The organism is Hyphomicrobium sp., from assembly GCF_035687085.1.
Classification (GTDB): Bacteria; Pseudomonadota; Alphaproteobacteria; order Rhizobiales; family Hyphomicrobiaceae; genus Hyphomicrobium_B.
The window spans coordinates 283861-394290 of record NZ_DASRYS010000013.1 but is presented as its reverse complement, the minus strand read 5'-3'; the positions used below and the strand labels follow the sequence as shown (position 1 = coordinate 394290).

The 110430-nt window shown below is 61.6% G+C and carries 113 protein-coding genes and 1 tRNA gene (2 of these 114 cut by a window edge); 52 read left to right on the top strand and 62 right to left on the bottom strand.

What is annotated here, in order from left to right:
• From VFG26_RS12610 to VFG26_RS12585, 6 genes are all read left to right on the top strand, one after another.
• Positions 1-1322 carry the 3' portion of an FUSC family protein gene (locus VFG26_RS12610; RefSeq protein ID WP_325025788.1) on the top strand. 736 nt of this gene lie to the left of the window's left edge, so only the last 1322 of its 2058 coding nucleotides appear in the window; the start codon falls outside the window, past its left edge; its stop codon occupies positions 1320-1322.
• On the top strand, positions 1319-1537 hold the full coding sequence (locus VFG26_RS12605) for a DUF1656 domain-containing protein (RefSeq protein ID WP_325025786.1): 219 nt from the start codon (positions 1319-1321) through the stop codon (positions 1535-1537). The genes VFG26_RS12610 and VFG26_RS12605 overlap by 4 nt, the downstream gene beginning before the upstream one ends.
• Positions 1538-1548: 11 nt before the next feature.
• Positions 1549-2712, top strand: coding sequence for an HlyD family secretion protein (locus VFG26_RS12600; RefSeq protein ID WP_325025784.1), 1164 nt, complete (start codon positions 1549-1551; stop codon positions 2710-2712).
• A gap of 96 nt (positions 2713-2808) precedes the next feature.
• Positions 2809-2988, top strand: coding sequence for a hypothetical protein (locus VFG26_RS12595; RefSeq protein ID WP_325025782.1), 180 nt, complete (start codon positions 2809-2811; stop codon positions 2986-2988).
• A gap of 117 nt (positions 2989-3105) precedes the next feature.
• Positions 3106-3609: a hypothetical protein gene (locus tag VFG26_RS12590; protein WP_325025780.1), complete on the top strand. Its 504-nt coding sequence runs from the start codon at positions 3106-3108 to the stop codon at positions 3607-3609.
• A 202-nt stretch (positions 3610-3811) separates the two neighbouring features.
• Positions 3812-4408 carry a Spy/CpxP family protein refolding chaperone gene (locus VFG26_RS12585; protein ID WP_325025778.1) on the top strand — a complete coding sequence of 199 codons (597 nt, stop codon included), beginning with the start codon at positions 3812-3814 and terminating at the stop codon, positions 4406-4408.
• A 142-nt stretch (positions 4409-4550) separates the two neighbouring features.
• Here the strand turns inward: VFG26_RS12585 and VFG26_RS12580 are convergent, their stop codons facing one another.
• On the bottom strand, positions 4551-6290 hold the full coding sequence (locus VFG26_RS12580) for a DEAD/DEAH box helicase (RefSeq protein ID WP_325025776.1): 1740 nt from the start codon (positions 6288-6290) through the stop codon (positions 4551-4553).
• A 297-nt stretch (positions 6291-6587) separates the two neighbouring features.
• Complete coding sequence (gene pip, locus VFG26_RS12575; RefSeq protein WP_325025775.1) at positions 6588-7532, bottom strand: prolyl aminopeptidase; 945 nt, start codon at positions 7530-7532, stop codon at positions 6588-6590.
• A gap of 320 nt (positions 7533-7852) precedes the next feature.
• Here pip and VFG26_RS12570 point away from each other — a divergent pair, with 320 nt between their 5' ends.
• Together VFG26_RS12570 and VFG26_RS12565 are read left to right on the top strand one after the other, a co-directional pair.
• Complete coding sequence (locus VFG26_RS12570) at positions 7853-8281, top strand: hypothetical protein (protein WP_325025773.1); 429 nt, start codon at positions 7853-7855, stop codon at positions 8279-8281.
• A 290-nt stretch (positions 8282-8571) separates the two neighbouring features.
• Positions 8572-9156, top strand: a complete 585-nt coding sequence (locus VFG26_RS12565) for an HdeA/HdeB family chaperone (protein ID WP_325025771.1) — start codon at positions 8572-8574, stop codon at positions 9154-9156.
• Positions 9157-9174: 18 nt separating this feature from the next.
• On the opposite strand, the gene VFG26_RS12560 is transcribed toward VFG26_RS12565, so the two are convergent.
• The 4 genes from VFG26_RS12560 to VFG26_RS12545 form a co-directional block, all read right to left on the bottom strand.
• Positions 9175-9420, bottom strand: coding sequence for a helix-turn-helix domain-containing protein (locus VFG26_RS12560; RefSeq protein ID WP_325025769.1), 246 nt, complete (start codon positions 9418-9420; stop codon positions 9175-9177).
• A 340-nt stretch (positions 9421-9760) separates the two neighbouring features.
• A complete protein-coding gene (locus VFG26_RS12555) occupies positions 9761-9967 on the bottom strand; it encodes a hypothetical protein (RefSeq protein WP_325025767.1) in 207 nt (68 codons plus the stop codon).
• Positions 9968-10002: 35 nt separating this feature from the next.
• Complete coding sequence (gene scpA / locus VFG26_RS12550) at positions 10003-12177, bottom strand: methylmalonyl-CoA mutase (protein ID WP_325025765.1); 2175 nt, start codon at positions 12175-12177, stop codon at positions 10003-10005.
• 217 nt (positions 12178-12394) lie between these two features.
• On the bottom strand, positions 12395-12907 hold the full coding sequence (locus VFG26_RS12545; RefSeq protein WP_325025763.1) for a hypothetical protein: 513 nt from the start codon (positions 12905-12907) through the stop codon (positions 12395-12397).
• A 165-nt stretch (positions 12908-13072) separates the two neighbouring features.
• Between VFG26_RS12545 and VFG26_RS12540 the strand changes: the two genes are divergently transcribed.
• The 4 genes from VFG26_RS12540 (at position 13073) to VFG26_RS12525 (ending at position 15755) form a co-directional block, all read left to right on the top strand.
• Positions 13073-13996, top strand: coding sequence for a DUF817 domain-containing protein (locus tag VFG26_RS12540; RefSeq protein WP_325025761.1), 924 nt, complete (start codon positions 13073-13075; stop codon positions 13994-13996).
• Positions 13997-14084: 88 nt separating this feature from the next.
• Positions 14085-14357 carry a hypothetical protein gene (locus VFG26_RS12535; RefSeq protein ID WP_325025759.1) on the top strand — a complete coding sequence of 91 codons (273 nt, stop codon included), beginning with the start codon at positions 14085-14087 and terminating at the stop codon, positions 14355-14357.
• A 126-nt stretch (positions 14358-14483) separates the two neighbouring features.
• Positions 14484-14687: a hypothetical protein gene (locus tag VFG26_RS12530; RefSeq protein WP_325025757.1), complete on the top strand. Its 204-nt coding sequence runs from the start codon at positions 14484-14486 to the stop codon at positions 14685-14687.
• 270 nt (positions 14688-14957) lie between these two features.
• Positions 14958-15755, top strand: a complete 798-nt coding sequence (locus tag VFG26_RS12525) for a hypothetical protein (protein WP_325025755.1) — start codon at positions 14958-14960, stop codon at positions 15753-15755.
• Here the strand turns inward: VFG26_RS12525 and VFG26_RS12520 are convergent, their stop codons facing one another.
• Both VFG26_RS12520 and VFG26_RS12515 read right to left on the bottom strand, forming a co-directional pair.
• Positions 15756-17126: a chloride channel protein gene (locus VFG26_RS12520; RefSeq protein ID WP_325025753.1), complete on the bottom strand. Its 1371-nt coding sequence runs from the start codon at positions 17124-17126 to the stop codon at positions 15756-15758.
• A gap of 21 nt (positions 17127-17147) precedes the next feature.
• Positions 17148-19022, bottom strand: coding sequence for a methylmalonyl-CoA mutase family protein (locus tag VFG26_RS12515; RefSeq protein ID WP_325025751.1), 1875 nt, complete (start codon positions 19020-19022; stop codon positions 17148-17150).
• 215 nt (positions 19023-19237) lie between these two features.
• On the opposite strand from VFG26_RS12515, the gene VFG26_RS12510 reads away from it, so the two are divergent.
• Positions 19238-20674, top strand: coding sequence for a helicase HerA-like domain-containing protein (locus VFG26_RS12510; RefSeq protein WP_325025749.1), 1437 nt, complete (start codon positions 19238-19240; stop codon positions 20672-20674).
• Positions 20675-20771: 97 nt separating this feature from the next.
• Entirely contained in the window at positions 20772-21068 is a 297-nt protein-coding gene (locus VFG26_RS12505) for a DUF4236 domain-containing protein (protein ID WP_325025747.1), read from the top strand.
• Between the two features lie 92 nt (positions 21069-21160).
• Here the strand turns inward: VFG26_RS12505 and VFG26_RS12500 are convergent, their stop codons facing one another.
• Together VFG26_RS12500 and VFG26_RS12495 are read right to left on the bottom strand one after the other, a co-directional pair.
• Positions 21161-22285: a patatin-like phospholipase family protein gene (locus VFG26_RS12500; RefSeq protein ID WP_325025745.1), complete on the bottom strand. Its 1125-nt coding sequence runs from the start codon at positions 22283-22285 to the stop codon at positions 21161-21163.
• A gap of 360 nt (positions 22286-22645) precedes the next feature.
• On the bottom strand, positions 22646-23236 hold the full coding sequence (locus VFG26_RS12495; protein WP_045836947.1) for a superoxide dismutase: 591 nt from the start codon (positions 23234-23236) through the stop codon (positions 22646-22648).
• Between the two features lie 794 nt (positions 23237-24030).
• Here VFG26_RS12495 and VFG26_RS12490 point away from each other — a divergent pair.
• The 3 genes from VFG26_RS12490 (at position 24031) to groL (ending at position 26785) form a co-directional block, all read left to right on the top strand.
• Positions 24031-24378 (top strand): H-NS histone family protein, encoded by a 348-nt coding sequence (locus tag VFG26_RS12490; RefSeq protein ID WP_325025743.1) that lies wholly within the window; start codon positions 24031-24033, stop codon positions 24376-24378.
• Between the two features lie 404 nt (positions 24379-24782).
• Positions 24783-25097, top strand: coding sequence for a co-chaperone GroES (gene groES / locus VFG26_RS12485; RefSeq protein ID WP_325025741.1), 315 nt, complete (start codon positions 24783-24785; stop codon positions 25095-25097).
• A gap of 41 nt (positions 25098-25138) precedes the next feature.
• A complete protein-coding gene (gene groL / locus VFG26_RS12480) occupies positions 25139-26785 on the top strand; it encodes a chaperonin GroEL (RefSeq protein ID WP_325025738.1) in 1647 nt (548 codons plus the stop codon).
• Between the two features lie 132 nt (positions 26786-26917).
• Here groL and VFG26_RS12475 read toward each other — a convergent pair whose 3' ends face one another.
• Positions 26918-27367 carry a DUF7282 domain-containing protein gene (locus VFG26_RS12475; protein WP_325025736.1) on the bottom strand — a complete coding sequence of 150 codons (450 nt, stop codon included), beginning with the start codon at positions 27365-27367 and terminating at the stop codon, positions 26918-26920.
• Between the two features lie 424 nt (positions 27368-27791).
• Here VFG26_RS12475 and VFG26_RS12470 point away from each other — a divergent pair, with 424 nt between their 5' ends.
• Entirely contained in the window at positions 27792-28520 is a 729-nt protein-coding gene (locus tag VFG26_RS12470) for a hypothetical protein (protein WP_325025734.1), read from the top strand.
• A gap of 221 nt (positions 28521-28741) precedes the next feature.
• Entirely contained in the window at positions 28742-28924 is a 183-nt protein-coding gene (locus tag VFG26_RS12465) for a hypothetical protein (protein ID WP_325025732.1), read from the top strand.
• Between the two features lie 82 nt (positions 28925-29006).
• On the opposite strand, the gene VFG26_RS12460 is transcribed toward VFG26_RS12465, so the two are convergent.
• From VFG26_RS12460 to VFG26_RS12430, 7 genes are all read right to left on the bottom strand, one after another.
• Positions 29007-29660 carry a class I SAM-dependent methyltransferase gene (locus VFG26_RS12460; RefSeq protein ID WP_325025730.1) on the bottom strand — a complete coding sequence of 218 codons (654 nt, stop codon included), beginning with the start codon at positions 29658-29660 and terminating at the stop codon, positions 29007-29009.
• A gap of 8 nt (positions 29661-29668) precedes the next feature.
• The gene (locus VFG26_RS12455; RefSeq protein WP_325025728.1) at positions 29669-30913 is read right to left on the bottom strand and encodes a DUF3419 family protein; all 1245 of its coding nucleotides are present in this window, start codon (positions 30911-30913) and stop codon (positions 29669-29671) included.
• A gap of 97 nt (positions 30914-31010) precedes the next feature.
• Positions 31011-31820: a UDP-2,3-diacylglucosamine diphosphatase gene (locus VFG26_RS12450; protein WP_325025726.1), complete on the bottom strand. Its 810-nt coding sequence runs from the start codon at positions 31818-31820 to the stop codon at positions 31011-31013.
• Positions 31821-32104: 284 nt separating this feature from the next.
• A complete protein-coding gene (locus VFG26_RS12445; RefSeq protein WP_325025725.1) occupies positions 32105-32338 on the bottom strand; it encodes a hypothetical protein in 234 nt (77 codons plus the stop codon).
• Between the two features lie 101 nt (positions 32339-32439).
• Positions 32440-33696: a CCA tRNA nucleotidyltransferase gene (locus tag VFG26_RS12440; RefSeq protein ID WP_325025723.1), complete on the bottom strand. Its 1257-nt coding sequence runs from the start codon at positions 33694-33696 to the stop codon at positions 32440-32442.
• Between the two features lie 3 nt (positions 33697-33699).
• Positions 33700-34005, bottom strand: coding sequence for a DUF6111 family protein (locus tag VFG26_RS12435; RefSeq protein WP_325025721.1), 306 nt, complete (start codon positions 34003-34005; stop codon positions 33700-33702).
• The gene (locus VFG26_RS12430; protein ID WP_325026105.1) at positions 34002-34634 is read right to left on the bottom strand and encodes a CoA pyrophosphatase; all 633 of its coding nucleotides are present in this window, start codon (positions 34632-34634) and stop codon (positions 34002-34004) included. Before VFG26_RS12430 ends, VFG26_RS12435 begins: the two co-directional genes overlap by 4 nt.
• 215 nt (positions 34635-34849) lie before the next feature.
• Between VFG26_RS12430 and VFG26_RS12425 the strand changes: the two genes are divergently transcribed.
• Entirely contained in the window at positions 34850-36025 is a 1176-nt protein-coding gene (locus tag VFG26_RS12425) for a hypothetical protein (protein ID WP_325025720.1), read from the top strand.
• A gap of 35 nt (positions 36026-36060) precedes the next feature.
• On the opposite strand, the gene VFG26_RS12420 is transcribed toward VFG26_RS12425, so the two are convergent.
• The 3 genes from VFG26_RS12420 to hemF form a co-directional block, all read right to left on the bottom strand.
• Positions 36061-37131 carry an alkene reductase gene (locus VFG26_RS12420; RefSeq protein WP_325025718.1) on the bottom strand — a complete coding sequence of 357 codons (1071 nt, stop codon included), beginning with the start codon at positions 37129-37131 and terminating at the stop codon, positions 36061-36063.
• Positions 37132-37313: 182 nt separating this feature from the next.
• Positions 37314-38456, bottom strand: coding sequence for a DUF2235 domain-containing protein (locus tag VFG26_RS12415; protein ID WP_325025716.1), 1143 nt, complete (start codon positions 38454-38456; stop codon positions 37314-37316).
• A gap of 49 nt (positions 38457-38505) precedes the next feature.
• Positions 38506-39414 carry an oxygen-dependent coproporphyrinogen oxidase gene (gene hemF / locus VFG26_RS12410; protein WP_325025715.1) on the bottom strand — a complete coding sequence of 303 codons (909 nt, stop codon included), beginning with the start codon at positions 39412-39414 and terminating at the stop codon, positions 38506-38508.
• Between the two features lie 144 nt (positions 39415-39558).
• On the opposite strand from hemF, the gene VFG26_RS12405 reads away from it, so the two are divergent.
• Positions 39559-41436 (top strand): ABC transporter ATP-binding protein, encoded by a 1878-nt coding sequence (locus VFG26_RS12405; protein ID WP_325025713.1) that lies wholly within the window; start codon positions 39559-39561, stop codon positions 41434-41436.
• 33 nt (positions 41437-41469) lie between these two features.
• On the opposite strand, the gene VFG26_RS12400 is transcribed toward VFG26_RS12405, so the two are convergent.
• Positions 41470-41943, bottom strand: a complete 474-nt coding sequence (locus tag VFG26_RS12400; protein WP_325025711.1) for a tRNA (cytidine(34)-2'-O)-methyltransferase — start codon at positions 41941-41943, stop codon at positions 41470-41472.
• A 223-nt stretch (positions 41944-42166) separates the two neighbouring features.
• On the opposite strand from VFG26_RS12400, the gene petA reads away from it, so the two are divergent.
• The 4 genes from petA (at position 42167) to VFG26_RS12380 (ending at position 45947) form a co-directional block, all read left to right on the top strand.
• Entirely contained in the window at positions 42167-42754 is a 588-nt protein-coding gene (petA, locus tag VFG26_RS12395; protein ID WP_414653290.1) for a ubiquinol-cytochrome c reductase iron-sulfur subunit, read from the top strand.
• 14 nt (positions 42755-42768) lie between these two features.
• Positions 42769-44100 carry a cytochrome b gene (locus VFG26_RS12390; RefSeq protein WP_325025708.1) on the top strand — a complete coding sequence of 444 codons (1332 nt, stop codon included), beginning with the start codon at positions 42769-42771 and terminating at the stop codon, positions 44098-44100.
• 14 nt (positions 44101-44114) lie between these two features.
• A complete protein-coding gene (locus VFG26_RS12385; protein ID WP_325025706.1) occupies positions 44115-44975 on the top strand; it encodes a cytochrome c1 in 861 nt (286 codons plus the stop codon).
• A 99-nt stretch (positions 44976-45074) separates the two neighbouring features.
• Positions 45075-45947: an S-methyl-5'-thioadenosine phosphorylase gene (locus VFG26_RS12380; RefSeq protein ID WP_325025703.1), complete on the top strand. Its 873-nt coding sequence runs from the start codon at positions 45075-45077 to the stop codon at positions 45945-45947.
• A gap of 7 nt (positions 45948-45954) precedes the next feature.
• Here the strand turns inward: VFG26_RS12380 and VFG26_RS12375 are convergent, their stop codons facing one another.
• A complete protein-coding gene (locus VFG26_RS12375) occupies positions 45955-46395 on the bottom strand; it encodes a hypothetical protein (RefSeq protein WP_325025701.1) in 441 nt (146 codons plus the stop codon).
• 128 nt (positions 46396-46523) lie between these two features.
• Between VFG26_RS12375 and VFG26_RS12370 the strand changes: the two genes are divergently transcribed.
• The 5 genes from VFG26_RS12370 (at position 46524) to VFG26_RS12350 (ending at position 51425) form a co-directional block, all read left to right on the top strand.
• Positions 46524-47063, top strand: coding sequence for an adenine phosphoribosyltransferase (locus VFG26_RS12370; protein ID WP_325025699.1), 540 nt, complete (start codon positions 46524-46526; stop codon positions 47061-47063).
• Between the two features lie 233 nt (positions 47064-47296).
• Positions 47297-47998, top strand: a complete 702-nt coding sequence (locus VFG26_RS12365) for an alpha/beta hydrolase (RefSeq protein WP_325025697.1) — start codon at positions 47297-47299, stop codon at positions 47996-47998.
• The gene (gene mtnA, locus VFG26_RS12360) at positions 47988-49088 is read left to right on the top strand and encodes an S-methyl-5-thioribose-1-phosphate isomerase (RefSeq protein ID WP_325025695.1); all 1101 of its coding nucleotides are present in this window, start codon (positions 47988-47990) and stop codon (positions 49086-49088) included. The genes VFG26_RS12365 and mtnA overlap by 11 nt, the downstream gene beginning before the upstream one ends.
• Positions 49085-49765, top strand: coding sequence for a class II aldolase/adducin family protein (locus VFG26_RS12355; protein ID WP_325025693.1), 681 nt, complete (start codon positions 49085-49087; stop codon positions 49763-49765). Before mtnA ends, VFG26_RS12355 begins: the two co-directional genes overlap by 4 nt.
• Before the next feature lie 151 nt (positions 49766-49916).
• Positions 49917-51425 (top strand): catalase, encoded by a 1509-nt coding sequence (locus VFG26_RS12350; RefSeq protein ID WP_325025691.1) that lies wholly within the window; start codon positions 49917-49919, stop codon positions 51423-51425.
• Between the two features lie 217 nt (positions 51426-51642).
• Here the strand turns inward: VFG26_RS12350 and VFG26_RS12345 are convergent, their stop codons facing one another.
• From VFG26_RS12345 to lgt, 11 genes are all read right to left on the bottom strand, one after another.
• Complete coding sequence (locus VFG26_RS12345; protein WP_325025690.1) at positions 51643-52119, bottom strand: hypothetical protein; 477 nt, start codon at positions 52117-52119, stop codon at positions 51643-51645.
• A gap of 32 nt (positions 52120-52151) precedes the next feature.
• Complete coding sequence (locus VFG26_RS12340; protein WP_325025688.1) at positions 52152-52394, bottom strand: DUF3297 family protein; 243 nt, start codon at positions 52392-52394, stop codon at positions 52152-52154.
• A gap of 14 nt (positions 52395-52408) precedes the next feature.
• A complete protein-coding gene (ychF, locus tag VFG26_RS12335) occupies positions 52409-53506 on the bottom strand; it encodes a redox-regulated ATPase YchF (RefSeq protein WP_325025686.1) in 1098 nt (365 codons plus the stop codon).
• Positions 53507-53599: 93 nt separating this feature from the next.
• Entirely contained in the window at positions 53600-54328 is a 729-nt protein-coding gene (locus VFG26_RS12330; protein WP_325025684.1) for a hypothetical protein, read from the bottom strand.
• 36 nt (positions 54329-54364) lie between these two features.
• On the bottom strand, positions 54365-55114 hold the full coding sequence (gene pth, locus VFG26_RS12325; protein ID WP_325025682.1) for an aminoacyl-tRNA hydrolase: 750 nt from the start codon (positions 55112-55114) through the stop codon (positions 54365-54367).
• A 153-nt stretch (positions 55115-55267) separates the two neighbouring features.
• Positions 55268-55987 carry a 50S ribosomal protein L25/general stress protein Ctc gene (locus VFG26_RS12320; protein WP_325025680.1) on the bottom strand — a complete coding sequence of 240 codons (720 nt, stop codon included), beginning with the start codon at positions 55985-55987 and terminating at the stop codon, positions 55268-55270.
• Between the two features lie 279 nt (positions 55988-56266).
• Complete coding sequence (locus VFG26_RS12315) at positions 56267-57202, bottom strand: ribose-phosphate pyrophosphokinase (protein WP_325026103.1); 936 nt, start codon at positions 57200-57202, stop codon at positions 56267-56269.
• Positions 57203-57378: 176 nt separating this feature from the next.
• The gene (locus tag VFG26_RS12310; protein ID WP_325025678.1) at positions 57379-58398 is read right to left on the bottom strand and encodes a hypothetical protein; all 1020 of its coding nucleotides are present in this window, start codon (positions 58396-58398) and stop codon (positions 57379-57381) included.
• A 258-nt stretch (positions 58399-58656) separates the two neighbouring features.
• Complete coding sequence (gene pgeF / locus VFG26_RS12305; RefSeq protein ID WP_325025676.1) at positions 58657-59445, bottom strand: peptidoglycan editing factor PgeF; 789 nt, start codon at positions 59443-59445, stop codon at positions 58657-58659.
• 32 nt (positions 59446-59477) lie between these two features.
• Positions 59478-60617, bottom strand: a complete 1140-nt coding sequence (locus VFG26_RS12300) for a class I SAM-dependent methyltransferase (RefSeq protein WP_325025674.1) — start codon at positions 60615-60617, stop codon at positions 59478-59480.
• Positions 60614-61453 (bottom strand): prolipoprotein diacylglyceryl transferase, encoded by an 840-nt coding sequence (gene lgt / locus VFG26_RS12295; protein WP_325025672.1) that lies wholly within the window; start codon positions 61451-61453, stop codon positions 60614-60616. Before lgt ends, VFG26_RS12300 begins: the two co-directional genes overlap by 4 nt.
• Before the next feature lie 207 nt (positions 61454-61660).
• Between lgt and VFG26_RS12290 the strand changes: the two genes are divergently transcribed.
• From VFG26_RS12290 to proC, 3 genes are all read left to right on the top strand, one after another.
• Positions 61661-61939: an accessory factor UbiK family protein gene (locus VFG26_RS12290; protein WP_325025670.1), complete on the top strand. Its 279-nt coding sequence runs from the start codon at positions 61661-61663 to the stop codon at positions 61937-61939.
• Positions 61940-62192: 253 nt separating this feature from the next.
• Positions 62193-62690 (top strand): YbjN domain-containing protein, encoded by a 498-nt coding sequence (locus VFG26_RS12285; RefSeq protein ID WP_325025668.1) that lies wholly within the window; start codon positions 62193-62195, stop codon positions 62688-62690.
• A gap of 51 nt (positions 62691-62741) precedes the next feature.
• On the top strand, positions 62742-63569 hold the full coding sequence (gene proC, locus VFG26_RS12280; RefSeq protein ID WP_325025665.1) for a pyrroline-5-carboxylate reductase: 828 nt from the start codon (positions 62742-62744) through the stop codon (positions 63567-63569).
• A gap of 258 nt (positions 63570-63827) precedes the next feature.
• Here proC and VFG26_RS12275 read toward each other — a convergent pair whose 3' ends face one another.
• Genes VFG26_RS12275 through VFG26_RS12265 form a run of 3 tightly spaced genes read right to left on the bottom strand, consistent with a single transcriptional unit; the run spans position 63828 to position 66591 of the window.
• Positions 63828-65240, bottom strand: a complete 1413-nt coding sequence (locus VFG26_RS12275) for an ATP-binding protein (protein WP_325025663.1) — start codon at positions 65238-65240, stop codon at positions 63828-63830.
• 53 nt (positions 65241-65293) lie between these two features.
• Positions 65294-65998 carry a response regulator transcription factor gene (locus VFG26_RS12270; RefSeq protein ID WP_325025661.1) on the bottom strand — a complete coding sequence of 235 codons (705 nt, stop codon included), beginning with the start codon at positions 65996-65998 and terminating at the stop codon, positions 65294-65296.
• Positions 65999-66006: 8 nt separating this feature from the next.
• A complete protein-coding gene (locus tag VFG26_RS12265) occupies positions 66007-66591 on the bottom strand; it encodes a MarR family transcriptional regulator (RefSeq protein WP_325025659.1) in 585 nt (194 codons plus the stop codon).
• Between the two features lie 196 nt (positions 66592-66787).
• Between VFG26_RS12265 and VFG26_RS12260 the strand changes: the two genes are divergently transcribed.
• Positions 66788-67684 carry a branched-chain amino acid aminotransferase gene (locus tag VFG26_RS12260; protein ID WP_325025657.1) on the top strand — a complete coding sequence of 299 codons (897 nt, stop codon included), beginning with the start codon at positions 66788-66790 and terminating at the stop codon, positions 67682-67684.
• A gap of 375 nt (positions 67685-68059) precedes the next feature.
• On the opposite strand, the gene VFG26_RS12255 is transcribed toward VFG26_RS12260, so the two are convergent.
• Positions 68060-68362 (bottom strand): hypothetical protein, encoded by a 303-nt coding sequence (locus tag VFG26_RS12255; protein ID WP_325025655.1) that lies wholly within the window; start codon positions 68360-68362, stop codon positions 68060-68062.
• 344 nt (positions 68363-68706) lie between these two features.
• Here VFG26_RS12255 and arfB point away from each other — a divergent pair, with 344 nt between their 5' ends.
• The 3 genes from arfB to VFG26_RS12240 all read left to right on the top strand — a co-directional run bounded on the left by arfB (position 68707) and on the right by VFG26_RS12240 (position 70298).
• A complete protein-coding gene (arfB, locus tag VFG26_RS12250) occupies positions 68707-69126 on the top strand; it encodes an alternative ribosome rescue aminoacyl-tRNA hydrolase ArfB (RefSeq protein ID WP_325025653.1) in 420 nt (139 codons plus the stop codon).
• A 264-nt stretch (positions 69127-69390) separates the two neighbouring features.
• A complete protein-coding gene (locus VFG26_RS12245) occupies positions 69391-69738 on the top strand; it encodes a hypothetical protein (RefSeq protein ID WP_325025651.1) in 348 nt (115 codons plus the stop codon).
• Positions 69738-70298 carry a DUF6680 family protein gene (locus VFG26_RS12240; protein WP_325025649.1) on the top strand — a complete coding sequence of 187 codons (561 nt, stop codon included), beginning with the start codon at positions 69738-69740 and terminating at the stop codon, positions 70296-70298. Before VFG26_RS12245 ends, VFG26_RS12240 begins: the two co-directional genes overlap by 1 nt.
• 84 nt (positions 70299-70382) lie before the next feature.
• Here VFG26_RS12240 and VFG26_RS12235 read toward each other — a convergent pair.
• From VFG26_RS12235 to mnmA, 3 genes are all read right to left on the bottom strand, one after another.
• Positions 70383-70459: transfer RNA gene (locus tag VFG26_RS12235), tRNA-Met, on the bottom strand.
• Positions 70460-70599: 140 nt separating this feature from the next.
• Positions 70600-71337, bottom strand: a complete 738-nt coding sequence (locus VFG26_RS12230) for a class I SAM-dependent methyltransferase (RefSeq protein ID WP_325025647.1) — start codon at positions 71335-71337, stop codon at positions 70600-70602.
• 42 nt (positions 71338-71379) lie between these two features.
• Complete coding sequence (gene mnmA, locus VFG26_RS12225; RefSeq protein ID WP_325025645.1) at positions 71380-72603, bottom strand: tRNA 2-thiouridine(34) synthase MnmA; 1224 nt, start codon at positions 72601-72603, stop codon at positions 71380-71382.
• Positions 72604-73008: 405 nt separating this feature from the next.
• Between mnmA and VFG26_RS12220 the strand changes: the two genes are divergently transcribed.
• Positions 73009-73287: a DUF1153 domain-containing protein gene (locus tag VFG26_RS12220; RefSeq protein ID WP_045836900.1), complete on the top strand. Its 279-nt coding sequence runs from the start codon at positions 73009-73011 to the stop codon at positions 73285-73287.
• A 76-nt stretch (positions 73288-73363) separates the two neighbouring features.
• Here VFG26_RS12220 and VFG26_RS12215 read toward each other — a convergent pair whose 3' ends face one another.
• Positions 73364-74002: a hypothetical protein gene (locus tag VFG26_RS12215; protein ID WP_325025643.1), complete on the bottom strand. Its 639-nt coding sequence runs from the start codon at positions 74000-74002 to the stop codon at positions 73364-73366.
• Between the two features lie 214 nt (positions 74003-74216).
• Positions 74217-74600 (bottom strand): flagellar export protein FliJ, encoded by a 384-nt coding sequence (locus tag VFG26_RS12210; RefSeq protein ID WP_325025641.1) that lies wholly within the window; start codon positions 74598-74600, stop codon positions 74217-74219.
• 680 nt (positions 74601-75280) lie between these two features.
• On the opposite strand from VFG26_RS12210, the gene ctrA reads away from it, so the two are divergent.
• A complete protein-coding gene (gene ctrA / locus VFG26_RS12205; protein ID WP_045836896.1) occupies positions 75281-75979 on the top strand; it encodes a response regulator transcription factor CtrA in 699 nt (232 codons plus the stop codon).
• A gap of 257 nt (positions 75980-76236) precedes the next feature.
• Here the strand turns inward: ctrA and VFG26_RS12200 are convergent, their stop codons facing one another.
• A complete protein-coding gene (locus VFG26_RS12200) occupies positions 76237-77580 on the bottom strand; it encodes an outer membrane protein (RefSeq protein ID WP_325025637.1) in 1344 nt (447 codons plus the stop codon).
• Between the two features lie 189 nt (positions 77581-77769).
• Here VFG26_RS12200 and VFG26_RS12195 point away from each other — a divergent pair, with 189 nt between their 5' ends.
• On the top strand, positions 77770-78432 hold the full coding sequence (locus VFG26_RS12195) for an MBL fold metallo-hydrolase (protein WP_325025635.1): 663 nt from the start codon (positions 77770-77772) through the stop codon (positions 78430-78432).
• A 15-nt stretch (positions 78433-78447) separates the two neighbouring features.
• On the opposite strand, the gene VFG26_RS12190 is transcribed toward VFG26_RS12195, so the two are convergent.
• A complete protein-coding gene (locus tag VFG26_RS12190; RefSeq protein WP_325025633.1) occupies positions 78448-78825 on the bottom strand; it encodes a hypothetical protein in 378 nt (125 codons plus the stop codon).
• Between the two features lie 32 nt (positions 78826-78857).
• Positions 78858-79295: a hypothetical protein gene (locus VFG26_RS12185; protein WP_325025631.1), complete on the bottom strand. Its 438-nt coding sequence runs from the start codon at positions 79293-79295 to the stop codon at positions 78858-78860.
• 394 nt (positions 79296-79689) lie between these two features.
• Between VFG26_RS12185 and VFG26_RS12180 the strand changes: the two genes are divergently transcribed.
• The gene (locus VFG26_RS12180) at positions 79690-80193 is read left to right on the top strand and encodes a hypothetical protein (RefSeq protein ID WP_325025629.1); all 504 of its coding nucleotides are present in this window, start codon (positions 79690-79692) and stop codon (positions 80191-80193) included.
• Positions 80194-80212: 19 nt separating this feature from the next.
• Here VFG26_RS12180 and VFG26_RS12175 read toward each other — a convergent pair whose 3' ends face one another.
• Entirely contained in the window at positions 80213-80815 is a 603-nt protein-coding gene (locus tag VFG26_RS12175) for a histidine phosphatase family protein (protein WP_325025627.1), read from the bottom strand.
• Positions 80816-81039: 224 nt separating this feature from the next.
• On the opposite strand from VFG26_RS12175, the gene VFG26_RS12170 reads away from it, so the two are divergent.
• Together VFG26_RS12170 and VFG26_RS12165 are read left to right on the top strand one after the other, a co-directional pair.
• On the top strand, positions 81040-81342 hold the full coding sequence (locus VFG26_RS12170; RefSeq protein WP_325025625.1) for a hypothetical protein: 303 nt from the start codon (positions 81040-81042) through the stop codon (positions 81340-81342).
• Between the two features lie 95 nt (positions 81343-81437).
• Positions 81438-81977, top strand: coding sequence for a DUF3617 domain-containing protein (locus tag VFG26_RS12165; RefSeq protein ID WP_325025623.1), 540 nt, complete (start codon positions 81438-81440; stop codon positions 81975-81977).
• 67 nt (positions 81978-82044) lie between these two features.
• Here the strand turns inward: VFG26_RS12165 and VFG26_RS12160 are convergent, their stop codons facing one another.
• A complete protein-coding gene (locus VFG26_RS12160; RefSeq protein WP_325025621.1) occupies positions 82045-82623 on the bottom strand; it encodes a type 1 glutamine amidotransferase domain-containing protein in 579 nt (192 codons plus the stop codon).
• A gap of 95 nt (positions 82624-82718) precedes the next feature.
• Positions 82719-85487, bottom strand: a complete 2769-nt coding sequence (uvrB, locus tag VFG26_RS12155) for an excinuclease ABC subunit UvrB (RefSeq protein WP_325025619.1) — start codon at positions 85485-85487, stop codon at positions 82719-82721.
• Between the two features lie 377 nt (positions 85488-85864).
• Here uvrB and VFG26_RS12150 point away from each other — a divergent pair, with 377 nt between their 5' ends.
• A complete protein-coding gene (locus tag VFG26_RS12150; protein ID WP_325025617.1) occupies positions 85865-86074 on the top strand; it encodes a PsiF family protein in 210 nt (69 codons plus the stop codon).
• 152 nt (positions 86075-86226) lie between these two features.
• Positions 86227-86958: an SDR family NAD(P)-dependent oxidoreductase gene (locus tag VFG26_RS12145; protein ID WP_325025615.1), complete on the top strand. Its 732-nt coding sequence runs from the start codon at positions 86227-86229 to the stop codon at positions 86956-86958.
• 140 nt (positions 86959-87098) lie between these two features.
• Here VFG26_RS12145 and VFG26_RS12140 read toward each other — a convergent pair whose 3' ends face one another.
• A complete protein-coding gene (locus VFG26_RS12140; RefSeq protein WP_325025613.1) occupies positions 87099-87587 on the bottom strand; it encodes a hypothetical protein in 489 nt (162 codons plus the stop codon).
• An 857-nt stretch (positions 87588-88444) separates the two neighbouring features.
• Between VFG26_RS12140 and VFG26_RS12135 the strand changes: the two genes are divergently transcribed.
• Positions 88445-89647 carry a pyridoxal phosphate-dependent aminotransferase gene (locus tag VFG26_RS12135; RefSeq protein WP_325025611.1) on the top strand — a complete coding sequence of 401 codons (1203 nt, stop codon included), beginning with the start codon at positions 88445-88447 and terminating at the stop codon, positions 89645-89647.
• A gap of 98 nt (positions 89648-89745) precedes the next feature.
• On the opposite strand, the gene VFG26_RS12130 is transcribed toward VFG26_RS12135, so the two are convergent.
• Positions 89746-89994: a hypothetical protein gene (locus VFG26_RS12130; protein ID WP_325025610.1), complete on the bottom strand. Its 249-nt coding sequence runs from the start codon at positions 89992-89994 to the stop codon at positions 89746-89748.
• Positions 89995-90351: 357 nt separating this feature from the next.
• Here VFG26_RS12130 and VFG26_RS12125 point away from each other — a divergent pair, with 357 nt between their 5' ends.
• A complete protein-coding gene (locus VFG26_RS12125; protein ID WP_325025608.1) occupies positions 90352-92436 on the top strand; it encodes an elongation factor G in 2085 nt (694 codons plus the stop codon).
• 81 nt (positions 92437-92517) lie between these two features.
• On the opposite strand, the gene VFG26_RS12120 is transcribed toward VFG26_RS12125, so the two are convergent.
• From VFG26_RS12120 to VFG26_RS12090, 7 genes are all read right to left on the bottom strand, one after another.
• Positions 92518-92775: a formate dehydrogenase subunit delta gene (locus VFG26_RS12120; RefSeq protein ID WP_325025606.1), complete on the bottom strand. Its 258-nt coding sequence runs from the start codon at positions 92773-92775 to the stop codon at positions 92518-92520.
• Between the two features lie 41 nt (positions 92776-92816).
• Positions 92817-93635 carry a formate dehydrogenase accessory sulfurtransferase FdhD gene (gene fdhD, locus VFG26_RS12115; protein WP_325025604.1) on the bottom strand — a complete coding sequence of 273 codons (819 nt, stop codon included), beginning with the start codon at positions 93633-93635 and terminating at the stop codon, positions 92817-92819.
• A 33-nt stretch (positions 93636-93668) separates the two neighbouring features.
• A complete protein-coding gene (gene fdhF, locus VFG26_RS12110; protein ID WP_325026100.1) occupies positions 93669-96566 on the bottom strand; it encodes a formate dehydrogenase subunit alpha in 2898 nt (965 codons plus the stop codon).
• Between the two features lie 55 nt (positions 96567-96621).
• A complete protein-coding gene (locus VFG26_RS12105) occupies positions 96622-98193 on the bottom strand; it encodes an NADH-quinone oxidoreductase subunit NuoF (RefSeq protein ID WP_325025601.1) in 1572 nt (523 codons plus the stop codon).
• Positions 98190-98720 carry a formate dehydrogenase subunit gamma gene (locus VFG26_RS12100; protein WP_325025600.1) on the bottom strand — a complete coding sequence of 177 codons (531 nt, stop codon included), beginning with the start codon at positions 98718-98720 and terminating at the stop codon, positions 98190-98192. The genes VFG26_RS12105 and VFG26_RS12100 overlap by 4 nt, the downstream gene beginning before the upstream one ends.
• A gap of 202 nt (positions 98721-98922) precedes the next feature.
• Entirely contained in the window at positions 98923-99828 is a 906-nt protein-coding gene (locus VFG26_RS12095; protein ID WP_325025598.1) for a LysR family transcriptional regulator, read from the bottom strand.
• Positions 99829-99942: 114 nt separating this feature from the next.
• Positions 99943-100686 carry an SDR family NAD(P)-dependent oxidoreductase gene (locus VFG26_RS12090; RefSeq protein ID WP_325025596.1) on the bottom strand — a complete coding sequence of 248 codons (744 nt, stop codon included), beginning with the start codon at positions 100684-100686 and terminating at the stop codon, positions 99943-99945.
• A gap of 333 nt (positions 100687-101019) precedes the next feature.
• Between VFG26_RS12090 and VFG26_RS12085 the strand changes: the two genes are divergently transcribed.
• Both VFG26_RS12085 and VFG26_RS12080 read left to right on the top strand, forming a co-directional pair.
• On the top strand, positions 101020-103368 hold the full coding sequence (locus VFG26_RS12085) for an EAL domain-containing protein (protein ID WP_325025594.1): 2349 nt from the start codon (positions 101020-101022) through the stop codon (positions 103366-103368).
• Positions 103369-103484: 116 nt separating this feature from the next.
• Positions 103485-104339 carry a TIGR01459 family HAD-type hydrolase gene (locus VFG26_RS12080; RefSeq protein ID WP_325025592.1) on the top strand — a complete coding sequence of 285 codons (855 nt, stop codon included), beginning with the start codon at positions 103485-103487 and terminating at the stop codon, positions 104337-104339.
• Between the two features lie 13 nt (positions 104340-104352).
• Here the strand turns inward: VFG26_RS12080 and VFG26_RS12075 are convergent, their stop codons facing one another.
• Positions 104353-105351 (bottom strand): NAD(P)H-quinone oxidoreductase, encoded by a 999-nt coding sequence (locus VFG26_RS12075; protein WP_325025591.1) that lies wholly within the window; start codon positions 105349-105351, stop codon positions 104353-104355.
• A 191-nt stretch (positions 105352-105542) separates the two neighbouring features.
• On the opposite strand from VFG26_RS12075, the gene VFG26_RS12070 reads away from it, so the two are divergent.
• A complete protein-coding gene (locus tag VFG26_RS12070; RefSeq protein WP_325025589.1) occupies positions 105543-105734 on the top strand; it encodes a DUF1192 domain-containing protein in 192 nt (63 codons plus the stop codon).
• Between the two features lie 382 nt (positions 105735-106116).
• Positions 106117-106665 carry a DUF1465 family protein gene (locus tag VFG26_RS12065; protein WP_325025587.1) on the top strand — a complete coding sequence of 183 codons (549 nt, stop codon included), beginning with the start codon at positions 106117-106119 and terminating at the stop codon, positions 106663-106665.
• 93 nt (positions 106666-106758) lie between these two features.
• On the opposite strand, the gene rpmE is transcribed toward VFG26_RS12065, so the two are convergent.
• Positions 106759-106983, bottom strand: a complete 225-nt coding sequence (rpmE, locus tag VFG26_RS12060; protein ID WP_325025585.1) for a 50S ribosomal protein L31 — start codon at positions 106981-106983, stop codon at positions 106759-106761.
• 279 nt (positions 106984-107262) lie between these two features.
• On the opposite strand from rpmE, the gene VFG26_RS12055 reads away from it, so the two are divergent.
• Positions 107263-109086, top strand: coding sequence for an ABC transporter transmembrane domain-containing protein (locus tag VFG26_RS12055; protein WP_325025583.1), 1824 nt, complete (start codon positions 107263-107265; stop codon positions 109084-109086).
• 232 nt (positions 109087-109318) lie between these two features.
• Here VFG26_RS12055 and VFG26_RS12050 read toward each other — a convergent pair whose 3' ends face one another.
• The gene (locus VFG26_RS12050) at positions 109319-110347 is read right to left on the bottom strand and encodes a peptidoglycan -binding protein (RefSeq protein ID WP_325025581.1); all 1029 of its coding nucleotides are present in this window, start codon (positions 110345-110347) and stop codon (positions 109319-109321) included.
• Positions 110348-110354: 7 nt separating this feature from the next.
• Positions 110355-110430, bottom strand: partial view of a flagellar motor protein MotA gene (locus tag VFG26_RS12045; RefSeq protein ID WP_325025579.1) — the end only. Its footprint extends 974 nt past the window's final position; only the last 76 of its 1050 coding nucleotides appear in the window; its start codon lies beyond the right edge, outside the window; the stop codon is at positions 110355-110357.

Here is a 110430-nt window from a genome sequence, read left to right as displayed (position 1 = left end):
TACCGGTTATCGATCAAGCGGCGGGCGAGTCCCCGGAAATCATGCAGAGAAGAGCCATACTGCGCGTCGCAGTCGATGGCTTGTTTGCAGCAATATCCGGCGCGCGGATCGTGGAGACGCACCTTCGCGGGCTTCCCAGCGACGAGGCCAATCATATCGCGGCGGAGATTGCAGATGTGCTTCCTCCGGAATGGAGCCCGGGAGCAGCGCTCTATCGCGATTTCGACGCGGCGCTCGTGCGTAAGTTCATGGCGATCAAGACGAACGATGTTTCGTGGCGGCTTGCGGCGGATGCGAGTGCTGAGGTTGCGACCGGTTTGGAAGCTGCAGCGAACGGTCTCGCGCTTCTGCGCGATCCGCGCACGGCGCGGGACGCCGTACGCATGCCCAACGTCATCGTCGCCGATTATCTGCCGGCGCTCGTCAATGCCATACGCGTTTTCATCGGCGTCGGCATCGCGGTGCTTTTCTGGATTGTCACGCAGTGGCCAGCCGGCCTGTACGCCGTTATGTTTTCCGGCATCACGATCATGCTCCTTTCGCCGCTCTTGGACCTTTCCTCAAAAGCTGCGTTGGGACAGGTGGTGGGCACGCTGATCGCGGCTGTCGTCGCCGGGCTGCTCAAGTTCACGGTGCTTATCAATCACGAGACGTTCCTCGCGTTGTCTCTCATCTTGTCGCTTGCGCTCGTTCCGATCGGGGCGCTGTCGGTCGTACCGCTGTTCGCCCCTGTCTTCATCCCGGCCACAGTCAACTTCATGCCGCTGTTCGCGCCGACAAACGTGATGACTTTCGATCCGCAGAACTATCTCAATACGGCGCTCGGTCTCGTGGCCGGTTGCGTGGCGGGAGGGATCGCCCTCGTGCTCATACCGCATCCTTCGCCGGCACATCGGGCGCAGCGCTTGGTCGATCTGTCCATTCGCGACCTGCGGCGGCTTGCAGCCGGGCGGCGGCGCTGGACTTTTACCCAATGGCAGGGCCGCATCTACTCGCGGCTGGCCGCGCTGCCCGAGGAGGCTGACCCTGTTCAGCGATCGCGGCTTGTTTCGACGCTGCCCGTCGGCGTGCAGCTCATCCGACTTCGGCCGCTGTCGAAGCACGGCCGGATCGGTGCGGAAATCCGGGATTTCTCCGACGCGCTGGCTGCCGGAGATCTACCGCGGGTCCGGCACATTCTGAAAGTTCTCGATAAGGAGATCGCGTCCATTCCCGAATCCGAGCCCGGGGTGCGCGGGCGAATGCGCGCGCGGGCCATGCTGCTTGCGGTGGCCGAGGCTGTCGCGCGCTCGACCGACTTTTTCGGAAGCCAGCCCACATGAGCTTCGTCGAAATCAACATCCTGGGCGTTCTCATTTCGCCGCTTGTGCCGCTGATGGCGCTGGCGTTCGCAATCACGATGATATTGCGCGTGATTGCAGTCGAGCTTGGTTTGGCGCGCCGTGTGTGGCATCCGGCCCTTTTCGAGTTTTCCGTGTTTCTTATCGTCTTGTCGGCCACGGTTGTCATCTTTGGGCATCTTAAAATTTATCATTAGGCTCGGTCAGCATGCCAGAGATTGCATCAACCGGCCGTGAGGCACCGCTCAGCAAGGCCGCGAGCCGGGAGAGGAAAACAACCGTCTACGATCCGCCCTCCGTGCGGAGACGTCTCAGGATCTTTCCCGTCCTGGCGACGCTGTTCTTCGCGGCGCTCGCGGGCGGAGCGCTGTGGATATTGTGGCAGGATTACATGTCCTCGCCCTGGACACGCGATGGGACAGTCCGGGCCTACGTCGTGAGGCTAGCGCCCGAGGTTTCGGGCCGGGTCGTCGACCTTCCGATCAAGGATAATCAGTACGTCAAGAAGGGCGAACTGCTGATGAAGATCGATCCGCGCGACTACAATGTTGCGGTCGATCTTGCCAATGCGGCCATCAAGCAGGCTCAGGCCGACCTCGAAAACAAGATCGCACAACGTGAGCGGCGGAAAGCCCTGAGTGATCTGGCGGCGTCAAAGGAAGAGCGGCAGACCTATACGTCGGCCGCGGAAATGGCTGAAGCCACGCTGGCGCAGCAGAAAGCTAATCTCACGCAGGCAAACAACAATCTGGCACGCACCGAGCTTCGCTCGCCCGTGAACGGCTGGGTTACAAATTTGCTGATCCGGCAAGGCGATTATGCGACGGCCGGGCAGCAGGTCGTGTCCATCGTGGATGCAGATTCGTTCTGGATGGACGGCTACTTCGAAGAGACGGCTTTGAAGCACATCAAGGACGGCGATCCGGCCAAGATCTGGCTGCTCGGCTACAACAAGGTCTTGCACGGACATGTGGACAGCGTGTCTCGCGGTATCGTGGTGTCGAACGCAACGCCAGGTAAGAGCGGCCTTGCGACCGTCAATCCGATCTTCACGTGGGTACGGTTGGCGCAGCGCGTTCCGGTGCGCATCGATTTCGATGAGATTCCAAAGGACCTACGGCTTGTCGTCGGCATGACGGGCACCATCGAGGTCGAACCGAAGTCCGGGAGCGCGAAGCCTGAAACGCCAAAGCCGGAAACCCCAAAGTCCGAAACGCCGCGCGGGGAGGCAAAGGCGCCTGAAGGAGCGAAGGAAGGGGGCGGCCGCGGGGCCAAGGGCGCCAGCAGCGGTGAAGTCGGAAAGGGGACGGAAAAGAGTTCCAAGTCATCGAGAGGGGGAAGGCGTCGCAGACCTTCCGTGCACGTGCATTGAAGTCGGTGCTTTATGGTTTGAGTGCGGAATATTTCAAAATCGAAGGAACCGGGGCGGATCTCTGCTGTTGTCAGGCAAACTTTGAGGATTCGCCCTATGTCACTTTTTTCGCAGAGCATTGCCGAGAAATTGAAGCTCGCTGCCAACAAGGAGCTGGCGCAACGATACGCGCGGCGGCAAGAGCACGCACGGGAAGTGCAGGACCGGCGGGGCAGGACCGTGACGGTCGTCAAAGTTCAGCGTTCCAACCGGTCGAACGGTCTGCTCGACGATTAGGCGGGGCTTTCCAGCGTTTCTTCTTCGATTTTAAGGCGCAGGACGGGGTAAGCGTTTGTTTACCCCGGTACGGCACATTTGTTCGAAATCTGTTCAGATTTGGAGCCGTTGTCCGTCATGCGTCGCTCGTGGTTCTTGGGTTCAGCCGCCGTCGCTGTCCTCGCTCTCGCTTCTCCGCTCTCGCGCGTTCTTGCCGAGAGCACAGAGACGGTGGGGGTCACGGCGGACGGCTCACAACTCGAAGCAGCGGGTGCCGACAGCGATCCGGAAGCTTCGGCAAAGAACCTCAATACCATTCCGGAAGACGGCTCCGGTTCGCGGCGGTCCGCAGGAGCGGATAGTCCTCTCGTTCGCCGGCTCATCGCATCGCGTCCGAATGAAGACTTGGTGATCTGCGTTGCGGGATGCTTCAGCGGGCGCGATCCCGTCGTTTACGCGCAGCCAGCCCAGAAATATCTGCGTAAGCCGGTTGCCGCGCAGACGTCGCTTTCGGGGCCGATGCAGAACCCCGGCCAGAAGATTGCCGTCGACCCGAAGCCGGGGAAAGCCGCGGCGGCAGATGTGCCGTTGATGCCGAGCGAAGATCCGCACGCGCCCAAAATCATCAATGGGGCGAATTAAGCGCGCGTTGCCCGCTTACACCCAAATCGAGCAAGGCTAGGGCGAAAGCGCTCTTAATGTCCCTCGAATTGCTCATTCGATTCAGCTGATCTTTGGGTTGATCCAAATCGCGAGGCCGCGACGGATCACGCGTGCGTCCCCGTTGTTACCCCGACGGCCGGTAAATTCCCCCTGCCTATCCCCGGCCCAAAGGAGAGCGCCTATGAAAACTTTATCTCGCGGTACGTGGATCGCACTTGCGGCCGTCATCGCAGTGCCCGCGACCATTGCCATCGCCAAGCCGGGCGAGAAGATGTCGCCTGAGACCCGCACGCGTCTGCAGGAAGGCAAGCTCGCGATGGTGAAGACCGCGCTTCAGCTAACACCCGATCAGGAAAAGCTCTGGGCTCCTGTCGAGACGCAAGTTCGCGAAGGTTTCAAAGCCCGCCAAGCGGCGCGCGAGGAATGGAAGAAAAAGATAGAAGAGCGAAAGGCTGAGCAAGAGAAGGGCGGCGAGCAGAAGCGCGCCGATCTTGCCGACCGCATTCAGAAGATGAGCCAGCGGATGAGCGAGCGCGCCGACCGCATGAAGGCGTTCTCGGCGGCGTTCAGCCCGTTCTACGCTTCACTCACGGATGAACAGAAGGATGTGCTGAGGCCGCTGATGAAGCAGCTGATGCATCACGGCCGCGGTCATAAGTTTGCCGGCGGATGGGGCCCAGGCGGCCGTCACGGCGGCTGGTCCGGGCACGAAGGCAAAGGCGGCCCGATGATGCAAGACAACGACGACGATCGCGGTGAGCCCGACAAGAAGGGCTGATCCGGGTCCGGCCCTCTTCTCCTGACAGAGTTCCCCAGACTGGCCGGGCATATAAAAAGCCCGGCCTTTTTTATGGGCCGGGCTTTTTTTGTTTGGCCCTGGCGACTCTCCTCCGGAGAGCCGGCCGCCAGGGCGGGAAGTATTAGCGCGCTGGGCGGCTGCGGTCGCCGTCTTCCCGGCGCTTCATGAACTTAGGAGCATCCGTTCCGCCCTTCCATGACGGACGGCCTTCGCCGCCGCCCTGATGGGGCTTTCTCGGTCCATGTTGACGGGCGCCATCTGCTTGACGGGGACCGTCGCCATGACGTGCGGGACGCGCATCGCCACGATGCTCAACGCGGGGTGCGCCTGCGCGGTGTTCACCATTGCGGTTCTCACCCTGGCGATGTTCGCCGGGACGATCGCCAAAGGAACGGCGCGGGCCACGGGGGCCGTCCTGATGGGGACGATCCGAACGCGGCTTGTGCTCGCGGTCAGCGACGCCGAACTTGGCGGCGCCTTCGCCCGCGGGACGGGCAATCGAGGCTGCCGGATCGTAGGGCTTACGTTCCGGACGCTCGCGGCGGCGGTCATCCGGCCGGTTGCCAGACTGATCGCCAGCTGCCCGGTCCTGACGGGGACGGCCGTTGGCTGCGCCCTGGAATGCCGGACGGCCACGATGGCCTTCGGCACCACGTCCACCGCGCGGCGGGCCCGAGCGGCGCGGACCGTTGTCGTCACGGCGGCGTTCCGGCATGGGCAAGTCTTCGCCGCCGATGTCGTCGATGACTTCGATCGGCTGCTTCATCATCTTCTCGATGGCGCGGATTTCGCCACGCTCCGAGGGATCGCACAGCGAGATCGCGATGCCTGTCGTGCCCTTGCGGGCCGTACGGCCGACGCGGTGCACGTAGGTTTCCGGGTCGAGCGGCATGTCGAAGTTGACGACGTGCGTGATGTTGGAAACGTCGATACCGCGGGCGGCGATGTCGGTCGCCACGAGAACGCGGATGTGGCCGAGCGTGAAGTCGTTCAGCGCGCGCTGGCGGGCGTTCTGCGCTTTGTTGCCGTGGAAGGCGGACGAGCTGATGCCCGCCATGCCCAGCCGGTCGGCAACGCGGTCGGCGCCACGCTTCGTCCGCGTGAAGACGATGACGCGCTTGGCTTCTTCGTCGGCGAGGATCGTGTGCAGGCGGCTCTGCTTTTCAGCGGAGCGGACCATCATGACCTTCTGGTCGATACGGTCGACGACGATGGTCTTCGACGAGAGATCGATGCGGTAGGGGTCCTGCAGGATATCGTAGGCGAACTTCTTGATCTCCGTCGCCATCGTTGCCGAGAAGAGCGCGGTCCGGCGCTTCTGCGGGATGAGCGAGACGATCTTGTTGATGTCGCGGATGAAGCCCATGTCGAACATACGGTCGGCTTCGTCGATGACCAGCGTCTGCACGCCGGAGAGATCGCAGCTGCGCATATTGACGTGATCGAGGAGACGGCCAGGCGTCGCGACGAGAACGTGGACGCCACGCTTCAGCGCGTTGATCTGCGGGCCTTTGCTGACGCCGCCGAGAACGACCGCACGGCGGAGGTTCATGAAGCGCGAGAGCTTTGCGACTTCCTGGTCGATCTGGACGGCAAGCTCACGCGTCGGCGCGAGGATGAGTGCCACGACCTGTTTCCAGCCGGGCTCGAGGCCTTCGGCGGCAATCTTGTTCAGGATCGGAATAAGGAAGGTGGCGGTCTTGCCCGAGCCCGTCTCAGCCAAGCCGAGCAGGTCGCGGCCTTCCAGCTGCGGCGGGAGCGCCTGCTGCTGGATGGGAGTCGGCGACGTGTACCCGCACTGCGTCAGGGCACGCGAAAGAGGCTCGGCAAATCCGAAAGCCTCGAAAGTCTGTACTGTCAAAGTGGAAAAGTCCCAAGGGCTTCGTTCCCCGCGCATCCTGTGCCGGGGTTCGTCCCATGGCCCACACCGGCGCTTTCGGGGTGCGGCCTTGTCTATAAGGATTGATCTCAATGCAGGGTCGAGCGCGGTGATTGAACCGCTTAAAGTGGCACGAGGACCCGAGCGCCATCGAAGAGCAATGCGGGGTGTATCGTGGTGTTTGTATTAAAAGTCAAGCTGTACCGGGAGTGCGTGCGTCTCTGACGCGGCGGCTGGGCCTTACTTTTCAATGCTTTGCATTGCGCAGGGCTTCGCTTTTCAGCGAAGGCCGGCGGCGATGGCGCGGCGCATCGCGTCCATTACACCCGGCTCCGTCATTGAATGTCCGGCATGATCAATGATGTCGAGGTGGCAGCCCGGCCAGGCGGCGGCGAGGGCGTAGGCGTTCTTCGGGGGGCACAACAGGTCGTAGCGGCCTTGAATGATGGTGCCGGGAACGCCAGCCAGCCGAGATGCGTTTGCGAGCAGTTCTCCGGGCTCCAAGAAGAAGCTGTGCTTGATGTAATGCGCCTCGAAGATGGATGTGGGCGGCAGTCGCGCGTCGCTCGCGACTTCGTTCGGCAGCGCGGCATTTTTGGGCGCGAGTTCGGAGAGTGCGCGCTCATAGGCGAACCACACGTGGGCGGCGGGAGCGTGAACGGCCGGATCTGGATCGGTGAGACGCTTGACGTAGGCACCTAGCGGGTCGTTGCGCTCGCGGGGCGGAAGGTGATTGCAGAAGGCTTCGAACAGCTCGGGGCGGAAAATACGCGGGCCATCGACGAAGGCCCAGCGGACCTCTTCGTCTGTGCCCAGAAAGACCGCACGCAGAATAAGTCCGGAGGCGCGACTCGGGTGGTGCTCGGCGTAGGCGAGAGCGAGGGTCGAACCCCATGAGCCTCCAACCAGAAGCCATTTCTCGATCCGAAAATGTTCGCGCACGTGCTCGAGATCGGCGATCAGATGCTTCGTGGTGTTGGCATTGCAGCAAAGATAGGGATGGCTGCGTCCGGCGCCGCGCTGATCGATGAGAAAGACGTGGTCCCGTGCCGGATCGAACAATGTTCGATGCAGGACCTGCGAGCCGCTGCCGGGGCCGCCGTGCAGGAAGACGATGGGGCGCCCACCTTTGCAGCCCACTTCTTCAACATAAATCCAATGGCCATCGCCGACATCGAGCATGCGGGCGTCAAAGGGGCGGAGCGATTCAGGGAGAGTCTTCATCGCCCAAGTGCTGAGCACGCTTTTCGATAAACGGCAAGATCGGGCGGTAAGCGGCGCGCAACCATCGTACACGGAAGGGCATCCGCCCGTCTGCCCAAGTGTCGTACGACCTTCACGTGCGCATGCGTGATTTGAAATTACGGCGCGCAGAGGGCATTCTGCTGTGCATCTTTTTTAGTCTGCTTGGAAGCTTGAGAAACTCTTGGTTTCCGGGACGTGATGAATTGACGAAATCTGAATCGATACTTACCTGCCCCACGCCACCAACTCGGGTGTTGAGCGTTATGAAGATCAAAACGCCGATCTCAATGGAGTAAAATATGATCCAGAGCAAACTTTGGAAGGCGCCCCGCGCATTGACGATAGGCGTAACGCTCGCAGCGGTGCTCGGTATGCATTCGGCAGCGGCAACTTCCGCGAACGCTGCGGAAACCATCGTTGGGACGTGGGCCGGCGGCGGTTCCGTCAGCTTTTCGACTGGCACCAAGGAAGGCGCAAAGTGCCGTGCACGGTTCTCCAAAAGTGGTCCGCTGAGTTACGTCATGAATGCATCGTGCGCGACGGCATCGGCGCGGGTCGATCAGTCTGCTCAGATCAGGAAGGTTGGCGCGAACAGCTACGCCGGCAACTTCTTCAACGAGCAGTACAACACCGGCGGACAGATCCGCATCACCGTCAACGGCCGCAGCCAGACTGTCCGGCTTTCGGGCGAAGCGGGCAGCGCGGTCTTTACGCTGAGCAAGCGCTGAGGCGCCAAACGTTCACGAAACAACGGCGCGCGAGATTTGCGCGCCGTTCCTGATTTTGAAATCCGAAAAATTTGAGCATGGGGGCCGGGACCGGGTTTGGTCGGCGCGCGGCAGAAATCGTGCGCGCCCGTAATTTCTCATACACTCAACAACTGCATTTCATTGTAATTTGACTGCATCGCTGATTCGCTCTCGGAGGACATGCCGCACATGCGGGTCCGCTCCCGGTGAGCGGGTGTAACTTCGGCGACAATGCCCAACACCCACTCGCCGTCTTCCCGGAGCCCACTATGACGCGTCGTTTTCTGAGCGCGGCTGCCGCTGCGCTGCTGCTTGCATCCCCATTCCATACCGCTTCGGCGGACGTGATCGACGCCTCCACGCTCACCTGCCGCGATCTCGTTGCAAAAGCGGCGTCGTCCGACAAAAAGGAGGAGTATGGCGCGAGCGTCATTCTCTATTGGGTTGCGGGCTATCTGGCGACGGTAGAGCAGGGCACGGTCGTAGACTTCGACAATCTCGGGACCGAGTTTGGGCAAACGATCGAGTTTTGCGGCGATAATCCCGATATCGGCGTCATGACTGCCGCGCAAAAGTACATGGGCGAGAATGCCGAGGACGCGACGTCGAAAGCCATCGACCTTGCCATCCTGAAGTGCGAGGGCGTGATGAACTCGGATGTGGAGGATGCCGACGGACTGGGGCAGATCCTCATGTGGCTCGCCGGCTATCACGCGAGCTACGCCGAGTCGAAGGTCATCGATACGGACAAGTTCAAGAAGAGCATCGAGAAGATCGCGAACTACTGCGCCGAGAACCCGCAGATGGGGCTCTTCACCACGAGCGAGAAGTTCATGGGCGGAGACGGCGAGTAGGCGGTCTGCATAAATAAACTACCGGAGCGAAGTGGCGCGTTTGCGCTCTAAACTGCGCAATTCTGTAGCTAGCCTACTTCCTCCGGTTTGTTGCGCTGCTGGATGCTCAAGCGCCTCGAGGGCAAGTTCCAGCATCCGAGACAGCGGTGTAGATGAATTCTCCCACGTTACGATGGTTTGACGGCTGACATCGAGTTCCATGCGCAGCCGTTCTTGCGTATAGTTGTTTCGCTTTCTCCAAGCTTTCAAATCGGCGCCGATCATTTGTCCACCTTAGGCCCAATCGTTAGCACCCATTCGCTTGCGCGGAATTTGCCCTTCCATAGGTTGAGAGAGATCTGACGCAGACGGAGAGTTACCTGAGACGGTGCTCGCCACTCATTTGAAATGCCACATAACTGGATGTCGTGTTTTTTTACATTTCCACCAGCGTCAGACATGTATTGGCTCCAAAATAAGGCCCGATGCGGACCAATCCTATTCTGGAAGCTATTGCTGATTGGTTAACGGATGCTTAATCCCTGTCCTTTTATTTACACGACCTGCGCCGTGCCGAGGTTGCCTGTCTAAATGGACGGGCCTCGAACGCTCAAAGGGAAGTCTATTACTCCCCTTCGCGCCGTTCGCTGGCGAATTCGGCTTCGAGGTCGCGTTCGAGCGTGACGAGGTCTTCGGGCAACGGCATGCCGGTTGCCCTGATCTGATTGAGCTTTTCTTTCAGCGAGAGGTAAAGCTCATGCCGGTCCTGCGGCTCGTTCTGCATCTCGGTCAGCAGTAACGCGATTTCCTGCTTGATCTGCTCGAAGGCCATGATCGCACCCTTTCACGAAAGGAGATGCAGGCGGACTACTCCGCCGCCTGCTTGTCGGCGTAACCGAGCTGCGCGTTGAGCTTCTCGATGAGATCGGCCGCGGCTTCGGGAATGTTGGTGCCCGGGCCGAACACCGCTTTCGCGCCGGAGCGGAAGAGCTCTTCGTAATCGGATGGCGGGATGACGCCACCAACAACGATCATGATGTCGCCGCGACCTTCCTTGTCGAGGGCGGCCTTGAGTTCCGGCACGAGCGTCAAGTGTCCGGCCGTCAGCGATGAGACGCCGATGACGTGCACGTCGTTTTCGACGGCCTGGCGCGCGGCTTCGTCGGCCGTTGCGAACAGCGGTCCGATGTCGACGTCGAAGCCCAAGTCGGCGAATGCGGAGGCGATGACCTTCTGGCCGCGGTCGTGGCCGTCCTGACCGAGCTTGGCGATGAGAATGCGCGGGCGGCGGCCATCGTTCTTGTCGAAGGCTTCGACCAATTTCTTGACGCGATCAACGCTCGGGTTCATCGCCGCTTCCTTCTTATAGACGCCGCTGATGGCGCGGATTTCGGCCTTGTGACGGGTGAAGACTTTTTCCAGCGCGTAGGAGATTTCGCCGACGGTCGCCTTCTTGCGCGCGGCCTGCACAGCGAGATCGAGCAGGTTGGCGTTGCCCTTGGCGCCCTCTGTCAACGCGTTGAGGGCTGCTTCGACTTCGCCCTCGTTGCGTTCGCTGCGCAGGCGGTCGAGCTTGGCGAGCTGGGCTTCGCGCACGGCGCGGTTATCGACCTTCAGGAAGTTGACCTCCCGGTCGCCCTTGATCTGGTACTTGTTGATGCCGGTGATCGTCTGGCGGCCGCTGTCGATGCGGGCCTGTGTGCGGGCGGCGGCTTCTTCGATGCGCAGCTTCGGGATGCCGGCGGCGATTGCTTTCGCCATGCCGCCTTGCTCTTCGATCTCCTGGATATGGGTCATGGCTTTTCTTGCCAGCTCATACGTCAGGCGTTCGACGTAGTGGCTGCCCCCCCACGGATCGATGGTGCGCGTGGTGCCGCTTTCCTGCTGCAGCAGAAGCTGCGTGTTGCGGGCGATGCGGGCGGAGAAGTCCGTCGGCAGCGCGATGGCCTCATCAAGGCCGTTCGTGTGCAGCGACTGTGTGTGGCCCTGCGTTGCGGCCATGGCTTCGAGGCACGTGCGCGTCGCGTTGTTGAAGATGTCCTGCGCGGTCAGCGACCAGCCGGACGTCTGTGAGTGCGTGCGCAGAGACAGCGAGCGCGGGTCCTTGGGATTGAACTCTTCCTTGATGAGCTTCGCCCAGAGGAGACGCGCGGCGCGCATCTTGGCGATCTCCATGAAGTAGTTCATGCCGATCGCCCAGAAGAACGACAGGCGCGGTGCGAACGCATCGATATCGAGACCGGCGTTGACGCCGGCGCGTGCGTATTCGATGCCGTCGGCGATCGTGTAGCCGAGTTCGAGGTCCGCCGTCGCGCCCGCTTCCTGCATGTGATAGCCGGAAATCGAGATCGAGTTGAACTTCGGCATGTTCGCGCTGGTGTAGGCGAAGATGTCGGAGACGATGCGCATCGAGGGTGCGGGCGGATAGATGTAGGTGTTGCGCACCATGAACTCTTTCAGAATGTCGTTCTGAATGGTTCCGGCGAGCTTCTGCGGCGGCACGCCTTGTTCTTCGCCCGCCACGATGAAGAGCGCGAGAATGGGCAACACGGCGCCGTTCATCGTCATGGAGACGGTCATGTCCTGGAGCGGAATGCCGTCGAAGAGAACGCGCATGTCGTAGATGGAATCGATCGCCACGCCGGCCATGCCGACATCGCCCTTCACGCGCGGATGATCGGAATCGTAGCCGCGATGGGTCGCGAGATCGAAGGCGATGGAAAGACCCTTCTGTCCGGCTGCGATGTTGCGGCGGTAGAAGGCGTTGGAATCTTCCGCGGTCGAGAAGCCGGCGTACTGGCGAATGGTCCAGGGCTGCAGCGCGTACATCGCGGGATATGGTCCGCGCACATACGGAGCAATGCCCGGCATGCCGTCAATGAAATCGAGACCGGCGGTATCCGCGTCGGTGAAGACGGGTTTGACCGGGATGCCTTCCGGCGTTTCCCAGACGGGCGCCTCGGGGGCAGTGGCCTTAGCGGCCGGTTTTGCGGTCGCGGGCGGGTCGAGAGGCACCTGTGCGAAATTCGGGATCGACGTCATTTAGGGCACTGATCCGGTATGAGATGATGGTTTGTGAAGCAGTCCGCTGCACGGTACGGCAAAACCGGGTACCGAGACAATCGCCGTGCGACTTTCTTACTTGCACTGGGCGACTCCCGCTTCGCGGAGCCGGCCGCCCAGTGCGGGGATTCCGGTTGCCGCTGGCGCTGGCTGCCCAGTGCGGTTGGCGATGTTGGCCTAAGGGGTAGGTGGCTCGTTATAGGCGTCTTCGAGCGAGGAGATAGTCGCGCCGGCGCAGCAGCAGATCATAGATGACCGCGAAAAGTACGCCGCTCAAGAGGGCCGTGATCAGGTCGTTGCGCTTGACGCCCGAGGGTGTGAGGGCGTCCGGCGAGAGCATGAGATAAATGGCTTCCCCTGCCAGAAGCCAGATGATTGCGCCCAACACGATGAACTTCGCCAGCCGAGCGCCGCCGCTTCCCGAAGTCGCGCCGGAGATCTTGGCGAGCGGGGGAAAAACGAACGTCCCAATCGGAATATACCAGAGGAATGCCGCCATCAGAGCGGTCGGCAGCGCTTCGGCGTAAGTTTGAAAGGCCGCTCCGGGCGGGGTTCCCGAGGAAGGCTTTGCGTAGAAGAGATAGTCGGCAAGCGCCTGCATCGTGATGGCCGCAAGAATTGCCGAGATGATCGCGGCAAGCAGCCCGGTTGCCGTCAGCCGCAAAAGCGACAGGCCTTGCGTGCGGGCGGGCATCGGTGACGTAGGCATGACGATCATCCTTTGCTGCTCGCCGGCGGCGGTACACGGTGCATGCCGATGGCGGGAATGGGAACGGTGCCGTTCATCCAGATTCTTTTTCAAACGCCCGACCGGCCTCAGAGTTTGCCACAAACTTCCGCATGATGCGTGGATCCGCCTTCATCCGGTTCAGGCATGCAACACAAGCCCTCTGATCCGCTTCCTGGCCCGCTCTCTGGCCCAAATCCGAAGCAAAGTGCAGCGCGACTGTGGGCGCCGCTTGCCCGTTTCATCGAGTGGGAGTGGCGCGTGGGCGTGGCGGCGCAAGCGCGAGGGCCCGCCGCGCACTTCGGCTATGAGTTCGTCCGCTTCGGCATCAAGCAGGCGTGGGCCTGCTTGTTCGGTGCGTTGCTGCTGGCGCTTCTGATCGCGACGCATCTTTTCTATCCGAAGGGCGCGCCGCTCGCGCGATACGATTTCCTCGTCCTCGCGGCTGTTTTCATTCAAATCGTCATGATCGATTTCAAGCTCGAGACGATCGACGAGGTGAAGGTCATCTGCGTGTTCCATGCTGTCGGCACGGCAATGGAAATTTTCAAGACCTCGGTTGGATCGTGGATCTATCCGGAGGCGAGCCTGCTGCGCATCGGCGGCGTGCCTCTATTCACCGGTTTCATGTATGCCGCGATCGGTTCGTATATCGCGCGGTGCTGGCGGCTCTTCGATTTCCGGTTTACGCGGCATCCGCCTATTTGGGCGCTGATCATTTTGAGCGTGGCGATCTACGCCAATTTCTTCGGGCACCATTACGTTTGGGATGCGCGGCCAATTCTCTTTGCGGCGGCGATCATCCTCCTCGGGCCGTGCACGATCTACTATAAGATTTGGCGCGTACACCGGCGCATGCCCCTGCTGCTGGGCTTGCTTCTGGTCGCGATTTTCATCTGGTTTGCGGAGAATATCGGCACGTTCACCGCGGCCTGGGCCTATCCCAACCAACGGCACGGATGGGTGCCGGTCGGGCTCGGCAAGCTCAGCTCTTGGTTCCTGCTGATGCTGATTTCATATACACTCGTCGCGTGGCTCAATCGGCCGAATGCGATGATAAAATCACAATAGCTAAGTACATTATTTACCGCGAATTCTCGTGCTTATTTCCCGGAAGGCATTGCCGTACAATAAGACGGCATCAATCGGGAGCGGACTTATGGCGCAATCACCTTATCTCGTATCGGCGTTGCTTTTGGCGGCGTCCCTCGTTGCAACGCAGGCATCAGCGGCGGGCAACTTCGCTGCAACCGACCTCGCCGCGCAGGTGCGGACGCAAGGTTTCAAGTGCGATAAGCCGCTGAGCGCCACGAAGAATGAAGGGGCTTCCCGGCCGAACGAGGAAGTCTGGGTTCTCGATTGCGAGGACGCTTCCTACCGCATGACCGTCGTGCCCGACATGGCAGCGCGAGTTGAAAAGCTAGGCGACTAGCCGTCCCGAGTTTTCATCCTTTCCACACGGTGTCACCCGCGGAACAGCGGGAGCTCTGAATTTCCTGCATTCTCCCTCTCATCAGACACCAGCCCGGTTTTGAAAGCATTCGAGAGGACCGTGATCATGTCCGTCATCGTCGTTGCATCTGCCGCTGCAGCCATCACCACCGTTGCCACTGTCGCGGTCGCCGCGCTGCCTGAGGCTCACGCGCTTCTGTCGCCGCTGACGGAAGGCGGCAACGAGTATGCCGTGACTGCCATCTCGATCCTCGCCTCCATTCCGATGCTCGGCATCATGGCCGTGATCGCGACATCGGCCCGCGAATAGCCTTCCCCGCGCTCCGCTCGCAACTTACTTCCAGCACCTTGCCGGCTCTCATCGGGAGCCGGCATTTTTGTTTTCATGCCGCACCGTTCGGCTCAGCCGGAGCATGCTCGCGGCCATTCTCCTGCCTTGGTTACTAAACAATTATCTTGAGGGAAGATGAGGGGTTAGCGAGTTCGCGCCCGAGCGTTGACCGAATTTTCGAACGGAGTGATAGCGCCGGTGCGGGCCGGTTCGATGAGTGGTTCCAAGTATCGCGTGGGGGTGTGCGTCGTGAAATTCAAAGCTTTGATTGTCGCCGGAGGTGTGATCGCCGCGTCGACACTTTCCGCTCCCGTAGGACAGGGCAGCAAGGCGGGGGCAGCGGATGCGGGCGATTTGCCAGTTCGGGAAACCGTAACGGTCCCCGAGTTCGTACCGATCCTGAACTTCAGCCAATTCGTGCTTGCGACCGAACAGTTCAGCACCGCCAACCGCGATGCTGCCGCGCAAACGATCGGGGCGAAATTCGCGTCCGCTTCCGAAGGTCAGCGCATCGAACTCAATCAGGGCCCGCAGCCGACGCCTGCCATCGTCGAAACGGCGATCAGCATTGCGGTGCCGGATCCGGCCGAGAAGCCCGAGGAGCCGCTTACAGATCCGGTGAAGGTGGCGACCGCTGCCGCGGATGAAGCGCCGGAAACGGCGGCTGCTGAGGAAGAGGCTGCCCCGCCAGCGGCGGCGAAGACGAAGCCTGCTCGCCATTCGCGGTCGAAAGCGCGCTTCCAGCCCGCCATGGGTCTTGGCATGGCTGCCGATCCGGAAGAGGCGGCGGCGCCCGTTACCTCCACAAAGCCCAAGGTCAGGAAGAAAAGCGCCGCTCATGCGAAATCCGAGACGACGATCTTGGGCCGTCTCTTCGCTTCGATGACGCCGGCAAGTGGTGCGGCTGAGAGCGTGGCGCCCACCGTCGAGACTGCGCCGCCGAAGCCCGAGTATCAGGTCGGCATTCCCGGCCAATCCATGGAGCCGCTGATCTCCAAGTGCGCCAAGGCCGATAGGACCTGCTACGGGGCGCTCTGCGGCTGCTGATCACGAACCGGGCTGGGGCGGCTTTGCTGCTCCAGTTTGCGCGCGCGGTGCGTACGCATGCGATAGCGCGTGGTAGAGCGGTTCGCGGCTGATCAAGCGCGAGACGCCTGCTGCAAGCAAGGCTGTCGCCATCAAGGGGATCACCATGTTGCGGTCGCTCGTCATCTCCATGACAATGACGACGGCCGTCAGCGGCGCCTGGACGACGGCCGCGAAGTAGCCGACCGTCATCAGCAGCATGAAGGCGCGCGGATCGACGAAGGTGACAAGCGGCGTCAGCATCGAGCCCAGGCCAGAGCCGACCGCGAGCGAGGGCGAGAACAGCCCTCCCGGTATGCCGCTCGCCGAGGACAGCATGGTGGCGACGAGCTTTGAGGGTCCGTACCAGAACGGCAGCTGCTCGCCGAACAACAGGCCTGCTCGGGTTTCGCGGTAGCCGTTTCCGGACGCATAGCCTGCCGTCGCTACGCTCAAGGCGGCAACGATGAGACCGCAGATGCCGGCGAAGATCGCCGGTTTCGTCCGCAGCACTGCGATGACGCGCGGTGGCCGTTGCGTGATGGTGACGAGCAAGAGCGAGAAGATGCCGCCCATCAGGCCGCCGAGAGCCGCGCAAATCGGCACGGCCGTCCAGTCGGCGGCATTGATCATTTTTGCCGAGACCTCGCCGAAGTAGGCATAGTCGCCGAGGATCAGCCAACTCACGCCGCCAGCAATGGCAACGGACGCGATGACGATGTCGTTGATGCGCCCGGCGAAAGATTTCGCCAGTTCTTCGATGGCGAACAGAATGCCCGCGATCGGCGCGTTGAATGCGGCGGCAATGCCGGCCGCAGAACCCGCAAGGACGAGGCCGTTGTGGCGTCCGATGCCGGCAACGCTGGCGACAGCGAACATCACCGACGCGCCGACTTGCACCGTCGGGCCCTCGCGTCCGACCGACGCGCCGAACATCAGGGCAAGCGCGGTCATGACGATCTTCGCGATCATCGTGGGCCAGCCGAGGAGGCTCAGCCGGTGCGCGGTATCAGAACTCGCGCGGGCGGCGATGACTTGCGGGATGCCGCTCCCGCCTGCAGCTGGGAAGAAACGCGCAGTGATATGGGCAAGTCCAATGAAGCCCAATGGCGTCATGATGAACGGCAGCCACGGCCACGTCTTCATGATCTCGTAGTAGAGATCCTGCGCCTTGTCGGCGAGTTCGGCGAAACCGACTGCCGCGAGGCCGACGAAGATCGCGCCCGAGAGGAATACGGCACGCCGATGCCAAACGCGGCGCGAAAGGCTGACATAGCGATAGCGGCGCAGCCGCAAAGCAACGCGGGCGCGCCTCCTATTATTCTTGAGAACTGGTGCGGATGGCTGGTGCACTGATACTATAAGCCGTCCGGCTCAGGAGAGTTTCTCCTGAAGGCCCTTGAGGGTTGCGACAGCGTCTGCGCCTGCGAACAGGAACTGGTCGACGCCTGCGGCTTTGAGCGCATTTTCCTTGTCGCCTGGACGACCCGCCATCAGGACGAGCTTGGCGCCTGCGGCTTTCAAGGCTTGGGCTGTCGGCTCGGCGAGCGTTTCGTTGATCGCGTCGGACGAGCAGATGCAGGCCGCGTCAGCGCCGGATGCCTTGAAGGCTTCGGCGGCTTCATCAGCCGTTTTGTAGCCATCGCTCACGAGGGTCGCGATGCCGCCGGCTGCGAGATAGTTCTTCGTCCAGGTCGTGCGAACGTTGTGATCGACGATCTCGCCCATGCTGGCGAGGAAGATCTTGAAGCCGCCGTGCGCGTCGGCTGCGTCGCGCAGTTCCTCGAAGGCTTCGCCGAGGCGATGAGGCTTCAGCGGGGTCACTTCGACTGCCGCTTTTGCGGTTGATGCGGAAGGCGGGTCCCAAGCCTCCGCGTGTACGCCATCGTCGCCCAAGAGCGGGAATGCGTTGACGCCCGTCAGCTCCTGCCGGACGGTCGCGACCGACTTCGCGCGTGCTTCGGCGGTCTTGCCGATGGTCTCCTGGATGTAGCCCGAGCGCAGGCATTCCAGCAGGCCGCCGCGCGCTTCGATGTCCTGGAAGATCTCCCAAGCTTTGCGCGCCATTTCGTCCGTCAGGTTTTCGACGTACCAGGAGCCGCCAGCCGGGTCGTTGACGCGGCCGAGGTTGCTTTCTTCCTGGCAGACGATCTGCACGTTGCGGGCGACGCGGCGTGCGAATGCATCGGGCTTGCCGAGTGCGAACGTGAAGGGAAGAACAACGATCGAGTCCGCGCCGCCGAGGGCCGCGCCAGCGCACGCGATGGTGGTGCGCAGAATGTTCGTCCAGGGATCGCGCTTGGCCATGATGCGATAGGACGTCGGGCAGTTGAGCTTCACTGCGGAGGCTGCATCGCCCGCGCCTGACGCATCGGCGACGCGCCAGATGAGGCGTCGAGCGGCGCGAAGCTTCGCAATTGTCGAGAATTCGTCGATGTCGGCTGCGAGCGCGACATTGATTTTCGGCAAGGCCTTGGCGGGCGGAATGCCGCCTTCATCGGCTGCGCGCAGATATGCGACGAGCGCGGACAGCATGAAGGCCAATTCCTGCGCTTCGCTGGCGCCGGCAACGTGGGCGACAACGCCGTCGGCCGTCATGACCTGCACGCGGGGGCTCGCCTCCGTCGTGTTCATCAAGGCGACGGCGCGGGCCAGTGCCGTTTCCACGGACTCGGAAAGGCGGCCGGTCGCGGCGAGTGTTCCGAGCGGGTCGGCGCCGAACGAGCCCTGGCGGTCAGCGGCCTTTATGCCGCGCGCTTCCCATTCGGCATTAAGCGCCAGCGCGGCGTCGAAAAAGTTCTCCTGGGCGACGAGAACGACCGGGCAGACGTCTAGGAGCACGTCTTTCAGCGCGGCGGCGAAAGCCTCTTTCGTAATGGGCAAGCCGTTACCGCCCGCCTGCAGAGCAACCGACGTGACGCCGCCCGCAAGATCTTCGAGGATGGCGGCGTTCAGGGGCTTCGGATCGGCCTCGATGTGGATCGTGCGGATGTCCCAGCCGAGGCCCTCGCGAACGGGCTTCGTGCCGCGCGTATAGGGGGCTGTGCCGGGAAGCCCGTTCAGGGTCTCCGGCAGCGTGTCGCCACGCGTATAGAGCGGGTTAATCTTGATGCCGTCGGCGGTACGGGTCACGAGCCGTTTTTCGAAATCGGCGCCCTTCAGAGCCTTATCGACCAGCGCGCGCCACTGATCCGTGGTGGCGGCTGGGAAATCGTCGGCGAGGTGCTGTTCGTTCGTCGAGGTCGTCATACAACTTGGCTCCCACAGGCGAGAGGGCGTTACCGATACGCCCGCTTTCCGATATACCCGCTCAGGAGGCCGGTGCGAGCGCGAAATATTGAGGGCGGTTTGGCCCAATTGCCGCGCTTGGAGATCATTTGGGCGGGTTTGCTTCGCCCCGCGGCGCATGGCATCACCGGCCAAAGCGGCCGAGATGAGTCGGGTTCGAGCATAGTGGAGGAGAAATGACTGGAACGCACGGCGCAGACCGGGCTGGCGAGCCTGTCGCCGATCCTCGCGACTATGTGCAGGATGGGCTCATTCTCATCGGTGTCAGCAAGTCCGGGCACGATTTGAAGCCCGAATGCATCGAGCTTGCGCTCGCCAATCGCCATGGTCTCGTCACGGGCGCGACGGGCACCGGCAAAACGGTGACGCTGCAAGTGCTGGCTGAGGGATTTTCCGCGGCGGGCGTTCCCGTGTTCGCGGCCGACATCAAGGGCGATCTCGCTGGCATTGCCGAGAAGGGCAAGCCGCTGCCGAAGCTCGTCGAGCGTGCGGAAGAGATCGGGCTGACGCGTTACGGCAATACGTCATTTCCGACGGCGTTCTGGGACATCTTCGGCGTTGACGGACATCCGGTGCGCGCGACCGTGCAGGAGATGGGGCCGCTGCTTCTCTCGCGTCTGATGGAGCTGACGGAGCCGCAAGAGGGCGTGCTGAACATCGCGTTCCGCTGGGCGGAAGATCAGCGCGCGGCGGGCGACGACAACATGACGATCCTGGATCTCAAAGATCTGAGATCGGTCATCGACGAGATGGGCAAGCAGGCGTCGGCGCTCCGCAGCAAATACGGTCACGTCGCGCCCGCGACGGTCGGTGTCATTCAGAGGCGATTGCTCGTTCTGGAAGAGCAGGGCGCGGATAAATTCTTCGGTGAACCGGCGCTCGACATCATGGACTTCATCAAGCTCGCGCCAGATGGGCGGGGCATGGTCAACGTGCTCGCCGCCGAGAAGCTTATGAACACGCCGCGCCTCTACGCGACGTTCCTGCTGTGGCTGCTGACGGAACTCTTCGAGAAGCTGCCCGAGGTCGGCGATCTCGAGAAACCCAAGCTCATCTTCCTCTTCGATGAAGCGCATCTGCTTTTCAACGACGCTCCAAAAGCGGTGCTGGAGCAGATCGAGCGCGTGACGCGCCTCATCCGGTCGAAGGGCGTTGGCGTCTATTATGTGACGCAGAGCCCCGGCGACGTGCCGGATCGGGTTTCAGCGCAGCTTGGCAATCGCATCCAGCATGCGCTTCGCGCGTTTACGCCGAAGGAACAGAAAGCGATCCGCGCGGCGGCGCAGACGTTCCGGCCGAATCCCGCGATCGATACGGAACGTGCCATTCAGGAGCTGAAGGTCGGCGAAGCGCTGGTCTCGCTGCTCCATGGCAAGGGCGAGCCCTCGATCGTGGAGCGCACGCTCATCCGGCCGCCGATGTCGCGTGTCGGTCCGCTGACCCCGGAAGAGCGGAAGGCGCTCATCGCTGCCGATGCCGATAACCAGCGGAAATATGGGACGGAACTGGACCGTGAGTCGGCGCACGAACGGCTGCAGGCGCGAAATACCGTCGTCGGACAGTTGAAGCAGCGGCTCTCGTCGTTCTCGAACATCCTGCGTGGCAAGGGCTGAGCGGGGAGGTCTACGGCCCTCCGTTGAATGTAACGGTCAGAACCGCTAATTTTCGCATGAGAATCGCAGACGGCTTTGGCCGCTGAGGAGAACGACCATGGGTCACTTTCGCTTTCGTAAGACGATCAGCATTCTGCCGGGCGTTCGCATCAATCTCAGCAAGACGGGTGTCAGCGGCAGCCTCGGCGGCAAGGGCGCGACGGTGAACGTCGGCAGGCGAGGGCAGATGGTGACGCTTGGCATTCCGGGTACGGGGCTTAGCTATCGCACGCCGGTCAGCCTGATGCTGGTGCTCGTACTGCTTCTCGTCGTGGTGGCCGTTGGGATCGCGTATCTCATTTCGCCGGCAACCGTGACGGCGCTGCTGCACTGGTGGCAGCCGCATTGGTTCTGAGCAGGTCTTTGACCGCCAGATGATTGTTTGGGCGCCGGGCGATCTGCCGGGCGCCTTTCTCTTTTATGGGTTCGGTTTTGCGGGCGGCCCGATCAGCCGCTACCGGGCATTGCGGCTGAGGACGATACTTCGCTGCCGGCCGGCGGCATAACCGGTGCCTGACCCGGCGGCGCCTTCATCCAAATGTTTCTTTGACCCTCGGCCAGGCCTTCGGCATAGAGCGCGGCCTGATAGTGCGGATCGTAGAGTTCTTTCGTCTGTAGGCGGAATGAGGGCGGCACGGCCATGAAGTTGAAATCGGCGCCGCCGTCGAGCGCGACGCGATAGATCTTGTAAAGCTCGCCCTGGTTTTGGCTCTTGATCAGCGTCGAGATTGATCGCGCCGCGATCTGCAGCGTCGTGGGCGTCACGACTTCCTGCACGGGCGTGGCCTTGCCATTCTTGATGACGAAGTAGCGGCGCAGCGGCGGGTTTGGATAGAGCGAGTTGAAGGCGCTGAGCGGAGCCTCCACGGGGCTGACGAAAACTTCGCGCGTCGTCCCGCCGTCGACGTGTAACTCGTCATACATGCGGCCACCGGCTTCAACTTCGATTTTGACGGGCGGGAAGGCGGCGGGAATGGCGGCAGACGCAAGGATGACCTGGCGGAAGAGCTCGGTCGCGCGCGGGCTGCGATTGAGCGCGATTTCTCCCATGTTCCAGACGACGGGGCGCTGGGCGTCGAGGTTTGTCGTCAGCACCAACAGAACGCGGCCTCGCTTATACTGCGCGGCGATCCGGTCGAGGAAGCGACGGTCAATGTATTGTGCGATCAGATCTTGAAGAGGCGCGGTGCTCGCCAGCGCGGGTCCGCCCAAGAGGCCGGACAGGATTTCCGGCGTGACGACCTGATCCTGTTTGTATTGGGTCCAGATGACCCGAAGCTTTTCATCTTCCGAGGGGCCGAGATAAGCGAACGGAGCGATGATGGCCCCGGCGCTGACGCCGGTGACGACTTCGAACTCCGGACGGTCGCCGCGCTTCGTCCAACCTGCAAGGACGCCGGCACCGAAGGCGCCGTCTGCGCCGCCGCCCGAGAGGGCAAGTGTCTCTATGATCTTCCGGCCGTTCCGCATTTTGGCGTGGAGGCCGACTGGCGGCATGTGCGCTGTGCGGCGGCGGACTTCTGCCAGCGGATTGCGGGGGACTTCGTCGGCCCAGAAGCGGACGCCGGGCATGCCGGGGATCTCGGCCGTTTCGGCCAGCTGGGCGCTGCTGATTCCATTGCGGGGGATTGCCGACGCGCAGCCGGATACCAGGAGCGCCAACACCACCAGTAGCCCGACATGTCGCCTAGGCCCTTGCACTCTACTTACCCCCGAAACGCGCCTAATCCCCGATACGGCTTCCGGTTTACGGCAGCCTCAAGGCTGCGGCAATGACAGAGGAGTCTCAATAAGATGATAAAATAGACTTCTCCTGAGAAATAAATGCGCTTTCGGCAATAGAAACGGGGCGCCGCGTTGGCCGGCTTCATCAGCCGACCACAGCAGCGCCCCCATTGAATAGATGCGCTCGGATATAGCGCTTGTCCGGAGTTAGCCGGCCAAGGCCTCAACGTGCTCCCAGTTCACGAGATTGTCGAACCAGGCTTCGAGGTACTTCGGACGCGCGTTGCGATAGTCGATGTAGTAGCTGTGCTCCCAAACATCGACGCCGAGGATGGGCTTAGAGCCGTACATCAGTGGGTTTTCGCCGTTGGGCGTTTTGACGACTTCGAGCTTGCCGTCCTTGATGGCAAGCCAAGCCCAGCCCGAACCGAACTGGCCTTTGCCCGCCTCGATGAAGTCGTTGCGGACCTTGTCGTAGCCGCCGTAGCCATCGACGAGCGTCTGAATGCTGCCCGGCAGCTTCTTGCCGCCGCCGCCCTTCTTCATCCACTGCCAGAAGTGCAGATGGTTATAGTGCTGGCCGACGTTGTTGATGAGGCCCACGGCCTTGTCGGCGTAGGCGTTCTTCACGATATCCTCGAGCGACTGCCCTTCGTATTTGGAGCCAGCGAGGAGCTTGTTGCCGTTCTCGACGTACGCCAGATGGTGCTTGTCGTGGTGAAACTCGAGCGTCTCGGCCGACATGAACGGGGCGAGAGCATCATAGGCGTAAGGAAGATCAGGAAGTTTCAGGGTCATAGGACGACCAATCATGCGGTTGGAGGTGGATCGAAAGCCGGCGGGAAAGTAGCTTCAGCAGTCCACTTGCACAAGACTTGGACTGAACCGGCGATTGGGGGCGTAGTTCCGGCAATTGACCGCCCGGGCGCGTCGTGATTGGAGAACGAGTGCCGCAACCGACACTGGGCAAACGCTGGCTTTGACGTTTCTCTCGGCGCTCTTCGTTTGGGATGTCTCAATCCGAACTGAAACTCCGGGCGATTTCTCTCTTGCGAAATGCGCCGGAGTAGAAAAGATGCAAAAACGCCCGGTGCCGCTTCGCTGAGCTGTTTTGGCGTGCTGCGGATAAATGCAGCCCGCAATGCTCGCTCAATTGCCAGCTAAATGCAAAAAAGCTGACTTTTGTTCTCGCCTTTCGCAGACGCGGCGGGAGGCGTTTACTCTTGGGGTGGGCTTAACGCCCAGTGTTGCGGTAGGAACCGGTCAGAAATTACAAATCAGAGATTGCGGATGAGGGCTTTGGATCTATTTTCCAGAGGAACCGGCCTCACGTAATATTTGTTGTTCAAAACGGCGCTCTGCCGTTTATTTCAATTATATAGGCGAGCGCACGCATCGCAAAAATCCGGTTTGCGGCCCGAAGCTCGGCGTCACCATGATTAGCTTTCGCAACAAAAACTGTTTGCCGAAAATTCATGAGTATTGACGAGTGTGCGTTGACAAGGGAGCCCAAGGCGGAGATTGGTGCTGCGGAAGCTTGAAAATAGGGCTACATCGGCCGGGCGCGCATTAAATAGAGGTTTGAGTTTGTCATGCGAAAGGTTCAAAAAATGGCGGGGATCAATGTCGACAAGCTCTCGCTAAAAGAACTTGTCGATCTTGAGTCCAAGGTGCAAAGGGCTATCGCCGTTGCCCGCGATCGCGAGCGTTCCGAGCTTAAAAAGAAAGTGGCGGACCTTGCCGAAACGCATGGCTTTTCGGTTGCCGAATTGTTTGGAGGAACGCGCGGCCGCGGACCTGGCAAAAACAAGTCGGTCGGTGTTGCGAAGTACGCCAATCCCGAGAACAAATCCGACACTTGGACTGGGCGCGGGCGTAAGCCGAACTGGCTGGTCGAGCGCCTGAGAAAAGGTGCAAAGCTTGCCGACTTTGCGATTTAATCAAGTTGATTATTACGCAGTCAGTAGCTGAATTAGCTAGAATAGGCGGCTATATCATTAGGGATATGCCGCCTATTCCGTATACGCTTCAAATTGCGTTTTGCCTGGTCAGTACCGCCTTTTCTAAGGCTGCGAAATTCACCGAAGCCGTCAGACACACATAAGTCTGTTTGTGCGTGCAACCCAAACAACGGTTGCAGGTTTTTCCAGCGGGGATCGTTACCTCAAAATTGGCGGGCATTAGCACTCACCTGTTGACAGTGCTAACAGGCTGCCGCATATAGCTGCGGTGCGCGGGCTTAGGGCAGCAGTCGCGATTTTGCCGGGCGAGCAATCATCCCCGTCAAAGCGACCCCGAGCCCCCACCCTATAGAATTGTTCCGTCAAATCATGAGGTTACTCCCATGACGTTCCGTCCGCTCCACGATCGTGTAGTCGTGAAACGTATCGAGGAAGAGTCGAAGACAGCCGGCGGGATCATCATTCCCGACACTGCCAAGGAAAAGCCGCAGCAGGGCGAAGTCGTTGCTGTTGGACCGGGCGCTCGCGACGAGTCCGGCAAGGTCAACCCGCTCGACGTCAAGGTTGGCGACCGCGTTCTGTTCGGCAAGTGGTCGGGCAGTGAGGTCAAGATCGACGGCGAAGATCTTCTGATCATGAAAGAGAGCGACATCCTGGGCGTTCTCTCGGCTCCCGCCAAGACCAAGGCCGCCGCTTAATTCTCTCCCCGAATTCCAGCACAGATTAGGAGTTGCTCAACATGGCAGCTAAAGACGTCAAGTTTGCACAAGACGCCCGCGAGCGCATGCTGCGCGGTGTCGACATCTTGGCCAACGCGGTCAAGGTCACGCTCGGTCCCAAGGGCCGTAACGTCGTCATCGAGAAATCGTTCGGCGCGCCCCGCATCACCAAGGACGGTGTGACGGTCGCGAAGGAAATCGAACTCGAAGACAAGTTCGAGAACATGGGCGCGCAGATGCTCAAAGAGGTCGCGTCCAAGACGGCCGATCTCGCCGGCGACGGCACGACGACGGCAACGGTTCTCGCTCAGGCGATCGTTCGCGAAGGCGCGAAGTCGGTTGCTGCCGGCTCGAACCCGATGGACCTGAAGCGCGGTATCGATCTCGCCGTTCAGACCATTGTCGAAGACCTCCGGACCAACACGAAGAAGGTCACGAAGGATCAGATCGCTCAGGTCGGCACGATCTCGGCGAACGGCGATGAAATCGTCGGCAAGAAGATCGCCGAAGCGATGGACAAGGTCGGCTCGGAAGGCGTGATCACGGTCGAGGAATCCAAGACGCTCGACTTCGAACTCGATGTCGTCGAAGGCATGCAGTTCGATCGCGGCTACCTCTCGCCGTACTTCATCACCAACGCCGACAAGATGATTGCCGAGCTCGAGAACCCCTACATTCTCATCCATGAGAAGAAGCTCTCGGGTCTGCAGGCGATGCTTCCGGTTCTGGAAGCCGTCGTTCAGTCGGGCAAGCCGCTCCTCATCATCGCTGAAGACGTCGAAGGCGAAGCGCTCGCAACGCTCGTCGTCAACAAGCTGCGCGGCGGCCTCAAGGTTGCTGCCGTCAAGGCTCCGGGCTTCGGCGATCGCCGCAAGGCCATGCTCGAGGACATCGCTGTTCTCACGGGCGGCACGGTGATCTCGGAAGATCTCGGCATCAAGCTCGAGACGGTCACGCTGCAGATGCTCGGCCGCGCCAAGAAGGTCACGATCGACAAGGAAAACACCACGATCGTCGACGGTTCGGGCCAGAAGGGCGACATCGAAGCCCGCGTGAAGCAGATCAAGGCGCAGATCGAGGAAACGACCTCGGACTACGACCGCGAGAAGCTCCAGGAGCGTTTGGCCAAGCTCGCTGGCGGCGTTGCCGTCATCAAGGTCGGCGGCGCGACGGAAGTCGAAGTCAAGGAACGCAAGGACCGCGTCGACGACGCGCTGCACGCAACGCGCGCAGCCGTTGAAGAAGGCATCGTTCCCGGCGGCGGCGTCGCTCTGCTTCGTGCCGTCAAGGCTCTCGACAAGCTGAAGCCCGAAAACGACGACCAGAAGGTCGGCATCAACATCGTCCGCAAGGCTCTGCAGGCTCCGGCCCGTCAGATCGCCGCGAACGCTGGTGAAGATGGCTCGGTCATCGTCGGCAAGATCCTCGAGAACTCGACGTATGCCTACGGCTACAACGCGCAGTCGCACGAATACGGCGATATGTTCGCCCAGGGCGTCATCGATCCGACGAAGGTCGTTCGTTGCGCACTGCAGGACGCGGCTTCGGTCTCTGGTCTCCTGATCACGACGGAAGCGATGATCGCCGACGTGCCGAAGAAGGACGCTGGCCATTCGCACGGCGCTCCCGGCGGCGGCATGGGCGGCATGGGCGGCATGGACTTCTAAGGAAGTTTTCGCCCCTGGCGCCGGGCGACTCCCCTGTCGGGGAGCCGGCCGCCCGGCGCAATCGGCTCGACCAAAAAATTGCCGCCGCGGAGAGATCCGCGGCGGCTTTTTTCATGGGGCCGGTTCTACCGGTCATTCAACCTTGAAGCGGTTTTCGAGAGGCTCGCCCTCCGGCCAGAAGGCAACGTCCTTCTTCGTGTCGAGCGCCTTGTCGCCGTCGACATCCTTATAAAGGGTCGCCCACATCGCCGAGCCCGGTTTCAGATCGGCTCCGACGTCGACCGTCACGTTGTTGTGGTTGCCCTTGTCGAGCGCGGTGAAGCCAAGGACCTTGTCCGAGCGCTTGCCGTTCTCGTCGGCGAAGATCGCGACATACCCGTTTTGCGGCAAACGAACGTAGCTGATGGCGACCGATTTGCCCTTGGGCTTTTGGTCGAAGGCGATGAGCGAAGCAGGAAAGTCGGCGGCTGCATCCTGGCTCGCCGGCTGATCGGTCATCGCGAAGGCTGGGCTGGCTGCGACGGCAAACATCGCGGCAAGGGCGGCCGAGAGGACGCGTTTGGGATCAGCTGCATAAGTCATAGACGTCTCCAAGGTTTTCAATGGTTGTTAAAGCGCTCTTGGAAGCGCGCCTGCGATATGGGTAGCCGTCCGAAAATTTCAGCGGGTCCGGTCTGATCACGGCCGATAACGTTCTCATCAGCGAGGACGTGATTTCGGCACTGCAATTCGTGAACGGCTTTGCTGGCGCCTCGTGTGGGCAGGCGGCCTAGGTGCCGTTGGGTGGCTGTCCCGTGTCGCGAATTCGCTAGCGCCAAGCCCGAACACCATTCCTGCAATTTATAGCTGTGCACAGTCTGTCGCACCTGTTGGTGAAACGCAGAATTCCTGTACATTTCTTCTTGCGCATTACTGCAAAATTCGAAGTTGAGCGTCCGCATGAACAGTCATGCGCAGGCGAAGGGGATGCTTATTCTCTAAACAACAAGTACAAAGGGAAGAATAAATGTCGGACGATATTCTGTCCAAGCTCAAGAGCTTACACGACGACGTTCGAGCGCGCATTGAAGCGTCGCCGGACTTCAAAGCAATGAAAGCCGTCGAAAGGGTCATCGGCGAGCTTTCGGGAGATGAAGGTGAGGCGTCCGCTCCTCAGAGCGAATCTGCCGCCGCCGAGCCGGCAGTGGAGGCAGCTCCGGAGGTTGCGGCCGAGGCACCCGCTGAAGCCCCTGCAGAGGCCGCTGAGGCGAGTTCAGCTGCCGAGGCTCCTGCTGAGGAGGCTCCGGTGGAAGCCGCTCCTGAGGCCGCTCCGGAGGTTGTAGCCGAGGCGACCACTGAAGCGGCCGCCGAGGCGCCAGCCGAGGCAGCTGCGGAGGAGGCGCCAGCGGTAGAGGCAACTCCAGAGCCGGAAGCGGCAGCGGAGGCTCCGGCAGAAGCACCTGCTGAAGCGCCTGCGGCTGAAGCTCCGGCCGAGGAAGCGGCGGCCGAGGCGGCTCCGGCTGAAGCTTCGGCGGAAGAGGCCGCAGCTCCGGAAGCTGCGGCTGCGGAGGTCGAGGCTGAATCAACTGCTGCCGAGGCGACGGCTCCGGAAGCGGCCGACGCGCCGGAGGCTCCTGCGGAGGCGCCAGAGGCTCCGGCTGAGACGCCGTCGGAGGATGTGCCGCTCGCGGCGGCGATCGTTGCGAATGGGGCAGCCCCGGCGGAGCCTGCTCCGGCGAGCCAAACTCTCTCATAGGGTCGTTCACAGGGTCGTTTTAAACGGATCGTCCGGCCACACGCGTGCGACGGGAGCCCCGGCCGGGACAGCCGGGGCTTTTGTGCGGAGGTCACATGGTGGTGCGCGATGCGTTCAGGTGGAACTCGGCAGGGCGTGCTGAATTCGGGGATTGGAGAGCAGGCAACGAACTGAAGCCGTGGATCGAGATTGACCGGATAGAAAGCCTGGGAGGCTCAACCATGAACGCGGTCGAAATCAATAATTATGCCCGTCAGCTCTATGCGTCCGAGGGGCCCAAGGCACTCGCGGAGGCGGCGGAGATGGTGCGCCGGTACGCTCAGTGCGGAGATAAGGGGTTGGCTGAGGATTGGCGGCGCATTGAGGCGGCGCTGAGAGAATTGCGCGGTCCGATCGCGAGCTGAGGCGCCATTGGATTGCGATTGGCGACACGCGTTCCGCGAGCCGGCAGCCAATCGCGTATGCCCCTTGAGCCGCGCGCCTTACTCAAGCGAGCTTTGGCCCGATGCGCGCTGATGCCGAATAGCCGAAGCGGCTTTGGCTGAAGGCGTGCGTGCGGCCGTGGCGTTCGGCCATTTCGCGAATGACGTTTTCCAGCTCGAGCCGAGGCGTGACGCTGAAGCGGGCAAGCCACGCGCGCATGGCGCTTCGGGCTGGCCCAGGCATTCGCACCATCGTGCCGAAATCGACGATGTGGAGTTCGCCGCGCGGGCCAAGCTGCAAGAGCGCCCGGTCGATCACCGCTTCCCACGGGGGAATCATCGACAGCGCGTAGGAGATGAAAATGCGGTCGAACTTATTGACGCCGAAGAGTTCAGCCGCCGAGAATGCCGTGGCGTCGGCTTGCGCGATTACAATGTCATCGCGGGCGGGGCTACGCCCTATCGCGGCGCGCGCGGTCTTCAGCATTTCTGCTGAGACGTCGATGCCGTAGAATTGCGCAGCTGGATAAAGGTGGGCTGCCCGCAGAAGATTGCGCGCCGTTCCGCAGCCGATCTCGAGAACGGTGCCAGCGACCGGCGGATCAAGGTCATCGATGAGTTGGTCGCGGCCGAGGAGATAGTAGCGGCGCGTCACGTCGTAGATGTAGCGCTGATGGCGGTACATGCCGTCCATCGCGCTCGCGGCGGTGCCGGTCATCGTCACGCTCATGCGGTTTTGACGTAGAGGTGGAAGCCGCCGTAGATCGCCGAGCGATCCTTGGCGTGGATCTCGGCTGATTCTTCGGCGTCGTAGGCCCATTGATTGAGGATGGCGGGGGAGACCCGTCCGGGGAGGATGCTTTCCTCGCCCGCGGTCCGGAAGATGACGCGCGCGCCGGCGCGCGCCGTGCGCGTGATCTCACGCCAGAGGGCATTGAGCGTGGCGTCGTCCATCCAGTCCTGCGCGTCGAGCAGCACGTAGCGGTCGAGGCTGTCGGCCGGTTCGTTCGACAGGAAGCGGATCATGTTGTCGTGGATGACGTTCACTCGGCTGGCGCGGGCTCTGACGGCCATGAAGTTTGCTTTTTCGAGATAGGGCGGGCAGGAGCCTTCGCCCTGGGGGGCGTATCGCCGGCCGAAGGCCTGCCAGGCGAAATAGTTGTCTTTCAGATCGAAGCCCGTCGCCAAGCGGCGGGCGCGCTCTTTCAAAACGTCGGCCATCGCGCGCGTGCGCCCGTTCGACAACGCGTCGTATTGGGCCGGCGGGATGCCGAGGCCGAAGAGCGATGCCGGGTTTGACGTGATCCAGCGCAGGACCGGATGATCGAACGCGGGTGCCACGTCGCGGTCGAATATTTCGCGCTGTTCTTCAATGGTGCGAGCTTCGAGGATGCGTTGAGGATTGGCGCCGAAGATGCGCGCCGCGAGATGCCCGGTGGCGATGAAGCGTCCGAGCAGGCCGTAGCGATAGAAGTTGCGGGCAAAGCGCGTGATGCGGCGGCGGCCCGTCAGATCGCGGCCTTCCCAATAGCTGCGCGTTGCCACATCGAGGTGCGGGGCGACGAGATCATTATAGAGATGGACGTTGCGGCGATCGTTAGCGACGCCGAAGAAGCGGAAGAACGTCGCGTAGTTCGGCAGGTGCTGCGCGGCCGCGAGTTTCAGTTTCAAAAGTGCGATGTGCGTTTCATTGAGATCGATGGCGTAGATGCGCGCTGGGTTGGCGGTGAGGTAGCTCATGACGTTGCAGCCGCCGGAGGCAATCGTGATCATGCGGCTTTGCGGCGTCAGCTCCAGTGCTTCGAGATCGGCGCGCGGATCCTCCCAGATTTGCGGGTAGACCATCGAGCGGAACGCGAACGTGAAGGTGCGTTCCAGAATGCCTGCGGGGCTGAGCGCGCTGTTCTGGTGAACCGCCTCACTCAGCAGATCGACGTTTGCCGGTTCAAAGACTTTGGCAGTGACGTTCAAGGAAGGTCTCCTTTGATATTGTTTCAGGCGACTCCCGTTCCGGGAGCCGGCCGCCTGAAACGAAGCCCGTGTCGCGAGCCGGCTGCCCGGCCTGAAGCTATGCCGCTTCGATCAAGTGGTGGCGCTGAGAGGCTTCAGCGCCGCGGGTGGCGAGGCGTTCCTTCCAGCGAATGATTTCAAAGCGGCCGTCAAAGCGCTCGCCGATGGCCGTGCAGCTTTCGACCCAGTCGCCGCAGTTCAGATAGTGGATGCCGCCGATGATGCGTTCGTTGGCGTAATGGATGTGGCCGCAGATGAGGCCCTGCGCGTCGCGGCGGCGGGCTTCCTCGGCCAATGCGTCCTCGAATTCGCCGATGTAATTGACGGCGCTTTTTACTTTCTGCTTCAGGAACGCGGAGAGTGACCAGTGGCCGAGGCCAAACATGCGGCGCAAGAAGTTGAGCGGCACGTTGAGCGCGAGTGCGGCTTCGTACGAGCGATCGCCGAGGAATGCCAGCCAGCGGGCGTAGCGGACGACGACGTCGAATTCGTCGCCGTGGAGAATGAGGTAGCGTTTGCCGTTGGCGCCTTCGTGCACGGCATCGCGGCGAAGTTCGACGCCGCCGAAGTTCATTCCGGCGTAATCGCGCAGGCCGTCGTCGTGATTGCCAGGGATGAAGATCACGCGCGTGCCCTTGCGCGATTTGCGCAGCAGCTTTTGCAGGACGTCGTTATGGCTTTGCGGCCAATGCGGGCCGCGCCGCACCTTCCAGAAATCGACGATATCGCCCACCAGGTAGAGGTCCCGGCATTCGACGTGTTTCAGAAAGTCGAGGAGGGCTGTGGCTTGCGAATTGCGCGTGCCTAGGTGGATGTCGGAAATGAAGACGGCGCGATATTCCAGGTGATCCGGGTTCGGTGCGCTCAATGTCGGCCCCCCAGTCGGTACGCTTTTCACGAAAGCAGCTAAGCTTTTCATGGGAAAACGTAGGACGGGATTCATGTTACAGGCGTGTGACGATCGCCTGCGGCAGCTTCGAACGCTGATGGTAAATGTGCGGCGCCAGCAGGATTTCGAGCGCACTGTGGATGAATTCAGTCGCTTCGGGGAGCGCCTTGGATGTGCTTTAGCGCCAACGGCCGGCCCGGTGCGCGAAGTGCCCCGTCCCCCCGGACGTCCACGCGCATTCCCGGGCCGGCTGGCGCTCTCTTTCAGAGTTCGGAGCGCTGGGAAATCCGTTCCCAGGCAAATAGAAGTGCCGTGTCGATGGCGCCGACGAGAAGAAACGCCAGCGCAATCGGATATGTCGATGTTTCAGGAAGGCCCAGGTCGACTCCGCGAGTTGCGACTGCCAGGGCGGCGATAAGGCTGAGAAGTGCTAGTGAGCCGAAGACAACTTGAACGAACCTGAGCGAACGCTCGCGCTCGCGACGGATAGTTTCCATCAGGGCATTTCCTCAACGCATTACATTACACGGCTTAATCCCCACTGTTCAGAGAGCTTAGCTTGAGCACAAGTCGAGGTGAAGTGAAATTTGATGCTTAGCTATGCAAGTGCCTTGTTAGCCAGTTCTTTCAGCACAGTGCGTTGTTGTTCGGCATCGGAAGGGAAATTGTTCCCAACCCACCATTTTTCAAAGGCCTGGAGAATTCCGCCAATGGCGGGTCCCGGCGCAAAGCCAAGCGCAATCACGTCGCTGCCGGAAACCGGCATTTTGGGGGCTTTCCAGCGGTCGGGCAGCAGCGCTCTGGCGCGCCAGACCGGATCATTGGGAGACGCATCCGAGCGCGCCCAGGCGAGCAGAACGGCGCGCTTGAAATTTTCCGGGCCGAGCTTGTAGAGCGCGGCGCGGCCTGTTGTTTCAGGCGTATGCGGATCAATTCCGGGCTCGCTCGCGAAGACGGCGCCAATGCGCGAGGCCTCGGCATTGGATAGTTTGAGCTGCGCTGCCAGAAACCTGTCGTCGCCCGGATGAATGACGGCGAGTGCGGCCAAGCGCGTGACCGGATCGGGGGCTTCGCCAAGTGCTGCTTCGATTGCTGCAAACCGCTCGAAGCGATCGGGCTCGAGGCGCGTACGGACCACGAGTTGCAAGATGCCGGCTTTGTACATGACTGCCAGAACCTCCGGCGCGCCGGGCGCTGCCAGAAGTTTCAACATCTCAGCGCGGACGCGTTCGGCGGAGAGAAGGCTCATGCCTTCCTTCATCTCTTCCGCGGCAGCGAGGCCTGTGGGATCGATCTGGCCGTTGCCATATTGGGCGCTGAAACGGAAGAAACGGAGGATACGCAGGTAATCCTCGCGGATCCTTTCCTTGGCGTCGCCGATGAAGCGGACACGGCGCTTGCGCAAGTCTTCGAGGCCGCCCACCGGATCGTAGACGTTGCCTTCGAGATCGCAGTAGAGCGCGTTGATCGTGAAATCGCGGCGCGAGGCGTCCTGCTTCCAGTCGTCGGTGAAAGCCACGACCGCATGACGGCCATCGGTTTCCACGTCGCGCCGGAGCGTCGTTATCTCGTAGGGATGGCCGTCGGCCACGACCGTTATGGTGCCGTGGTCGATGCCCGTGGGATAGGCGCCAAGGCCAGCGGCTTTTGCGAGCCGCATCGTTTCTGCGGGTCGCGCGGTCGTTGCGATGTCGACCTCTTTGACAGGGCGATCCATCAGTGCGTTGCGGACGGCGCCGCCTACGACGCGCGTCGTCGCGCCGCCTTTTGCAAGGGCGGCGAACACTTTCCCGATCGCTGCGGTGCGCAGCCACCGAGCGTTCACGCGCGGCCATTTGATTGCGGCGTCTGTCATGGGTCAGGGCTTGGCCGGTTGCTGCTCAGGCTTTTCGGGAACATGGATACTGCGGGGCGGCTCGAGCTTTCCGTCCTCAAGCGACGCCGGCACGTAGACGTCGTGCGGATCGTTATTCGAGTGAGAGGAGAACGCGACGAGGGTGACAAGCATCAACGCGGCGCCGGCAAAGAACAGGCGGAACAGCGGCGCGCGGTTGACGATCGTGGGCAAGCCCGCCCATTCGTCTTCCTTGAACGCGATCCACATGACGTAGACGAGCGTCGGCAACATGAAGAAGAAGATGTTCTCGATAACGATCCGTGTCATGTGCTGAACAGTCTCCGATAGAGCGCGCGAATGATGCCCGCCGTCGCTCCCCAAATATAGCGTTCTCCGTAAGGCATCGCATAAAAATGACGCTCGGCGCCGGCGAACGTGCGGCTGTGTATCTGATGATTGGCTTCGTTCATTAAGAAAGCGAAAGGCACCTCGAAGACGGCGGCGACTTCCGAAGGATCGGGCTTCAGTGTGAAGCCGGGACGGACGAGGGCCACGCAGGGTGAAATGATGTAGCCCGTGCCCGTGCGATATGCCGGGAGGAAACCGACGGGCTCGATGAAGCTTTTATCCAGGGCGATTTCTTCATGGGCCTCCCGCATTGCAGCAGCGAGCGGGCCGCTGTCGTGCGCCTCGACCTTGCCGCCGGGGAAGGCGATTTGGCCTGCGTGCGAAGGCAAATGGTCCGTCCGCGTGGTGAGAAGCACGGTCAACGGTGTGTTGGCGACCACCGGCACCAGGACGGCGGCATGACGAAGGACCGCGTTCGCAGGCTCGCTTCCGGGATTGAGATCGTGGTCACCGGAGGTAATGGGGCCGTCAAGCAGAGGTGGGGTAGCCAGCAGCCGAGATCGCGCTAATTTCTCGAATGTTCGGGCGTCGAATTCCGGAATGTTCATATTAGTCATAATAGAGGCGGAAATCCGGATCATTGCTCGGCGTTACAGGACGTTGACGATGAGACGACCCGGATGGCCGATCTCGAACGGAATCACGGTACCTTCTAGTGGTGATAGCAAGCTGCGTCTCGTGGGCAAACTTGATGACAGGCAGGTGAGGCAGGGTGGCCTTTTTTCAAACGACATCACGATTTCGCAGCTTAAGCGCTTTTTTCGTGGCGCTGGCTTTGCTGTTTTTCATTCCCTCGACAAAAGCGCACGCGCTTTCGACGGCTGATTTTCTTGGCTCTCTGTCCTACAGCGAGGCGGACCAGTTCCAGGCGTGGAAGGCTGCGCGGCGAGCCTATCAAGCGCAACTCGACCAATACTGGGCTGCGGTGGACCAGAAGCGAGCAGAGCGCAAGCGAAAGCGGTCGCAGAAAGTTCCCTTCGCCGCCAGCGATTATGTGATGAGCTTCCCGCCGAAATATACCGGGCCTTCGCTATCGGCGGATCTCGCTGCGAAGTACGACCGCTTCCTTGCGGCCCAACGGCAAAGCGATCCGACACAGCCGAAGGAGCTTGCAACGGTGCCGGATTATCTCGCGGCCGCGAAAAGCGTCTACAACTTCGTGCCGGAGCGGGTATCGGAGAAAGAGTTCAAGGTTCGCTATGCCCGCGAGGCGGTCGCGCTTGGTCTTTCGAAGGAGCAGGTCGTTCGCGTTTATGCGCTCGAGACCGGCGGCGTCGGCACCTACGACATGCAGTCGGGCATTCATCCGACCAACAAGAACGGCAAGGCCATTTCGAGCGCGCTCGGCTATGCGCAGTTGCTTGATGCCAATTCGGTCAACGAACTTGCGCGCAGCGGGCCGATTTTCATTTCGCGCATCACGCAGAAATTGCGCGACCCGCGCAACACGCCGGAACGCACGGCGCTGTTGAAGCACAAGCTCGCGGTGCTGAAGAAGATGTACGCCAACGTCAAGCATCAGCCGTTCGAATGGACAGTGCAGCAGGCGTACGCGAAGACGCGCGAAGGCATGGGTATTCACGCGCTCAACATCGATGGCGACATCGGTCCGATGCTACAGGCGATGAAGCTCAAGACGCTGCAGGACGTTGCAGCAAAGAACGGCCGCTATGCCCTTTCGGGTGCCGAGTTAGAGCTCATGAATTTGGCTGGTCCCGTGACGGGGCTCGAGATGATGGTCGCGCCCGGATCGAACGCGCCGACGACGAACTTCTTTTCGCGGCGCGCTTACTACGTCAATAAAATGGTGATCGGGCTGACGGGGGCACAACTGCAGGCCGAACTCGACCGGCGAATGACGTTTGCCATCAACAAGCCGGGGTCGGTGGAGTTCGCGGCGGCCTTCGACAGTATTGCCGTGCAAGGCGCCGAGCGTTGAGCCCGGCGCCTGTGTTTGTGTGATGGGATCGCTTCTCAGGCCTGCGCCTCTGCCTCTGAAAGCACGGGGTAGTCGGTGTAGCCTTTGGCGCCGCCGCCGTAGAAAGTCGCCGGGTCCTGTTTGTTCAGTGGCGCATTGAGCTTGAAGCGCTCGGGCAGATCCGGATTGGCGATGAACTCCTTGCCGAATGCAACCGCATCGACGGCGCCGGAGCTGATGACCGCCTCGGCCGATTCTTTCGTGAACTTCTCGTTGGCGATGTAGACGCCGCCGAACGCCTTCTTGAGTTCGGGACCAATCCAGTCGTCGGCTTGGTATTCGCGCGAGCAGATGAAGGCGATCTTGCGCTTGCCCACTTCGCGAGCGACGTAGCTGAAGGTGCCGAGGCGATCGCTGTCGCCCATCGAGTGGGAGTCGGCGCGCGGTGCGAGATGCAGACCGACGCGGTCGGCACCCCAGACCTCGATGCAGGCATCGACGACTTCGAGCATGAGGCGTGCGCGGTTCTCGATCGGGCCGCCATAGGCGTCCGTGCGTTTGTTCGTTGAATCCTGCAGGAACTGGTCGAGCAGGTAGCCGTTGGCGCCGTGGACTTCGACGCCGTCGAAGCCGGCGCGCTTGGCGTTCTCAGCGCCGCGGCGGTAGTCGGCGATGACGCCGGGAATCTCGTCGAGTTCGAGAGCGCGCGGCACGACGAAGTCGCGCTTCGGACGCACGAGGCTCACGTGGCCCTGGGCGGCGATGGCGCTCGGCGCGACCGGGAGTTCGCCGTTCAGGTAGATGGGATCGGAGATGCGGCCGACGTGCCAGAGCTGCAAGAGGATGGTGCCGCCCGCAGCGTGAACGGCGTCCGTGATGCGCTTCCAGCCTTCGACCTGCTCATCGGACCAGATACCTGGCGTGTCGGGATAGCCGACGCCCATCGGCGTAACTGACGTCGCCTCGGACAGCATCAGTCCGGCGGATGCGCGCTGCACATAGTATTCGCGCATGAGATCGTTGGGCACGCGGCCCTCGCTTGCGCGGCAGCGGGTGAGCGGCGCAAGTACAACACGATTTTTAAGCCGGAACGCGCCAGCCTGAAGCGGATCGAAAAGTGATGCCATTGTCTCTTCCTGGAATTGACGGCGGGAAGCTGCGGATACAGGCGACTGTTACGGGTGTAACGCCGGTATGAGCAGGTCGTTGCAGGTTTCGCAAAGCTGGTAGCCGCGCGGCCGCGACGCAAGCCAAAAGGCACTGCGTTATTGACGCGGCTGCCATACCACTGCCGCTGCTGCAAAACTCATCAGGGTTCGTTTGTGTCACGGTCTCGTAAGACTGCGGCCAGGGCCAATGGCCGGTAGGTGCGTTCTTCGACACGATTGCCGCAGGCTTCGCGGATCGTCTGCCCGAACCGGGCAAAGGCGCTCTCGTCAATCTTCTCGTTCTGAGAGACATGGCCGCCGGGGAGCTTGCTCGTTCGCAGGTATCCGAGAAGGCGGCGGCGCCCGCGTGGAACGCTGCCTGTATTCTGCTGAACGAGGCGCAGATAGGGAAGGCGACGGCTGAGGCGATCGCGCCAGCCGCTGCCGGGCGCGTGTTGCATGCCGAGCGGATCCGCGCGTGACTGCCGTCGCAATTGTTCCATATCGAGCGCGAGGCCCGTGGCCGCTTGGATTTTTTCAGCCATCCAGAGCACTGCGATGTCGGAGAGGCCGGTCTCCGACCAGATGCCGCCGATGTCAGCGTGTGTTCCGGGAAACCACGCTTGTTCGACGTGGCAGTGTGCCGGCATCGCGACGTCGTGGGGAAGCGTGAACATGATGGGACGCAATGCTCCGCGCGTCTCGTCGATCGCGAGGGCATGGAGCGCGAGATCGACGATGTCCTGACAGCGGATGTCGTGATGGCTTCGCTTGCGGCGGAACACTGTCCATGGCCAGCGTGGCGTTCTCGCGTATTCGACCGTGTCCCACAGGCCGATGCAGCGGATGCGAACCGGATAATGACAGGCGCCGCTCAATTCGGCGACGGCGTTGAAATCGCGCTTGCGGTCCGGCTTCACATAGAGCCGCCAAGCCTCATCAAGGTCAAAGTCAGCATCTCTTCGCGCGACGCCGAAGAGCGCGATGAAGCTTGCGAGGCTGCGCGCTTCGTAAGCGCCGCGCGCAAAGCCGAAGAGATAGACTTCGTCGCCCGGCTCATAGGTGTTGCTGAGGAACCGGTAAGCCGCCTTGATGCGTTCGCCCATCACGGCGCCGGCGGCCTCCTTGAAGGACATCGATCCTTCCTGCGAGGCGGGAATGCCGGCGACGTAGCGAACGAGTTGTTTGACGCCGTGTGTGTCGGCGGGGAGAACGGCGCGCGTAAGCTTGGCCACGTTCGTCGATGGCAACGCGCTGATATCGTCGTTCCACGTGCCATCCATGGAGCAGACGAGGCGTTTCATTGTGCCTTCCCCCGAAGGCCTCTAACGCGCTAGCGAGGCATGCAAGCCATTAGGGCCATTTCACCACGGGGGGCATCGAGGAGAGAATGCTCTCGACGTTGCCGCCCGTCTTCAGTCCGAACATCGTGCCGCGATCGTAGAGAAGGTTATATTCGACGTAGCGGCCGCGGCGGATCAATTGTTCCTCGCGCTGCTCGTCCGTGTAAGGCATCGTGTAGTTGCCGCGCACGAGCATGGGGTAGACGCTGGCGAACGCGCGTCCGACATCTTGCGAGAAGGCGAAGGCTTCGTCCCAGCCGCCCTCGGCCTCGGTGGGCGTCAGGTAATCATAGAAAATGCCGCCGATGCCGCGCATTTCGTTCCGATGCGGCAGGAAGAAATAGTCGTCACACCATTTCTTGAACTTCGGATAATCGGCGATCGGGTGGGCCGCGCACGCGCCGTACATCGCGGCATGGAAGGCCAGCGTATCGGCATCCGACTGTGTGCGGCGCTTTTCGAGAACGGGCGTGAGGTCGGCGCCGCCGCCGAACCACCACTTGGACGTGGTGATCATGCGGGTGTTCATATGAACCGCCGGCACGTTGGGGTTGCGCGGGTGCGCGATCAGCGAAATGCCGGAGGCCCAGAATTCGGGGCTTTCTTCGGCGCCGGGAATTTGCTTGCGGAACTCAGGCGCGAATTCGCCGTGGACGGTCGATGTGTGCACGCCGACTTTTTCGAATACGCGGCCATGCATCATGCTCATGACGCCGCCGCCACCGTCCGCGCCGGTGTGATCGGTGCGCGACCAGGGCTTTTGCGTAAACGTCGCGGGCGCATCATTGCCATGCGGCGCCGTTTCAGGAAGCGAAGCTTCGAGTTTCTCGAAGGCCAAGCAAATATCGTCGCGCAGCTTTTCGAACCAGGCGCGCGCGGTTGCTTTCTTTTGCCCTAGGGTCGTATCGGGAGCGTTCATCTAGAAGGGGGTATCCCGTGTCTTGTTTTTGACGGAAAAGACCCTTAGCCCTATCAGGCACCCACTTTCAATATCCGGTCGCCGTCGCCCGTCGGGACTCCCGGCCTGCGATCATGCGCCGCTTTTTTGCTTGCGATAACAATCATGCTTAGCCGCCTCATGACGTGGGGGGAAACCCGCATCAAGCCGTTCGACGACCGCGCCATTGTGCGGCCGCCCGACCAGCTTTGGGCATTCTATTGGCATTTTATCAAGCCGCTCTGGCCCTATTTCTTGCTGCTGCTCATCGCGGGCTGCCTGGGCTCGACGATCGAAGTGGCGTTGATGGGCTTTGTCGGCACGATCGTCGATAAAATGCGCGCGGAGACCGATCCGGCGCAATTCGTCTCGAACCATGCCTTGATGCTGACGTTGATGGCGTTCGTGGCGCTCATCTTAAGGCCGGTCGTCTCGGTCGGGCACGACTTCATCAAGAACCAGATCATTGCGGCCGGCTGCACCGCGCGTATTCGCTGGCAGACGCACCGCTACGTTCTGCGGCAGAGCCTCGGCTTTTTCCAAAACGATTTTGCTGGCCGCGTCGCCAACAAGATCATGCAGACGGGAACATCGCTGCGCGAAAGCGTGGTGCAGCTCATCGATGCGCTTTGGTACGCGAGCGTGCAGTTCGTCGGTTCGGCGCTGCTTTTCGCGGCCTCCGATTGGCGGCTGACGATGCCGCTTCTCGTCTGGCTCGTCGCCTATATTGTGACGCTTCGCTATTTCGTGCCGCGCATCAAGCAGCGTTCGACGGAATCTTCCGAGGCGCGTTCGATGCTGATCGGCCGCATCGTCGACAGCTACACGAACATCATGACCGTTAAACTCTTCGCGCACGCCGAGCGCGAGGACGCCTACGCGCGCGATGCGCTGACAGAGCAGGTCAGTAAGTGGCAGGCTTCGCTGCGGCTCATCACGGGCATGGAGATCGTTCTCTACCTGCTCAACGGCGTCCTTCTTGTTGCGACGACCGGCATGGCGATCTGGCTGTGGACCTTGCAGTATGTCTCGGTCGGCGACATCGCCGTCGTCAGCGGCCTCGTCATTCGCATCGTGACGATGTCAGGCTGGGTCATGTGGACGATCTCGGACGTGTTCGAGAACATCGGCGTCGTGCACGAGGGCATGGAGACGATCTCGCGTCCGAACCTTCTTCTCGACGCGCCCGATGCCAAGCCGCTCGTGGTGCCGAAGGGCGAGATCCGGTTCGATCACATCCACTTCCATTATGGTGCGGGCCGCGCGGCTTCCGAGGACACGCCGCCGCGGGTCATCGAATCTTTGTCGCTGACGGTTCGGCCGGGCGAGAAGGTGGGGCTCGTCGGCCGTTCCGGTGCGGGCAAGTCGACGCTCGTCAACGTGCTCCTGCGGTTCTACGATCTCGAAGGCGGGCGCATCCTCATCGACGGGCAGGATATCTCGCGCGTCACGCAGGACAGCCTGCGCGCCGAGATCGGAATGGTGACACAGGATACGTCGCTGCTGCATCGCTCGGTTCGCGACAACATTCTCTACGGCCGCCTGGACGCGACCGAAGAAGAAATGATTGCTGCGGCGAAGCAGGCCGAGGCGCACGACTTCATCCTCGGGCTCGAGGATATGAAGGGGCGTCGCGGGTATGATGCGCATGTCGGCGAGCGGGGCGTGAAGCTTTCCGGCGGGCAGCGCCAGCGCATCGCGATTGCGCGCGTTTTGCTGAAAAATGCGCCGATCCTCATTCTCGACGAGGCGACGAGCGCGCTCGATTCCGAAGTCGAGTCCGAGATCCAGGCGAGCTTCGAGAGGCTCATGCGCGGCAAGACGGTGATCGCGATCGCGCATCGTCTTTCGACCATCGCGGCGATGGACCGTCTCGTCGTCATGGAAGAGGGCCGGATCGTAGAAGAGGGGTCGCATGCCGAGCTGCTGAAGCGCGGTGGGCTTTATGCGCAACTCTGGTCCCGCCAGTCCGGCGGGTTCCTGGCTCGCGAGGCGGCTGAGTAAAGGCCGCCTCGCCAGCGATATGGAACTGCGAGTTTAGTTGCTCGGGTAGCCGTTCGTCTGGCGAAGCGCTTCGCCGAGCACGATGGCGGCTGCGACCGCGACGTTCAGCGACCGCAATCCGGGCCGCATCGGGATTGTGATCCGCGCGTCGACGATGTCGTGAACTCTGTCGGGTACGCCGGCGCTTTCGCGGCCGACCATCAGGGTATCGTCGGGTGCAAAGCGGAAGTCGCAGTGGGTCGTGGCCGCCTTCGTTGTGAGCAGCACGAGGCGCCCGGGCCCAGGCGCGGCAGCCTGTGTTCGCCTTTCCATGAAGGAATCGAAGCCCGCGTGGCGCACGACGTCCGCGAAGGGCAAGTAGTCCATCGCAGCGCGCTTCAGGGCGCGATCGCTGATGTCGAATCCGGCCGGTCCGATGATGTCTACGGGCACGCCGAAGCAGGCGCAGAGGCGCAGGATCGTGCCCGTATTCTGCGCGATGTCGGGCTGGTAAAGGGCGAGTCGCATGGCCGTCGGGACCTGCGGTAACGCCGTCTTTCATGTCCAGCAAAAACTGTGCGCCAAATTGCCTCTCGCCTTTTGTCGCGGTGATCGTTGATAGCCGGAGCAAAGGCTGTCAGAACCATGCGCAGGGAAGAGAAACGAACAAACCAGAGATAACAAAAACGGCATTGGGGCGTGGGTTTCTCCGCGTGACCAAAAAGCCATCACAACGTCTCTGGTGTTCCCAATGCGAGAGGCATTCGTGACTCCTGAAGCACTAGAACCAGACCGCCGCGACTTCTTGGTGGTTGCTGGAAACGCGTTCGTCGCCGTCGGCGCCGCGTCACTCCTATGGCCCTTCATTCAGCAGATGAACCCCGACGCGAGCACGAAGGCGCTCTCGTCGGTGGAAATCGATCTGTCGCCGGTCAAGGAAGGTCAGGCGATCACCGCGATGTGGCGCGGCAAACCGATCTTCATTCGCAACCGGACGAAAGAGGAAGTTCAGGCTGCCGAGGACGTCGACCCGGCGAAACTGCCAGACGACAACGCGCGCAACGAAGGCCTTACCGGCGTTCAGCCGGCGACGGACGCGAACCGCACCGTCAAAGGCCATGAGAACTGGATCGTGCTCATCGGCATCTGCACGCATCTGGGCTGCATTCCGAAGGGACAGTCCATGGGCGATCAACGCGGCCCCTACGGCGGCTGGTTCTGCCCGTGCCACGGATCGGCTTACGACACGTCAGGGCGCATACGTTCAGGCCCGGCACCGCGCAATCTCGAGGTGCCGCCTTACACGTTTACGTCCGACACCAAGATCAAAATCGGCTGAGGGGGAGAGCGACCATGGGAGGCTCGACTTCCAGTTACATGCCGAAATCGCGCTGGGGCAAATGGTTCGATGAACGGTTGCCCATCTTCCGTCTGATGAACGACAGCTTCGTCGTTTATCCGACGCCGCGAAACCTGAACTATCTCTGGACGACGGGCGGGATCCTGACCGTCTGCCTTGTGGCCCAGATCCTCACAGGCGTCGTGCTCGCCATGCACTATCAGCCGAGCGACGCCGGCGCATTCAACTCCATCGAACACATCCGGCGCGATGTGAACTACGGGTGGTTGCTGCGGAACATGCACGCCGTCGGCGCGTCGATGTTCTTCCTAGCCGTCTTCGTCCACATCTTCCGCGGCCTGTACTACGGCTCCTACAAGGCGCCGCGCGAGGTGCTTTGGATCCTCGGCGTCATCATCATGCTGTTGATGATGGCGAGCGCCTTCATGGGCTACACGCTGCCATGGGGACAGATGAGCTTCTGGGGCGTGACCGTCATCACGAACCTCTTCTCCGCGCTCGATACGATCTACAACGGCTTAGGGACCGCGATCGTCGAATGGCTGTGGGGCGGATATTCGGTGTCGGGCGTGACGCTCAACCGTTTCTTCGCGCTCCATTACCTGCTGCCTTTCGTGCTCGTCGGCGTCGTCGGCCTGCACATCTGGGCGCTGCATGTCGTGGGGCAGAACAATCCGACGGGCATCGATATCAAGGAACCATCCGACTCCGTGCCGATGCATCCCTATGCGACGGCCAAGGACATCGTCGGAATCTTCGCGTTCCTGATCATCTTCGCGTGGTTCGTGTTCTTCGTGCCGGATTACCTTGGGCATGCGGACAACTACATCGAAGCCAACCCGCTGGTGACGCCGCCGCACATCGTGCCGGAATGGTACTTCCTGCCGTTCTACGCGATCCTGCGCGCCTTCACGAGTTCGTTCCTCGGCATTCCGCTCGGGCAATATGCGAAGCTCTGCGGCGTCGTTGCGATGTTTGGTGCTGTGGTCATTATCGCGTTCGCGCCGTGGCTCGACACCTCACGCGTGCGCTCGGCGAAGTACCGGCCGATGTTCAAGTGGTTCTTCTGGGCGTTCGTCTTCACGTGCGTGGCGCTGGGTTACCTCGGCTCCAAGCCAGCTGAAGGCATCTACGTCACCGCGGCGCAGATCTTCACGCTCTACTACTTCGTATTCTTCCTGGTGGTGATGCCGGTCGTCGGCCTCATCGAAACGCCAAAGCGATTGCCGCGCTCGATTACGGAAGACGTGTTGAGCAAAGGCAAGGGGGGCGGCTCGGGATCGGGTCTGCCAACGGGAGCGACTGCCGCTCCGGAAGTGCGCTGAGGGGAGAGCGAACCATGAAAAGACGTTTTTCTCTCGCTTGCGCGTCGATCGCCGCGGCCGCTGTCATGGCCGGCAGCGTATCGGCCGAGGATGCGGGGCATGTCAGCATCGAACGGCAGTCGTGGCCGTTCGCCGGCTTCACGGGGCAGTTCGACAAGGCACAGCTGCAGCGTGGCTTCCAGGTCTATAAGGAAGTCTGTTCGGCCTGCCATGGTCTGAAGCGGCTGGCGTTCCGCAACCTCGTGCAGCCGGGCGGTCCGGAGTTTCCGGAGGACTCGGTGAAGGAACTGGCGGCCACGTGGCCCAACCAGATCACGGATGGGCCGAACGACGAAGGCAAGATGTTCGAACGGCCGCCGCTGCTCTCCGATCCGATCCGCGGGCCGTACCACAACGACCAGGAAGCGCGGGCGGCTCAGAACGGGGCGCTTCCGCCGGACCTGTCACTGATGGCGAAAGCCCGCGATGTGCACCGCGAATCGAGCTGGTGGGCGCATCCGTTCCTCATGCTCGGCGACATCGCGAAGGGCTATTCGGAAGGCGGCGCAGACTATTTGCATGCGCTGCTGACCGGGTACTCGGAGCCGCCGGCAGACTTCAAATTGACTGAGGGCCAGTATTACAACACTGCTTTCCCCGGCCACCAGATCAGCATGCCGCCGCCCTTGTCGGAGGGGTCTGTCACCTACCAGGACGGCACGCCGGCTACGGTCGAAAACTATTCCAAAGACGTCGCCGCATTTTTGTCATGGGCGGCCGACCCCAACCTCGATCAGCGCAAGCGGATGGGATGGCAGGTCATGCTCTTTCTTATCGTCACGACGTTGCTGCTCTATCTGGGCAAAAAGCGTATCTGGGCCAACATCAAGCATTGATCCTGAACGCTTGTGACGATTTGCAAACTGAGAAAGCCTCGCTTGCGGGGCTTTTTTTCTTTTAAGTGTCGCGAGCGTTGGGCGAGGGAGGCTTCGAGCATGGCGGCTACGGTTCTGGGCATTGTCGGCGGCAGCGGTTTTTATCATCTGCCGGGTCTAGCCAATCCCGAATGGAAGACGATCGACAGCCCTTGGGGTGCGCCTTCGGATGAGGTGCTGTTTGCCGACATCGACGGGCTGCCCATCCGCTTTCTGCCACGGCATGGCCGCGGCCATAAGCTGACGCCGGGCGGCATCAATTATCGCGCCAATATCGACGCGCTGAAGCGGGCGGGCGTGACGGATCTCATTTCCGTTTCGGCCTGCGGATCGCTCAAGAAGAAATACAAGCCGGGCGACTTCGTGCTTCCCGACCAGTTCATCGACCGCACATTCGCGCGCGAGAAATCGTTCTTCGGCAACGGCTGCGTCGCGCACGTCGCTATGGGCGACCCCATCAGCCCGCTCCTGTTCAAGGCGCTCGAAAAGGCGGCGAAGCACGAGGACATCGACGTTCATAGCGGCGGCACTTACCTCGCCATGGAAGGACCGCAGTTTTCAACGCGCGCCGAGAGCAATCTCTACCGCTCGTGGGATTGCGATGTCATTGGCATGACCAACATGCCCGAGGCGAAGCTCGCCCGCGAGGCTGAGATCTGCTACGCGAGCGTCGCGATGGTGACCGATTACGACTGCTGGCACGACGATCACGCCGACGTCGATGTCGCTTCGATCCTGGAAGTGATGAAGGAGAATACCGCGAAGGCGCAGCGGCTCGTCGCTCGCTTGGCAAGGGATTTTCCGCGCGAGCATCCGGCGTGTCCGATCGGCTCGGATCGTGCGCTCGAAGTTGCGATCATCACGCCGCCGGAGGCGCGCGACCCGGATCTCGTCTCGAAGCTCAAGGCCGTGGCGGGCCGCGTTCTCTTTTAAGCCGCGCTCAGTTCGGGAAGCTGATCAGGATCTTCATCTTGATCAGCGCGGGGAAGAGCGCCTGCAACACGGCGCCCATGCCCCACAGGATCGCGCCGAGCAGGATGAGCGCGGGAATGCCGGCGATGACTGCTTTCAGGAAAAAGCTCACAAGATGGACGAACGGCACATCGAAGCGGCGCACCACACCGCCGGCGGAAATCTGCTTGGCCTCGTCCTCGCCGGTGTCGCTCGCAGCGTAGGCTTCAAGCCGCGAGTCCAGGCGCCGGTCCGCTGAGCCTAAGGGCAAGCTGGGGGCTGCTGCCCGCTCTTGCATCGCGCGTTCGCGTGCTTGCCGGGCGCGGGCTTCCTTCTCGCGTCGAAGGGTTCTCGGCAGATCTTCCGTGTCCTCCTCCAAAAGCGGCTCGAAGTCGGGGCTCGCCATTGCGGAAGGGCCTGGGGCTGCCATCGCGATGTCCTTCAGAAGCGGCACATGAGCATGCATCGGCACGATCGGTGCGTGCGCGTTGCTCTAAAACTACCTACACGTAGAAGATATTGGTATTTTGCGCCGTCAATTTGACGGGAGTGAGCCACGTGAAGAACCTCGACGGCCTAGAAGAACTCATTCGAACGATTCCGGATTATCCGAAGCCGGGCATCATGTTCCGGGACATCACCACTCTGCTCGGCGATCCGATCGGGCTCAAAAAGGCCATCAAGGGGATGGCGAAGCCTTTCGAAGACGGCAAGGTTGATGCGGTGGCCGGGATCGAGGCACGCGGTTTTATTCTCGGCGGCGCTATCGCCGACCGCCTGCAATGCGGCTTCATTCCGATCCGGAAGAAGGGCAAGCTGCCGTGGAAGACCATCGGTCAGGAGTATACGCTGGAGTACGGCGTGGACGTGATCGAAATGCACGAGGACGCCGTGGAAAAGGGTTCGCGCGTGCTCATCGTCGATGATCTGATCGCCACCGGCGGCACCGCAGAGGCGGCGGTAAAACTCGTGCAACGTTCGGGTGGTATCGTGGTCGGCGCGACGTTCATCGTGGACCTTCCCGATTTGGGCGGCATGGACAAGCTCACGGCGCTCAATATCCCGCACCATGCGCTTGTCGCGTTCGGAGGTCACTAAGGGGTTGCCTTGGACCTGCCACAGGAACATCTGACGGAGGCTATGGATCGGATCGCCGCTTGGCGCAGAGATCCGGCCGCCGTTCAGCCATGTCCTGTTTGCGGAGCCCCCGGCCTGGAGATCATCGACCGCTCCGCGCGGCCGTACTCGGAATGGTATGCGCTGAAGTGCGCTGAGTGCGGGCTCGATGCCGTCATTCACATTCCGTTACCTGGTCCGGTTACGTATTGAGCATGGCGAATGATGCTCCCGAGATCGTGCTGCTTCCGGGCCTGGATGGAACAGGGGAGCTGTTCGATCGCATCGTTCCGCATCTGGCTCGCGAATTCGCGGTCACTGTCGTTCGATACCCGGACGATGTCTCGCTCGGATATGCGGGCTATGTGGAACTCGTCCGTCATGCGATTGGCAACCGGCCGGTCTATGTGCTGGGGGAATCCTTTTCCGGGCCGGTTGCGGTTCTGCTGGCGGCCCAGCTTGGCGAGCAGATACTGGGCATCGTGCTCGCCGCGACGTTCGTGAAAAATCCTTGGCCGGGCTGGATCATACGCCGGTCAGCAAGACTGGAGATGCCGCGGGACATCCGCGATGCCGTGCTCATGGGCGCCTATGGCGATCCGGAGCTGCAGAAAAAGCTCGATCACATCGTGGAAAACCTGTCGCGGCCGGTTCGGATTGCAAGGCTTCGTGCCGTGGCGGGCGTGGACGTGAAACCGGAATTCATGCGGCTCACGTGTCCGGTGCTTGCCGTTCATGGCCGTTACGACTGGCTGGTGCCGATGGCTCCGATGCAAAAAGCCATTGCCGAGAAGGGCCGGGCGCGGATGATCGCCTTCCCGGCGGCGCATATGCTACTGCAGACGTGCGCGGCGGACGCCGCCACGGAGATCATCGAATTTTCGAAGTCATCGGCGGAGGAAAACTATGAAGCTTGATGGGGTATCCTCGCGCACGATCTGGCTTGAGCCGGACGGATGGTCGATTGGCATCATCGACCAGACGGTGTTGCCGCATAAGCTCGTGCGATTGCGCCTCGCAACGGTCGAAGAGGCGGCGCATGCCATCAAGTCGATGCAGGTGCGCGGCGCGCCGCTGATCGGCGTCACCGCGGCCTATGGCATGGCGCTGGCGATGCGCAACGATCCTTCCGATGCGAACCTGGAGCAGGCGGTCAAATTCCTCGGCGCGCAGCGGCCTACTGCCGTCAATCTGCGCTGGGCGCTGGAAGAGCTTCGCGCGGTTCTTGCGCCGTTGCCGCCCCGGTCACGGGCCGAGGCTGCCTATGCGCGCGCCGGCGTGCTCGCCGAAGACGACGTCGAGACCTGCCGGAACATCGGCGTGAACGGGCTGCAGCTGATTAAGGAGATCGCGGCGAAGAAAGGTGGGCGGCCGGTCAACGTCCTCACACATTGCAACGCCGGCTGGCTCGCATGTGTCGATTGGGGAACCGCTACGTCGCCGATCTATCATGCGCATGATGCCGGTATTCCCGTCCATGTCTGGGTGGATGAGACGCGGCCGCGCAATCAGGGCGCGGCGCTGACCGCGTTCGAGCTTCTGCAGCACGGCGTTCCCCATAGCCTCATCGCGGACAACGCCGGCGGCCATTTCATGCAGCGGGGTGACGTCGATCTCGTCATCGTGGGCACGGATCGCGTGACGGCCGATGGCGATGTGGCGAATAAAATCGGAACGTATCTCAAGGCGCTTGCCGCAAAGGATACGGGCGTTCCGTTCTATGTCGCGCTTCCCTATTCGACCATCGATTGGCGGACGGAGGAGGGCCGGGATATTCCCATCGAAGAGCGCGGCGAAGACGAGGTTCTGCGGGTGCAGGGCAAGCTCGCGAACGGCGACTCCGGCTCGGTGCTCATTGCAGCTGAGGGCACGCGGGCGCGCAATCCGGCGTTCGACGTGACGCCAGCGCGGCTCGTGACGGGCTTCATCACGGAACGCGGTGTTTGCCCGGCGTCGCGCGAGGGATTGCTGTCGCTTTATCCAGAGAAGACGAGCGCAGCGGCGTGAGCGGGTTGAAACGAGTCAGCGAAAAAGCCTTGCGCGAAGAGATCGTCGAGGCGGCTTTGTCGATGAGCCGCTCGGGGCTGACCGTCGGTCGGTCCGGCAACGTCTCGTGCCGCTTCAAGGATGGGATGCTCATCACGCCTTCGGGCAAGCGCTACGAAGAGACGAAGCCGGACGACATCGTCTTCGTGGCCGGCGATGGGAGCGTTCCCAAAGGGCAGGGCAAGCCGTCGACCGAGTGGCACTTTCATCTCGCGGCCTATCACGCACGACCAGACCGGCATGCCGTCGTCCATACACATTCGACGCATGCGACCGTGCTGGCCTGCGCGCACAAACCGATACCGGCGTTTCACTACATGGTGGCTGTCGCAGGCGGAAAAGACATTCCGTGCGTGCCCTATGCGACGTTCGGGACGGAAGAGCTTGCGGCCCATGTTGCAGCCGGACTGAAGGATCGCGATGCCTGCCTCATGGCGAACCACGGGCAGATCGCGATTGGGCCTTCGCTGGCGCACGCGCTGGAACTGGCGATTGAAGTCGAAGCCTTGGCGGAGCAGTATTATAAGGTCCTATGCACCGGCGCCGGGCACATCCTTAGCGACGCCGAAATGCTACAAGTCGCCGAAAAATTTAAGAGTTACGGCAAGAACACCGAAGCAGGCCCGACGGACAAATAGGCGGGCGCGCCATCTTTTAGGCAGGCGCGTCATCTTTTACTTTGGAACGGCTATAAGTTCGCCTTATAAGATTTTCCTGAAAAAAAGATTGGAGACGAAAGTTTTTCTGATCTAGGCCGGTGGCGGTTTCCTCCAGGAAGGACTTCTCACGATGAGTGACACCAAGAAATTAACGACAACAGCCGGCGCTCCTATCGCCGATAACCAGAATTCGCTGTCAGCTGGGCCCCGCGGCCCGCTGCTCATGCAGGACTATCAGCTGCTTGAGAAGCTTGCGCATCAGAACCGCGAGCGCATTCCCGAGCGTACGGTTCACGCGAAGGGCTGGGGCGCTTACGGCACGCTCACGATCACGGGCGACATCTCCCAGTACACGAAGGCTGCGGCGTTGCAGCCGGGCGCCAAGACCGAGCTTCTGCTCCGCTGCTCCACGGTTGCCGGTGAACAGGGCGCCGCCGACGCCGAGCGCGACGTGCGCGGCTTTGCCCTCAAGTTCTACACCAGCGAAGGCAACTGGGATCTCGTTGGCAACAACACGCCGGTGTTCTTCGTCCGCGATCCCTACAAGTTTCCGGATTTCATCCACACGCAGAAGCGCCACCCGAAGACGAACATGCGTTCGCCGACGGCCATGTGGGATTTCTGGTCGCTGTCGCCGGAAAGCCTGCATCAGGTGACGATCCTGATGTCGGACCGCGGTCTGCCGACCGACATCCGCCACATCAACGGCTACGGCTCGCACACGTTCTCATTCATCAACGCGAAGAATGAGCGCTTCTATGTGAAGTTCCACTTCAAGACGCAGCAGGGCCACCGGCACTGGACGAACAAGGAAGCTTCCGAGATCGTCGGCCGCACCCGCGAGTCGACCCAGGAAGACCTGTTCACGGCCATCGAGAAGGGCGACTTCCCGCGCTGGAAGATGCAGGTCCAGATCATGCCGGAAGCCGATGTCGGCAAGCACTGGTACAATCCCTTCGACCTCACGAAGGTTTGGCCGCACGGCGACTATCCGCCGATCGACGTTGGCATACTCGAACTGAACCGCAATCCTGAAAACTACTTCGCGGAAATCGAGCAGGCTGCGTTCTCGCCGTCCAACATCGTGCCGGGCATCGGTTTCTCGCCCGACAAGATGCTGCAGGCCCGCATCTTCTCGTATGCGGACGCACACCGCTATCGCCTCGGCACGCACTACGAGCACCTGCCCGTGAACGCGCCGAAGTGCCCGGTTCATCACTATCACAAGGATGGTCCGATGAACTTCTTCGGTCAGAAGACCGGGGTGACGGACGCTTACTACGAGCCGAACTCGTTCAACGGCCCGGTGGAAGACAAGTCGGCTGCAGAGCCGCCGCTGGCGCTCACGGGCGCTGCGGACCGCTATAACCACCGCGACGAGAACGACGACTACCGGCAGGTGACGGCGCTCTTCAACCTGTTCACGAACGACCAGAAGGCCCGCCTCTTCAACAACATCGCCGAAGCGATGTGGGGTATTCCGGACTTCATTGCCGAGCGTCAGCTCGCGCACTTCAAGAAGGTGCATCCGGATTACGAGGCAGGCGTTCGTGCAGCTCTCGAGAGCATGACGCGTGCGAAGGCTTCTGAAACCGCACAGCAGCAGAAGATGCCGCAAGGTGCGGAAGCCGCTGAGTAAGCAACTCTGCATTATCGACAAATGAAAAAGGCCCTGCATCGTGCAGGGCCTTTTTTGTTATCTCGTCTGTCTGACCACAAGTTCTTGCAACTCTGTTGCTGTTGCGGCGTTGCCTGGACAGCGCTCATTGTAAATGAGGAGGAGCGGATATGCCGCGTGGTGACAAATCGAGTTACACATCCAAACAGAAACGACAGGCCGAACACATCGAAGAAGGCTACGAGGATCGTGGCGTTGGAAAAGGCGAAGCTGAAAGGCGCGCCTGGGCCACGGTTAACAAGGAAACCGGCGGCGGCAAGAAGAGCGGTTCGGGCCGGGGCCGCAAAACGTCAACGGCATCCTCGCGCCGTGGCGGCAAGATCGGTGGCAGGGCCGCCGCGTCGCGTTCGACGGGTGCTCGCAAGACTTCGGCTGCGCGTGGTGCAGCTGCCCGCAAGCGTTCAGGCGGCCGTACGACGACGGCTGCTCGCAAGACGACCACGACGCGTTCTGCAGGCGCCAAAAAGACGACGACGCGCAGTGCAGCTGCCCGGAAGACTTCGGCTACGCGTTCGACGGCTGCGCGGAAGACGTCCACAACGCGTTCTACAGCCGCCCGGAAGGCTTCGACGAAGCGCTCGGCAGCTGCCCGCAAGGCTTCGGCGTCGCGTTCCACCGCGTCCCGGAAAGCTTCCGCAAGAAAAGCTGCCGCCACCAGAAAGCGGCGAGCAAGCTAAGGCTAAGCGATTATTCGGCCGCGCGAACGTACGGCTCGACTTTGCCTTTGAGTTTCAGCGTCATCGGACGGCCGGCACGATTCTTCGCGTTGCCGGCCGCGACGCGGATCCAGCCTTCGCTGACGCAATATTCCTCGACGTTCGTCTTCTCGACGCCGTTGAAGCGGATGCCGATGTCGCGCTTCAGGATTTCTTCGTTGAAGTAGGGGCTTTTCGGATCGTTGCTGAGCCGGTCGGGAAGCTCGATGGACATTGGCTGTTGAACCCCTAGTTCGCAAATCGGAAGTGCATGACGTCGCCGTCTTGGACAACGTAATCTTTGCCTTCAAGCCGCATTTTTCCAGCTTCTTTTGCGCCCGTTTCGCCATTGCCCGCCACGTAGTCGGCGTAGGCGATGGTTTCGGCGCGGATGAAGCCTTTCTCGAAGTCCGTGTGGATGACGCCTGCGGCCTGCGGCGCCTTGGTGCCGCGCGTGATGGTCCAGGCGCGGGCTTCCTTCGGGCCGACGGTGAAGTAGGTCACGAGATCGAGCAGGCTGTAGCCGGCGCGGATGAGGCGGTTGAGGCCCGGTTCGTCGAGGCCCATTTCGGCAAGGAAGGCGTCGCGGTCTTCCGGCGCCAGACCTGCGAACTCGCTTTCGATCTTGGCGGAGATGACGACGACGGCTGCGCCTTCGGCCTTGGCGCGCTCTTCGACCTGCTTGGAATAGGCGTTGCCTTCCGCCGCGGCGCTTTCCTCGACGTTGCAGACGTAGACGACGGGCTTCGACGTCAAGAGCTGTAGCGCACGGAAGGCTGGCATTTCTTCCGGCGTCATCTGGGCAAGGCGTGCGGGCTTGCCGTCGCGCAGGAGAGCCAATGGCTTCTCCATGACGGCGTATTGCGCCTTGGCTTCCTTGTCGCCCGTCTTCGCTTTCTTCTCGATCTGCGAGATGCGCTTCTCGAGGCTTTCGAGATCGGCAAGCATCAGCTCGGTTTCGACGACGTCGGCGTCGGCGAGCGGATCTATGCGGTTCTCGACGTGGGTGACATCTTCATCGACGAAGCAGCGCAGCACATAGGCGACGGCATCGACTTCGCGGATGTGGGAGAGAAACTTGTTGCCGAGGCCTTCGCCCTTCGATGCGCCGCGCACGAGACCGGCGATATCGACGAAGGTGAGACGCGTCGGAATGATCTCTTTGCTGCCGGCGATCTTGGCCAGCGTCTCAAGACGGTCGTCAGGAACCGCGACCTCGCCGACGTTGGGCTCGATTGTGCAGAAGGGATAGTTCGCTGCCTCTGCCTGCGCGGTTTGCGTCAGCGCGTTGAAGAGGGTCGACTTGCCGACGTTCGGCAGGCCGACGATGCCGCATTTGAAGCCCATGGCGGGGAGATGTCCGGTTTTGTTGCTGCCGTGGGGTTAAGCGAGCGGCAGCCCAATGTGAAGCCTAATCGGCGTCTTCTGCGGCCCTATGGCTCACCGAGCGAATTTCGTAAACGCAAATGCCGAATAGCGCGACGGCGCGGGCAGGTTCGACGTGTAGGACATTGCCTCGGCCAAGGCTTCGGAGAGGTGCGTTCCCGGATCGGCCTGCCGCACTGCAATGACGATGAAGGGGCGTTGCCAGCTCGTGTCGCTGTCTTCGCAATCGGAGCAGGGGTTGACGTACCGTCCGAGGTTCAGCGTCCACATCGGAATACGCTCGCCGAGCGCTTGTCGCACCCATTGGGCCGTGCGCGCTGCGCGTTCGGCACCGCGCTGCTCCTCGCGCGCGACTTCGCCTTCCTGGCTCGCCAGACCCACTGCGATCAGCCCACGGGCGGAGCCCAGGCCTTCGCGCAATTGCGGCGCCAGAACTTCGTCCTGGATTTCCTGTGGCGACAGGCGGCGGTCGTCCTTTGCAAGTTCGGTGGTCGAGCCGCGCACCCAGCCGTAATTCCTGGTGAGAACGACCACATCGAACACGGCGCGGCGGCCAGCGCGGTCGACGCCTTCGATGGGGAAAACGAGCGTGCGATCGTTCCAACGCTTGGCGAGGATGCGGCGGGCGCCGCTCTTGTCCTTGCCGGCAGAGTTATACGCGTCCCAGCCAACGCTTCCGAATACGCCGAGTGTGAAGATGAGGATGAGGGCGCCGGCAATGCCCTGGAACACGCTCTTTGTGCGTGGACGGCCGGAATAGATCTCGTCTTGATACTCGGACATGACGCTGGCTCCCCGCGAGCGTCCGTGTCGAGATGATCACGAATTCTCGTTGCCGGATTTTCGCGCGCCCAACCATTTTTTCAAGTTCTCGGCCAACGCCGACTGGCGTTTGGAGGCGCGTTCACCGGCGGGGTGTGGCCCGGATGCCTGCTTCTTGGGGGCACGCGGTTCGTCCGTACGCGTGTTGCGCTCAGGTTTGGGCGCGGGCGCTTCGGGTTCGTCCTGCGTGAGGCGGGCAACATCGCTCAGGAAGCGCGCGTCATCGCCCTTGGCGAGGTAGCCCGCTGCATCGGATACGGCGTCGAGCAGGATGCCCAGCCACTCGCGCTCCGACTTCGCAAAATCGTTCAGAACGTAATGGACGACAGCATCCTTCGAGCCGGGATGGCCGATGCCGAGGCGGACGCGTTTGTAGTCGTTTTCGATGTGCGCCGTGATCGAGCGAAGGCCGTTGTGACCGGCGTTGCCGCCGCCGGTTTTAACCTTCACTTTGCCGGGCGCGAGATCGAGTTCGTCGTGAAAGACGTAGACGTCACTGAGCGGAATTTTGAGAAAGCGCTGGGCTTCGCCGACCGAGCGGCCGCTTTCGTTCATGTAGGTTTCCGGCTTCAGCAGCGTAACGCGCTTGCCGCCGATTTCGCCTTCCGAGATGTAGCCCTGGAATTTCTTTCGCCAGGGTCCGAAGCCGTGGCGCTCGGCGATGCGATCCATCGCCATGAAGCCGATGTTGTGGCGATTGGCGCGATACTTGTCGCCAGGATTACCTAATCCAACGAAGAGCTTCATTTTTGATTGCACCTTCCGACTCGCCAATTTTTGTCTGGGTTCGGCGACTCCCCTCCGGGGAGCCGGCCGCCGAACCCTGCCTTTGCGGCGACGGCGGCGAAGCGTCTTGGAGAAACCGGCGCGATGCGAGCATCGCGCCGGTTCGTGATCGTCTTACTTCTTGCCTGCGGGCTTCGCTGCGGGCGCTGCCTTGGCTGCGGGAGCAGCCTTGCCAGCGGCAGCGGGAGCAGCCTTGGCGCCTGCTGCAGGAGCTGCGCCTGCGGCGGGTGCTGCAGCATCGGCCGATGCGGCTTCGTCGTCGCCACCCTTGAGCGCGCCTGCGATCGTGGCAACCGTGAAGTCACGGTTCTTGATGACCGGCGAAACGCCTTCCGGCATCGAGACTTCCGAGATGTGGATCGAGCGGCCGATCTCCATGCCTTCGAGGTTGATCTCGAAGAAGCGCGGGATCCGGTCGTAGGGGCAGTACACTTCGACATCGTGACGGACGATGTTGAGCACGCCGCCGCGCTTCAGGCCGGGCGACTGCGTTTCGTTTACGAAGTGCATCGGGATCGAAACGCGGATGACGCCATCCTTGCCGACGCGCTGGAAGTCAACGTGAAGGGGCGTGTCACGAACGGGATCGACCTGCACGTCGCGAGCAAGCACGATGTGCTTCTTGCCTTCGACGTCGAGTTCGATAGCCGTCGAGGTGAAGTGGCCGCGAAGGACCTGCTTCCAGAGCTCGTTGTATTCGAGGTTGATCGTTTCCGAGGCTTCGTTGTTGCCGTAGATAACGGCAGGAACGTTTCCATCGCGGCGAGCTTGGCGTGCGGCCCCCTTGCCGGCACGCGGGCGCGCCGTAGCCTTGAGCGTAATGAGCTCAGCCATGGCATCATCTCCGAGTGTTGTGGCTCTCCTGCCTATCAGAAGAGCCAAATAGCCGCGAGCCGGCCTCCAAGGGTGCCGGGCGGCGTCTCAGGAAGGTCTTCTTGAGATGGGGGGTGTATACCTGGGGTTCCGCATACGCGCAACGGCGGAAAACCGGGCGACTTGGCCGGGAAGCCGGATGCGGGCCCCGAATTTGGGGGCGCACAGCGGGTGCCGTTAAGAATTGGCGGCCCGGTCGCGCTCACTGCGCCCGGACCCCCGTCAGCGCATGACCACTGCTTAGTAGAAGAGGCTCGAGACGCTTTCTTCGCGGCTCGTTCTCAGGATCGCTTCGCCGATGAGGGGGGCGATCGAGATGACGCGGATGTTCTTTGCTGCCTTCACGGCCTCGGTCGGCAGGATCGAGTCGGTGATGACGAGCGATTTCAGCCGCGAGTTCTGGATGCGGCTCACGGCGCCTCCCGACAGAACTGCGTGCGAGATGTAAGCGGAGACTTCTGTTGCGCCGTTCTTGAGCAGGGCCTCGGCCGCGTTCACGAGCGTGCCGCCGGAATCGATTATGTCGTCGATGAGAATGCAGCGCTTGCCGTCCACTTCACCGATGACGTTCATGACTTCGCTTTCGCCGGGACGCTCGCGGCGCTTATCGCAGATCGCGATGGGGGCGCCGATGCGCTTGGCGAGGGCACGGGCGCGGACGACGCCGCCGACGTCGGGCGAGACGACGACGATGTCGTCGGTATTGCCGTAATGCTCTTCGATGTCGCGCGTCATGACGGGCGCGGCGAAGAGGTTGTCGGTCGGGATGTCGAAGAAGCCCTGGATCTGTCCGGCGTGGAGATCGAGCGTCAAAACGCGATCGGCGCCGGCGCGCTCGATGAGGTTGGCGACGAGCTTTGCTGAAATCGGTGTTCGGGGGCCAGGCTTACGATCCTGCCGGGCATAGCCGAAGTAGGGGATCACGGCGGTGATCCGGCGGGCGGACGAGCGCTTCAGCGCGTCGCACAGGATCAGCAGCTCCATGAGATTGTCGTTCGCGGGGAAAGACGTCGACTGGATGATGAAGACATCCTGGCCGCGGACATTCTCCTGGATCTCGACGAAGACCTCCATATCCGCGAAACGCTTCACCTGGCCCTTGGCCATAGGAAGCTTCAGATATGAACAGATGGCGTCCGCAAGCGGCCGGTTACTGTTTCCCGCTACGATCTTCACGCCCAGCTTTCCCCGGCCTTCCATACCGCGAGCGTCGACCTTGGCATCAAAAGGCATTTTCGCTCCGGAACCTCGTTACGCGCGGGCTTGTAGCAATTGGGCCCGGACTGTTCAACTGTCCGGGCCCAATGATCTCAACGTTCTGGTGCGTTATGCGAATATCGCGCACAGTTTGCTTAATCTACGTTCTTGCCCGGTAAGAGCTTGATAATGCCCTGTGCTGCGGCCGCGGCTGCGGCATCGGCGGTCTTGCCCCAAGCACCATCGAGCGAACCCTGAGGCACTTCGTTCTTCTGCGACACTGTGCCAAGCTTCTTGCCGGCGGGGTCGATGACGTTCCAGTCGATCTGGATCGGCTGCTTGCCATCCTTCGCCTGTCCCATCGCGACCTTGCCTTCGACTTTGTAGGCCTGAGCGTTCGGCACGTTGGACAGGGCCAAGCCATTCTTCGTCAGCTCGCGCTGAATGGCCGACGTCAATGTCGTGCTGCCGTCGCCGGGTGCACCCGTGACCGTCGGCACAACCGCCGTGATCGGGCCTGACGTCGTGATGCTGCCCGTCGTGGGCGCAAGCGGAGGCGCGCTCGAAGACGTGGGATAGGACGGGCTCGGCGCCGGGCCCGTATTGTTCGAGGCGACGACGGTGGACGGTGCGCCGGTGTTCGAGGTCTGGTTGGCGGCGACGGGAACGTTGGCGCTGCCCTGCGTGGACCACCAGCTGGCGATCTGCCTCGTTGTTTTGTCGGCAATGCTCTGGACGACGGGTGGCGTGACAGCGGCCCACGGATCCTTGCCGGCTCCGCCGATCACTTCTTCGCCGGTGATGCGATGGACGCGCTTACCCGCCTGATCGGTGATGTCCCAGATGTAGGAGATCTTCGCCTTCGTCTTCTCACGGGCAGCTACGATGTAGCCACGCACGACGTATTCACCCGTCGCGTTGCTGGCGGTCGCGACCTGAATGCCGTTTTTGCCCATCGAGGACGCGAGCTGGGACTGCAAGTCCCGAGCAACGTTATCGGGCGAACCGATGATGGGTGCGATCTGGAATTTCGCCTGAGCGGCGACTGGAGCTGTGGTTGGCGGAAGGGTCAGCGAAGCCTGAGGCGCGTTACCGCCACCGCTCAATATGTTCGATGCCGACTCGCAGCCGCCCAATCCCATCGTGGCGACGGCGGCCAGGAGCACTGGACCCATCACCCGTAGACGCGTTCTGCGCTCACGCGCACGTGCAAACCAAAAGGTCGTCAATGGACGTCCCCCCTTATCCAACCGCGACTTCTCCGGCGGCCGGAAAACGCTACTCCCGCGGCCTGTACTCCCCTGAAAACTACCGGAACTGACCTAATCCCTCTAGATCAGCCAAGAACTGCCCGTCCAGATGGCGGCCCGGCGAAACTGTTTGCAGGTCGTGTAAAGCCCGGCGCACCTCGCCATTGGTTGTGGATTGTGCAGTTACGCCACGACGATGGCAGAGATTTGTCGGCCGTAATCAGTGTCTCCACGGTGAGTTTTACGCCGGTAGCTGAAGAAAAGCGATTCGTTCTCGTAGGTGCAGAGCGCGAGATTCTCGGTATTGCTAACGCCGGCGGCCGCGAGGCGGCTCATGACGAAGCCGGGCAGATCGAAATGCGGACGTCCGCTCTTCGAATTCTGCTTGAAGTGGCGGGCGTAGGCCGGATCGCGCGACACGAAGGCTGCCTCGAAGTCCGGCCCGACCTCGTAGGCCGCCTGGCCGATGCACGGGCCGACGGCGGCTGATATACGCTCGCGGCGAGCACCCAAGCGCTCCATTTCGCGAATGGCGCTTTCGATGATGCCATGAAGCGCGCCGCGCCAGCCTGCGTGCGCGGCGGCGGCGACGCCGGCTTCCGCGTCAGCAAGAAGAACAGGGGCGCAATCGGCGGTGAGGATGCCGATGACGAGACCGGGTGTTTTCGAGACGACGGCGTCGGCGTGCGGGAGCGCGTCACGCGAGGGGGCCTCAGTCACTTCGAAGGCGGTCGTGCCATGCTCCTGGTAGAGCGTGATCACGCCGGGTCCGAATGTCGCTTCATCGCGACCTAAGTGCAAGCCGATGCGGCGCCGGTTTTCAAGCACGAGCGTCTGATCGTCGTTGGAGCCCAGCCCGCAGTTGAGACTCTCGTAGATGCCCGTTGAGACGCCGCCTTGGCGCGTGAAGAAGCCGTGCTTGATGCCGGCAAGGGCATGCAGGTTTTTCGCTTCGACGGGTTTGAGCGTCATATGCGGCGACCTTCGTTCAAGAGATTGCGTAATCAGGCCGGGCCAGGGGCGGCGCTGGTGGCGCGGGCGGCGGTGAAGCCTGGGAGCGGCGGCAGGCCGGGCGAGCGGGCGGCGAGCACCTTGAAACGCGAGCCCATGCCATTGGGCGCCAAGAGCCGTGCGACGCCCATTTCGATTTCGCCGGCGCGGGCGGGGTTCGCCGACATCAAGCGCGATGCCCGTTCGACGATGCCGAGCGCGCCCAGGAATTCGGCCTGCGTGACCGGGCCATCGAGCAGGAGGCCCGCGCGGTGAAGCGTTGAGGCTAGGTCATAGAAGTTCACATGGACCGTCAGGTCGGCTTCGCCGGGCGAGGTGAGGGGCGATTCATACCGGTGCTCGCGAACGGCCTGCAGCGTGTCGCCTGCGGCCGGTGTCGTGTGGCCGTAATCGATCATGAGGAAGGCGATGGGCCCGCGCTCGGCCAACGCTTTCAGCGCTTCGGCGAGCTGGTCCAGGCGCTGGGACTCGATCACCGTCCCGACGGGCGCGTTCGGCAGAAGCGCTTCGAAGGCTTCGTGCGGGCAGTTCCTGTCGATGCCTGCGAACTGCAACTCGCCCCGGGCATCAAGGGTGACGCCGCGGATGTGCCAGCCGGATGCCGTCTTCACCCACTGCGCGACGGGCCAGGCGTCGAGAAATTCATTGGCGAAGATGATGGCGGGCGGATTGAACTCATCGAGTTCGCGGCCGAAGCTCAGGGAGTCGCGGAAGTCGGCCAGCGTCTCGGCCTGGATCTCGGCGAGGGCGTCGCTGCCTTCCACCAGATGGACGCGCGTGACGTTGGCGAAGCCCGGTACGATGCGGGCGGCGCGGAGCACGTCGCGCATCATGGTGCCGCGTCCGGGGCCGTATTCGACGAGGGTGACGGGATTGGGCGCACCTAGCACGCCTTGCCAGACGACGCCCGCCCAGACGCCGATCAGTTCGCCGAAGACCTGGCTGATGTCGGCGGCGGTGATGAAGTCGCCCGCCGCTCCGAACACGGGCCGTGTCCGGTAGTAGCCGTAGTCGGCATCCCAAAGGCAGATCGACATGTAAGTCTGAATCGTCATCGGCCCGTCGCGCCGGATCCGTTCCTTGATCCGGCGGGACAGCGGCGTGTCGCGACGCAATCCAGGGTCTACAGTCACACGACGGCCTTTCCGGCAGCATACTTCCGGTTTGCGTACCAGATCATGAAGATGCCGAGCACCAGCATCGGAATGCAATAGACTTGGCCGGCGGTGAAGGGGCCGATGTTCAAGATGTGATCCGGTTCGGGCTCGCGGAAGAACTCGCAGATGCTGCGCGCGATGCCGTACCAGAGGAGCCAGAGGCCGGTGACGAGACCCGGGCGCTTCAGGGCATCGAAACGATGGATCGCGACGACCAGGATGATGAGCAGCATGAGGCCCTCGAGCAGCGCTTCATAAAGCTGGCTCGGGTGGCGCGGCATCGGCCCGCCGTTGGGAAACACCATGCCGACGTAGGCGTCGGTCACGCGGCCCCAATGCTCGGAGTTGATGAAATTGGCGATGCGGCCGAAGAAGATGCCGAGCGGCGAGGCGGCGCAGGCGAGGTCCGTCGCGGAGAAGGTCGGAACCTTATAGATGCGCGCGAAGAGCCAGAGCAGGAGCGCGGACGCTACGAACGCGCCGTGGAAGCTCATGCCGCCGTGCCAGACTTTGAAGATTTCGGCCGGGTTCGCAAAGTAATATGCGGGGTCATAGAGCAGGACCTGGCCGAGGCGGCCACCGGCGATGATCGCGACCGTCATGAAGAGCAGAAGGTCGTCCACCCGTTCGAGCGTCAGGGGCGGCTTATTTCCGTACCAGAGCTTCGGGGTGGAGATCAGGCGGCGGACATAGAGCCAGCCGAGCAGAAGCCCAGCCATGTAGGCGAGGCCATACCATTTGACCGCAAATGGTCCGAACTCGATCGCAACGGGGTTGATATTCGGGTAGGTCAGAAGGGCGAGAGGTGTCATCGGCGCTCCGAGCAAAGTTCGGCTACTGGCCGTAGCGAGGCCCTGGAAAAGCCTGACTGCGAAGCGTTGTTTGGGAACGCTGGGGCAAAGTCAAGCGGCATCGCTTGCGGCTTTCGGGGCGGCTTGCGGGTTCCTGGTTGGCCTGAGCTTGCGGGCCTGGACCGCAATCGCCATAACTTGTGAACACACTCAAATTCGAGACCTCAAATGACCCAGACGACGAACAGACTCTTTGATGACTTTGCCAAGCTGATGACGGACGCCGCCGGGGCGGCCGATGGCCTCAAGCGGGAAACCGAGGCGATCTTCCGCGCTCAGGCCGAGAAGTTTCTGCGCGAAATGAATGTGGTGACGCGCGAGGATTTCGAAGCGGTTCGCGAGATGGCGCAGAAAGCGCGTCAGGAAAACGAAGCGCTCGCGGCCCGCGTGGCAGCGCTCGAGTCCCAGGTCGCGCAGCTCTCGCTGCAGGGCACCTCGACGGTCTGATACGTGCTTTCGAAGCATCCACAGTTTAAGCGGCTTTTCACCAGCAAACGTGGGTGAACTGCTTTCCGGACCCCGGCGCGCCCGGGCTTTGCCACTTTGATCGTGGACAAGGTTTGCGCGTCGGCCGGGTCTGCTTGCGACTCGACGGGGCGTCTGGTTTTGTCCGGCGCAGTACTAAGGCGGCGCTTACGGTTGAGTGTTTTGCGTCGTTCGTTAAGCCATCCCGGCGCGGCAGACTTGGAGAACCAATTACATGGCAGTTGCGGAACAGGGTTCTGACCGCGTTCTCAATCCGATCGATCTCATCGAGCAGCTGGCCCAGACCCACGACTGGCCCTGCGAACGGGCCAGCGATGAAGAGCTGACGCTCATCGTTGCCGGGACGTGGGCTGATTATCACATCTCGATCAATTGGCGCGATGATCTCGAAGCCCTGCATCTGGCCTGCGCGTTCGACTTCCGGGTCCCTGCAAGCCGCTTGACGGAAATGTATCGCCTGATCGCGCAGATCAACGAGCAGCTTTGGCTCGGTCACTTCGATCTTTGGACGCAAGAAGGCCTGGTGATGTTCCGTCACGCGCTTTTGCTCAACGGCACAGTGGCGACGGTGCGCCAGTGCGAGGCGATGCTCAAGGCCGCGCTCGAAGGCTGCGAGCGTTACTATCAAGCCTTCCAGTTCGTGGTGTGGGCGGGTAAGGAGAGCAAAGAAGCTCTCGTTTCGACGATGTTTGAGACGCAGGGCCAGGCTTAAAGCCGGACGCCATTTCCTGGGTTCGGCGTGCTTCGCCGAGGAATTCCCAGAATGCCGTTGCAATTGAATGGTCCGGTGGTGCTTGCGGGCGCCGGTAAGATGGGCGCCGCCATGCTGGAGGGCTGGCTCGAGCAAGGGCTCGATCCCGCCAGCGTTCTTATTCAAGATCCAAATCTTGCGGGCGCGGCGCTCGATCTCGCCAACCGCCACGGCATCAAAACGGCGGCCGAACTCGGGCCGCTCGACGCTGCGCCTGCGGTGATTGTCGCCGCGGTGAAGCCCCAGGTGATGGACGACGTTTTCCCGGCGCTCGCAAAACTCGCGGGGCCGGAGACGGTCGTCGTTTCGATTGCTGCTGGCAAGACGCTTGCGAGCTTCGAGCGCCATCTGCCGCCCGGCGCCGCCGTTATTCGCGCGATGCCGAATACGCCGGCTGCTATCGGGCGTGGCATTACCGGTGCTGTCGCCAACGCGCATGCAACCCAAGCTCAGAAGGACGTTTGCGAGAGCCTGCTCGGCGCCGTCGGCGAGGTGGTGTGGGTCGATGATGAAAGTCTCATCGATGCGGTAACGGCCGTCTCAGGATCTGGTCCGGCTTACGTTTTCCTATTGGCAGAAGTGATGGCAGAGGCGGGCGTCGCGGCTGGGCTTGATCCGGCGACGGCAACGCGGCTCGCGCGCGCGACGGTGTCTGGCTCCGGCGAACTTCTCCATCGCTCAGACACGGACGCGGAAACGCTCCGGCGCAACGTGACGTCGCCCGGCGGCACGACGGCTGCGGCGCTTGCCGTGCTGATGCGCGAGGGCAGCGGTCTCAAGGAGCTGATGCAGGAAGCCGTGCTCGCCGCAAAAAAACGCGGCCGCGAGCTGGGACGTTGACCGGGGCTGGGATGTCGGTCTCGGTCTCAGTTCGCGGCCACTAAGCTCATCCCGAATGGGCTGTGGCGGCCCCGGCGATCGGGAATTTCGGTACCGGTGGACTCAGGCTCGGAGGACACCTTGCCAAGTTCGACGGGTTTGGCCGCCGGTCCGATGTCCCTCAATTTGTAACTTCATAACATAACGGTCAAATCACAAAGCTGTGTGAAGCTTTTGATCTAACATCTTCATCTACAAAGGTTTTCGGGAACTTTTTCCCTACTTCGGAAGGGAAATAATCGCCCGCAGGCCGCCCATGGAGCTTTCGCCCAGGGCGATCTCGCCGCCGTGGCTCTTGGCAATGTCGCGGGCGATGACAAGACCGAGGCCGCTGTTGCCCTCGTCCTGATTGCGGGCGTGGTCCAGCCGGTAGAAGGGACGGAAGACGTTCTCGCGCTCGTGCTCGGGGATACCGGGGCCGTCGTCATCGACCTCGATGCGGACCCAGCGGCCTTCCGGCGCGACGCGAATGATGATGCGGTCGCCGAAGCGCGCGGCGTTCGTCACGAGGTTCATGATGGCGCGCTTCAAGGCCTGCCGCTTCAACGGCAAGACAATGCCGCCTTTGCTTTTGCGGATCTTGAGTTCGATGTTGCAGGCATAGATCGAGGCGTCGTCGACGATCTCTTCGAGCAGCTCCTTCAAATCGGTGGGCTTGGCTTCCTCGCCGCCGTCGCCCTTGGCGAAGGCCAGATAGTCTTCCAGCATGTGCTGCATTTCGTCGACGTCGCTCGAAAGCGCGCGCGTCTCGGCCGTGTCCTCCAGCAGCGCCAATTCGAGCTTGAAGCGCGTCAGCACGGTTCTGAGGTCGTGACTGACGCCGGCGAGCATGGTCGTTCGCTGCTCGACGTGCTGCTTGATGCGGTCGCGCATCTGCAGGAAGGCCAGAGCCGCCTGGCGAACCTCGCGGGCGCCGCGCGGCCTGAAGTCGTCAGGGATGCCGCGGCCCTTGCCGAAGGCATCCGCCGCATCGGCGAGACGCAGGATCGGCCGGATCTGGTTGCGCAGAAACAGGATGGCGACCGTCAGCAGAATGACGGAGGAACCCACCATCCAGAGCAGAAAGATATGCGAGTTCGAGGCGTAGGTCTGACTTCGGGTCGCCACGAAGCGGAGAATGGCGTCATCGACCTTAACGCGGATTTCGACGTTCTGATCGCCGACGGTGTTGATCCAGAACGGCAGCTGCACGTGCTTGCGCAACTCGTTCGAGAGCGCGCGGTCGAGCAGGCGGAAGAAGGGCTTGGGGCCGGGTGGGGGAAGATCGCCGTTGGGTAAGACCTCCATCTGGAGGCTCAAACGCTCGCGGGCGAGATCAATGATCTTCTGGGCGCCGTCGGCTTTCGGCAGGTCCTCGTAGACCTCAATCAGGGCTGCGATGTCCCGCGCGGTCGCTTCCGACAGGCGGCGCGTCACGGCCTGCCAATGGCGCTCCATAAAGGCGAAGGCAATGACGCCTTCGAGGACGACGATTGGTGTGATGATGATGAGCAGGGCGCGGGCATAAAGGCCCTTCGGCAGCATCTCGGCGCCGATGTTGAGCAGCCCCACGACGATCGGATGCTCACGGAAGCGTTGATACCGCGAGGCAAACCTGCCGGTCTCCGGGGTTGTTTCGGGCAAGACCACCATTTGGTGCAATTATTCCGCCGTTGGCGTGTCCGGCTTTAAGCCGGCCATCGCGGTCAATCCGTGTAGAGGATGTAGCCCTTGCCTCTGACCGTCTGGAGGTAGACCGGGTTTGAGGGATCGGCTTCGATCTTGCGGCGGAGGCGGTTGATCTGGACGTCGATCGCGCGCTCGCTTCCCGTGCTGTCATCGCTCGAGAGTTCGTGGCGGGGAACGGCAACGCCGATGCGCTGCGAGAAGAGGCGCAGGAGATCGCGTTCGCGTTCGGTGAGCTTGATGGCTTCGTCGTCTCTCTTCAGCTCGCCGCGGGCGATGCTGAAGACGCAACCGCCCATGCGGATCTCGTCGCGCGGGGTGGTTTGCACCTGCCCGCGGCGCAGGATGTTGCGCAGGCGCAGCAGCAACTCACGGGGGTCGAAGGGCTTGGATACGTAGTCGTCGACGCCGGCTTCGAGACCAGAGATGCGATCCTGCGCTTCGGCAAGCGCCGTCAACATGCAGATCGGTACGGGGCGGGTGAGTTTCAGATCGCGCGCGAGCGACAATCCGCATTCGCCGGGCATCATCACGTCGAGGAGAACGAGATCGAACGAGAGACCGCGCATGAACGAGCGTGCCGCGGCGGCGTCTGCCGCTTCGGTTACGCGGAAGCCATTGCTCGACAGGAACCGGCCGAGCAAGCCCCGAATTTTCTGGTCGTCGTCTACAACAAGGATGTGGGGGGCGTTGTCCGGAATGGGTTCGGCTCGATCCTGCGCCATCAGGTCTCTCACGGGTTGTAATCGGGTGCAGCGTCCGAGGAGCCGGGCCGCTGGCCTTTGATGAGGGTCTCCACCTGGGGCCGGTCTTTCTCCGTGATCATCGCAAAGAGAAAGTTCCGGGCTACGGCATCGGCGCCTGGGCCAAGTTTCGCGAGCGCCCCCTCGATGCGTTTGGCCTGAATTTGTGTCAGTTTATCGTTCAGCCGCGCGCCTTTGGCGGAGAGGTAGAGACGGCGTTCGCGCCGATCCTCGTTTCCGGCTTTCTGAATGATGAAGCCCTCGTCCACCAGCTGCTTCAAAACACGCGCCAGAGATTGCTTCGTTATCTTCAGAATATCCAGCAATTCCGCGACTTTCAGCCCCGGATTGCGATGAACGAAATGCAGCACGCGGTGATGGGCGCGACCGAAGCCGTATTGAGACAGGATGGCGTCGGGGTCGCAGGTAAAGTCGCGGTAGGCGAAATAGAAAAGCTCAATGCACGCGATGAGGTCGAGCGGGGTGGCCCGGGCATCTGACGTCGCGCCGGGAGCGGAGTTGTGCCCAGTTGCGGCAGGGTGCCCTGTGGGGCCTTCTGACGTTATGTCAGTCATGTTGACTTATTGGCCTCGATTGTATTCTGTTGCAAGCCAAAATGCTGGCTCGTCCCGGCAGGTCTCTCAATCTCGCGCTTGGCGCACCGAAGCCGAACTTTCAAGCGGTTTCAAGCTCCAGGGCTCAGCTTCCGAGACATCGGGAAAACCTCCAGTACTCGCTAACTATAAACGCCCGGGAAGGACTTAGAAGCGCATGGCCGATCTCATCCCTTTTCATGACCGCGATGGGCTCATCTGGTTCGATGGGGAGCTCATCCCTTGGCGCGACGCAAAGGTCCACCTGCTGACCCACGCGCTCCATTACGGGAACTCCGTATTCGAGGGCGAGCGGGCATATGACGGCGAGATCTTCAAGCTCACGGAGCACAGCGAGCGGCTGGTGGAGAGCGCCCGGATCCTGGATTTCGAGATCCCCTATACCGTCGCTCAGATCGATCAGGCTTGCCGCGATGTCATGGCCGCCAACAAGCTGACGGACTGCTACGTTCGTCCGATCGCGTGGCGCGGCAGCGAGCAGATGGGCATTTCGGCGCAATTGTCCAAGATCCATCTCGCGATCGCGGTGTGGGATTGGGGCTCCTACTTCCCGATGGAGCAGCGGCTCAAGGGCATTCGCATCACGAATGCCGTCTATCGCCGGCCGGATCCCGCCTGTGCGCCGTCCAAGGCCAAGGCGGCAGGTCTCTACATGATCTGCACGATCGAGAAACATCGCGCCGAGCGCGCGGGCTATTCGGATGCCTTGATGCTCGACTGGCGCGGCCGCGTCGCCGAGTGCACGGGCGCCAACATCTTCTTCGTCAAGGACGGCGTGCTGCATACGCCGGAGGCCGACTGCTTCCTCAACGGCATCACGCGGCGCACCGTTATCGATCTTGCCAAAGCGCGCGGCATAACGGTTGCCGAACGCGTCATCATGCCGGAAGAGCTCGCGACCTTCAGCGAATGCTTCATCACCGGAACGGCGGCAGAAGTGACGCCCGTTTCTGAAATCGGCGAGCACAAATTCAAGCCGGGCACGATCACGGAAACGCTGCTCACTGATTACATGGAGCTGGTGAAGCCAAAGAAGCGCGTGGCCGCAGAATAGGATTTATGCTGACGTTTGCGCCTTGCGCTGAGGACCGGAGAGGTTGATGCTCGCGATTTGCGGCTTAAACTTTTCCGGTACTCGAGATGGCGAGAGCATACTTTGTCTCGGCAGTGCTGATTACCGCGTTTTGCGGTTCTGAGGGGGTCTGGGCCCAAGAGCCTCCGGCCCCTTCGCCCACCCTTCAGCGCGATTGCCAGTCCATATTGACATGCAATTACAGGCCCGGCCGCGGTTGGCGGGGGTGCCTTTCTTCCTATTCCTGCCGGCGATGTGAGTTCGTGCCGGGACCATGTCCCGGTGGCGGCCGGCGTCGGCGCGTTTGCGAGCAGCTCGTTTGTGATTGGGCCGGCAGCTAGGGGAAAAGCGGCGTGCTCAGCCGCTGCGGCCGCCCCGGACGGCCGCCGTGATGACGGCTTCGGCGGTCGGCTTGCGCAGCATCAGCGGCGCACAGATGGCGAAGAGGAATACTGCGATCGTCGCGAATACGGCGCCAAGAGCTACTGGTGAAAGCGGTACATCCATCCACTGCGATGCCAGCTGGATGATCACGCTCCAGAAAATTGCGGGGCCAAGCGAGGCGATGGCAATGCCGGCGAACCGTGCCGAACGTCCACGTTGGGGGCTACGAATGGCGGTACTACGCGGGAAGACGGTGGCGGACGTTGCAGATCGCATGGCTCACTCGACCTTTCGCCGGGCGCTTCGGCCCAATGAGAACGGGCATTCCATCAGTGATTCGCGCAACGCTACGCTGAGTCGTTAAAGGCCCGGTAAAGAGAATGACCCAAATTTAATCTTTGCACTGAACAGTAGTTGTACGCCCGACTGGGGGTATCCGTTCCCGCTCCGGTTCGAAGCCTAGGCTAGAACCCGCCGCTTTTGCAACCATAGCGAACGTTATCCCCAGTTAGTGCAGCCGCAAGTTGGAGGATTGCGCTCGAACAACGCGGTGATACATGTGGCGCCCACGTTGGACCCGTCGGCAAAGCGAGGTCAGAGGATGGAGGGGCTGACGGGCCATGCGGGTGACAGACACCATCGAAATACCGGAGACGGAGCTGGAGGAACGCTTCGTTCGGGCCTCTGGTCCGGGCGGGCAGAACGTCAACAAGGTCTCAACGGCGGTTGAGCTGCGCTTCAATGTCGGCGGGAATACTTCCATTCCGGAGTATGCGCGTGAAAGGCTCAAGAGACTGGCGGGCCGCCGCCTGACGACCGAGGACGTCATCGTCATCCAGGCCGACCGGTTTCGCAGCCAGGAGCAGAATAGGGCGGACGCACGGGAGAGGCTCGTCGAACTCATCCGGTCTTCCCTCGAGCGCCCGAAGCTTCGCATCAAGACCAAGCCCTCCCGCGGTCAGCGCGAGCAGCGGATCAAGGCGAAGTCGGTGCGCGGACACGTCAAGAAAATGCGCAGCCGTAAAGTCGATTTCGACTGAGGGGCAGAGGCGGTGAGGCGCTCACCGTCACGCTCAAGCGGAGGCTCGCAGTGAAATGGCGCGGCTATTCCTGACAGATAGGCACGCCGTGCCTACGCAGAACGGGTCAACCCTGTTGACTATCGCCAATTATGCTCTCGAGTTGGTCGACTCATCTTAGACTTCGGAGTCGGCGCTACGATGCCCATTACGTGCAGCCGGTGGCATTTCCACGACTGATCAACGCAGCTGGCGCGATTTTGCAGTAATATATTGGGGGGACTTATGTCGGATCAGATTGAAGGTATTTACGCAGCATACATGACCGGCAGCACCGGCCAGGGCTTTGCGATGTTCGTAATCCGTGACGGCCTCATTTTGGGCGCGGACCCCTTAGGTGTCACCTTCGATGGGACTTATGTACCTACAGGCAGAGGCGACCACTCAGGCAAAATCAATGTACGAGTGCCTCCGAACGGCTCAACCATCCAAGGCGTATCTGTTGGCCCTCACGGGCTCACCTATGATGTAACGGTATCCCTGCCCAACTCCATTACCGATCAGGACATTGTGCAGTTGGGAACGCCGCTCGGCCCCGTCAATGTGCGGTTGAACAAACTAAGAGGGGTGTGATGCCTGACGTATTCCAGGGCGTCATGACATTTGCGGCGCTCGCGACAGCTGTCTTCGCCGCTTATGCGACGTGGCGCGCCCCTCTTTCAGCCGCCGAACTCGCTGAGCGATTACGGGAAGCAAAGGCACAGCACGAAGAGCGGAGGCGACACAAGCTTCACGTCTTCGCGACGTTGATGCAGGAGCGAGCCACACTATCATCTCTCGACGGCGTTCGAGTTCTGAACTTGATCGACGTCATATTTCATGATTGCCGCGAGGTCCGCGAAGCTTGGGCGGAACTGCACCTCAGCTTTGACGCCACGAAGAATATTCCGCCGCACGCGCAAGAAGAGCGCGTCCGGAAGCTGCTGATCGCAATGGCGAAAGACTTAGGTCTAGGAGAGCAGTTGAGAAACGACGATTTTGGGCGGGTCTATTACCCAAATGCCTTGGCCGAGGAAGAACTCGTACGGCAGCTGGAGAGAAAATCGACGATATCCCGGCTGCAAGGTCAACTGCCTACGGCTAACACCACGCCTGAGATTGCTGGGTCGCGCTGGCCGCCGAAGCCGGATTAGAGCAATTACTGAGAGGCGCGACGGGCGCGCGCCCGTTACCAATTTGATGTTTTAGCCAGCAACATCAGTTTTTTATCTGAGAGCTGGTAGCGGGAGGCGGACTTGAACCGCCGACCTGCGGATTATGAGACCGCCGCTCTAACCACCTGAGCTATCCCGCCACACCTGCCAGCATGCTGCTGGCGTCGGAGCGACCGTCTATAGGGAGCGCCGTAGCGTCCTGTCAACACGGCGCTCCGTCCCGGCTGCATATGAATGCAAGAAAAATTGCAGCAGCCGGAAAAAGCTTAGTTCGCGCAGCCTATTCGGCGGCGACGGGGCGCTGGTTTGCCGCCTCTTCCTTGCGGAAACGCATCATCGTGAAGATGCCCCAAGGGCGCAGGGCCTTGCGGTCGATGAGCTTCAGCTCGGGGCAGACCATCACGCGCGAGACGTCGAAGACGGAATGCCAGCCGACGAGATCGGCGAAGGGCGCCATCTGGCGCTCGACCCAGCCGCGCACACCGTCTTCCTGGCTGAAATGGTTGATCAGCATGACTTCGCCGCCCGGCTTCGTCACGCGGGAGAGTTCCTGCATCACCTTCTGCGGATCGGGAACGACGGTGATGACGTACATCGCGACGGTTTTGTCGAAGGAATTATCGGGGAAGCGAAGGTTGCTCGCATCCATCTCGTAGAGGCCGGAGATGTTCGTCAGCTTCTCGGCTTTTACTCGTTCGCGGGCCTTTTCGAGCATCTCGGGCGCCAGATCGATGCCGACGATGTCGAGATGCTTCTTGTAGTCGGGAAGGGAGAGGCCAGTGCCGACGCCGACCTCGAGCACGCGGCCTGTGCCAGCGTTGACGATCTCGACAGCGTGGCGGCGGCCTGCCGTCGAGATGGCGCCGAATGTGTAATCGTAAACCGGGGCCCAACGGCGGTAAGCTTCGCGGACCTGGCCTTCATCGAGCTGCACGACCTTCGCGTCAGAACGCCTCTTCTGTGCTCCCGCGTGCACACCCGTGGAGGCGTGGAAGCCCGAAGGCTTATTGTCGCTCACTGCCCGATCTCCATTCGTCCGCAATCGTTATACCCGATCGGCCTAGCGCTGTGCTTTGGCCATCGTGCCGTTCGCCGCCACATGCTCCTCAGCATTCGCGGCCTTGATCGTTTTTGCAATCCATCCCCCGCCGAGGACACGTCCCTCCGCCCCGGCATCGGCATAAAACACACACGCTTGCCCGGTCGCAATACCCTCTTCGCCGTCGGCGAGATCGACACGGACGGCGCCCCCCTCTTCGATTGTGAGCGCCGCCGGCCGCAATGATTGCGACGAGCGCATGCGAACATAAAGGGAAAGCCCGCCGTCTGCGACCTCGCTCAGGGGCTTTTCCCCGAGCCAATTGACGTTGCGGAGCATCAGGCCTGTTGTTCTAAGCGCGGACCGCGGGCCGACGACGACTTCGTTCCGGGCCGCATCGAGGCGGACCACGTAAAGCGGCTCAGCTGCCGGGATCTTGATGCCCCGGCGCTGGCCCACGGTGTAATGGACGATACCGTCATGGCGGCCGAGGATGCGGCCATCGAGATGAACAATGTTGCCCGCGTCCAGCGCGTTCGGCTTCAGCCGTTCGATCACGTCGGTATACTTGCCCGTCGGAACGAAGCAGATGTCCTGACTGTCGGACTTATCCGCCACCGGCAGATTGAATGACCGGGCGAGGTCGCGGACGGCGGCCTTCTGCATGCCGCCGATGGGGAACCACAGGGAGGCAAGCTGCTCCTTGGTGATTCCGAACAGGAAATAGCTCTGGTCACGATCCGCATCGACGGCGCGGGCGAGAACAGGCCCGTCTTCCGTCTCGTGGCGCTGCACATAATGGCCCGTCACGAGAATGTCGGCGCCGAGATCCTTGGCCGTATCGAGCAGATCGCGGAACTTGATTTCGTTATTGCAGGTGACGCACGGGATTGGCGTTTCACCGGCGACGTAGCTCTCGGCGAAGGACTCGATCACCTTGGTGGCGAAGCGCGTCTCGTAGTCCAAGACATAGTGCGGGATATCGAGCGCCTCGGCGACGCGGCGGGCATCATGAATATCCTGGCCGGCGCAGCAGCTGCCCTTGCGGCCTGTTGCTGAGCCGTGGTCGTAGAGCTGAAGTGTGACGCCGATCACTTCGTGGCCCTCGGCCTTCATGATGGCTGCGGCGACGGAGCTGTCGACGCCGCCCGACATCGCGACGACGACACGCTTTTTTGACGCGGCGGCCGGATTTGGGGCGCGCGCGGTGCCGCTGGCGATAGATGATGTTTCGGTCTGGTTCATCGTGATCGGCCGGCTCGGGCTTAAGCAGAGGAGCGTTTCTCGCCCCTACAACACTGCGCGACGCCGCTGTCCTTCAAAAAGATCCAAATAATTCAGAGAATTGCCCTACACGGGCGATTGTAATCTCAGCGGGTATTGGGTCGTGATCATCAATACTGGCCAAATCCGCCGTCTGCAAGGCAACGCGGAGCCGCGCCCCACGTTCGTTGGCCCATTTTTCGCTGAGAGGTCATCGGGGCACCATGGTGCTCCAAACTGAAACGGATAGCGTTGACAGCGTTACTTTTCAGACAGCGAATGTGGTTATGGCACGCCGATTTATATGTTTTTCACTCAACGGGTTAGTGCTAATTTAATCGCATCCGGTTATAACTAATCGTGGTCAGAGAGTGTGTATTGAGTATCATGACCGAACAGCAGATGAGAGCGCGCGGGCGCTACGTGATCGGACCCGATGGGTCGCCGCTCACGGTCGCAGACCTTCCCCCGCGGGATACGAAAAGATGGGTCATTCGCCGCAAGGCTGAGGTGGTTGCCGCTGTGCGCGGCGGGCTTCTCAGCATCGAAGAAGCTTGCGAGCGGTATACCTTGACCGTCGACGAGTTCCTGTCGTGGCAGCGTTCTATCGACAAGCACGGCTTGCCCGGCCTTCGCGCAACGCGTTTACAGGACTATCGGGACTAACTTTGCCGGACTGACCCCTTGGTCAGGCTGACCTCGTTCGTTTCCTCCAGTCCCTGGAGACACATCAGAGTACTGTTTATGGTTGCCGGGCGGGCTTCGCCTGGGCAGCTTTAACCTTTGCTTGCGTCTGGGGCTTTTTCGCCGGTGGAGCTGCGTGTGCAGTTTCGGGTGGCGCAGGAAGCCAGCCGGCGACGGTGGAGTTTGTTGCGCAGCCGTCCGTGCCTCGTGCCCAGCGGGTGATGTCGTCCGTCATTGCGGAAGCGAATGCATCCGGCATCTTGCGGTTTTCGACCGCGAGCGTGGCCGAGGATTCTCCGGTTGGTTCGATGACGACAACGTAGGCTTTCGGTCCACGCGGATTTGCTTGCGTCGAATCCCGTTCGTGAATGGCAACCTCGGCCTTGCCGCCGCGCGAGGGCGCATCCGCCTTGGCGTGGAAGATATAATCCTTCTTCAGCGGACCGCCGACGGTGAACCAGCAACTCATCGCGCCGCGCGCAAGGCGTGAATAAATTTCGGTCGCAGATCCGATCGCGCCGGGAATGACCTTGCCGGCAGGGGCTTCGCCGCTGGGGATCGCCGCTACTGCCGGCGGATTCGGACTGGCGGGCTGGACGCTTAGTGACTGCAGTTCCGGGGCGTTGCCCGCACAACCGCTCAACGCTGCCAAAGTCAGCAGCGCCGGCATCCTTACTGATGGGAAGCGAACAGACATCTTTCCCCGAGCCGCGGCTCACCTAAATTTATGTTTGAACACAAATGGAAGTTGCAACTCGTGCCCGCCTCGCACGATTCTGCAAGGGGATACAGTCGCATCAGGCGGCAAAGCCAACAGAATTTGGAGGGAAAAAGGCGGCGTCTTTCAGGCGGGCCGCATCGCCGGGCAAGCATTGAGCCGGGCTCCGGGGAGCCCAGCATCGCAAAAGCGTTTAGCGGAGGGCGGTTACGCCGAAGGGGCGGTCACGGCGGCCAGCGCGATTATCATCGATGTTCGCGGCCTGCTGGGCGGCGCGAGAGAACTGCTCGAGGGTATCGTCCCGCTCACGGACGGCGGCGGCGAGCTTTTCCCGCAGGCCTTCAGTCGACTGCCTGAGATTGTCTCGACGCTGGGCTGCGGCCTTGGCGAAGGTCGAATAAGAGAAGTGAGCGCGATCGCGAATGCCGGTGCGATCTTCCTCGAGCTGGATCTGGCGTTCGAGGTCGGCTGCCATCTGATCGAATTCGCGAATAATTCGTTCTAGATCGTCAACCTTTCTAGACTTCTCTTCTACTTCACGACGCTTCAGGCGCATGGCCATGTCTCGTGACTTCATCGTCCGATACCCCAAACAAATTCGAACTTACGTGTACCTTCGGGTTACCCAAGAAGCGTGCCAGTCAAGATGAGGCGTCGCTGCTAAAGCAACATTGAAGAAATGCGGTAATTCTGATGGGCCGCCGCGTTGCACCAGCGTCCGATGACCCTCAATAATAGTATATGACATACTGCACTTAAGTTGCGGTAAAGCAACGGGTAACTATTTCTGACGACCCGTGCCGTTTGGGGTCAAAATTTCGTTCCTAAGCAGTCTAGGGCAATCTGGCGAATTCTGTTAGCTGTTGATTCGAGCCAATGCAGGTCGGAAGCGATCGGGGTCGGATGACGGGGTGGGCGCCCCAAAGTCAGATCTTGCGGAAAACCTGCGACGGTTAGAGGGGCGCAGTTCTAATATTCCAAAACAATAGCGGGCCATGCTTTGGCGCGAACGGGGAAGTTTTGCCTCGTGACCGCCATCGGTATTGAGCCAGCTTCGCGAGAGCTTTGAATCCATCGGTAGTTGCCGTCTGAACACGGCCGATACTGGATGGTGAATTAGCTAACGCGAATTAGGGTTTGTTAACCTCTCGTCGCTAACTTCCTAACGATCGCTTAGCTCGACAGTTGTGCGTTCTCTTTGAGCGAAGGACAGACATAGCGCGGACACGGATCGTATAGGGCACCAGAGGGACGGTCATGCGGGTTCTACTCATTGAAGACGACAGTGCCACGGCGCAGAGCATCGAGCTTATGCTTCAGTCGGAAGGTTTTAACGTTTATACAACCGACCTCGGCGAAGAGGGCGTCGATCTCGGTAAGCTTTACGACTACGACATCATCCTTCTCGATCTCAATCTCCCGGATATGAGCGGTTATGAAGTTCTGAAGACCCTTCGTGTTGCGAAGGTCGGAACGCCGATCCTCATTCTTTCGGGGCTTGCAGGCATCGACGACAAGGTTCGTGGTCTCGGCTTCGGCGCGGACGACTACATGACGAAGCCGTTCCACAAGGACGAGCTCGTCGCACGTATCCAAGCCATCGTTCGCCGTTCGAAGGGACACGCGCAGTCGGTCATCGAGACCGGCGATCTTCGCGTCAACCTCGATACCAAGACGGTCGACGTCAATAATCAGCGCGTACATCTGACCGGCAAAGAATATCAGATGCTCGAGCTTCTTTCGCTGCGGAAGGGCACGACGCTGACGAAAGAGATGTTCCTTAATCATCTCTACGGCGGAATGGATGAACCTGAGCTGAAGATCATCGACGTCTTTATTTGCAAGCTCAGAAAGAAACTTCAGGCTGCAACCGGCGGCAAGCACTACATCGAAACGGTGTGGGGCCGCGGTTACGTGCTACGCGATCCGGGACATGAAGGTTCCGAAGCCGCTTAAGCGTCGCGTTACCAAGTTTTATTCACGCGCACAGGGGCCATGATGGCCCTTGTCGTGTTTTTGGGGGTCGCTACGAGCGATCCGCGAGCGATTCCTAGTTACTTTCTGATGCGAGATCCGCGCTGAGTTACCAGTGCTTAGGGATGGCGCACGTGTGCTTGCATCCGCTCAGCAATCGAAGCTCCAAATGCAATCAAGGGCCCACGAGGGGCCCTTGAGAATTCTCATAGGTCGGAATGAGACCCGATAGCTGGGTCTCAAGGACGCCAGTTGATCGAGAGCCGGCCCGTCTGGATATCGGGGTCGATGCGCGCGGCCAGACCATCCTCTCCGGGGAAGAGTTCGAGGTTTTTGCTTTCCAGATCGATGTAGCGATATTCGGCTTTGAGTGAGACCGAATCCCAGATCTTGGTTTCGATACCGCCACCAATGAATGCGCCGGAGAAACGTTTGTCGCCGTATAGTGTCGTGGAAACCGGAGGGTCAGTGATACCTAAGGTGATATCGGTCCCTGCAAGTCCGGCATTGGCGTAGCCGCCGCTGACGAACAACAGCGTATCGGGGGAGGTCAAGTAACCGATCCGGCCACCCACCATGAGGATGTCTTTGAACTCCCCGCGACTGCTCCAAAGATTGATGCCTTCGATAGTGTTGCTGTCGCTGTATTTCAGGTTGGAGAAATCGGCGTCAGCAAACGCACCGACGACGAACTTCTGTCTGAATTGGTGGTCGTAGCCGACCGATGCGGAGATGAAGCCGCCGTCCATGCTGACCGGGTTATTGATGGGTCCGGCCTCGGCGCCGAAATCTTCCTGCTTGTGGGCGACGCTGTAGCCTGTACCGAAGCCCAGGTACGGGCCGGTCCAGCTGGAGGTGATCGGGGGAATTGAATTATCGACAACCTCTTTCTTGCCGTCCCCGAAGCGATAGTTGAGGCCCAACCTCATGGTTTGAATTTGCGGCTTGATCCGAGTGGTCAAACGCTCCCCACCCTCATCGAAAATGGCGTCCTCGGCTTGCATTGAGGTGTAGCGATATTCGGCCTTCAGGCTGAAGCCGCGGCCAAGCAGCGTTTCGACACCGTTGCCGAGAAAGTAGCCATTGAAGCTGCCGATACGGCCGCGGAAGCGATCGTCATCGCCGAAGTTCAGCGTCATGTCATCGGGGTTGGAATGGGCGTAGCCGAACGTCGAGAAGAAGAGCGTCGTTGGCGAAACCTGATAGCCGATCCGGCCGCCGACCGAGAGCTGATCACCGAGCTTTATGTGGCCAAGATTGCCCAACAGAAGGGTGCTGGTATGGGTATCCGTATCGGCGAAATCATAGTCGATGAAGGCGCCGACAACGATCGGGCCGAACAGGTTATGGTCATAACCTGCGCTTAGCGTGAAAAACCCACCGGTGCCAGCCTGGCCATTCTTGGAAAAATTCACTTCCTCTGGGAAATCCGTAATGAACGAATCGGCCTTGGTGTTCGACATCGCGTAACCGCCGCCGATGCCGATATACGGGCCCGCCCATTCATTTGCTGCGGCCGGTCCGACGGCGACGCTCAAAATGGCTCCTGTGACGACTGCTACGCCGGTAAGTTTCTCGATCATGGCATTCCCTTAGGCGCGCGGTCGGAACACGCGCTGATTTGTTTTTTATTCAAAATCGGCGGGCGGTTATGGGGGCCCTGTTGATATCGTTATCTGATTCGCGGACTAAGGAAGACGTCGCGCCAACGAGCCGCTTCGCGATCAACAGTGAATTGTTCTAAGACCAGCGAAGCAAATGGAGTTTCGACGATGAGCGATCAGCGCGCCAACGTTCCGTCCCCGCTCAAAGCGGCGATCATTCGCGTGACGCCGTTCGAGCAGAACTGCACGCTGATCTGGGATGACGCGACGAAAGTCGGCGCCGTGGTCGATCCGGGCGGCGATCTCGACCGCATCGAATGGGCGATCAAGGAAGCGGGAATCACGGTAGAGAAAATCCTGCTCACGCACGGCCACATCGATCACGCCGGCGGGGCCGCGGATCTGCGCGATGAACTCGGCGTAAAAATCGAAGGCCCGCACCGCGCCGATGCGGTTCTGCTCGACGCGCTGGATAAGCAGGGCGAGATGTACGGCTTTGACGGCGTGCGAAACGTCACGCCGGATCGCTGGCTGGAGGAAGGCGACAAGGTCACCGTCGCGGGCCATGAGTTCGAGATCTTTCATTGCCCGGGGCATTCGCCAGGATCGGTCGTCTTCTTCAACAAGCGGCAGAAGTTCGCGCTTGTCGGCGACGTGATTTTTCAGGGATCAATCGGCCGGACCGACTTCGCCTATGGCGATCACGAAGCGCTGATCTCGTCGATCAAGACGAAGCTGCTGCCGCTCGGCGACGACATCGCCTTTATTTGCGGGCATGGCTCGCCGAGCCAGTTCGGTCAGGAACGAAAGACCAATCCGTTCCTCGTCTAAGCGGATGCCTCGCGGTCAGAACGAGAATTCGTAGGAGCCGCCGAGGCAGCCGAAAATTCCGCATTCGCGCTGCAGCGTGCCGTAGCCGCCGCTCGAGATGGAATTGTCGTCGGAGCCGAAGAAATCGACCGTCTGGACGCGCAGGGTTTCTTCGCAGCTTCTTCTGCAGTCCACCCAGCCGCCGCGGGGAAGGCGGACCTGCCAGCCGTATCTCGGCGCGCGCCGTACGATGCTCTTGATCGCGCCGTTGCCGAAGCGGCTGTAAGCTGTGATGACTTCGCCCTGTTTGTAGTCGGTGCGAAGACGGCCGATGTGGGCATCGGCAGCCGGCGGCACCAGCGGAATGAAGACGGCCGAGGCCACGGCAACTGCTGCCAGCATCTTTGCGCGCATAGAAAATCTCATCCTTTGGTGGTGGGTTTCCATCAACGCGACATCGAGATGTTGACGCCCTTGAAAGACGGGCCACTGGTTGCGACCGTTACGGAATGCGAGCCGCCGGAGATCGACACCGACATCGAGCCGCTGATGCCGCCACTGATGGCAAGGTTCATTTTGTTGGGCGAAGCGCGTCCGGCGATGGTGCCGGACTGATTGTAGGTGCGCTCTTCCCAATCGCCGCTGACGGCGCCGTTGGCGTTCGTAAGGTTGGCTCTGAGTTCGACCTTCGAGGAGGCGTTGGCGCAGCGAATCGAAAGACCGAGGTTCGTCGGCCCGCCGTTATTGGTGTAATAGCCCTTGCAGCGGAGGCTTTCCGTCTTGCCGTTGTCGAAGCGCGCGGTGCCGGATCCGCTCCACGTGCCGGCAAGTTCGACAAAGGGATTGTCCGACGCCGCGGCGGCGGGACGAAGCGACAAGGTCATGCCGGCTGCTACTAGCGCGACGCACGCGGCAACTGACGCTGCAAGTCTGTGATTGCGCACCACGAGTCTTCCTTCCGATTTTGTGGGGCCCCCGAAGCGGACGATATTATCGTCCGATGTAAGCCGATTTGCGAGCCATATGGGAGCGACTTTGCTCGGCGTGGAGAGGTGTTGCTCTCAAGCGACACCGCGCGCACCCATCGGCGACACGACTCCGTGCCCGTTCGAAGAGCACATGAAGCCTGAAGTTTCCTAATTATAGCCTACAAAGCGTCGCGATCGAATTCTAAACCTCCAGTATTGCCGGATGGCGCTGAGAACAAGACAGCGGCAAGTGTCCGCCGGGCGGGACTCGGGGTGCGCCATCCAAATCATATGTCGAGGGAGTTTGCCGATGGGCCGGTCGTACCGCGTCGCCACGTATGTAGCTGTTGCTGCCATTTCAAGTCTGCTGGCACCTGAAAACCGGGCCGCTGCGCCGATCGATCCGCTGGCGAGCCTCGCAGGGCGCTGGGTCGGGATGGCAACGGTGTCGTCCGCGTCGGGGCCGGATTCGAGCTTCAAATGCGTCGTGACCTACGTCGCCCGCAAGGATGGGGTCGCGGGTATGCGCCAGACGCTCAGATGCGAGGATGGCGCGAGCTTCAAGCTTCACGCGGCGACCGATCTTTCCGTCGAGGGAGAAAAAGTAACCGGCGCCTGGCAGGACAAGATCAACGACATCGGCGGCACCGTTGCCGGCACCGTCACCGCGGACGGTTTTGATGTTCAGCTCTCCGGCCAATTTTTCGCAGCACACATGGCTGTGGCGGGGCAGGGTTGCGTTCAGTCCGTGAAGGTTCTTCCGCAGGATGCCAGCCTGTTCCGGGAACTCGCTGCCAACCTGAAGAAGTGCTGATCGGCGTCCCGGTCTCTCGTCAAAACGGCTCGATCACCTGCTTCACGATCGGAACCCGGTCGGTTTCCGGATCGTAGCGCAGGTCAATGATCAGGTTGAAGACGTCTTGTGGCCAGAAGGCGGGATAGCTGCCCTCTGGAGCACCGAGAAGTGCTGCGATCTCCGGCAGTTTCTTATGGTGCCAGCAGATGACGAGCAGCTTCCCTCGATACTCGGGCTTGGAAAAGATCTCCCTGACGAGGGATTTGAAATCCTTGTCTTCGATGTGGTGCTGCAGTTCGAGGCCCAACGCGGCAGCGAGCGGCTTCATCGTTTCGATGGAGCGGATCGACCGCTTCGAGCGGGCGGCGGCGTAGATGAAATCGGGACGGCCAAACGTCTCTGGAATGTAGGTTACGAGCCGCTCGGCGCGCTTTTGGCCATCCGGCGACAGCAGAATGTCGGCTTCATCTCCCGTTTTCTCGGCGTGGCGCATGAGCAAGATCCGGCCCGGTCCGCCGTCGGGATGATCGGTTGCGGTGATTTCCGGCTCGGATCTATCGCGCCCCGTCCGCCAAAACAGTTCGGTGATCGAGCACAGCCAGGCCCTGAGGCCGCGGCTCCAATCCGCAGAATGGCTCAACTCGGCATCCTCACTGCGTTCCGGCGCTCTGCAATGCGCGCCCCGCCGCTCTTTGGCGAAGCTTTATACCTTTAGCCGAGCTGAAATGTTTCCGCGCGTCCCGAAAACGCCGTGCACGGCGCGGCTTGCTTGCAAGAACCGCCATAGCGTCAACCCTTGCGCAACCTTCGCTACCTAACTTTTCGCAAATAGGACGCTCACATCGATTCGAGGCGAGGACCGCCATGACGTGTGCCACTCCCGATCGCGAACTGCTGCAGCAACTCGCGAGCATTCCCGAGGTCTCGCTCAGCGGGTTTTCCGTCAGGGAAGGCCTGTCCGGCACCGGCGTGACGGTCCTGCAGGGCCGGAATTACTTCGGCAGCTGGCGGGCAGTGGACCGGCAACTCGTCTGGGTGCCGGCAAACCTCACCGAGCCGGGCCATATTTGCGAGACGGTCGAGGAGGCCGTGCGGCAGACGCTGCTCATGATTTTGAAGAGCATCCAGCCGCCAGGCTCAAAGCTTCCGCGCGCGCTTGCCGGCTGATAACCCCGGTCTTCGCCGCAAATTCGCCTCATCGGACCCGTGCAAATTCGCTGGATGAATGCGACCGTCAGCGTAGGCCAAAGGGGAGCGCAATCGTGAACATTCGCCGTCTGACGTTATCATCGGTGTTCGTTCTAGCTCTGGTTGGGGCCGCAGTGGCAGATCCGGTTGAGCTGCCCTCACGCAGACCCGGTTATTGGGAGATTTCGATCGGGCACGGATCGAAGGCGGCTTTCAAGATGACCGTGCACGCGTGCATCGATGCGGCAACCGACAAGGCGATGATGGAGGCGGGCACCTCGGCGATGGACGAGATGTGTTCCGATCGCGAAGTGAAGCGCGAGGGCGACGCCTGGATCTGGGACACGAAGTGCACGATGGGGCCGATGAAGACGTCGTCTCACATGGTGATCACCGGCGATTTTCAATCGGCCTATCAGATGGAGATCAGCAGCGACGTTACCGGTCTGGATGCGCCGGAGAAGACGGTGATGACGCACAAGGGGAAGTGGCTGTCGGAGGCTTGTCCCGCAGGCGTGAAACCGGGGGACATGCAGATGCCGGGCGGTATTACGATCAACGCCGGCGAGATGATCGATTCACTCGGTGTCGCGAAGACGCCGTGGCAGCCCTAAGCAAAATGGAAGGATATAAAAGATAGGACTGCGGCCGCCTTTCCGGCAGCCGCAGTCATAGTGCGCGTTACGCCGCGAGCACGGCGCGTTCGTGTTTTCCTTCCTCGATCTCTTCGATGATCTTGGCGACGAACGCATCGAGATCGCCGGGGTTACGGCTCGTGATGATGCCGTCCTCGGTCACAACGGGCTCGTCGACCCAGTTGGCGCCGGCGTTGATCATGTCCGTCTTGATCGAAGAGTAAGACGTGGCCTTGCGTCCACGTACGGCCTTCGCCTCGATCAGCAGCCAGGGTGCGTGGCAGATGGCGGCGACGACCTTGCCTTCGGCGAGGAAGGCTTTGATGAGCTTCATCGCTTCCGGGTTCTGACGCAGCGTGTCGGGATTCATCTGTCCGCCCGGCAGAACGAGCGCGTCGTAAAGCGAGGTCGAGGCCTCGCTCAATTCCATATCGACTTTGACGGGTTTGCCCCAGTCGGTCTTATCCCAGCCGAGGATGGTCTCTTTCTCCTTGCGCTCTTTCGGCGCGGCGACGTGCACCAGCTGGGCCACCGCTTTCAGTTTCTCGCGCGGAACGTCGAGTTCCGATTGCTCGAAGCCATCGGTCGCCAGAATGAGGATTTTCGCTTTCGAGATTTTAGTCATTTTGAGAGGGTCCTCGATTGCTTCAGATTGGGAAACAACCGATGGCCGCAGTCGAGGTTCCCGCTACGAAAACCCACGCATTTTCAGGCGGAACCTTATTGCCCCGGCCGGCCGGTTTTGCGGGGGCGGCCGCGGCGGGCTTTCTTCTCGCCCGTATCCTCGAATTCGCGCGTGCGCGTCGGGATGGAAATGCGCGAAGGCTTCTCGCCGCTCTTCACGGGCAACGATGCGTGCGGGCCCATCTCGTCGAGCGTCGGCTTATGAGGGCCTGCAATTCTTTCGCCGAATGCACCGGCCTTGGTGCGGCTATCGACGTGCTTCGTGCGTGCTGGCACCGGCCGGTCGGTGCCTGGCCCCATGTCGTCGAGCGATGGCTTTTTGATGCGCGATGTCGACTGCGCATAGGTCGGCTGCACGGGCTCGTATTCAGTCGCGATGCGGCTGCCTTCGGCCTTCGGCTGCTTGGGAAGGTTGGCGCTCGGGCCGTATTTGCGATCACCCTTGAACGCGCCTGCCTTGTCCTCGACGTCCGACTGGCGCGCTAAAGGATCGTTGGCGATGGCGAGTTCGGTATCGCGCAGACGCTTGACCTCGTCGCGCAGTCTTGCCGCCGTTTCGAACTCGAGATCGGCTGCGGCCTCTTTCATGCGCCGTTCCATATCGGCGATGACGGCCTGCAGATTGTGTCCGAGCACCTGCACGTTCTCGCCGTCGGCGAGGCCAGCATCGACCGTCACGTGATCCTGCTCGTAGACCGACTGCAGCACGTCCTGGATGTTGCGCTTGATGCTTTCGGGCGTGATGCCGTTCGCCTCGTTCCACGCGATCTGCTTCTCGCGGCGGCGGTTGGTTTCGGCGATGGCCCGCTCCATCGAGCCCGTCATCTGGTCGGCGTAGAGGATGACCTTGCCTTCGACGTTACGCGCGGCGCGGCCGATGGTCTGGACAAGCGAGGTTTCCGAACGCAGGAAGCCTTCCTTGTCGGCGTCGAGAATGGCGACGAAGGCGCACTCGGGAATGTCCAGGCCTTCGCGCAGGAGGTTGATGCCGATGAGCACGTCGAAGGCGCCGAGGCGGAGATCGCGGATGATCTCGATGCGCTCCAGCGTTTCGATGTCGGAGTGCATGTAGCGGACGCGTATGCCGCTCTCGTGCATGTACTCGGTGAGGTCTTCCGCCATGCGCTTCGTCAACACGGTGACGAGCGTGCGATAGCCTTTCTTCGATACCTGACGCACTTCATCCAGCAGGTCGTCGACCTGCGATTTCGCGGGCCGGATTTCGACGACGGGATCGATCAAGCCAGTCGGCCGGATGACCTGCTCGGCGAACGTGCCGCCGGTCTGCTCCAATTCCCAGCTTGCGGGCGTTGCCGACACGAACACGGATTGCGGCCGCATCGCATCCCATTCTTCGAAGCGCAGCGGCCGGTTGTCCATGCAGGAGGGTAGGCGGAAGCCATACTCGGCAAGCGTCGCCTTGCGCCGGAAGTCGCCGCGGAACATGCCGCCGATCTGGGGCACCGTTACGTGGCTTTCGTCGGCAAAGACCAGCGCGTTATCGGGCAGGTATTCGAAAAGCGTCGGCGGCGGATCGCCGGGATTGCGACCCGTCAAATAGCGCGAATAGTTTTCGATGCCCGCGCACGAGCCTGTCGCCTCCATCATTTCCATGTCGAAGGTCGTGCGCTGTTCGAGGCGCTGGGCTTCAAGAAGTTTGCCCGCCGCATAGAGTTCATCGAGGCGTTGCTTCAGCTCGGCCTTGATCGCTTTGATCGCCTGCTGCAGCGTCGGCTTCGGCGTGACGTAGTGCGAGTTGGCGTAGAGCTTCACGAGCGACAGCTCGTCAGTCTTGTTGCCCGTCAGCGGATCGAATTCGACGATCGACTCGATCTCGTCGCCGAACATCGAGAAACGCCAGGCGCGGTCCTCTAAGTGGGCCGGGAAGACTTCGACGGTGTCGCCGCGCGCGCGGAAGGAGCCGCGAACAAAATTGTGATCGTTGCGCCGGTAGTGGAGGGCGACGAGGTCGGCCAGCAACTGGTCGCGCGAGAGCTGCTCGCCGACGCGGACCGTGAAGGTCATGGCGGTATAGGTTTCGACCGAGCCGATACCGTAGATGCACGACACCGAGGCGACGATGATCACGTCATCACGCTCGAGCAGCGCACGCGTTGCGGAGTGGCGCATACGGTCGATCTGCTCGTTGATCGAGGATTCTTTCTCGATGTAGGTGTCCGTGCGCGGCACGTAGGCTTCGGGCTGATAGTAGTCGTAGTAGGAGACGAAGTATTCGACCGCGTTCTCCGGAAAGAAGCTCTTGAACTCACCGTAGAGCTGCGCTGCTAGCGTCTTGTTCGGCGCGAGGATGAGTGCAGGGCGCTGCGTCTTCTCGATGACGTGCGCCATCGTGAAGGTTTTGCCGGATCCCGTGACGCCCAGCAGCACCTGATTGTGCTCGTGTTTGCTGACGCCTTCGACGAGTTCCTTGATGGCTTGCGGCTGGTCGCCCTTGGGCTCGTATTCCGAGACGATCTTGAATTTGACGCCGCCTTCGCTCTTCTCGGGCCGCTCGGGCCTGTGCGGAACGAATTGAGGCATGCCGCCCGAGACAATCGGGTGGCTCGCCATCAACGGCTGACGCGCGAGCAGTTCCTTGGCGCGCTCGGAGCGTTCGTGCGGCTTCGTCAGAAGCGCGGTCAGGCTGTCCGTCAGCGTTTCGCTGCCCATCGGCGGGCGCGGGCCGGATTGCCGTAGCGCCGGCAGACTTGGAAGGCCCGTCGCTCCGCGTTTGCCGGAGAAATCGGCAGGCGCGAAATAGGAGCCGGCTTCACCAAAGCCCGGCGTTCCCGCCTCTGTCTCCATGGGAGGCTGAGTGGGTTTCCCCGACTTGCCGCGCGAAGGGCGAGGGGCTTTGGGTCCGGATGATTTTGTCGGTGCTGGCACGGGATCTATATAGGAAATGGAGCCTTGGTCATAAATGCCGTTCTGACGCCACAGTGTCACGCCCACGCCCCCCAGAGTCACGCAAAATAGCAAAAAGTTCGGGGCGTTTTGGTTCCCGAAAATTCTCCTTACGGAAGGGTATGTTCTGGCGTTCTTCTCAGAGTGTTAGCGAGGCGGGACCAACCCCGGTGTCGCGCGTTATCCGGGTTGTCAATCGGAGGGCCGCTGCCGGCCGGGCATGTTGGGCCGGTTCTCGCGGACGGTAACCCCAGAGAGCGAACACGGAGAATTCGATTATGACCACCAAATTGATTGCTGCTGCCCTTGCCGCCACGTTCGTCCTGAGCACCGGAGGCGGTGCTGCCTTCGCGGCAATGAGCAAAGGAGCCGCCGCTACGGAATGCTCCAAGCAGGCGGATGCGAAGGGCTTGCATGGTAAGGAGCGCAAGAAGTTCCGCGAGACCTGTAAGCGAGACATGATGCAGGGTGGCATGAAACAGAGATAAAAGACGAAAAGCACTAACGCCGTTTGGCGAAAGTCCTTGAATGAGAAACCCCACTTTCTACGGTGGGGTTTTTTCATTCTGCTGCTTATGGCAGGTGGGGCGCGGTTCGAACTGCCGTTCCAAGGCCGGAGAGCGTGTGGTGAGGGCGTGTCATGGCGTATGCGGAAAATACGAGGACTGCGCTCGTGACGGGCGCCAATCGCGGCATTGGATTTGAGATCGCGCGTCAGCTTGCGGCGCAAGGTTTCGCGATACTCGCCGGCGTCAGATCACGCGAGAAAGCGGCCACTGTCGCAGATGAGTTCAAGAGGGCCGGTGCCGATGTCGAGCCAGTCATTCTCGACATGGCGAATTCAGCGCGCCTGCCAGAAGCGCTCGTAGAACTGGAGTCCAGGCACGCGCCCATCGATGTGTTGGTCAATAATGCCGCCATCTTGATCGATGGTCCGGGCGGGTTCAATTCTTCTCTCTTCGAGCTTTCAGAGGACGTCTTCCGGCGGACGTGGGAGACGAACGTGCTCGGCCCCATGTTGACGATGCGCGCCCTCATGCCGGGGATGCTGACCAGAGGGTTCGGACGCGTGGTCAACATGTCGTCTCTTGCCGGGCAACTGAGCAACATGGGCAAGGGCTATCCCGCCTATCGCGTTTCGAAGGCCGCGCTCAATGCTTTGACTCGGATTGCTGCGGCAGAAGCTGCTGCGTCAGACGCGGACGTCAAGGTCAACGCGTGCTCGCCCGGTTGGGTCAGGACAGGAATGGGGGGAAAGGATGCGCCACGCTTACCAGAGAAGGGCGCGGAAACTGCAGTCTGGCTGGCCACGATCGACCGCGAAGGCCCCAACGGCGGGTTCTTTCAGGACAAGGAAGCCCAGCCTTGGTGAGCGGATCGATTGGCGATGGCGGCTCCCATGGGAGAGCCGGCCGAAGTTTTGATGGCGATGGCGACTCCCGTACGGGGAGCCGGCCGAAGTTTTGATGGCGATGGCGACTCCCCTTACGGGGAGCCGGCCGCCATCGCGGGCTAGAGCGTGCGGCCCGTGCGGCCGTTCACGACAGGCGCGCCGTTTTGCTGAATTTCCATCACGAAGCGGATCGGACGTGCGGCCGTGTCCCTCAGGTCGCGGGCCGTCACGAGCACGAGCTGGCTCGAACCGGGTGAAGTGTCGATCTGGGTGATTTGCGGTGAGACGTCCGCGACGGTCGCGACTTCAAGGGTGCGCCGGACGCCGCCGAGGTTCATCGAAATCTGGTCGCCGACGGAGATCGTCTTGTTAACCGGCGTCGTGCCCGAGCGCATCGCGGTCAGCCAATATTCTTCCGACCCCGCAATGGGAGCCGAGGCGGCGCTCGCGACTTCCTTGATTTCTACGTTCGTGCGGCTGAGAGCGGTTTGGAAGCTTTTGCGCAGGACCGTTTCGCTATTGGCGAAAAGCAACGCGCCGGCGACCGCGGCAACAGCGGCTCCTGCCGCCAAGCCCAGCTTGATGGGCCTCAAGTCCTGCTTCGTCATGCTCCGGTCTCCAGCATTCCAATCAGGCTGGTGAGCCACCATTCGAGCGTCGCTCACCGCTAACAGAGGTACAGTCGAGATTAAGGCAATTCAATAGCGCGTCCCGACACATCGGCCGACTATCCTACCTTGTTCGCCGGCGGCGGCAAACCGCGGGGGCGTAAGCGCGCTTGACGTGCCTCAGGATAGCTAAATCTAGTGCCGCCAGTAATGAGAATGCAACCCCAAGTAGTCCCCATGCCGCACTTGTGCTGGTTTGGCGGTAAACGGCATCGGCCGGCGAGCTGGCCGTGGCGATTTCGATCACGGGCAGGGGGCCGGGCTCGGCAAGGGCTTCTGTGAAGGCGGGGGAGGCAGGGCGCTCAATCCCAGCAAAAGCTGCCGGATAGGGTCCTGCTTTGACGGGTGCGATCAGCATCGTCGTCACCAGGGCGAATATTGCACCGGCGGCGGCTGCGTCCATCACGGGCCGCCAGAGCCCAAGTCTCAAGGAGCGCCTCGGCTGCGCGGCTGGAGTGACATTCCGGCGGTGACGTACTTCCTGCAGAACGCTGACTGGCATCGTCTCGATTCCTCCCGCTCGTCATCAACTTGGTAGTCAATCGCGCGTCGCGAAAGTTGATCCCTGCTTCTGGGCGGCCTTGGGTCCGGATTGTGGCGCCACGCTGAGAAAATGCGCACCAGCTTATTTGCAGTGGATTTGTTGCGGCCTGGCATCAGCGCGGGCGCCGTCTGGCGAGGGACAGCCTTGTGAAAACGCCGCCTTGCGACAGGGAAACATTACAATTACGGTCCGCGCCGCTTATTCGCGACGCGAAAAATTCCAGTTCTTAAATCCGCAAAACAGGCGCTAGACCATGGGCTTCATCGCCGACAGTTTGAACCGCATCCAACCCTCCGCGACCATCGCCGTTTCGATGAAGGCGCGTCAGCTCAAGGCGCAAGGGCGGGACATCATTTCGTTGTCGGCAGGCGAGCCGGATTTCGACACGCCGCAGAACATCAAGGATGCCGCCAAGCGCGCGCTCGATGAGGGCAAGACGAAGTACACCGACGTCGACGGTATCCCGGAGCTCAAGGCGTCGATCGTCGCCAAGTTCAAGCGCGACAATGGCCTCGACTATAAGACGAGCCAGGTTTCGGTCGGCACCGGCGGCAAGCAGGTGCTCTACAATGCGCTGCTCGCGACGCTCAATCCGGGTGACGAGGTCGTCATTCCTGCGCCGTGCTGGGTCTCCTATGCGGACATCGTCCTGCTCGGCGGCGGTAAGCCCGTGTTTGCCGAGACGACACTGGAAGACGGCTACAAGCTGCGCGCCGATGCGCTCGAGAAGGCGATCACGCCGAAGACCAAGTGGTTCATCTTCAATTCGCCCTCGAACCCGACGGGCACCGCTTATTCGGCTGAAGAGCTTAAGGTTCTGACGGACGTTCTGCTCAAGCACCCGCACGTGTGGGTGCTGACGGACGACATGTACGAGCACCTGCTTTACGACGGCCTCAAGTTCGCGACGCCGGCGCAGGTCGAACCGAAGCTCTACGATCGCACGTTGACGATGAACGGCTTGTCGAAGGCCTACTGCATGACCGGGTGGCGCCTCGGTTACGCCGCGGGCCCGGAAGTGCTCATCAACGCCATGCGCAAGCTGCAGTCGCAGTCGACGTCGAACCCGTCGTCGATCGTGCAGTGGGCGGGCGTTGAAGCGCTCAACGGGCCGCAGGACTTCATCGCTGCGAACAACAAGATCTTCGTCGAGCGCCGCGATCTCGTCGTCAGCATGTTGAACCAGGCGAAGGGCTTGCAGTGCCCGAAGCCGCAGGGCGCGTTCTATGTCTATCCGAGCATCAAGGGATTGATCGGCAAGACGAGCAAGTCCGGCACGATCATCAAGAACGACGAAGACTTCGTCACGGCGTTGCTCGAAGAGGAAGGCGTTGCCGTCGTGCATGGCGCAGCGTTCGAGGGCTCACCCTCGTTCCGCGTGTCCTACGCGGCTTCGACCGAGTCTTTGAAGGATGCCTGCACGCGCATTCAGCGCTTCTGCGGAAATCTCGCTTAAGACGAGGCTCAGAACAAAAAACGCGCGGCTCAAGCCGCGCGTTTTTCAAATCCGGTTTATGGGCCTCTTGAGATCAGGCCGTGTTCTTAGCCGTGCTCTCAGGCCGGCGTGGCGCCGTGGTGCACGAAGCGCTCGGTGAACCAATCCCAAGCGTTTGCGATGTGCCCACCGAAAGGCTTGCTATCGGCACGCGGCTTAACAGGGCGCCAGATTGCAAGAGCCGTTGCCGGCTGCGACTTGAATTCGAATACTTCCGGTTCGGCGCCGAACGTATCGGGCAGTTCTTCCTCGGCGGCCATGACATATCCAGCAGCGTTGGCCGCGGACATCAGTGTTTCAATACTCATAACCCAGCCTCGCATTTCCTGAGCCAACGTCCCTCTGGCTCATTCCGAACGTCTCGCTTCGGGTAATAGAACGCGCGAAGCGCCGGAGAGTTCACAATGCCGCAAGTTTGAAGTTATTCAAGTTATTTTGTCCTTACTGGCCGCGAAGAAAAGACGATCGAGAGAAGTGGCTTCGGCGATGCAGTATAAAAATGCGCCGTTCAAAGATGATCTACTGCATCGCAATACATTCTTCACGAAACTGTGCGGCGAATCACGTTGTGCTGATTGAGCTTTGGAGCGACCATCGGCGGGCCGCTCTCTCCCGAGGTGCGGGGCGCGGTTGCATGGTCGCGCGCCTCGCAAAGGGAGGCAATCATGACAAGCTCGGATGGCCCGAAGGGCGGAAGTGGCACTCAAGGCAATAGAGCCGGGGTCCGAGGCCCACGCTGCGTGGCGCTGATCGGACCCTTTGCCAGCGGTAAGACAACTCTTCTGGAAGCCATTCTCGCCCGCACCGGCAGCATCACGCGCGCGGGCTCAATCGCCGATAATTCGACGCTCGGCGATAGTTCGCCTGAAGCCCGCGAGCACGCTATGAGCGTCTCCCTCAATGTCGCCGACGCGACATTCCTCGGCGAGACATTCACCTTCATCGATTGCCCAGGCTCGGTCGAGTTCGCGCACGAAGGCGCGCTCGCGCTGCCCGCTTGCGACATGGCGGTCGTTGTCTGCGAGGCCGATCCCAAGCGCGTTCCAGCGCTGCAGGTGATCCTGAAGCAGCTCGAAGACATGAGCGTTCCGCACATTCTCTTCCTGAACAAGATCGATAGCTCGACGATCCCGGTTCATGACGTCATTCCGAACCTGCAGCCGGCGAGCGCCATGCCGCTCGTGCTGCGGCAGATCCCGATTTTTGAGAACGGCATTGCGACAGGGTTCGTCGATCTCGCGTCGGAGCGGGCCTACGTTTATCGCGAACACGATTCCAGCAAGATCATCGAGCTGCCGTCGGCCATCGAAGCGCGCGAGAAGGAAGCGCGCTTCCAGATGCTCGAGAAGCTCGCCGATTACGACGATGAGTTGATGGAGCAGTTGCTGGCCGACATCCCGCCGCCGAACGATCGCGTGTTCGAGGATCTCTCGAAGGAGCTGCGCGAGGGGCAGATCTGTCCGGTTCTCATCGGCTCGGCCGAGCACGGGCACGGAATTCTGCGGCTATTGAAGATGCTGCGCCATGAGTGTCCGAGCGTCGAGCACACGGCAAAGCGCTTGGGGCTCGATGGCCACAAGTCCGCGGCCTACGTGTTCAAGAGCGTGCACACCAAGGCGGGCGGCAAGCTTTCCTATACGCGCATCTTCGCGGGTGAGATTGCCGATGGCGCGACCGTTACGGGGGCTGCCGGTCAGGAGCAGCGCGTCGGCGGCATCTTCACAATTCGCGGCGAGGAAGCCGTCAAGCGCGGCACGGCGAAGGCCGGCGAAACGGTGGCGCTGGGCCGGCTCGACAGCATTCATTCCGGCGAGACAATCGTCGTCGGCAAAACACCCATCGCGCAAATTCCGGTGCCGCAGCCGATGCAGCCGGCGCTCGCGATCGGTCTCGGTCTCAAGGACCGCAAGGACGAGGTGAAGCTATCGGCGGCCGTCGCCAAGCTCATCGACGAAGATCCGTCGCTGACGCTGGAACACAATGCCGAGATGCATCAGATTCTGCTGCACGGGCAGGGCGAGATGCACATTCGCGTGGCGCTCGAACGCCTCAACCGCAAGTACGGCATCGACGTGCAGCGGGAGAAGCGGCGCGTCGGCTACAAGGAGACGATCCAATCAGGCACGGAAGTTCGCGGCCGCCATAAGAAGCAGTCGGGCGGGCATGGGCAGTTCGGCGACGTCAAAATCGAGATCAAGCCGCTGCCCAGAAGCTCAGGGATCGTGTTCGACGAGACGATCACCGGCGGCGCCATTCCGAAGAACTTCATTCCCTCGGTCGAGATCGGCGTGCGCGATTACCTCACCGAGGGGCCTCTCGGCTTTCCCGTCGTCGATGTCGCGGTGACGCTGACGGACGGCTCCTATCACTCGGTCGATTCCTCCGACATGGCCTTCCGGCAGGCGGGGCGTCTCGCGATGTCCGAGGGCTTGCCGAAATGCAATCCGGTTCTGCTGGAGCCGATCATGGCGGTTTCGGTCGCCGTGCCGTCAGAAGCCAATGCGCGGATCAACGGCATCATCTCGCAGCGGCGTGGGCAGATCTTGGGCTTTGATGCGCGTCCCGGCTGGCCCGGATGGGATTTGATAGAGGCCCATATTCCGGAAGCCGAGATGGATAATCTCATCATCGACCTGAGGTCGGCGACGGCGGGTGTGGGATCGTTCACGTTCGCGTTCGACCACCTGTCGGAGGTTTCCGGGCGGCTGCGCGATCAGGTCCTCGCCGCGAGCCGGGCGGCGGCGGAGTAGTTTCAGCCGTTGAAGAGCTCGATACAATAAAGGGCGGCATTGAATGCCGCCCTTTCGAATTCGCTGCGATCTATTCGGACTTCAGGCCGGGACCGCCTTTGCGGGCGCGGCTTTGACCGGCGATTTCGGTCCCTTGAAGTAGTCGGTCACGGCTTCGACGAAGAGCGGAGAGATGCCCTGGGCGCCCTGGTCGAGGTAGGCCTTCAGCGCGTTGCGCATCCGCGGTTCCCAGAAATTGTGAATGTGCATGGAGATCCCATCGAGGGCTTCCTGCTTGGGATAGGCCTGGAAATACGCCGCAATCTGATTGGCCATGCGGACGAGATCGGAGCTTTGCATGTTGGACCGATTTTGTTGGGATTGACGGATGGGACAGGTGGCTAGTGATTGAAGACCACGGGGCCGTTGGGGCCCAATGACGCCAGGAACAGGTTGGCTTTCTTGGCGAGTTCCAGCGCAAGGACGGTCGGCGCTGAAACGGTGACCAGACCGACGATGCCCGCCGTCACCGATTTCTGCACGAGTTCGAAGCTGCAGCGGCTGGTCATCAGAACGAAGCCGTCCGTGCGGTCAATGCCTTCGGCGTAGAGCGCGCCGATGAGCTTATCGAGCGCGTTGTGGCGGCCGACGTCTTCGCGAACGAACTCGATTTCGCCGTCCTTCGACACCCAAGCGGCGCCGTGGACCGAGCGGTTGAAGCGGTTCATCGGCTGGTACTCGAACAGGCTCTTGTCGGCGCGCCGGATGACTTCCGGCGTGGGCGACCAGGTCCGCTCGAGCTGCTGCAGCGGCCGGACGGCCGATTCGATTTCTTCGACACCGCAGAGGCCGCAGCCCGTGCGCGCCTCCATGGCGCGGCGGGCGAGACGCGATGTTTCGATCGCCTCTTCGGGCACGGCGACGTCGATTGCCATGCCGCCGTCCACCGGCATCACGAGGATGCCCTGGATCTTCGCGGGGTCGGGGACGATGCCTTCGCCGACGAGGAACCCAATCGCGAAATCGCGAAGGTTCGCCGGCGTCGCCATCATCACCGTGTAGGGCTGAGAGTTGATCTGGAGCGCAATGGGCACCTCCTCGGGGAGCTGCCACGTGATCGACTGCGTGCCCGACGCGGACTGCAACTCGCCCACGGCCGGACGGGAGCACAGCTCCGGTCCGCCCTCAGGCTTGATTGTGTTCTTCGGCACGACGTTCATCGCAATCTTAACTCCAGGCCAGAAGGGCAGCGCTTACTCTGCCGCTTCCAGCTTCTTTTCCTTGGCAATACGCTTGTTCTCGACCTCGCGGCCCTGCCATTCCTCCTGCCATTCGGAGGGATGGTTGGAGACGTTCACCTGCACCGCCGTCACCTTGTATTCCGGGCAGTTCGTGGCCCAGTCCGAGTTCTCGGTGGTGATGACGTTGGCGCCCGTGACCGGATGGTGGAACGTCGTGTAGACGACGCCCTGCGGCATGCGATCGGAAACCTTGGCCGTCAGCGTGGTGGCGCCGACGCGGCTTGCGAGCGACACCTTCATGCCTGTCTTGATGCCGCGAACTTCCGCGTCGTGCGGGTGGAGTTCGAGGATGTCCTCGGGATGCCAGGCGACGTTGTCCGTGCGGCGCGTCTGGGCGCCGACGTTGTAGTGCGCAAGGATGCGGCCCGTCGTCAGGATGAGCGGGAAGTTCCGGTTCGTGCGCTCAGCTGTCGGCACGAAGCCCGTCAGCATGAAGCGGCCCTTGCCGCGCGTGAACTCATCCGTGTGCATGACGGGCGTGCCCGTCGGGTGCTCGTCGTTGCACGGCCACTGGATCGAACCCAGCTCGTCGAGACGATCGAACGACACGCCAGCGAATGTCGGCGTGAGGCGGGCGATCTCATCCATGATCTCGGCCGCGTTGTTGTAGTGCATCGGATGGCCCATGGCGGTCGCCAAGCGCGATACGACTTCCCACTCGGCCATGCCCTGCTTCTCGCGCATCACCTTGCGGACGCGGTTGATGCGGCGCTCGGCGTTGGTGAAGGTGCCGTCCTTCTCGAGGAACGACGTACCCGGCAGGAAGACGTGAGCGAAGGCCGCCGTCTCGTTCAGGAAGAGATCCTGGACGATGACGATGTCCATCGACGACAGCGCATGCTCGACGTGGTGCGTGTTGGGGTCGGACTGGGCGATGTCCTCGCCCTGGATGAACATGCCGCGGAACGTGCCGTCAGAGGCCGCATCGAACATGTTGGGAATGCGCAGGCCGGGCTCGCTATCGAGCTTGGTGCCCCATTCCTTTTCGAATGCGGCGCGCACGTCAGCGTTGGACACGTGACGATAGCCCGGCAGCTCGTGCGGGAACGAGCCCATGTCGCACGAACCCTGCACGTTGTTCTGGCCGCGCAGCGGGTTCACACCGACGCCTTCGCGGCCAATGTTGCCAGTCGCCATCGCGATGTTGGCCATCGCCATGACCATGGTCGAGCCCTGGCTGTGCTCGGTGACGCCGAGACCGTAGTAGATCGCAGCGTTGCCGCCCGTTGCGTAGAGCCGTGCAGCTTCGCGGACGAGCTGAGCCGGTACGCCCGTAATCTCTTCGGTTGCTTCCGGAGAATTCTCCGGGCGCTTGATAAACTCTTCCCAGCGGAAGAAGTCAGCTGGCTCGCAGCGGCGCTTGACGAACTTGCGATCAATCAGGTTCTCGGTCGCGATGACGTGACCGATGGCGTTCATGATGGCGACGTTGGTCGAGGGCTGAAGCTGCAAGTGATAGGCGGCTTCGACGTGCGGCGAGCGGACGATGTCGGTGCGGCGCGGATCGATGACGATCAGCTTCGCGCCTTCGCGCAGGCGCTTCTTCATGCGCGAACCGAAGACGGGGTGGCCGTCCGTCGGGTTGGCGCCGACGACCATGATGACGTCGGCCTTATCGACGCTCTTGAAGTCCTGCGTGCCGGCGGATTCGCCGAACGTCTGCTTCAAGCCGTAGCCCGTCGGCGAATGGCAGACGCGGGCGCAGGTATCGATGTTGTTGGTATTGAAGGCGCCGCGGACCATACGCTGGACGGCATAGACTTCCTCGTTCGTCGTGCGGGAAGAGGTGATACCGCCGATCGAGTCCTTGCCGTACTTCGCCTGCGTCGCCTTCAGACGCTCAGCGGCGTAGCTGATCGCTTCGTCCCACGATACGACTTGCCAGGGATCGGTGATCTTTTCGCGGATCATCGGCGTCAGCACGCGATCCTTGTGGGTGGCGTAGCCGAAGGCAAAGCGGCCTTTGACGCAGGAATGGCCTTCGTTGGCGCCGCCGTCCTTATAGGGCATCATGCGCACGACTTCCTCGCCACGCATTTCGGCTTTGAACGAGCACCCGACGCCGCAGTAGGCGCAGGTCGTAACGAGCGAGTGTTCGGGCTGGCCGACATCAAGTACCGACTTCTCGATGAGCGTCGCCGTCGGGCAGGCCTGCACGCAGGCGCCGCACGACACGCATTCGGAGGAGAGGAACTCTTCGTCCATGCCGGCGGAGACGTGCGAAGCGAAGCCGCGGCCATCGATCGTCAGCGCGAACGTGCCTTGCACTTCTTCGCAAGCTCGCACGCACCGCGAGCAGACGATGCACTTCGAAGGATCGAACTGGAAGTAGGGGTTCGAGCCATCCTTCGGCTTGAAGCGGTCGTTGACCTCGCCATCGGCTCGCTTGGCGAAAACGTGGTTTTCACCGTCGTAGCCGTAGCGGACTTCGCGGAGGCCGACAGCGCCCGCCATGTCCTGGAGTTCGCAGTCGCCGTTGGCGCCGCAGGTCAAGCAGTCGAGCGGGTGGTCGGAGATATAAAGCTCCATGACGCCGCGGCGGATGTTGGCGAGACGCGCATTCTGCGTCGTGACCTTGATGCCGGATGCGACGGGCGTGGTGCACGATGCGGGCGTGCCCTTGCGGCCTTCGATCTCACAAAGGCAAAGGCGGCAGGAGCCCCAGGCGTCGAGGCTGTCGGTGGCGCACAGCTTCGGGATCTGAATGCCGAGCTGCATCGCCGCGTTCATGATCGAGGTGCCTTCGGCGACCGTGATCTCTTGTCCGTCGATCTCCAGCGTCACCATCTTGGTGGCGTCGGTCACATCGGGGCTTGGCGTGCCGTAATCGATCTCTTTGATCAGGGTCATCGGCTTGACGTGGTGGTTCATCGAGCGTCCTCGTTGAGGATGTCTAGTCCTGAATTTACTCTGCAGCGTCCGCTAGAAACTTGTTCGCTGGCGGCGCAGGCTTGTGGAAGTCTTCGGGGAAGCCACGCACGGCACTCATGACCGGGAACGGCGTCAGTCCGCCCATGGCGCACAGCGAACCGTCCGTCATGGTCACGCACAGGTCTTCGAGCAGCGCCAAGTTCTTGTCGCGATCGACATTGTCGATGATCTTGTCGATCACCTCGACGCCGCGTGTCGAACCGATGCGGCAGGGCGTGCACTTGCCGCAACTTTCGATGGCGCAGAACTCCATGGCGAAGCGGGCTTGCTTGGCCATGTCGACCGTGTCGTCGAACACGACGAGACCGCCGTGGCCGACCATAGCGTCGACCTTGGCGAATTCCTCGTAGTCCATCGGCACGTCGAACTTGGATTCTGGAATGTAGGCGCCGAGCGGTCCGCCGACTTGGACCGCGCGAACCGGACGGCCCGTCGCCGTGCCGCCGCCCCAGTCTTCGATCAGCTGGCGCGTGGTGACGCCGAAGGCCTTTTCGACCAATCCGCCCTGCTTGACGTTGCCGGCGATCTGGAATGCCAGCGTGCCGCGCGAACGGCCGACGCCATAGTCGCGATAGAACTCGCCGCCCTTGTCGATGATGATCGGTACGGCCGCGAAGCTCATCACGTTGTTGATGATCGTCGGCTTGCCGAAGAGGCCTTCAATGGCCGGGATCGGCGGCTTGTAACGCACAATACCGCGCTTGCCCTCCAAGCTTTCGAGCATGGAGGTTTCTTCGCCGCAGATGTAGGCGCCTGCACCCATACGTACGAAAAGATCGAAGGAATGATTGGTTCCCTGGATGTTATCGCCCAGCCAATTGGCCTTGCGCGCGATCTCAATGGCTTCGCGCAGAACGTGTACAGAGTGCGGATACTCGGAACGGACGTAGATGTATCCCTTCTGCGCCCCGCCCGCGATGGCCGCGATCGTCATGCCTTCAATGAGGCAGTAGGGGTCGCCTTCCATCAGCATGCGGTCAGCGAACGTGCCGCTGTCGCCTTCGTCGGCGTTGCAGGCGACGTATTTCTCGCCGGCGGGAAGGTCGTGAACCGTCTTCCACTTGATGCCGGTCGGGAAGCCGGCGCCGCCGCGGCCGCGCAGGCCCGATGTCGTCACTTCAGTGACGATGTCGATCGGCTTCATCTGCAAGGCCTTGGTGAGGCCCTGGAAGCCGCCGTGCTTGCGGTAGTCTTCGATCGACAGGGGATCGGTGATGCCGCAACGCGCGAATGTCAGCCGCTCCTGGTTCTTGAAATAGGGGATTTCCTCGGTCAGGCCGTGGCCCAGAGCGTGGGCCTCGCCTTCCAGGAAGCCTGCTTCGAAGAGGCCGGCGACATCGCTTGCTGCCACGGGACCATAGGCGACGCGGCCTTCAGCTGTTTCGACTTCGACGAGCGGCTCGAGATAGAGCATGCCGCGCGAACCGTTGCGGACGACTTCAACGTCCAGCTTGCGGATCGTGGCTTCCGAGACAATCGCAGCGGCAACTTCGTCGGCTCCGACGGACAGCGCTGCGGCATCGCGGGGTACGAAAACCTTGATCATTCCGCGGCTTCCTTCTCAAGTCCGCCGATGATCTCATCAAAGCGTTTAGGATCGACTTTGCCGTAGAGCTTCTCGCCGACCATGATCGCGGGTGAGAGCGCGCAGTTGCCGAGGCAGAAGACCTGCTCGATCGTTACCATACCGTCGGCTGTGGTGCCGCCGAGGCGCGTGTGCAGTGAACGCTCCGCGTGCTCACAAAGTGCATCGGTGCCCATGGCCTGGCAGGCTTCGGCGCGGCAGATCTTAACGACGTGCTTGCCGGCCGGCTGGCGTCTGAATTCGTGATAGAACGTCAGCACACCATAAACCTCAGCGCGCGAACGGTTTAGCGCCCTGGCAATCACCGGCAGCGTTGCATCCGGCACGTAGCCGAGCTGGTGCTGCAAGTCGTGAAAGATTTCGAGAAGCTCGTCGGGCTTGTTTCCGTGGCTTGCGCATACAGCCAGTGCCGCGACCTCAGCAGGGGTCGGAGCAGGAAATTGTTCTACCCGTGAGCCGTTAGTTTGCTTTCCGGCCTTCTTCGCCATGTCGGCGTTTCCTCAACGTTTTATTGGCGGTCGCCATGACGCACACGCCACTTTGCCGCATGATTTTACGTGTGTCATTCCGCCCTGGTATTCAAATCGATATGGTCGATCCTATCATAGATTTCGCCTATGATCGGGCGCAATAACTATGGCTAAACGCGCAGTTTGAGACGAAGGCCGCGGACTAAGTGCCGGGCTGCGCTCAAGAAATGCTGTTGGCCGAGAACTTGGCAGCCGCTGCCTGAAACGCGCGCACGAGGGGTGCGACAGGATCGCGGTCCTGCGTTAAGAGGCCGACGCTGTGGGCCACTTTGGGTTCGACGAGGGGGATTGCTTTCAGGCCCGGGTCTTTGCCCAACAAGTCCAAGAGATAATGGGGCATGACGCTGGCGAGCTGCATCAGCCTCACATTCGAATAAAGATTGATAACGGAGTTCGTTTCCAGCGCTGGGGCGGGCTGGCAGCCGGCGTCGTGAAAGGCCCGGTCGATGATCCGCCGGTTCTGCATGTTCGATGTCAGAAGTCCGAGCGGCAACTCGGCGGCTTCGCGCCAAGTCACGGTCTCACGATTAGCGAACTCGTGACCGTCCGGAATGAAAAGACAGTAGCGTTCAAAGTAGAGCGGCGTCGCGATGAGATTGTTGATCGGTTCGTTGTCGAGGTAGCTGATGCCGGCGTCGATCGAATAGTCATCGAGCCCGCGCAGGATTTCCTCCGAGCTCATCGACATGATCGTGAAGTTGATCTGCGGATGCAGCTGCTGGATGTCGCGCGTCAGGTAGGGGATCATCGGCAGCGCCGACGGAATGGCGCCGAGCGTCAGGCGGCCCGTCAAGCCGAAGTCGCTGATCGCGAGGTGCGCCAGCTCCTGGTGCATTGAAGCCCAGTTGTTGAGGATCAGCTGCGCCCACTTGAGGACGCGCTCGCCCTCCTGTGTCAGGCCCTGATACCGCTGGCCGCGCTCGACGATGGGCACGCCGAGTTCAAGCTCGAGCTGGCGGATACGACCCGACAGCGTTGGCTGCGTGACGTTGCAGGCCTGGGCCGCACGCGTGAAATGCTTCTCGCGGGCAAGGGCGACCAGATATTGAAGCTGGCGGATGTCCATTCGTCTCTCTCTCCCGAGAGAGGGCTAATCATCGGCGGTTCGATGATCAAATACAATCGAGCGGCCCTTTGAGGCTCGATCGGCTCGCAGCGTGCGGGCGACTGCTCGGCAGAGTTAGAAGTCGAGCCCGCCCGCGTCGAAGACGTGGCCCGAGAGCGAACGGCCACGGCGGGAAGCCAGATGCAGCGCCAAGCTCGCCACGTCCGGTTCGTTCGCCAGGTAAGAGCCCGAGCGGCTGCCGTCATAATAGGTTGCCGGGCCGACGCCGTTGATACGGATACCTTTGCCCGCCCATTCACGGGCTTCCCGGGCAATCATCGATGCGAGCGCCGTTCGAGCATAACCGGCGATGGCAGCGGTGCGGCCGTCGTGGGGCTCGGGCATTTTCAAAACGTTTAAGACCATGCCTTCGCTCAGCACCACGCACATGCGGTTGGCGATGACGCGCGTCAGTTGGGCGAGAGGTGCGAGCTTCGCCGACACGAGCGCTTCGAGGTCGCCGTCAGCGCGAATGGCGCGGATTTCCGCTGACGAGATCGAGGCCATGTTGATCGCGGCGTCGAGCCCGCCGTAGGTCTGGGCGGATGTCTGCGCGAACTTCGCGGCCGAATCGGCAGTCGATATGTCGAGCGTGTGGAGGCGGATTTCGCTGGCGCTCTGGGTCAGCAGCGCGGCGAGTTCCACCAGCTCAGGGGAAAGGTCGGTCGTATGGACGACGAGCCGGGCTTTGAGATCGGCAAAGGCGCGGGCCACGTCGACCCCTGCTATGCCAGTGAGACCCGTGATGAGGATGCGCGCCCGCGCAAGTTCACTCGAGACATCTGATTCGACGCTGGTACCAACTCGATCCATGTACATGCGGTCTTCCCCTCCAGGCATACGCTTTACCAACAAACGCGAGGCGCCGTCGGTCTGACGATAGCACGCCGATTCGCCTAACGAGATCTAAACAGCGCGCCGATTCGGGTTTGCGGGAGACAGGTCAAGGGCGGTTTTGCGGCTATGCACCGCCGCAGCAGATATGTTCATAAATAGAATCGTGTGACCCGGACGCCCCGCCGGTAGTATGATCTGAACAGTTGAGCCGATGACGCGCCAATAAGGTGGTGATAGCGGTCCCCGGTACATTGCTTCCGTTCATCCGTCTGCGAAGGTTGAGAGCAAGACGAATCGAAGGCAGCCTGGAACACCATGACAAAGCAGGATAATTCAAAGCCGCAGGTCAGTGTCGCTCCCACCGACACCGCTGCGCCGTCGCAGGCTCTCGGACCCGCTCCAGCAGCCGGACCCGCCGCACCGCCGACGGGTGACGCTTCAGACGGGGGAACGCTGGAGCCCCAGTCGCGAGACGGGCTCATCGTAGCCTCGATCGTGATCGTTTCGGCTGCTATCGGCATGATGTGCTTTGCGCAGATCGGACTGTCGCTGCATGTTTCTATCGCGACAGGCGTGATCGTGCTGGCGCTGTCGATGCTGCTTCACAAGCACATTCAGAAATCGGCGCAGATCGCTCAGCTCAAGGCTGAACTGGCGCGCACGCGGCATGAGACGAAGCCGAGCGGCGCGAAGGCCAGCGATGCCAAGGCGGCTGCTTCAAAGATAAAGGCTGCTCCGGTGCGTCCGGCCGTTGCTGGGGCGGGGGCTTCCACCTCGCCGTCACTGCCCGTCGGGCAGACGCCGGGCACGCCCGAATCTCGGATCCGCGAGTTGAGCCGCGACATCGGCAACATCGTGCCTCGCCCGGACGTCGTTCCGGTCCCGCCTCTCAACGCAACGCAGCCGAAGCCGGCAGCTAACGAACCTATGAACGTCCGCCCGATGGCTCCGGCTGACGCTGCCGCCGAGCGCGGAAGCGACAAGGCTGCCCGTACGGCGCCGCCCCGCCCGGTGATCCAACAGGGTCTGCAGCCTTCCCTCGAGATGCCGCCCAAGGCTCCGTTGGTCGCGGCGAACGATGCAAAGGGCCGTCCTGCATTCGCAGCTCCAGTCGCGGACAGGCCTGCGCCTCCAGCGGAGCCAACCCGTGAGCGCTGGTCGTTCCGCCGACGCGTCGATGCGCAGCCGCAGCAGCCGCCGGTGAAGGGTCTGCCGGGCTGGCCGGCGGGCGCCGAGGAGGCGCCTGCCAGCAACGTTGCGATGACGATCGAGGGCGATCTGGAACTCGTCCAGCGGAAGATCAAAGAGCTCGCAGACGAAGTGAATGCTGCCGAAGCGATGCGTCCGGCCAAGCCCGTGCGTACGAATGACGAACCGAAGGCGCCGGCGAGCGCGCTTGAGGATTCCATCGGTGCGTTGCGCGCCGTTGCCGCCAGCATGCGGCAGCGTCCGGGGTTCGGCGATTTCGTGCCGGGTTTCGACACGGCTGCGCGGAAGCCCGCGCCGGCTGTGCCCGCACCGGCAGCTGCGGCTCCGATTGCGCCGCCCGTCGCGCCGGCTCCCGCGGCGTTGGCCGTCCCGCCAGCGCCGGTGGCTGCCGCGCCCACGGCTCCGGCACAGCAGCCGTACGGCCCGCCCGCACCGCCTGAGCCGGCGCTGTCGCAAGGTCTCGGCGAGCTGGTCATTCCAGCTACGGCTGAGCGAATTGCCGGCTTCGATCCGGATGACACGGTCACGGCCGGTCAGGACTTCGATGAGCCAAGCTTTGAGCTGCCTTTGGGTAATGACACCGCTCGTCAGGACGGGGAGACCGCGCTTCCAGAACTGACGCTGCCCGATTTGCCCATTCTGGAGTTCTCGGCTGAAACGGCGCCCACGCCGGAGCTGCCGCCGCGCGCTGCCGCGATCGCACGCGCCATTGAAGATGAGTCGATTGAAGTCATGTTGGGGCCGATCGTTACGCTCGCGGAGCATTCGGTTGGGCATTACGAGATGACGACGACGCTTCGGTCCTCCGCAGGCGATGCGCTGGAAGCGAACGAAGACGACTTCGCCCTGATCGGCGAACTCGACTCGCGCTTCGACATCGCGCGTCTCAATCGGGCGGCAGCTCTCGCGGCGCGAATGGATGCGCGTGAACGCGGCGGTTCGCTTTTGGCGAGCTTCCTTGGTTCGTCGGTGACGAGCAGGGCGTTCCTCGAATCCTTCGCCAATACTTACGAAGCGCGGCCGCGCATTGCCCAACAGCTCGTGCTGACGTTCTCGCAACGTGCGATCGACAGCTTCACGCCATCGGCGTGGCAGGCGCTGCGGGATATGCACTCGTTCGGCTTCCGCTTCGGGCTCGAATCCATCGAGCACATGGGAACCGACTTCGCGGTGCTTCAGCAAACAGGCTTCCGCTTCGTACGGTTCGACGCGCAAACGCTTCTCAGCGGGATGTCAGCGCGCGACCGGTTCGTGCCTGCGGAAGAGATCTTGCAGCGTGCGTCGGCAGCTGGTCTGTCGGTCGTCGCGAGCGGGATAGCAGATGCCTCGGCGCAGAAGCGTTTGCTCAGCGCGGGCGTTCTGCTTGGACAGGGGCCGCTGTTTGGCGCACCTCGTCAGGTGAATGTCGATGGCAGCGCGGGTACTGCGCCGGCGAAGCATTCGGCTGCTGCTTAAGGCGCGCGCCGGACAAGAAACGACGTGTGACGACGGGGCCGGATGACAGTTCGGCCCCGTCTCCATTATAGGCCGGGCATCGAGGTCACGTTGGCGGATCTCGCGTGAGGCCTCGCATGACCGACATCCCGCTCATCACTTCCATCGCACCGCTCGCCGCTTCGTCCGACCTCTGGTTCGTCGACATATGGGGCGTCATTCACAATGGCGTCCGTCCGTTCGCGTCGTCGGTTGCGGCTTGCGAAGCATTCCGGAAGAAGGGCGGCACTGCGCTTCTCGTCACCAACTCTCCGCGTCCGCATGAGAGCGTCATGCGCCAGCTCGACGGTATCGGCGTCGCGCGTTCGGCCTATGATGGCATTGTCAGCTCGGGGGACGTTTCGCGCAGCCTGATCGAGGCTTGGGCGGGGCGGGCGATCCTGCACATCGGTCCGTCGCGTGATCTGCCGATCTTCGCCGGACTTACCGCGAAGCCGGGCGCGACCGTCGATGATGCCGAGGTTGCCGTTTGCACCGGCCTCTATGACGACGAAACCGAGACGCCGGCCAACTATTCAGCGCTGCTTGAAAAGCTCAAAGCGCGGGGCGTGCCGATGATCTGCGCCAATCCTGATCTCAAGGTCGAGCGCGGCGGCCGCATCGTCTACTGCGCCGGTGCGATCGCTGCAGCCTATGCGGCACTGGGCGGCGACGTGAGCTACGCGGGCAAGCCGCATCATCCGATCTACGAGCTGGCGCTGCGCACAGGATCCGAATTGCGCGGGGCTCCGGTCAGCAAGGATCGCGTGCTTGCGATCGGCGACGGCGTGGCGACCGATATTGCCGGCGCCGTGAAGTTCGGCATTCGCTCAGTGTTCATTGCGAGCGGCGTCTATGTCCGTTCAGGTGAATCGCTCACCGCTGCGGCCGGGCGGCTTTTCCCATCGGATAAGCCGCAGCCGGTCGCGGTGATGAAGAGCTTCGACTGGTAAGCCTGACGGTCCCTCAGGCGACCGTCAGCACGATTTTGCCGATATGAGCGCTGCTTTCCATGCGCGCGTGCGCGTCGCTCGCCTGCGCCAGGGGGAAGGTGCTGTCGATCGGGATCTTGATCTCGCCCGCGACGATGCGCGGAATGACGTGTTCTTCGATGCAACGGGCGATGCCGCCCTTCACTTCGGAGGAGCGAATGCGCAGCGTCGAGCCGGTCAGCGTCAGCCGCTTCAGCATCACGCGGATGAAATCGACCGTTGCGGTCGAGCCCTTCTGATAGGCGATGTTGACGAGGCGGCCATCGTCCGCCAGCGAACGGATGTTTTTCTCGATGTAGTCGCCGCCGACCATGTCGAGGATCACGTCGACGCCTTTGCCGCCCGTTTCGGCCTTGATCACCTGCGCGAAATCTTCCGTGCGGTAATTGATGGCGAAGTCCGCGCCGAGCGCGCGTGCGGCTGCGCATTTCTCATCCGAACCGGCGGTGGTGAAGACGGTCGCGCCGAACGCCTTGGCGAGCTGGATCGCAGTGACGCCGATACCGCTCGTGCCGCCGTGGACGAGGAATTTCTCGCCGCTCTTGAGATGGCCGCGATCGAACACGTTGTGCCAAACGGTGAAGAACGTCTCCGGAATGGCTGCGGCTTCGATGAATGAAATCGCGTCCGGCTTCTTGATGCAGGCGAGTTCGGACACCGCGACGTACTCAGCGTATCCGCCACCGGGAACGAGCGCCATGACGGCATCGCCGACGGCGTAGTGTTCAGCGTTCTCGCCAAGCGCTGCAATGGTGCCTGAAACTTCGAGGCCCGGTAGCTCGGAATGGCCTTTGGGAGATGGATAGTTTCCCTGCCGTTGCAGAACGTCCGGCCGGTTTACGCCTGCTGCTGCAACCTTGATCAAGACTTCGCCGGCTTTGGGCTGTGGCACCGGCACGTCGCTCAGCTTCAACACCTCGGGGCCGCCGGATCCGGCGATAGCAACGGCTTTCATCGATGCTGGCAGGGTCATTTCGCTCGCTTTCTCAGTTCAGGTGAGGCGAGAGGAATGCACGGGGATGTTCATGGGAGCAAGCACATCGGCGCCAGGCGAAGCTTCGTTCCACCAATCGTCTCGACGATGAACTTCCTCGTGCGCGAGCGCTCGACCGTTGGCGGCATCTCAAATAAGGTCGCGCGAAAAGACGGAAAGGAGGAGCAGCCATGGACCTCGACGATCTCGTGCCGCAAAAAAAGCCCGATGGCGTGGCACTCGGAGATAACCTCGAAAGGCTGTCCGTCGCCGAGCTGGAAAAGCGGGTGGTGGACCTCGAAGCGGAGATTGCCCGGGTGAAGGTCGAACTCGGCCGGAAACGTCAGCACGAGGCGGCCGCGCACTCACTTTTCAAATCGTGAAGAGCGGCTGAAACTTTTATTTCAAATGCGCTGCATGCCGTCCGTTTTTGGGAATGCTCCGAATTCGGACGCTGTTTCGAAATGCTAACGCTGAGGTTAGCAGCTCATGACACGGCTTAACCGAAGCTTAAGCATATCGGGCCATTTTGGGAGTCGATCCAGGCCATCTGGATATAAGCGGGCCCTCTGCCGCTGAATTGACGCCTCCCTGTTGACTTTCGGGCCGCTCGGTAGGGCGGCTCTTTTTTTGCATTGTCCACAGGAGCCTCACCGTAGATGGGGAAAGATGCCCCGTTTTGGGCGTTCTTGTTAACTACTGGTGCTCTAATGTCAGTTCGTGGTAGCAGTTGCGGACGGGTAAGCGTTTGTATCGTTGAGGGTCATGAGTAACGTATATCGCGTGGACGGCGCCCCTGTGAGCGGCGCCACAACGGTCTCGTTCGGTGAGCGATTTCAGTCCTCCGAGCAGTTTGACCACATCTTCAAAGAAGGCATGGCGCTCGTCGAGAGGACAGCCAGCTATCTTGATGGACCAGGGCGCAAAGAAGCCAAGGATCTCGCCGGCAGCGTCGGCGTGCTCTATGCCACCGAAAGCATGCGGCTGACAACTCGGCTGCTCGACCTCGCCTCATGGCTCCTGATCCGCCGCGCGCTCCGCGAGGGCGAGATCACGGAAGACGAAGCGCAGAAGAAGCGCCGGCGCGTGAAGCTGCAGGCCTTCGGCCGGCCTTCGCATGTTAAGGGCTATTCCGAGCTTCCGCAGGGCCTGCAGAACCTCATCGAGGAAAGCTTTAACCTGCACGATCGCATTTCTCAGCTCGATCGCGTTTTCACGAAGCCTTCGGCGGCCGAGATGCCGCAAGCGGCGGTCAACCCCGTCGCTCAGCAGGTGGGCCTGCTGGAACGCGCCTTCGCAGCCAAGTTCAGCTGAACTTAGCGCTCAGCTCAGCCCGATACGAAAAAAGCCCGGTCCTGCGACCGGGCTTTTTGTTTTTCGGTAACGATGCCGATCGCGACGCGGCGATCAGAACATGCCTTCGAACTTCTTCTTGAAGCGCGAGAGGCGGCCGCCACGGTCCATCAGCTTCGCGTCGCCGCCGGTCCAGGCGGGGTGCGTGTTGGGATCGATGTCGAGGGTCAGCTTGTCGCCGGGCTTGCCGTACGTCGAATAGGTCGTGAATTCGGTTCCATCGGTCATCACCACCGTGATCTGGTGGTAATCCGGGTGGAGGTCAGCGTCTTTCTTCATGGCCTTGGGTCCGTCTGGTAATGCGTTTTAACGGCGAAGCTCTGACGAGCCCCGGCCCCGGTTCGTTGCAAAGGGGACTGAATTGGCGGGATCTTTAGCCGAGATAATGAGCCTGCACAAGGCCACATAGCGCGGCGAACCTGAGTAAACCGTAAGGATTGACAGTCAAAAAGCGGCCCATTGTCTCTTGAGCCTAGCTGCCTCGTGGGGCATGGTCCGGGCCGGCTTAAGGGCGGAAACATCTTGTTTCCCCGAGCTTTGAGACCAAAAAAAAGGCCGATGAGCAGCGACGTTGCAGAGCAGGGCCCCCAAGGGGTCCAAACCGCCGAAGAAGATACTCGGCAATCACGGCGCATCGCGCTCAAGCCGCTTCTCACCCTGAAGCCCCTGATCCTGGCCCATAAGGGGGCGCTGTGGGGCGCGATCATTGCCCTCGTCGTCTCGGCGTTCGCGATGCTGTCGGTGCCGCTTGCCGTCCGCCGCATGATCGACAATGGCTTCGGCGGCAACGATCCGGCCCTGATCAACGCCTACTTCGCGACGATGATCGGCATCGGCCTCATCATCGCCATCGCCAGCCCCGCGCGCTTCTACTTCGTGAACTGGATCGGTGAGCGGGTGGTCGCGGACCTTCGGGCGAAGGTGTTCGCGCAGCTTGCCAAGCTCGGTCCAGCCTACTTCGATCTCAATCATTCCGGCGAGATCATGAGCCGCCTGACGGCGGACACGACGCAGATCAAGGCGGTCGCCGGTTCGGCGCTCAGCCAGGCCGCGCGCAACACGATCATGCTCATCGGCGCGCTCATCATGATGTTCGTCACGAGCCCCAATCTGTCGGCGCTCGTGTTCCTGGCGATCCCGATCATCGTTCTGCCGCTCGTCGCGTTCGGGCGCGCCGTGCGCCGCCTGTCACGGGAGGCGCAGGATACGCTCGGCGAAGCCTCAGCCTATGCTTCCGAAAACCTTGCCGCTTACCGGACGATGCAGGCCTATGTGAACGAGAAGACGGTCTCGGAGCGCTTTACGCGCGCCGTCGAGAAAACGTTCAGCGCTGCCAAGCGCCGGATGCTCGCGCGCGCAGCGCTCACCGGCGTTGCGATCTTCCTCACCGTCGTCAGCGTGACGGGCGTGCTCTGGTATGGCGCGTCCCAAGTCGTCGAAGGCGATATGACGAGCGGCCGGCTTGGGCAGTTCGTGCTGTACGCGCTCTTTGCAGCCGGCGCGCTTGCGGAGCTGTCAGAAGTCTGGGGCGAGATGAGCCAAGCGGCCGGCGCGGCGGAGCGTTTGACCGAGATGATGGCGACTGTGCCCGACATCCGTTCGCCCGAAAAGCCGACGCCGCTGCCGGAGCCTTCAACCGGCACCATCGCGTTCGAGAACGTATCCTTCGCCTATCCAGCGCATCCAGCGGAGAAGGCGGTCCATGGCGTGTCGTTCCGGGCGAACCCGGGAGAAACGTTGGCGCTCGTCGGCGCTTCGGGTGCGGGCAAAACGACGATATTCAACCTGCTCCTGCGCTTTTACGATCCGAACGAAGGTGTCGTTCGCGTCGATGGCGTCAACGTCGTCGATGCCGATCTGGCGGCGCTTCGCCAGCGGATCGCGCTCGTACCGCAGGATGTTGCGCTCTTCGCCGATACGGTGGCCGAAAACATTCGCTACGGCACGCCGGGCGCCACGCTGTCGGAAGTTCGCCGTGCGGCGGCGGCTGCTCAAGCTGACGAGTTCATTCGCCGTCTTCCCGACGGTTACAACACGAAGCTCGGCGAGCGGGGCACGTCGCTTTCCGGCGGCCAGCGGCAGCGTATCGCCATTGCGCGCGCCATTTTGAAGAACGCGCCGATCCTGCTGCTCGATGAGGCGACGAGCGCGCTCGACGCGGAGAGCGAAGGCGCGGTGCAGCGGGCTCTTGAAGATCTGATGCAGGGCCGGACGACGATCGTCATCGCGCACCGGCTGGCCACCGTTCAGAAAGCCGACCGGATTCTCGTCATGGAAAAGGGCCGGATCGTCGAAGCGGGCACGCATCTCGAATTGGTGCGCCGCGGCGGAATTTACGCGCATCTGGCAGAGTTGCAGTTCGGGCGCGAAGCCGCCGAGTAGCGCGGCGGCTCCCGGCAATTTTAATCGACTCTTAATATCAGTAGACTGATCATCAGTATCATGAGGATTCTGATGGTCATAATCCTGCTCTTTGGCGGCTGCGCGTACGATATCTCGTGCAACAACGGCGAGACGATCCATTGGCTCGCCTACACGATCGGTATCACGTGAGGGTACGAACGCAGCGGCCAAGCCGAGCTTTGATAGCGCTTCGCGGCTACGAGGCGGCGCTTTATCTGTTCGTCAGTTTGAGCTCGATGCGCCGGTTCTTTTGGAAGGCTTCTTCCGTTAGCCCCGTATCGATCGGCGCGAACTCGCCGTAGCCCGCCGCGACGAGGCGTTCAGGCGGGACACCCTTCGAGATCAGATATTTGACGACGGAGGAGGCGCGCGCCGTCGATAGTTCCCAGTTGGACGGATACTGCGAACGCGAGATCGGGCGGATATCGGTGTGGCCGTTGATCTGCAATGCCCAATCGATGTCAGGTGGGATCTCCCGCTGCAATTCGATGATCGCGGCGGCGATCTGATCCATCGCAGCATCACCCTCGGGCGTCAGCGTTGCCGATCCGGCGGCGAAGAGAACTTCCGATTCGAATACGAAGCGGTCGCCGGCGATGCGGATGTCCTTGCGGTCTTTCAGAAGCTCGCTCAGACGGCCGAAGAAGTCGGAGCGGTAGCGCTTCAGCTCCTGCACCTGCTGGGCGAGCGCGGTGTTGAGGCGGGCGCCGAGATCCTTGATCGTCTTGTCGCTTTCGGTGCTCTTCTTCTGGGACGCATCAAGCGCATCGCTCAAGGCGGCGATCTGGCGGCGCAGCGCCACCAGCTGCTGATTGAGAAGATCGACTTTCGACAGGGCTTCGGCCGAGATGTTCTTCTGCTTTTCGAGATCGGAGCCGAGCGCTGCGACGCGGCCTTCGGCGGCCTTCGCCCGTTCGTCGGCGCCAATGCCTGCGCCGCTCAGCTTCTCGTTCTCGCTCTTGAGTGCGGCGAGGGACGCTTCCAAAGCGGCGAGTTCATCCTGGGCTGATTGCGACTTACCCTTCTCAAGCGAGAGCATAGAGGTCAGCTCGCTGATCTGCTGTGTCAGGCGCTGAAGTGCTGAGTCCTTGCCTGTGACCTCCTGCGCTGAGAAGTACTGCGCGATCATGAAGATCGACATCAGCAGGGTGACGACGAGCAGCAGCGTCGACAGCACGTCGACGTAGGCAGGCCAGAACTCCCCGTACTCACCGCCGCGACGGGACCGTCCGCGTGCCATGGGCGCTCTAGACCCCGCGCTTCATGGCGTCGGCGAGATTGCGCAGCATGTGGGCAACCTCGGCCTGGCTTTGGGCCTGTTCG

Bases quoted from the DNA above. Each gene is read 5' to 3' on its own strand.
- proC (WP_325025665.1), top strand. From the start codon at position 62,742: ATGCCGTTGCAATTGAATGGTCCGGTGGTGCTTGCGGGCGCCGGTAAG.
- VFG26_RS12100 (WP_325025600.1), bottom strand. From the start codon at position 98,720: ATGGCGAAGAAGGCCGGAAAGCAAACTAACGGCTCACGGGTAGAACAA.
- VFG26_RS12215 (WP_325025643.1), bottom strand. From the start codon at position 74,002: ATGTCTGTTCGCTTCCCATCAGTAAGGATGCCGGCGCTGCTGACTTTG.
- VFG26_RS12145 (WP_325025615.1), top strand. From the start codon at position 86,227: ATGGCGTATGCGGAAAATACGAGGACTGCGCTCGTGACGGGCGCCAAT.
- pgeF (WP_325025676.1), bottom strand. From the start codon at position 59,445: ATGACGCTCAAACCCGTCGAAGCGAAAAACCTGCATGCCCTTGCCGGC.
- pip (WP_325025775.1), bottom strand. From the start codon at position 7,532: ATGAAGACTCTCCCTGAATCGCTCCGCCCCTTTGACGCCCGCATGCTC.
- VFG26_RS12065 (WP_325025587.1), top strand. From the start codon at position 106,117: ATGAGTAACGTATATCGCGTGGACGGCGCCCCTGTGAGCGGCGCCACA.
- VFG26_RS12505 (WP_325025747.1), top strand. From the start codon at position 20,772: ATGGGTCACTTTCGCTTTCGTAAGACGATCAGCATTCTGCCGGGCGTT.
- VFG26_RS12375 (WP_325025701.1), bottom strand. From the start codon at position 46,395: ATGGCAGCCCCAGGCCCTTCCGCAATGGCGAGCCCCGACTTCGAGCCG.
- VFG26_RS12465 (WP_325025732.1), top strand. From the start codon at position 28,742: ATGAACGCGGTCGAAATCAATAATTATGCCCGTCAGCTCTATGCGTCC.
- VFG26_RS12125 (WP_325025608.1), top strand. From the start codon at position 90,352: ATGACAAGCTCGGATGGCCCGAAGGGCGGAAGTGGCACTCAAGGCAAT.
- VFG26_RS12210 (WP_325025641.1), bottom strand. From the start codon at position 74,600: ATGAAGTCACGAGACATGGCCATGCGCCTGAAGCGTCGTGAAGTAGAA.
- scpA (WP_325025765.1), bottom strand. From the start codon at position 12,177: ATGACGTCGATCCCGAATTTCGCACAGGTGCCTCTCGACCCGCCCGCG.
- ychF (WP_325025686.1), bottom strand. From the start codon at position 53,506: ATGGGCTTCAAATGCGGCATCGTCGGCCTGCCGAACGTCGGCAAGTCG.
- VFG26_RS12270 (WP_325025661.1), bottom strand. From the start codon at position 65,998: ATGGCGCAGGATCGAGCCGAACCCATTCCGGACAACGCCCCCCACATC.
- groL (WP_325025738.1), top strand. From the start codon at position 25,139: ATGGCAGCTAAAGACGTCAAGTTTGCACAAGACGCCCGCGAGCGCATG.
- VFG26_RS12170 (WP_325025625.1), top strand. From the start codon at position 81,040: ATGACGTGTGCCACTCCCGATCGCGAACTGCTGCAGCAACTCGCGAGC.
- VFG26_RS12570 (WP_325025773.1), top strand. From the start codon at position 7,853: ATGATCCAGAGCAAACTTTGGAAGGCGCCCCGCGCATTGACGATAGGC.
- fdhD (WP_325025604.1), bottom strand. From the start codon at position 93,635: ATGAACGTCGTGCCGAAGAACACAATCAAGCCTGAGGGCGGACCGGAG.
- VFG26_RS12545 (WP_325025763.1), bottom strand. From the start codon at position 12,907: ATGCCTACGTCACCGATGCCCGCCCGCACGCAAGGCCTGTCGCTTTTG.
- VFG26_RS12185 (WP_325025631.1), bottom strand. From the start codon at position 79,295: ATGACCTTGTCGCTTCGTCCCGCCGCCGCGGCGTCGGACAATCCCTTT.
- ctrA (WP_045836896.1), top strand. From the start codon at position 75,281: ATGCGGGTTCTACTCATTGAAGACGACAGTGCCACGGCGCAGAGCATC.
- VFG26_RS12260 (WP_325025657.1), top strand. From the start codon at position 66,788: ATGGCCGATCTCATCCCTTTTCATGACCGCGATGGGCTCATCTGGTTC.
- VFG26_RS12365 (WP_325025697.1), top strand. From the start codon at position 47,297: ATGGCGAATGATGCTCCCGAGATCGTGCTGCTTCCGGGCCTGGATGGA.
- VFG26_RS12560 (WP_325025769.1), bottom strand. From the start codon at position 9,420: ATGATCGGCGCCGATTTGAAAGCTTGGAGAAAGCGAAACAACTATACG.
- VFG26_RS12535 (WP_325025759.1), top strand. From the start codon at position 14,085: ATGGCGCAATCACCTTATCTCGTATCGGCGTTGCTTTTGGCGGCGTCC.
- VFG26_RS12130 (WP_325025610.1), bottom strand. From the start codon at position 89,994: ATGAGTATTGAAACACTGATGTCCGCGGCCAACGCTGCTGGATATGTC.
- VFG26_RS12420 (WP_325025718.1), bottom strand. From the start codon at position 37,131: ATGGCATCACTTTTCGATCCGCTTCAGGCTGGCGCGTTCCGGCTTAAA.
- petA (WP_414653290.1), top strand. From the start codon at position 42,167: ATGCGAGAGGCATTCGTGACTCCTGAAGCACTAGAACCAGACCGCCGC.
- VFG26_RS12340 (WP_325025688.1), bottom strand. From the start codon at position 52,394: ATGTCCATCGAGCTTCCCGACCGGCTCAGCAACGATCCGAAAAGCCCC.
- VFG26_RS12415 (WP_325025716.1), bottom strand. From the start codon at position 38,456: ATGAAACGCCTCGTCTGCTCCATGGATGGCACGTGGAACGACGATATC.
- VFG26_RS12430 (WP_325026105.1), bottom strand. From the start codon at position 34,634: ATGAACATTCCGGAATTCGACGCCCGAACATTCGAGAAATTAGCGCGA.
- VFG26_RS12285 (WP_325025668.1), top strand. From the start codon at position 62,193: ATGGCAGTTGCGGAACAGGGTTCTGACCGCGTTCTCAATCCGATCGAT.
- VFG26_RS12515 (WP_325025751.1), bottom strand. From the start codon at position 19,022: ATGACGACCTCGACGAACGAACAGCACCTCGCCGACGATTTCCCAGCC.
- groES (WP_325025741.1), top strand. From the start codon at position 24,783: ATGACGTTCCGTCCGCTCCACGATCGTGTAGTCGTGAAACGTATCGAG.
- pth (WP_325025682.1), bottom strand. From the start codon at position 55,114: ATGAAGCTCTTCGTTGGATTAGGTAATCCTGGCGACAAGTATCGCGCC.
- rpmE (WP_325025585.1), bottom strand. From the start codon at position 106,983: ATGAAGAAAGACGCTGACCTCCACCCGGATTACCACCAGATCACGGTG.
- VFG26_RS12245 (WP_325025651.1), top strand. From the start codon at position 69,391: ATGTCGGATCAGATTGAAGGTATTTACGCAGCATACATGACCGGCAGC.
- VFG26_RS12390 (WP_325025708.1), top strand. From the start codon at position 42,769: ATGGGAGGCTCGACTTCCAGTTACATGCCGAAATCGCGCTGGGGCAAA.
- mtnA (WP_325025695.1), top strand. From the start codon at position 47,988: ATGAAGCTTGATGGGGTATCCTCGCGCACGATCTGGCTTGAGCCGGAC.
- VFG26_RS12555 (WP_325025767.1), bottom strand. From the start codon at position 9,967: ATGGCCTTCGAGCAGATCAAGCAGGAAATCGCGTTACTGCTGACCGAG.
- VFG26_RS12265 (WP_325025659.1), bottom strand. From the start codon at position 66,591: ATGACTGACATAACGTCAGAAGGCCCCACAGGGCACCCTGCCGCAACT.
- VFG26_RS12380 (WP_325025703.1), top strand. From the start codon at position 45,075: ATGGCGGCTACGGTTCTGGGCATTGTCGGCGGCAGCGGTTTTTATCAT.
- VFG26_RS12495 (WP_045836947.1), bottom strand. From the start codon at position 23,236: ATGACCCTGAAACTTCCTGATCTTCCTTACGCCTATGATGCTCTCGCC.
- VFG26_RS12195 (WP_325025635.1), top strand. From the start codon at position 77,770: ATGAGCGATCAGCGCGCCAACGTTCCGTCCCCGCTCAAAGCGGCGATC.
- VFG26_RS12055 (WP_325025583.1), top strand. From the start codon at position 107,263: ATGAGCAGCGACGTTGCAGAGCAGGGCCCCCAAGGGGTCCAAACCGCC.
- VFG26_RS12140 (WP_325025613.1), bottom strand. From the start codon at position 87,587: ATGACGAAGCAGGACTTGAGGCCCATCAAGCTGGGCTTGGCGGCAGGA.
- VFG26_RS12095 (WP_325025598.1), bottom strand. From the start codon at position 99,828: ATGGACATCCGCCAGCTTCAATATCTGGTCGCCCTTGCCCGCGAGAAG.
- VFG26_RS12310 (WP_325025678.1), bottom strand. From the start codon at position 58,398: ATGGGTCCAGTGCTCCTGGCCGCCGTCGCCACGATGGGATTGGGCGGC.
- VFG26_RS12405 (WP_325025713.1), top strand. From the start codon at position 39,559: ATGCTTAGCCGCCTCATGACGTGGGGGGAAACCCGCATCAAGCCGTTC.
- VFG26_RS12500 (WP_325025745.1), bottom strand. From the start codon at position 22,285: ATGCCCGGCGTCCGCTTCTGGGCCGACGAAGTCCCCCGCAATCCGCTG.
- VFG26_RS12160 (WP_325025621.1), bottom strand. From the start codon at position 82,623: ATGACTAAAATCTCGAAAGCGAAAATCCTCATTCTGGCGACCGATGGC.
- mnmA (WP_325025645.1), bottom strand. From the start codon at position 72,603: ATGAACCAGACCGAAACATCATCTATCGCCAGCGGCACCGCGCGCGCC.
- VFG26_RS12350 (WP_325025691.1), top strand. From the start codon at position 49,917: ATGAGTGACACCAAGAAATTAACGACAACAGCCGGCGCTCCTATCGCC.
- VFG26_RS12085 (WP_325025594.1), top strand. From the start codon at position 101,020: ATGACAAAGCAGGATAATTCAAAGCCGCAGGTCAGTGTCGCTCCCACC.
- VFG26_RS12530 (WP_325025757.1), top strand. From the start codon at position 14,484: ATGTCCGTCATCGTCGTTGCATCTGCCGCTGCAGCCATCACCACCGTT.
- VFG26_RS12150 (WP_325025617.1), top strand. From the start codon at position 85,865: ATGACCACCAAATTGATTGCTGCTGCCCTTGCCGCCACGTTCGTCCTG.
- hemF (WP_325025715.1), bottom strand. From the start codon at position 39,414: ATGAACGCTCCCGATACGACCCTAGGGCAAAAGAAAGCAACCGCGCGC.
- VFG26_RS12190 (WP_325025633.1), bottom strand. From the start codon at position 78,825: ATGCGCGCAAAGATGCTGGCAGCAGTTGCCGTGGCCTCGGCCGTCTTC.
- VFG26_RS12240 (WP_325025649.1), top strand. From the start codon at position 69,738: ATGCCTGACGTATTCCAGGGCGTCATGACATTTGCGGCGCTCGCGACA.
- VFG26_RS12080 (WP_325025592.1), top strand. From the start codon at position 103,485: ATGACCGACATCCCGCTCATCACTTCCATCGCACCGCTCGCCGCTTCG.
- VFG26_RS12320 (WP_325025680.1), bottom strand. From the start codon at position 55,987: ATGGCTGAGCTCATTACGCTCAAGGCTACGGCGCGCCCGCGTGCCGGC.
- VFG26_RS12605 (WP_325025786.1), top strand. From the start codon at position 1,319: ATGAGCTTCGTCGAAATCAACATCCTGGGCGTTCTCATTTCGCCGCTT.
- VFG26_RS12385 (WP_325025706.1), top strand. From the start codon at position 44,115: ATGAAAAGACGTTTTTCTCTCGCTTGCGCGTCGATCGCCGCGGCCGCT.
- VFG26_RS12220 (WP_045836900.1), top strand. From the start codon at position 73,009: ATGACCGAACAGCAGATGAGAGCGCGCGGGCGCTACGTGATCGGACCC.
- VFG26_RS12490 (WP_325025743.1), top strand. From the start codon at position 24,031: ATGCGAAAGGTTCAAAAAATGGCGGGGATCAATGTCGACAAGCTCTCG.
- VFG26_RS12475 (WP_325025736.1), bottom strand. From the start codon at position 27,367: ATGACTTATGCAGCTGATCCCAAACGCGTCCTCTCGGCCGCCCTTGCC.
- lgt (WP_325025672.1), bottom strand. From the start codon at position 61,453: ATGACACCTCTCGCCCTTCTGACCTACCCGAATATCAACCCCGTTGCG.
- VFG26_RS12460 (WP_325025730.1), bottom strand. From the start codon at position 29,660: ATGACCGGCACCGCCGCGAGCGCGATGGACGGCATGTACCGCCATCAG.
- VFG26_RS12445 (WP_325025725.1), bottom strand. From the start codon at position 32,338: ATGGAAACTATCCGTCGCGAGCGCGAGCGTTCGCTCAGGTTCGTTCAA.
- VFG26_RS12600 (WP_325025784.1), top strand. From the start codon at position 1,549: ATGCCAGAGATTGCATCAACCGGCCGTGAGGCACCGCTCAGCAAGGCC.
- arfB (WP_325025653.1), top strand. From the start codon at position 68,707: ATGCGGGTGACAGACACCATCGAAATACCGGAGACGGAGCTGGAGGAA.
- VFG26_RS12470 (WP_325025734.1), top strand. From the start codon at position 27,792: ATGTCGGACGATATTCTGTCCAAGCTCAAGAGCTTACACGACGACGTT.
- VFG26_RS12135 (WP_325025611.1), top strand. From the start codon at position 88,445: ATGGGCTTCATCGCCGACAGTTTGAACCGCATCCAACCCTCCGCGACC.
- uvrB (WP_325025619.1), bottom strand. From the start codon at position 85,487: ATGGAGACAGAGGCGGGAACGCCGGGCTTTGGTGAAGCCGGCTCCTAT.
- VFG26_RS12585 (WP_325025778.1), top strand. From the start codon at position 3,812: ATGAAAACTTTATCTCGCGGTACGTGGATCGCACTTGCGGCCGTCATC.
- VFG26_RS12120 (WP_325025606.1), bottom strand. From the start codon at position 92,775: ATGCAAAGCTCCGATCTCGTCCGCATGGCCAATCAGATTGCGGCGTAT.
- fdhF (WP_325026100.1), bottom strand. From the start codon at position 96,566: ATGACCCTGATCAAAGAGATCGATTACGGCACGCCAAGCCCCGATGTG.
- VFG26_RS12330 (WP_325025684.1), bottom strand. From the start codon at position 54,328: ATGTCCGAGTATCAAGACGAGATCTATTCCGGCCGTCCACGCACAAAG.
- VFG26_RS12050 (WP_325025581.1), bottom strand. From the start codon at position 110,347: ATGGCACGCGGACGGTCCCGTCGCGGCGGTGAGTACGGGGAGTTCTGG.
- VFG26_RS12540 (WP_325025761.1), top strand. From the start codon at position 13,073: ATGCAACACAAGCCCTCTGATCCGCTTCCTGGCCCGCTCTCTGGCCCA.
- VFG26_RS12180 (WP_325025629.1), top strand. From the start codon at position 79,690: ATGGGCCGGTCGTACCGCGTCGCCACGTATGTAGCTGTTGCTGCCATT.
- VFG26_RS12075 (WP_325025591.1), bottom strand. From the start codon at position 105,351: ATGACCCTGCCAGCATCGATGAAAGCCGTTGCTATCGCCGGATCCGGC.
- VFG26_RS12440 (WP_325025723.1), bottom strand. From the start codon at position 33,696: ATGACAGACGCCGCAATCAAATGGCCGCGCGTGAACGCTCGGTGGCTG.
- VFG26_RS12255 (WP_325025655.1), bottom strand. From the start codon at position 68,362: ATGCGATCTGCAACGTCCGCCACCGTCTTCCCGCGTAGTACCGCCATT.
- VFG26_RS12070 (WP_325025589.1), top strand. From the start codon at position 105,543: ATGGACCTCGACGATCTCGTGCCGCAAAAAAAGCCCGATGGCGTGGCA.
- VFG26_RS12510 (WP_325025749.1), top strand. From the start codon at position 19,238: ATGACTGGAACGCACGGCGCAGACCGGGCTGGCGAGCCTGTCGCCGAT.
- VFG26_RS12595 (WP_325025782.1), top strand. From the start codon at position 2,809: ATGTCACTTTTTTCGCAGAGCATTGCCGAGAAATTGAAGCTCGCTGCC.
- VFG26_RS12590 (WP_325025780.1), top strand. From the start codon at position 3,106: ATGCGTCGCTCGTGGTTCTTGGGTTCAGCCGCCGTCGCTGTCCTCGCT.
- VFG26_RS12565 (WP_325025771.1), top strand. From the start codon at position 8,572: ATGACGCGTCGTTTTCTGAGCGCGGCTGCCGCTGCGCTGCTGCTTGCA.
- VFG26_RS12090 (WP_325025596.1), bottom strand. From the start codon at position 100,686: ATGTACATGGATCGAGTTGGTACCAGCGTCGAATCAGATGTCTCGAGT.
- VFG26_RS12200 (WP_325025637.1), bottom strand. From the start codon at position 77,580: ATGATCGAGAAACTTACCGGCGTAGCAGTCGTCACAGGAGCCATTTTG.
- VFG26_RS12435 (WP_325025721.1), bottom strand. From the start codon at position 34,005: ATGACACGGATCGTTATCGAGAACATCTTCTTCTTCATGTTGCCGACG.
- VFG26_RS12400 (WP_325025711.1), bottom strand. From the start codon at position 41,943: ATGCGACTCGCCCTTTACCAGCCCGACATCGCGCAGAATACGGGCACG.
- VFG26_RS12105 (WP_325025601.1), bottom strand. From the start codon at position 98,193: ATGATCAAGGTTTTCGTACCCCGCGATGCCGCAGCGCTGTCCGTCGGA.
- VFG26_RS12290 (WP_325025670.1), top strand. From the start codon at position 61,661: ATGACCCAGACGACGAACAGACTCTTTGATGACTTTGCCAAGCTGATG.
- VFG26_RS12275 (WP_325025663.1), bottom strand. From the start codon at position 65,240: ATGGTGGTCTTGCCCGAAACAACCCCGGAGACCGGCAGGTTTGCCTCG.